We start from the raw sequence: 109,819 nt of genomic DNA, 5'->3' as shown, positions 1-109,819 counted from the left end.
GTTGATCTGCTCGAGGGGCATGGTGTGGGTGATGAAGTCGTCCAGCTTGAACTCACCCTGCATGTAGCGCTGCACATAGCTCGGCAGCTCGCTGCGACCGCGCACGCCGCCGAAGGCGCTGCCGCGCCAGACCCGACCGGTGACCAGCTGGAACGGACGGGTGCTGATCTCCTGGCCCGCGCCGGCCACGCCGATGATGACCGACTCGCCCCAGCCCTTGTGGCAGCACTCCAGCGCCGCGCGCATCACCTTGACGTTGCCGATGCACTCGAAGGAGAAGTCGACGCCGCCGTCGGTCATCTCGACGATCACCTCCTGGATGGGCTTGTCGAACGTGTTCGGGTTGATGCAGTCGGTGGCACCCAGCTTGCGGGCCAGCTCGAACTTGCTCTCGTTGATGTCGATGGCGATGATGCGGCCGGCCTTGGCCAGGCGCGCGCCTATGATGGCGGAGAGGCCGATGCCCCCCAGCCCGAAGATGGCGACGCTCTCACCCTCTTTCACCTTGGCGGTGTTCATCACGGCGCCGATGCCGGTGGTGACGCCGCAGCCGAGCAGGCAGACCTCTTCCAGCGGGGCGGCCGGATCCACCTTGGCGATGGAGATCTCGGGCAGTACCGTGTATTCGCTGAAGGTAGAGGTGCCCATGTAGTGGTAGATGGGCTGGCCGTCCTTGGAGAAGCGGGTGGTGCCGTCCGGCATCAGCCCCTTGCCCTGGGTGGCGCGGATCTTCTGGCACAGGTTGGTCTTGCCGGATTTGCAGAACTTGCACTCGCCGCACTCGGGGGTGTAGAGCGGGATCACGTGATCGCCGACCTTGACGCTGGTGACGCCCTCGCCGACGGACTCGACGATACCGCCCCCTTCATGGCCCAGGATGCAGGGGAAGACCCCTTCCGGATCTTCACCGGAGAGGGTGAAGGCATCGGTGTGGCAGACGCCGGTCGCGACGATCCGCACCCGCACCTCGCCGGCCTGGGGCGGCATGACCTCGACCTCTTCGATGGAGAGGGGCTGACCCGGTCCCCAGGCGATGGCGGCTTTACACTTGATGCTCTGAACCTGTGCCATGAATGACGTCCTCGTAGTGGTTGGATGAACGGAAATGAGTTCGGAGATCCAGTGTAGTTTCCCGCCGATTTGGTGATAATAACGCTAAGTATCAAATCACTTTTACATACAGGTAATAATGTTCGGCTGGGAAGGGGTCTGTGAATTTGTCAGCGTGGCGGAGCAGGGGGGCTTTACCCCGGCCGCGCGCAAGCTCGGGGTGTCGGTGGCCCAGGTGAGCCGCCAGGTGGCACAGCTCGAAGACAGGCTGCAGGCCAAGCTGCTGCTGCGCACCACCCGCCAGGTGCGACTCACCGAACTCGGGGAGATCTATTTTCGCCACTGCCGCCAGTTGCTGGACAACCTCTACGAGGCGGAGCTGGCGGTGGGGCGCCATCAGGCTGTGCCCCAGGGCTCCTTGCGCATCACGGCCCCGGTCTCCTACGGCGAGAGCCGCATCGCCCCCCTGGTGAACGACTTCATGGTGCGCTTCCCCCAGCTGGAGGTGACCCTCAACCTCACCAACCAGTTGCTGGATCTGGTGCACGAGGGGTTCGATCTGGCGATCCGCCTCGGCCACCTCAAGGATTCGACCCTGGTGGCCCGCAAGCTGGCGCAGCGGGTACCCTATGTGTGCGCCTCCCCCGCCTACACTGCCCGCCACGGCATGCCCAACAGTCTCTCGGAGCTGGCCCGTCACACCTGCCTGGTGGGCAACGGGGACGAGTGGCACTTCACCCTGAACGGTAAACCCCACAGCGTGCGGGTACGCGGTCTGCTGCAGTGCAACAGCGGCCACGCCCTGCTGGATGCGGCCATCAAGGGGATCGGCATCATCCAGTTGCCGGACTACTACGTGAGCGACCACCTCGCCCGGGGGGAGCTCATCGAGCTGCTGCCGGAGCTGCGGGCCCCCGAGGAGGGGATCTGGGCCCTCTATCCCCACAACCGCCACCTCTCCCCCAAGGTGCGGCTGCTGGTGGACTATCTGGCCGAGCGCCTCAGCGATCCCCACCAACCCGCCCTGGTTCGGCCCATCGGTTGATGGGGGCGATACAGGTATAAGAAAGAGGCTGGAATGGGTTGGTAGAATACAAGTATTCATAAATGAATTTTTGTTTCAAATGAGCCTTTGTTGTTGTAGCCTGTCAAACGCAATAGACCTGCTCATACCGGGTCTTTATCCTCTTATTGCTAAAGGACAGATAATAATGAAAGGCACGGTTATTGATTTTAATGAATCAGCTCGTACTGGTTTGATTTCTGGGGATGATAGTAATAGATATCAGTTTGACATTATTGAATGGAAAGGGAATCAGCTCCCGAAGAGTGGCTTGAAAGTTGATTTTTCTATTGAAGGCGAGCATGCAAAAGCCATCTATGCCATAGCCTCTAATGCTGGTTCTTCCAAGAAGGTCGCAGCTGCGCTGTTTGCATTTTTCCTGGGCGCTTTCGGTGCTCACAAGTTCTACTTGGGTTACACCAAACAAGGTGTGATCATGCTGCTGATATTTCTGCTTGGTTTCATTCTGCTTGGTTTGCCGTCGGTTGTTATCGGGATCATTGCCTTCATCGAATTTGTTGTTTATATCTCCAAGTCAGATGAAGAATTTGAGCAGACCTATATTATCAATAAGAAAGTATGGTTCTAGCCGATAAATTACCCGGCTAATTACAGGTTTATTGATATGTTGTGCTGATGAAGGAATAACCCGTTCTTTGACAAGGCCGGGTTATTTTTCTATTCAGCCAAGAACATCCTGGATATCTCAAAGAAAAGGCCCGCATGTGCGGGCCTTTTGCATGGCATGAAGGGCGGGGCTATTCCCGCTCCTTGACATAGGGGGTGCCGAGGGCCTTGGGGGCCACCGCCTTGCCGATGAAACCGGCCAGCAGGAAGACCGTCAGGATGTAGGGCAGCGCCTCGATGGCCTGCACCGGGATCGGGAAATCGCCGATGCTGACCCCTTGCAGCCGGATGGCGACCGCGTCGAGGAAGCCGAACAGCAGACAGGCCGCCATGGCGTTCCAGGGGCGCCACTTGCCGAACACCAGGGCCGCCAGCGCCATGAAGCCCTTGCCCGCGCTCATGTTGGGGATGAACTGGGCGGTTTGGGCCACTGCCAGGTAGGTGCCGCCAATGCCGGCCAGCAGGCCGCCGATGATGAGGGCGGTATAGCGCATCCGCACCACGGAGATACCGGCGGTATCCACCGCCGCCGGGGCTTCGCCCACCGCCCGCAGCCGCAGGCCGAAGCGGGTGCGGAACAGCACCCACCAGGCCAGGGGCACGGCGGCGAAGGCCACGTACTCCAGCAGGGAGTGACCGCTCAAGAGCTCGCTGTAGAGCTGGCCGATGACGGGTACGTCATAGAGCTCCTTGGCATAGGGCAGGTCGATGGGGGCGAAGCGCGCCGCACCGGAGAGCGCCGGGGTCTGGCCGCCCTGATCGAACCAGTAGCGCCCCAGGGTCACGGTGAGACCGGCCGCCAGGATGTTGATGGCCATGCCGCTCACCACCTGATCACCCCGGTGGGTGATGGTGGCGAAGCCGTGCAGCAGGGCGAACAGGATGGAGATCCCCACCCCGACCCCCAGCCCAATCCAGGCGGAACCGGTGACGGCGGCCGCCGCCGCACTGGCGAAGGCGGAGGCCAGCAGCTTGCCCTCCAGGGCGATGTTGACCACCCCGGAGCGTTCACAAAACATCCCGGCCATGGCCGCCAGGATGAGCGGAGGCGCGGTACGAATGGTCGCGTCCAGCATCAGGATCAGCATTTCAAACATGGCTTGGACTCCCTTCGGCTCGCAAAACATCCCCGTCATTCATGGCCGCCAGGATGAGCGGAGGCGCGGTACGAATGGTCGCGTCCAGCATCAGGATCAGCATTTCAAACATGGCTTGGACTCCCTTCGGCTCGCAAAACATCCCCGTCATCCATGGCCGCCAGGATCAGTGGCGGTGCGGTGCGGATGGTGGCATCCAGCATCAGGATCAGCATTTCGAACATGATCAGGCTCCTTTCACTTGGGCGACCGGGCGGTTGGCAAAGGCCAGATAGGCCTGCTCGATGCGCGGGCGCAGCATGTGCTCCAGGGCGCCGCAGAACAGGATCACCAGACCCTGCAGCACCACGACGATGTTGCGGTCCACCCCGAACTCGAAGCTGAGCTCGGCGCCGCCCTGGTAGAGGAAGCCGAACAGCAGGCTGGCGATGATGACGCCGACCGGGTGGTTGCGGCCCATCAGGGCCACCGCGATGCCGGTGAAGCCGAAGCCTTCCACGAAGTTGAGCTTGATCTGGTGCAGCTCACCCTGCAGCACGTTGAGGGCGAAGAAGCCCGCCAACATGCCGGAGATCACCATGGCCAGGATCACCACCTTGGGGTAGGAGATGCCCGCATAGGCGGAGGCACTCTGGCTTGCGCCCACGGAGCGGATCTCGTAGCCCCAGCGGGTATGCCAGATGAAGACCCACACCAGGGCCGCACAGATCAGCGCCCAGAAGAAGCTGATGTTGAGGGGGCTGTTGGGCATGGCGATGCCGAAACCGGCCGCCAGCTCGCTCATCTTCGGCAGCCAGCTCGCCACGGCGAACACCTTGCTCTCGGTGGCCATGGATCCTGGCGGCTTGAAGACGTCTACCAGCAGGTAGGCCATCAGGGAGGCGGCGATGAAGTTGAACATGATGGTGGTGATGACGATATGGCTGCCCCGCTTGGCTTGCAGCCAGGCCGGGATGAAGGCCCAGGCCGCGCCGAACAGGCCGCCGGCGATGATGGCGAGCGGCAGCAAGAGGGCGAACGGCAGCACGTCCCCGAGCAGCAGACAGACCAGACCGACCCCGAGGCCGCCGATATAGGCCTGCCCCTCACCGCCGATGTTGAACAGGCCGGCGTGGAAGGCCACCGCCACCGCCAGACCGGTGAAGATGAAACCGGTGGCGTAATAGAGGGTGAAGCCTATCCCCTCGCCGGTGCCGAAGGCGCCGTACCACATGATTTCGGCTGCCTCGATGGGGCTGATGTCGAGGTAATAGAACAGGATGGCCGACACCAGGAAGGCCAGCAGGATATTGACTGCGGGCAGCACGCCCACGGATATCCAGGCAGGAACACGTGCTTGGCTCATGAATGGGCCTCCTTGATATCGTCGGGGACTGGTGTGTTGACCATCATCAGGCCGAATCCGTTACAAGTGGTTGTGACCTTCATGATGTGGCTCCTTGTGATTGGCTTGCCGCCACGTCGTCAGGAACTATGTTCGCCATCATCAGGCCGATGGTGCGTTCATCCGCCCTGGCGCCGTCCAGCTCGCCGACGATGCGGCCATCGGCGATGACCAGGATGCGGTCGGAGAGGCTCATGATCTCGTCCAGCTCCACCGACACCAGCAGCACCGCCTTGCCCTTGTCGCGCATAGCGATGATCTGCTGGTGGATGTACTCGATGGCGCCGATGTCGACGCCCCGGGTCGGCTGGCCGACCAGCAGCACATCCGGGTCCTGCTCCACTTCCCGGGCGATCACCAGCTTCTGCTGGTTGCCGCCGGAGAAGTTGGCGGTCTTGTGCTCCGGGCTCGGCGGGCGCACGTCCCACTTGTCCATCTTGGCCTGGCAATCCTGGCGGATCGCCTCCTTGTCCTGCAGCCAGCCCTTGTTGTACTGGGCACGGCGGTGATAACCGAGGATGAAGGCCTCTTTCGCCTCGAAGCGGTTGATGAGCCCCATCTTGTGCCTGTCTTCCGGGATGTGGCCGAGGCCGAAGTTGCGCACCTGCTCCGGGTCGGCCGGGTGGCTCTGGCTCACCTCGTGGCGCTGCGCCCCGGCGATGGTGAAGCCGCCCTTGCTGGGCTTGAGGATGCCGCCGAGCATGCTGAGCAGCTCGGACTGGCCGTTGCCGGAGACCCCGGCGATGCCGACCACTTCCCCCGCCCGCACTTCGAAGCTGACGGATTTGACCCGTTCCACCCCGGCGTCATCGACGTAAGAGAGGCCCTCGACCTTGAGCTTGGCCTCGCCCGGCTGGGCGGTGCCCTTGTCGACCTTGAGGCGCACCTTGCGGCCCACCATCAGCTCGGCGAGCTGCTCCTTGTCGGTGTCTTTGGTGGCGACATGGGCCACCATCTCCCCCCGGCGCATGATGGAGACCTGATCCGTGATGGCCAGGATCTCCCGCAGCTTGTGGGTGATGAGGATGACGGTCGCCCCCTGATCCCGCAGCTTTTTCAGCACCTCGAACAGGTGATCCGCCTCTTGCGGGGTCAGCACCCCGGTGGGCTCGTCGAGGATCAGGATGCGGGCACCGCGATAGAGCGCCTTGAGGATCTCGACCCGCTGTTGCAGGCCCACCGGCAGATCCTCGACCTTCTCGTGCAGCGGCACCTCGAGACCATAGTCCCGTGCCAGCTCGCCCAGCAGCTTCTCGGCGGCCGCCAGGCTCTTGCCCAGGCGCCAGCCGTTCTCGGCCCCCAGGATGACGTTTTCCAATACGGTAAAGTTGTTCACCAGCATGAAGTGCTGGTGCACCATGCCCACCCCGGCGGCAATCGCATCTTGGGAGCCATGGGGTTTGAACGGATTCCCGTCGATCAGCATCTCGCCTTTGTCGGCGTGGTAGAAACCGTAAATGATGCTCATCAGGGTCGACTTGCCGGCGCCATTTTCGCCGACGATGCCGTGAATGCTGCCTTTACGAACCTGAAGGTCGATCTGCTTGTTGGCGTACACGTCGCCGAACCGCTTATCGATACCCCTTAATTCGATGGCATAGCGATCTGTCTGGTCCATGATGCAGTCCTTGCGGGTCATGAAGTAGAGACTAAAAACCGGCCCGTGCGGGCCGGTCATCACTGGTTGAGAGTCGTAGCAGTGACTCGGTATTTGCAGGATCAGTACTTACAGGAGTTGTCGCTCATGTAGTCGTGCACCTTGATCTTGCCGGCGATGATGTCGGCCTTGATGCTCTCGACCTTGGCTTTCATTTCCGGGGTGATCAGCTTGGCGTTGTTCTCGTCCAGCGCCCAGTCAACCCCGCCTTCGGCCAGACCCAGGGACTGGATGCCCGGCTTCCAGCTGCCCTTGGCGGCGTCATCCCAGCTCTTGTACGCGGCCAGACCCACGGACTTGACCATGGAGGTCAGCATGGTGCCCGGTTGCAGGTGGTTCTGGTTGGAATCCACACCGATGGCCAGCTTGCCTTCGTCCTTGGCAGCCTGATAGACACCGATACCGGTGCCACCGGCGGCGGCATAGACCACGTCGGCGCCCTTGGCGAACTGGGACTTGGCCAGTTCTGCACCCTTGGCGGGGTCAGCAAAGGCTGCCGGGGTGGAGCCGGTCATGTTCTGATAGACGTCGATCTTCGGATTGATGTACTTGGCGCCCTGCTCATAGCCGCACTGGAACTTGCGGATCAGCGGGATGTCCATGCCGCCCACGAAGCCGACCTTGCCGGTCTTGGAGGCGATGGCCGCCAGGGCACCCACCAGGAAGGAACCTTCATGCTCCTTGAAGATGAGGGACTGGACGTTCGGCTTGTCGACCACCATGTCGATGATGGTGAACTGGGTGTTCGGGAACTCGGTGGCTACTTTCTCTACCGCGGAACCCATGTTGAAGCCGACGGCGACGATGGGGCCGTTGCCACGGCTGGCCAGACGACGCAGGCCCTGCTCGCGCTGGGCTTCGTTCTGGGGTTCGAACTCCTTGACCTTGACGCCTTTGTCCTTGTTGTAGACTTCGACGCCGTTGCGGAACACGGCTTCGTTGAAGGACTTGTCGAATTTGCCTGCGGTGTCATAGATGACGGCGGGCTCGGAGGCTGCCTGGGCGGACAGGGCAGCGAGGGTGAGGGCGGCCACGGTGGCCAGCTTGAGCACTTTAGTCACGATCGTATCCTTGATTGTTATGTGAGGGTCCACAACCTGTCTTGGCAGGTCATAAAGCACGCTGGCTAACTGTAAGTGAGCCAGCCCGTTGGTCAAGGGGATCATAGAGGAAAAACGTTTGCGTTAACGGTTTGAAATATAAGCAAATTGCCTTATAAGTGTTTGTTTTATGGTGTTTTTGCAGAATTAAATTCCGGGATTAATAGGGCTCGATCGACATTTGTGTTTGGATTCATGACGTTAGGCGCAACCGTTTTCCTCCCCTGATGAAAAAACTGGCTTCCATCGGCACCAGCCCTGCGGCCTCATCGACGCCACGCTGGCGGGCGGGCTGGCTGATCGCCAGGAGGTCCGCCCCGGGTGTGACAGCCCACGATGGGTGGCTATTTCCCCTCCCAGGGCCGTCGTCTGTGGCCGTTTTTCCTGCTCGCTCGGGGCCTGCGTGATGGCAAGCACACTCATATGGAAATGCATTGGTGTTTGTCATATGGGTACGCTAGGTTATACCCGGATTAACTTGGCCCCCGGGATGGGGCCGTATTTTTGACATTTGTTCGGGTGATAAAAATGAAAAAAAACGTGCTGAGTATGGCAGTGGCTTGTGTGTTGTCCGGTGTCATGTTGACCGCTTGCGGGGGCGGTGGTGACGATAACGGTGGCGGCAGCAATGGTGGCAACAATGGCGGTGGCACCGACACCGGCAGCAAGCCTCTTCACACTGCCGTCTTCCTGGATTCCGTCGTAGGTGGCCTCGACTATCGGTGCAACGATTACACCGGTGTCACCAATGCCAAGGGTGAATTCCTGTTTGATGATGGCGACACCTGCGAATTCGCATTGGGCAACCAGCGCCTGGGGGCGGTGACCCTCAAGGCGGGCAACTCGCTGGTGACCCCTTACACCCTGGCGGGTGACGACAAGGAGAAAGCGATCCGCATTGCGGCATTGCTGCAGACGCTCGACAGCGACAGCAATCCGGAGAACGGCATCACCCTCGACAAGGCGCAGGTCGCGCAACTGGGGATCGTCGAACTGGGTAGCGATGACGCCTTCAACACCTCCCTGGTTGAGGCGCTGAAAACAGCGGGCCTCACCAAAGCCGTCGTCTCTCTGGCTGCGGCGAAAGCCCACCTCTCCGCCACCCTGGCTGGCGTCAATGGCCGCTCCGTGGCGGTCGACAAGGTGCTGAGCGATCTGCAGGGACTGACCGATCTGAAAAACCTGGACGTCGAGAGCAAGTTCAAGGAGTACAAGGAGACCCTGCAGGCCGAGACCGGTGAGAGCGGCAAGGCCGATCGCCAGATCGTGCTGGCCATGCTGACCATGCTGGAGGTGACCAACAACCCCGTGGTGGCTGAACGCCTGGCCTTCACCTCGTCCGCCATTGGCAGTGGTTACAGCACCAGCCTGGCCAAGGTGATGGATGTCATCATCCATACCCCCGGCACCGCCTCCGTGGCGCTCAAAGGTGGCAAGGGATATACCCGTGACGTGGCCAAGCTGATGGGCGCCTATGCCGACAGCCTGGAAAACGTCGCGGCTGCCCTGGCCGATATCCAGGATCCGGATTACAGCGCCACCTATGGCGATGACGATACCGTCACCCTCAACCTCGACGGTGCCAAGGCACTGCGGGCGTCTGCGATGGCGATGGCATCGGCCCTCAACATCGCCGCCTCCTACCAGTACGGTCCGGACAGCGCCTATGTCACCCAGCAGGAAGAAGTGACCTTGCCGCGTATGCACATCAAGGACACCTGGGGCATGCAGCCGACCACCACCTATGAAGAGAGCAGCAGCACCTTCGAGACCCAGTTCAGTCAGCAGGAAATCGAGCCGGATGCGCTGGTGGCGCACGCCGATTTCTTCCGTTTGACCGACGATGCCAAGGCACGGTTGGCCAAGGCCAAGTCGCAGTTGAAGGATGCGGTGAGCCTCGCTCTGACCATCGATCAGAGCAAGCTGGACGAATCGTTGACCCAGGATGAGATCGAGGCCAATGCCGCGACTCTCAAGGAGCTGGCGAACCACTTTGCAGGCACTGTGCCCACTATCCAGTGGGAAAGCGTCGAGACCCGATACGTCAATACCGGCATGGGCTGGCAGCCTCAAGAGGTGGGGGTGAAGTACAACATCAATGTGCTGCCGTTCTTCGATGAGATGCTGGATCGCAGTGACATGACCATCAAGGTGACCGGCGGCTGTGATGGCGCCGTGGGGGCGCGGGATGCCGAGCTGTCCAAGGCCATGGGAGAGCCCATGTGTCTCATCACGAGCGACGAGTTCAAGGCACTTGCCCAGAGCGATCGCGGCGCACTGAAGTACATCGGCTGGATGCAGGAAGATCAGGAGAGCCACACCGCCATCTATGCCAAGGGGGTGGGTTATGAATGGTCAACCCAGATGACGCCGGTGGCCGGGTCGACCTTTGACAAGGTATTCGTCTCCTGTACCGACCTGGATGACAACAAGGTCAGCTGTGCCGATCAGCTGTAAACCAGTGGGAGCGCTCCTGACGGGGGCGCTCCTGTTGTGGATGCCGGTGGCACAGGCTGCCGGCATGCTGACGCGCTACACCGATTATCGGGAGCGTGTCTTCGATCGTCAGGGTCAGTTGCAATATCAATTGACCACCCACGAATACTTGCAGCGGATGCCCAGCGGGCGTCCGTCATTGTCCAGTCTGTTTGCGTTGCGAGAGATGCAACGAGCATCACTGCAGCTCAAGCAGGGCACCTTGATGGTGAATGACGTCATCGTGCGCTTCGAGCATGGGCATTATCAGGACGGCATGTTGATGATGGGGAACACGGAAGTGACCCTGCCTGAGGGCCGCATGCTGGCCGCTTCACTGCGATTTGATCCCGTCCAGCAGGTGCTGGATGCCCCCCGCGCCCGGTTGCTCAGCTTTTCCGGTGAGGTACTGGGCCAATACCGGGACTATCACCGCCCCCTTCGTTGATCCTGCCGGTTGGTCTCTGGCGGCTCAGGCCGTATAATCCCCGCCTGTATAAATAAACAGGAGTGGTGATGGACGTTTCAACCCTGCTCGACGGGCTCAATGACAAGCAAAGAGACGCGGTGGCGGCCCCCCGTTGCAACCTGCTGGTGCTGGCCGGTGCCGGTTCGGGCAAGACCCGGGTGCTGGTGCACCGTATCGCCTGGCTGATGCAGGTGGAACGCTGTTCACCCTTCTCCATCATCGCGGTGACCTTTACCAACAAGGCGGCGGCCGAGATGCGCGGCCGGGTCGAGAAGGTGATCGGGGACGGTGTGCGCGGCATGTGGATAGGCACCTTCCACGGCATCGCCCACCGATTGCTGCGGGCCCACCATCTGGATGCGGGCCTGCCCCAGGATTTCCAGATCCTCGACTCGGACGATCAGTACCGCCTCATTCGCCGGGTGCTCAAGGCGCTCAACCTCGACGAGAAGCACTGGGCCCCGCGCGCCGTGATGGGCTACATCAACGGCAAGAAAGACGAGGGGCTGCGCCCCGGCGACATCGATCTTTACGGCGACCCCGTCACCCGCACCTATCAGCAGATCTACAAGACCTATCAGGAGACCTGCGATCGCTCCGGGCTGGTGGACTTCGCAGAACTCCTGTTGCGCGCCCACGAGCTGTGGCTGAACAAGCCGCACATCCTCGAGCACTACCGCGACCGCTTCCAGAACATCCTGGTGGACGAGTTTCAGGATACCAACGGCATCCAGTACGCCTGGCTGCGGATGCTGGCAGGGGATTCCGGCAAGGTGATGATCGTCGGCGACGATGATCAGTCCATCTACGGCTGGCGCGGCGCCAAGATTGAGAACATCCAGCGCTTCCTGTCCGACTATCAGGGCGCCGAGACCATTCGCCTCGAGCAGAACTACCGCTCCACCGCCAATATCCTCAAAGCCGCCAACAGCGTCATCGCCAACAACTCGGAGCGCCTTGGCAAGGAGCTGTGGACCGAAGGGGCCGAGGGGGAGCCGATTTCGCTGTACGCCGCCTTCAACGAGGTGGACGAGGCCCGCTTCGTGGTCGGCCGCCTCAAGGATTGGAAAGAGAAGGGCGGTTTGCTCGCCGACTGCGCCATCCTCTATCGCTCCAACGCCCAGTCGCGGGTGCTGGAAGAGGCGCTGATGCAGGACGCCATGCCCTACCGCATCTACGGCGGCCTGCGCTTCTTCGAGCGCCAGGAAATCAAAGACGCCATGGCCTACCTGCGGCTCATCAACAACCGTGGCGACGACGCCAGCTTCGAGCGGGTGGTCAACACCCCGACCCGGGGCATCGGCGATCGCACCCTGGAGATCCTGCGCAACAACGCCCGGGATCAGGGCCAGAACCTGTGGCAATCGGCCAAGACTCTGCTCAATGACAAGGTGCTGACCGGCCGCGCCGGCAACGCGGTGCGCGGCTTTGTGGATCTCATCGACGCGCTGGAGGAACAGGTCTCCCTGCTGCCCCTGCACCAGCAGGCGGATATCGCCATCCAGCACTCCGGCCTCAAGGCGATGTATCTGGCGGAAAAAGGCGAGAAATCCCAGGCGCGGGTAGAAAACCTGGACGAACTGGTCACCGCCTGCCGCCAGTACCAGCGCCCGGACGAGCTGGAGGACATGAGCGATCTCTCCGCCTTCCTCGCCCACGCGGCGCTGGAGTCCGGCGAGAATCAGGCGGACGAATATGCCGACGCGGTGCAGCTGATGACCTTGCACAGCGCCAAGGGGCTGGAATATCCCCTGGTGCTGCTGGTCGGTGTGGAAGAGGGCATGTTCCCCAGCCAGCAATCCACCGAGGAGTCGGGCCGGCTCGAGGAAGAGCGGCGCCTCTGTTACGTGGGCATGACCCGCGCCATGGAGAAGCTCTACATCTGTTATGCGGAGAGCCGCCGCATCTACGGCCGCGAGATGTTCCACAAGCCGAGCCGCTTTATCCGCGAGATGCCCGCCGAGTGTCTGGAGGAGATCCGGCTGCGCACTCAGGTCAGCCGCCCCACCCAGTACGGCCGCTTTAGCCAGAACGAGGTGCAGCAGAGCTTCGACGCCAGCGGCATCAAGCTCGGCCAGCGGGTGCTCCATCCAAAATTCGGGGAAGGGGTGGTACTCAACTTCGAAGGGGTCGGCCAGCAGAGCCGGGTGCAGATCCAGTTCGACGACGTCGGCGCCAAGTGGCTCGTCACCGCCTACGCGAGATTGGAGGCGCTCTGATTTCTTACACCTTTTAATGTAATAAACCCGGCTTAAACCGGGTTTATTAATTCCGTTGAAAATATAAATAGTTATTAAAAGGTAGCGTTTAGAGAGCGAACATTCATTCGCTTCGGAGTGTCAGTACAAAGGAGTTTCTAGCATAATTGCCAGCGTTAGTAGCTCTCCCTGCATTTATATTTAATGAGCCACCATTCAATTTAGCCATCTCTCTCGCAAGATAAAGGCCAATGCCATCGCCATTTTTTTTCATCGATACTGCATATGTTCCTGAATAGCCCTCTTCGAAAATCATCTCTTCTTCATCTTTATTTATTATTAAACTTTCCATCTCGAAATAAATCTCAACAAAGCCACTTTTAGTTAGGCGTGTGCTTATGTTGAAAGAGCTATTCTTCATTATATACTTACTAGCGTTATCCACAATGTAATATATGCACGCATGTATGGAGTCGTAGTCAAATGCCGCCTGAATAGTCGTCTTTTCTACATCTACACGAACTTTATTTTCAGTAAATGAATTAAAGAAAAGATAAAATACATTCATGAGCACTCTATGAAGGTCGTGAGTCTCTTTTTTGATAGAACCTATTTTCCCAGATATCTTGTCAAAAGCTGAATATTCAGCAATTTGAGCGTTCTGATGTTTAAGGATTTTTAATATTGCTTGGGCCGCATCGCGAGGATTTTCAATAATACATTGTTCAATAAAATTTATGCATTCCCTAGGTTCAAGCAACATACCATCTTGTGGAACTAGGTAAAATATTTCTTGCGTGGTTTTTGCGGTAAGACTTTTTAAATTATGTATAAATGCTCTTGATCTATGCTCAGATTTTATTTTTGAAGCTTCTATTGTTGGTGCAGCCGCTAATACGGACAACACCTCACTATCCATTATTTTTCTACTATTTATCCTATCCTTATCATGAGATATGGCAAGGGCGATATAATCCTCACTCTCTAGTTTTGTAACCCTTGCACTTCTTCCATTGATACGGCAAACAGATGTCCTTCCATTACCTATTTTTTTTAGTAAAGAATCAATACTAGGGCCGACTTGATTCATTAAGAAATCTTGCTTACCTTTCTTCCAAAGAGCTATGTCAGGAAAATTTCTCATCATTATCTTAGTACTCGCATAATTGTTTCTTCAAAACGAATAGGATCTGCGGTTTTTGGAAGAGAATAGTCAGCTTCCTGTAAAGCAACATGGAAGCGAGCTCCATCCTCACGTGATGAGTAAATTATAACTTTTTTGTGTGGATACCTTCTTTTTATAGCGAGAGCCAACCCAAGGCCTTCCTCAGAAAGCTGCAAGGCGACGCCGACTCCTTGAATATCAACAAAAACAACATCAGCTTCAATTAAAGACGTTTGCTCTAAAGATGTGATGTCAGTAACTATACTTGTATATTCCCATCCCATGCGCTTAAGTATGCTTACGATCTTAAATTCAGAATCATCATCAATGAAAAGAATTTTGGTGTCCCGTTTTAATGAAAGGATGCTTTTCTTTGTTTGATTATCACTGCCATGGGGTGGCACATCTGGGGCTTGATGGGGTGGAGTGAAGGTAGCCCTATTTGATTGGTGGGACGCATTAGGGGGTTGATTATTTTCTTGTTGCGTTTCTATAGCTGGTATTGTTTGTTCTGGTTTACCTTTTTTTCGCCAAAAAATGAACCCACCTATGGCAATTAGGCCGGCTATTAATGATACAACTTTTTCTGCACTATCTATATTTAATTCCATTCTGATATAAACTCCTTATGTGAATAATATTCATCACATGATATGCCAATACTTTTGAGAGCTAGTCATGCCTTGATTCAGTTGTGGTTAGGTCATCAGTTCACTTGACCAACTCGCTCTCCATCACCCCTTGCTTGCCTTCCTCCTCACTGACCTGACTCAGCTTGGAGCGGGCCATCAGTAGGCCCATCTTGACCTCCTGCCAGACGTAGTAGTTTTTACCCGCCTCGGTACTGAGGGTCAGGGTGGCATCGTTCTTCGACATGTAAGAGATGCGGCTGCCCGGCGCCCTCTGTTTTGGTTGGAAGAAAGGAAAATAAAGGTTCGCATGGGGCCTTGCGGGTACGCAACCGCTCAGGTTGATGCTGATGTGACGGGATTCAATATTTCGACAATTAACGGACATGGCGTACCGCTTTGACGCTGAAACCAGCCAAGGCATACTGCCCCGTCACCAGATGGGAGTCATTGATGTCTACAAGGATGCCGACACTGCAACGGTTGAGGTTGTGGTTGCTGCGAAAATCGGCGCTGGCGCTGCTGACCAGCCTGCTGTTTATGATTTCGTTTACCCTGTTTCAATACGCATCCTGGTGGCCGGCACTGGCCGAGGATACGTCTCTCGAATGGAGTGGCTTCTTCCAAGGGCGGACCTTTGCCGAGCTGGCCCCGGCCATGCTTGAGTTCAGCGCCGTGCTCGCCTCTGCTTTTTTGCCCCTGTTTTTGCTGATACCCCGCCCGCTGTTGCTGCCGCTCTTTGCTGGGCTCTGGTTGTGGCAGACCTACGACATCGCCTTTATGACGGCAACCGCGTCGACCTGGCTGCCCCACGAGATCATCTGGACCTTTATCCTGCCTTATACCCACTGGTTGTTGATCACCCTGCTGTCCCCTTTGCTGCTGATCCGTCATCTCGGCAGGCGATTATTTACTGATACATCGGCAACACAGGCAGGGGGCGTCATCCTGGACGACGGACGGTAGCCAGAGGGAGCGATTGATTCCGCGAAAGTCCGATGACGCTTCGCTAATCGAACCTACATGCAGGCGGGTTCCAACAGGTATCCGCCTATCGGGCTCACCGCAACTGAAACGCCTTGACGAGAAATTCGATAAAGAGCCGCACGTTGCGGGACTGCTCCTTGTGGAAGGGGTAGACGGCGAACAGGGCGTGGGGGTCGGGTTGCCAGTCGGGGAGCAGTCTGACCAGGGTGCCGTCCGCCAGTTCGTTCGACACGAATTCATCTGGTACCAGGATCACCCCGAGCCCCTGCACCGCCGCCTGTTTCAGGGCGATGCCGTTGTTGGCGCAGAAGCTGGCGGGGGGCAGCTCCACCGCCACGCTCTCCGCGTCCCGGGTGAAGAACCACTTGTTGGGGGAGGAGGAGAGGCTGTAGCGCAGGCAGTTGTGGGCCTTGAGATCCGCCGGGTGGGCAGGCTGGCCCGCCTCCTTCAGGTAGTCGGGGGCGGCGCAGAGCACCCGCTGCACCTCGCACAGGGGTTTGGCGCGCAGGGTGGAGTCCTCCAGGGTGCCAGCCCCCCGGATCACCACGTCCAGCCCCTGATCCACCAGATCCATATAGGCGTCGCTCAGGATCACCTCGATGCCGATCTCCGGATAGCGGCGCTGGAATTCGCAGACGAGGGGGTTGAGGCGGATCAGCCCGTAGGACATGGGCATGCCGATCCTCAGCCTGCCCCTGGGGGTGAAGGAGGCGGCCATGATGGACTGGTCGGCGGCCTCCAGGCTGTCCAGCACGGCGCATATCTGGCCGTAATAGGCCATGCCGGCTTCGGTGACGCTCAGCCGCCGGGTGGTGCGGTTGATAAGCGCAATGCCGAGAAAGGCTTCCAGCTCGTTGATGTTCTTGCTGACCGCCGCCTGGGAGAGGCGCAGATCGTCCGCCGCCGCCCTGAAGGTGCCCATTTCCACCACCCGGCGAAAGACGTTCAGCGCCGTGATCTTGTTCATCCTGCCCCCGTTAATTCACTACTGGTAAATGATGGCGCCATCATTGCGCACTTTTATCACAATAGTGCGGTTCCCCGGGGTGTCCACCCCCCATCCCCCGCCAGACAGAGAGTTGCCGGTGGCAGACCGGCCCGGATCATGGCCCTCCGGGGCGTGGCGGTCCCGGCAGAGACGCAGACGAAAGGGAGGCGATGGGCCCCGGGCACCCCGGCCCGTGACGGCAGGCATAAAAGCAGGCGGCAGGGCCCGAGCCCCGCCGCCAGATGGCACGCACCGGCTTACTGCACCTTGCCGGGGGTGGGGGGCAGGGTGATGCCGACATCGGCCCAGGGGTTGGTGCCAAGCAACTGCGCGTGGGGCACGTCCGCCTGGTAGCGCATGGTGAATGCTCTGGGTCCGTGGGCGAAGGCCACCAGCAGCCCCTGTTTTGCATCCATCAACCCGGCGTGCATGCCGAGCCCGTGATAGCTGACTCGCACCGCCTTGTCCTCCAGGCCCACCTTGTCTATCTGGAAGCGGGCGATACTGCCGTCTTTGAGGGTAAAGCCCCAGCGGAACGGGCCGCCGCTGACCACCGTCATCACCTCGTCGATGTCGGTACCGTCCTCGGCGGAGTTGACGTGCATGCGGCCGTATTTCCCCAGCACGGCGCTGCGGGTGCGCTCGTCCAGCGCCATCAGGTCATAGACCTTGGGGTAGGGGCCGACGCCGGTCTCTTCGGTGGCGACGCCGCCCCCTTGCACCGCAGGCTCGCGCCCTGCGAGCCTGGCCTGATCCAGCAGCTCCCCCTGACTCAGGTTGAAGGCCGAGATCAGGGCGTCGTGCTCCGCTTTGGTCAGGGCGCGGCGGTGGGAGGCTTCAAGCAGGGGCCTGGCGGCCTCGGGAATGTCGACAGTGACCACGTTGACGCCGATGGGGTTGAGCGCGTTGTTGACCGCTTCGACCCCGGTCACGGCGGGGCGGCCATCGCTGAACTGCACCGAGACGATGTCACCGGCGAAGGTGTTGAAAGAGAAGGCCGAGGCGAGGGTGCCGGCCAGCAACGGGATATGGGTGAGTTTCATACAAGACTCCTCGTTAAGGTTCGAGAAGCAGTCTAGGGCGGCGATGTGTTCACTGAAATGACACTCGGATGATATGAAAATTCACTAACAGTAATGAATGGCAGAACAAAGGGAGGAGCACGCCTGCCAGGTGCACCATGCTGCGTCACAAGCAGGGTGAAAAAAGCACAAAAAGTGATGATCCAGTCATTAGCGAGATGCATATGCCCGTGGGGACCAACCAATGGAGAATGACCAGATGAAATGGATTCAACGTTGTGCCGCACTTGCAATGATATTGGGTCTGACTGCGTGCGGAGGCAGTGACAATGACAGCAGTCCGCCCAATGCGGCCATCAGGATCAGCCACCTCGCCCCCGATGCCCCCAGGGTGAATGTCAATGTCGATGGGGCTGCCTTCCTGACGGCCGTTGATTTTGGCTCGAGTAGCGGGCTCAAGCCGGTGGCGGCTGGCAGCCACGAGGTGGCAGTGGACGGGATTTTGCCGAGCGGTACCGCGACGGTCATCGGGCCGGTCTCCCTCGATCTCAAACCCGACACCCAGTACGACGTGCTGGCCGTGGGTACACTGACGGGCAGCGGCGATACCGCGTTTGGCCCGCTGGTGATTGAACGGCCGGACCAGATGCCCGCTGGCGGCGAGGTCCGGGTGCAGGTCGTGCATGCCGCCCCGAGCGCACCTGCGGTGGATGTTCATGTCACCGCTCCCGGTGCTGCATTGGGCAGTCCGACGCTGTCCGGCATTCCCTTCAAGACCTACAGCGATCCCCTGACTCTGCCGGCCGGGGAGTATCAGGTCAGGCTGACGCTGCCGGGCAGCAGCGATGTGGTGTATGACTCGGGTCCATTGCCTCTCACCGGCGGTGCGGATCTGCTGATTGCGGCGATCGACAACCTGGGGGCGGGGCCAAGCCCGGTCAAGCTGCTTGCCATCGACAGCACTGGTGCAACCCCTCTCCTGTCTGTGAATGAGCAGGCCCAGTTGAGGGTGGTCCATGGGGTTGCTGACGCCCCGGCCGTGGATATCCGGGTCAATGGTGCCGCACCGACCGCCGCCCCGTTGCAGGGGCTGGCGTTCAAGGGAAATACCGGATATCTGGATCTGGCGGCGGCGGATTATGATTTTGTGGTCACGCCGACGGGCGCCACGACCCCTGAAGTGATCAATGCCAGCGACGTGCCGCTCAAGGCGGGCACTCGCTACTCCCTGTTTGCCGTCGGCCAGTTGCTGGATCCCGCAGGCGAAACCATTGAGCCCTTGCTGCTGACGGACACGGGCCGCGCGGTGGCGACAGAGGCGCAGCTTCGCGTGCTTCATGCGGCACCCACGGCTCCGGCAGTGGACGTTTATCTGACGACGGGGTCAGACATCAGCGCCAGCACCCCCGTGCTCAAGGCTGTGCCCTTCAAGGGGGACAGCGGGTATCTTGCGGTTGCCGCCGGAGATTACTTTGTCACCGTCACCGCCTCGGGTGACAAGAGCCCGGTCATTGGCCCCCTGCCGGTCACCTTGTCGACCAGCCAGGTATTAACTGCGGCAGCCTTGTCTGACAGCGTCGGGGGCGTCGATCCCGAGTTGCTGATCCTGGAAGACATCAGCAGCAGTCAATAACCCCCTCTCTCATCAAGAGCAGGGGTGACTGGACCCGGACTGAACTGTCAGTCCGGGTCTTTTTATGGCCTGCCGCTGGCTAGGTGGGGATCCTGGCAGTCCGGGGATGACCAGAAAGAGTCGGCCCGGCATAGAGCCGTCAGGCCCGGGTTGTGGTATGACTCGGGGCGTCATCAAACAGAACCTGTCGGAGGACGAGACAATGCTGGCGTTGATCACCACGGCGCACCACACCTGTTACCCCAATCCTATCGCCTTTCGGGCCGGAGAGCGGGTGCGCATCGGCCACGAGGACGACGAGTTCCCGGGCTGGGTGCGCACCTTTACCGCAGACGGCAACGAGGGGTGGGCGCCCCTGTCCCTGCTGACCCCGATCGGCGCCGGGGAGGCGCAGGCGCGCCAGGACTATACCGCCCGGGAGCTGGACGTGGCGGCGGGGGAGCGGGTACGGGTGGATCGGGAGTTGGCAGGCTGGCTCTGGGTACATAACGAAGCGGGGCAATCAGGCTGGATCCCGGCCAGCTGCATCGCCTCGCCCTCATAAGGTGCAGCGGCTCGGAGAAGGAGTAGAGAGCGGAGAGAGAAACCCGGCCACTGACGGGGCGCGGCGGCCGGGTGAATTGTAAAGAGTAGGGTGACGGAAAACGGGATCAGCCTAGTCTAATCAACTCGATGGGGGCGTAGCGCTCCTGGCTGTTCGTCAGCAGCACGCACTTCTCATGTTCCGCCTCATAGGGGCTCAGGTTGTCGGTGTGCGCCTCCTTGAGGGTGTCGACTGCGCCGGTGGCGGCAATCATCACCCGTTGGCCCAGGGTCAGCACATTGCGGTTTCTGTCGTAGATCTTCATGGCATTCTCCTTGTGGGATGGGTGCCCCGGCCCGTGCCGGGGCAACGGGCTCCAGACTACGCCCCTCGAAAAACGAGATGCCTGTCACAGATCAAAAAAAGGGGAAAGAGGGACTCGGTGCGGCGACGGGGTATGGCGCTCTGGCCTCGCAGCCCGCCGGTGATCGCCACTGCCTGTCGCAGGGCAAGGAGGACGCCCCCGCTTTTCATCCCCTCGGGCTCGAACTGCAAGGGGGATGCGCTATAGTGGAGCCGCTCGTTTTACTGCCTTCAACCAACCGAGAGTGCATTATGAATCGTGATATCGCAGCCCAGTTCATCAAGATGCTGACCAACCTGGACCAGTGTCTGGCCAAGGCCGAGGCCCACGCCGAGGCGAAGAAATTCAACGTGGACAACTTCTTCAATGAGCGCCTCATCGTCGACATGCTGCCCCTGAGCAAGCAGGTGCTGATCTGCTGTGACAGCGCCCGTGCCGTGGTGGCCACCGCCAGCCTGAGCGAGCCGCCGGTGCTGGGGGATGATCCCAAGACCATGGCGGATCTGCGCACCCACGTGGCCAAGACCATCGCCTACCTGCAAGGCAAGCTGGACGCCGATTTCAGCCAGTATGCGAGCGGCCACTACTACCCCTACTGGGCGGGCGGCAAGGGGATGGACGGCCACAGCTGCGTGCATGAGTACGGCATCCCGAACTTCTACTTCCACCTCACCATGACCTATGCCCTGCTGCGCCAGGCCGGGGTGGATCTGGGCAAGCGGGATTACCTGGGCGGTCTGAACCTGCAATAAACCGCGTTTCAGCGACGACAAAGCCTGCCCCCTGGCAGGCTTTGTCGTTTTCGGCCCGACTCAGCGCCCCAGGTTGTCGGCCAGTTGTTTGGCGCGGCTTGCGGCCCACTGATCGATCATTTTCTCCATCTCCAGGGCGGTGATGGGGGAATCCTTGTGGGTGGTGTCCGGGCTCTCGCGGGCGTCCATCACCCGCACCAGCAGCTTGCCGCTCTGGGCGTCGAGCAACTGGGCCATGCTGCCCACCTTGAGCAGATAGGGCTCCTTGCCTATCACCTCGCGGGTGACGTTGATGGCGATCTTGGCGGGCAGCAGATCCCGCAGTTTGGGGTCGGGCCGGGTCAGGTCGAAGTTGGTGATGGCCGCCTGCACCCGCATCACGCCGGGACCGGGTTCGGTAGCCATCTTGACGCCGTGGCTCATCAGCTCCCGCTGGAAGGTGGCGTGGTAGTAGCGGCCTATCTCGTTCTGCTCGTTGGCGGTCAGCAGATACCACTGGCCGTTCTCCTGGCGGATGAACTGCAAGGGATCGAGCAGCACCTGATGGTACTGGCGCAGATCCACGCCGGGCTCCTTGTAGATACGCTGGTTGGGGTTGCTTTCACTCTGCTGGAAGGCCGTCAGCGGAATCGCCTGCAGGCTGTGGGTGACCTGGTTCTTCACGGCGCACCCGCCCAGCAGGGCGGCGGCCATGGTCATCATCAAGACTCGTTTCATGGGGGCTCCTGGCGGTGGATGGTCGCTGCAAGAACGCAGCCCGCCCTGCCCACAGAGATACCTGATCAGGCCCCTCTCTCACAAGGGGTATCTGTGCGGGGGCTACCGGGGGAGCCCCCGTGTCAGGTCACTCGGCGGGGATCTCGGGCTCCACCAGGGTGGCGAGCTGCATCAGGGACTCCTGCCAGCCGAGGTAGCACATCTCCACCGGGATGACCGCCGGAATACCCGCCTGTTCGATGGCGAGATCGGTGCCGCACAGCACCTGGGTGAGGGTGATGGTGACCTGCATTTCCCCGGGCAGGTTGGGGTCGTCGAAGCGGTCGGTGTAGCGGATGCGCTTGCCCGGCTCCAGCGCGAGATACTCGCCGCCGAAGGCGTGGGTGTGGCCGCTGGCGAAGTGGGTGAACGACATCCTGAACTGGCCGCCGACCCGGGCCTCCAGTGCCGCCACCTTGCAGGTGAAGCCATGGGGGGGCAGCCATTTGGCCAGGGCGTCCGGCTCGATAAAGGCTCTGTATAACCGCATCGGCGGGGCCTTGAGTACGCGGTGCAGGGTGACTGTGTTCATGGGGGACTCCTCTTGGCGGCAACAGGGACGGGTCGCAGCAAGGATAGCCGTCATCCCCGTGGCCTGCGGGGGTGCGTCGCCTCCTTTCGCCTGCAGAGAGGATTTTTCGTTTTCTCTTCAAGGAGTTGATCAAGATAGAGGTTATTGTCACCGTTCGCTCATATAATCGCCGCCATGCAAGCGACTCGGAAGGATTCGATGACACAGCTGATGGCGGCCCTGCTGGGGCTGTTTTACGCCAGCCTGATCTGGGCGGCGCCCGTCCCCTTCGTGACGGCCCCCGGCCCCCATGCCACGCAGGGGAGGCTGGAGCCCCTGCTCTCCTGGTTCTCGGGGGAGTTTTCCAGCCAGGAGCAGGCCACCTTCGATGCCCGCTTCACCAGTGCCGAGCTGCGGCTGGTGGAGATCTGGCCCGGGGAGGGCCCCTTCCGCTGGGTCTATGCGGAGCAGTTTCTGACCGAGCGGACGCAGCGGCCGTTTCGCCAACGCATCTACCGCTTCTCCTCCCTGCCCGATGGCCGCATCCTGATGGCCGAACTGACCATGCCGAGGGCCACGGATTTTGCCGGCGCCTGGCGTCGGCCCGAGCTGCTCGACTCCCTCACCCCGCAGCAACTCTCCCTGCGCGAAGGGTGCGAAATCTGGCTGACCCGCCAGCCGGGCGGGGAGTACAAGGGGCAGACCCGGGTCGGGCATTGTGCCACCGATTTTGGCGGTGCCACCACCCTGGTGCAGTACCTCTGGATCGGCCCGGACAGCGTCCGGTTGCTGGACAGGGCCTATGACAACGGTGCCCATCAGCGCTGGGGCAGCCCGGGGGAGGGTTACGTCTACCTGCGCAAGGGGATGCGGCGCGGGGAGTAGTCGCGCGGTCCGTCAAGGCCCCTCCCTGCTTGCCGCCAACAAGGACGTGCCGATCAGGCTGCTGGCCAGTTCCCTTGCAGATCCACCAGGATGGAGAGGCTGACCGCGCCAAACAGCAGGCCTGTCATCAGGTTGAGCGGGCGCTGGATGCGGCCGAGCAGGTGCTGGGCGCGGGGGGTGGAGAGGCTCCAGGCCAGGGCGCTGAACCAGACGAGGGAGAGCAGGAACAGCTCCAGGATCAGCAGTCCCCGGGTCAGGCCATCCACCTGGGGCGTCACCATGGCGGCCAGCAGTCCCATGAAGAACAGCATCGCCTTGGGGTTGAGCAGATTGGTGGCCAGCCCGCTCTTCACCCCCTTGCGCCAGCCCGGCCGCTCGCCTCCGGCGCGCAGCGCCAGATCCCCGCTTCCCTGCCAGGCCGCTTTCAGCGCCCCCCAGCCCAGCCAGCCCAGATAGAGGGCACCCACCAGTTTCACGGCGAGAAAGAGCCAGGGCTGGCTTGCGATCAGCAGGCTGATGCCGGTCAGGCTCAGGGTGGCGTGGAGCAGGATGGCGAGGGCGATGCCAAGGGCCGCTCCGAGGGCGGTGGGCCTGTGCAGGCTGGTGCGCAGGATGAGTGCGAAATCCGGGCCCGGGCTCGCCAGAGCGACGAGGTGGACGAGACCCAGGGTCAGAAACAGGCTGGTGAACATAAAAGACCTCCGACAGCGGTATGGAGGTGACAGCATGGGGCAGGACGGGGGACGGGAGATTGTAAAAGATTGCAGCGGCGGTGATTCAGGCGGGCAGCATCTGCTGGCGATACTCCGCCGGGGTGAGGCCGAACGCCTGACGAAAACCGTGGTGGAAGTGGCTCTGATCGAAGAAGCCCACCGCCAGTGCCACCTCGCTCACCGGCAGACCGCTGCCGAGCAGGCGCTTGCCCTGTTCGAGGCGCAGCCGTTTGAGCCAGGCATAGGGGGTCATGCCGGTCTTCTTCTTGAACTGACGCAGGAAGGCGAAGCGATCCAGCCCGAACAGGGCGGCCAGATCCTCCAGGGTGTGGCGCTCGTCCAGCCGGGCCAGCAGATGGTCGCGCAGGAACCTGAGCTGGGGATCCGCCAGGGCGTGGCGCTCGGGGGCGAGCCGGAACAGTTCGCCCAGCAGGGCCAGCAACTGGCTCTCCGCCAGCAGGCCGTCGGGGGCGGGGCCGTCCAGGTGCATGTGCAGGTGGGCAAAGCCCTGATAGAGGTCGGGGCGGCTCTGCAATCCCTGGTGGAAAAAGGGCTCGGGGTGCTCCGGCAGCCAGCGGGCCAGCTGCTCGGGGGCGATGGAGAAGACCCGCACCTCGTACCCTTCCGGCAGCAGGCTGAGGCCGTCGTGCATCTCGTCCGGGTTGACGGTGGAGAGTTCGCCGCGCACCAGGTTGTGGCTGTTCCCCTTGTGGATGAACTTCTGGCCGCCCCGCTGCACCAGACCGATGTGGTAGTCCAGATGCACGTGGCGGCCATAGCTGAACTCCCTGTGGTGGGAGTGGGAGAGTTCAACCCCCGGCAGCAGCCGGGATTGCCAGTAGTGGATGCGGGATTGGGGTGCGTTCATCCCCTATTGATACCCCGAAAGCGGCCCCTTGGCTTGTAGATTATTGCGCTGGCGCCTCAGCCGGCCTCCTGGCGCCGCTTGCCGCTGCGCAGGCCATCCAGGCTGAACAGCACCAGGGCGCTCCAGATGCAACCGAAGGTGATCATCTTGTCCAGCGCCAGCGCCTCGCCATACAGGGTCACCGCCAGGATGAACATCAGGCTGGGGCCTATGTACTGGAAGAAGCCCAGGGTGGAGAGCTTGAGCCGGGTGGCCGCCGCGGTGAAACAGAGCAGGGGGGCCGTGGTGACGGCGCCCGCGGCGATGAGCAGCAGGTTCAGGTGCCAGTCATTCTGGGTGAGGTGGCTGGTGGGGCTGTCGGCGATGCCCCACAGATAGAAGGCGGCCGGCGGCAGCATGATCAGGGTCTCGATGAGCAGGCCGGTGAGGGCGTCCAGGGCCAGTTTCTTGCGAATGAGGCCGTAGATGGCGAAGCTCGAGGCCAGCACCAGGGCTATCCAGGGCAGGGAGCCGAAGGCGATGAGCTGGACGGCGACACCGACAAAGGCGAGCCCCACCGCCCACCACTGCAGGCGGCGCAGCTTCTCGCTCAGAAACACCATGCCGAGCAGCACGTTGAACAGGGGGTTGATGTAGTAGCCCAGGCTCGCATCCAGCATGTGGCCGTTGTTGATGGCCCAGATGAACAGCAGCCAGTTGCCGCCGACGGTGACGGAGGTGAAGGCCAGGGTGAGCAGCACCTTGGGCTGGCGCAGCACCGCCTGCACCTTGTGCCACTGGCGTCCGAGCAGCACCAGCACCATCAGCAGGGCGCAGGACCAGATCATGCGGTGGGTCAGGATCTCGGCGGCCGGCACGGCGGAGAGGGACTTGAAGTAGATGGGTGCCAGGCCCCAAAGGGTGTAGGCGCCGAGGGCATAGAGGACGCCCTGGCGCTGGATCTGTTGTTGCATGCGGATAACCTTCACTGGAGTGCGGATGTCGGGAAACATCGCAAAAAGTCAGTGTAGCGATCCTTTTGCAGGGAAAGAAGACAATAAATGGGTCTGACGGGATTTTAACAGCAGGAGCGACTTCAGCGACCGCCCCCGCGGCGGATCTTCTCCACGTCCATCAGCAGCCACAGCATGAGGGCGATGGCGGAGATCCAGGGGCCCCAGGTGACATAGGCTTCCCCCTGACCCAGCACGAAGAACAACAGCGGCAATCCCACCACCAGAAACAGTACACTTCCCAGAAAAAACAGCATTTTTATCTTTAAATTTAATGGCTTGCTATTTGACGATTATATCGATTGAGCGAGGGGATAAAAGAGTAAAAATGAGAAAGGGGGATTTCTCCCCCTGTTTTGTTGATAAGCGTCATTTATGACGTTATTCGAGCTGGATCCAGGTGCTTTTCAGCTCGGTGTACTTCTCCAGGGCGTGCAGGGACTTGTCGCGCCCGTTGCCGGACTGCTTGAAACCGCCAAACGGCATGGTCATGTCGCCGCCATCCCAGTTGTTGACGAAGACGGTGCCGGCGCGCAGGGCGCGCGACCCTTTCACCGCCTGGTTGAGATCCGCCGTCCAGATCGCCGCGGCCAGGCCGTAGTCGGTGTCGTTGCCAAGGGCGATGGCCTCTTCCAGGGTGTCGAAGCCGGTCACCGCCAGCACGGGGCCGAAGATCTCCTCGCGGAAGATGCGCATCGTCGGGGTCACGTCGTCAAAGATGGTGGGTTCGATGTAGTAGCCGCCCTCCTCGGGCTGGGTACGCTTGCCTCCCAGCAGCAGCTTGGCGCCCTCCTGCTGGCCGATGGCGATATAGTTTAGCACCTGCTCCATCTGGATGTGGTCCACCATGGCGCCGATGCGGGTGGTGGGGTCGAGCGGGTTGGCCGAGATCCACTCGCGGGCGTGGGCCAGCAGCCGCTCCATGAACTGGGGCTTGATGCTGTTTTGCACCAGCAGGCGGGAGGCGGCGGTGCACACTTCTCCCTGGTTGTAGAAGATGGCTCCGACGGCGCTTCTGGCGGCGGCGTCCAGATCCGGCGCATCCGCCAGCACGATGTTGGGGCTCTTGCCGCCGCACTCCATGAAGGCGCGCTTGAGGTTGGACTTGCCGGAGCACTGCACCAGATGCTTGCCGATCTTGGTGGAGCCGGTGAAGGTGATGCAGTCGACGTCCATGTGCATGGCCAGCGCCTCGCCCACGGTGTGACCAAAGCCCGGCAGCACGTTGAAGACGCCGTCGGGGATGCCCGCCTCCTTCGCCAGACCCGCGATGCGCAGGGCGGTGAGGGGGGATTTCTCGGAGGGTTTGAGGATCACCGAGTTGCCGGTGGCGAGCGCCGGGCCCAGCTTCCAGCAGGCCATCACCAGGGGGAAGTTCCAGGGCACGATGGCAGCCACGACACCGAGGGGCTCGCGGGTCACCAGTGCCAGGGCGGACTCTTCCACCGGGGCGACCTGATCGTAGATCTTGTCTATCGCCTCGGCGTTCCAGGCGATGCAGTTCGCGGCGGCGGGGGCGTCATACCCCATGGCGTCGCCGATGGGCTTGCCCATATCCAGCGACTCCAGCAGTGCCAGCTCCACCAGGTTCAGGCGCATCAGTTCGGCGAAGCGCTGCATGATGAGCTTGCGCTGCTTGGGAGAGAGGCCGCACCAGCGCTTGTCGTCGAAGGCGGCACGGGCCGCCTTGACCGCCAGCTCGGCATCGGCGGCATCGCAGGAGGCGACCCAGGTCAGCAGTTGGCCGTTGGCCGGGTTGATGCAATCGAAGGTGGCGCCGTTGACGGCATCCCGGTAGGTGCCGTCGATAAAGGCTTGTGAGGGCAGGGTCAGATGGGCGGCCTTGTGTTGCCACTGGGCCAGGGTCAGGTCACTCATGTTCACTCCTTGAACCGGCAGAAAGTCAGTCTCCGCGTATCAATATGCTAAACATCCTGCCGCTTGTAAATCCATCTTGTAACAATTCATTAAACACTGACTCCGAACAACCCGGGCCAACGGCGGGGCAAACCGGGCGCCCTAGCCTGTGGTGTCGGGAGCCGCGCGGCGGGGCTGGAGCCCGTGTCGCGGGCCTGATCCCCGGGTCGGGCAGGGGTGGATCCCGGCGGACTGTTCCGGGAGAAGGCCCGTCAGAAGCTGGCGGGCGTGTTGGCCGAGATCAGCACGCACTCCTGATCCCCCACGTTGCGAAAACGGTGGGGAGTGCGGCTGTCGAAGTAGTAGCCATCCCCCGGTGCCAGCAGGTGAACCTGCTCGCCTACCGTGACTTCCACCTGACCCCGGATGACGATGCCGCACTCTTCCCCTTCGTGACTCAGCATGTCGTCACCGGTGTCGGCGCCCGGGGGCAGTATCTCCTGCATCATGCCGATGGCGCGGTTGGCGCGGCTGTGACCCACCAGACGGTAGCTGATGGGGTGGGTGCCGAGATCCGGCATGTCGTCCGCACGGAAGATCACCTCGGAATCCATCTCCGTCTCGTCGGTGAAGAAGCTGGCCAATGACATGGGGATGCCTTCCAGCACCTTGCGCAGGGAGGCCACCGAGGGGCTCACCTGATTTTTCTCGATCTGGGAGATAAAGCCGTTGGTCACACCGGAGCGTTTTGCCAGCTCGCGCTGGGAGAGGGCCGCCTTGGTGCGAACCGCCTTGAGGCGGTGACCGATATCCATCGATAGACACTCCTTGACTGTTTACTATTATTAAAATTGTGTTAAATATCTTATACCACCCCTGAGGGGTGACACCAAGCCGGGCGATAAAAGCCCTTTTTTATGGATTCAGGTGTTTAATTTAATAGGCATTAGCCGGGTGTTACTAAACGCCTTAAGGATGAGGTGACCATGAAACCTGTCAGCGACATCAATACCCCCGACATGTCCGCATTCTGGATGCCGTTCACCGCCAACCAGCAGTTCAAGGCGGCGCCGCGCATCCTGAAGTCGGCAGAGGGGATGTATTATCACTCAGAGGATGGCCGCAAGATACTGGATGGCACTGCCGGACTCTGGTGTTGCAACGCAGGCCATGGTCGGCGCGAGATCGCCGAGGCGGTCTCCCAGCAGATCTCCCACCTCGATTTTGCCCCCACCTTCCAGATGGGCCACCCCCTGCCGTTCGAGCTGGCCAACCGGCTGGTGGAGATCGCCCCCAAGGGATTCGGTCACGTCTTCTATACCAACTCCGGATCGGAGTCCGTGGACACCGCGCTCAAGATTGCGCTGGCCTGGCAGCGGGCTCGCGGCCAGGGGACCCGTACCCGGCTCATCGGCCGCGAGCGCGGCTACCACGGGGTGGGTTTTGGCGGCATCTCGGTGGGGGGCATTCCCGGCAACCGCAAGTGGTTCGGCTCCCTGCTGACCGGGGTGGATCATCTGCCCCACACCCTCAATATAGGGAAAAATGCGTTCACCAAGGGATTGCCAGCAGAAGACCTCACCCTGGCCGATGAACTGGAGAAGATTGTCTTCCTGCACGACGCCAGCAACATCGCGGCGGTCATCGTCGAGCCCATCGCCGGCAGCACCGGGGTCATCATGCCCCCCAAGGGCTATCTCAAGCGGCTGCGGGAGATCTGTACCAAACACGGCATCCTGCTGATTTTTGACGAGGTGATCACCGGTTTCGGCCGCCTCGGCTCTCCCTTCGCCGCCCAGGAGTTCGACGTCATCCCCGACATGATCACCTGTGCCAAGGGGCTCACCAACGGCGCCATCCCCATGGGGGCCGTGCTGGTACAGAACCACATCTATGACGACATGATGGCGGCGGGCAAGGGGGCCATCGAGCTGTTCCACGGCTACACCTACTCCGGCCACCCGGTGGCGGCGGCGGCGGGTCTGGCCACCCTCGAGATCTACCGGAGCGAAAATCTGCTGACCCGGGCAGCCGAGCTGGCGGGCTACTGGGAGGAGGCTGCCCATTCCCTCAAGGGCTGCAAGCACGTGAAGGACGTGCGCAACTACGGCCTGGTGGCGGGCATCGAGCTCGAATCCATGCCCGATGCACCGGGCAAGCGGGCCTACGAGGTGTTCGTGCGCTGTTTCGAGAAGGGGGCGCTTATACGGGTGACCGGCGACATCATCGCCCTGTCACCGCCCCTCATCATCGAGCGCAGCCAGATAGACGATCTCTTCACCCTGCTGCAGGACGCCCTGCAGGCCCAGGACTGACCCCCACATCACACAGGATGGCGCTCGTCCCGGGCGTCATCCCCCTGTGCTGCCCCGGCGCGGCGAGGGGAGAACGGATGACCCATCACGGAGGATTTATGAGTTACAGGATCGACAACTTCATCGACGGCGAGACGACCGAGAGTCGCAGCGAGCGTTTCGGTGCCATCTTCAATCCGGCCACCGGCCAGCAGCAAGGCTCCGTCGTTCTCAGCACGGCCGATGAGTGTGCCGAGGCGATTGCCTGCGCCGAGCGCGCCTTTGGGGAGTGGTCCCAGACCCCGCCGCTGGTGCGGGCCCGGGTGCTGTTTCGCTTCAAGGAGCTGATGGAGCAGCACAGGGATGAGCTGGCCCAGCTCATCAGCCGCGAGCACGGCAAGGTCTTCTCCGACGCCCAGGGGGAGCTGACCCGGGGGCTGGAGGTGGTGGAGTTTGCCTGCGGCATTCCCCATTTGCTCAAGGGGGAGCACTCCCTCAACGTGGGCCGCGGGGTGGACAGTCACTCCATGATGCAGCCGGTGGGGGTCTGCGCCGGCATCACCCCGTTCAACTTCCCGGCCATGGTGCCGCTCTGGATGTTCCCGGTGGCCCTGGCCTGCGGCAACACCTTCATCCTCAAGCCCTCGGAGAAGGATCCGTCCCTCTCCCTGCGCATGGCCGAACTGCTCAAGCAGGCGGGCCTGCCGGACGGGGTGCTCAACGTGGTCAACGGCGACAAGGAGGTGGTGGACGTGCTGCTGACTGACCCGAGGGTCGGTGCCGTGTCGTTTGTCGGCTCCACCCCCATCGCCCAGTACATCTATGCCACCGCCTCGGCCCACGGCAAGCGGGTGCAGGCCTTGGGCGGCGCCAAGAACCACATGGTGGTCATGCCGGATGCCAATCTGGATCAGGCGGTTTCCGCCCTGATGGGGGCCGCCTATGGCGCGGCGGGCGAGCGTTGCATGGCGATCTCGGTGGCCGTGGTGGTGGGTGACGAGACCGCCGATGCCCTGGTGGCGAAGCTCTCTCCCCTGGTGGCGGCCCTGCGGGTCGGCCCCGGCCTCGGTCAGAGTCCGGAGAACGAGATGGGGCCCCTCATCAGCCGGGAACACCTAGCCAAGGTGCGCGGCTACGTGGATCAGGGAGTGGCCGAGGGGGCCGAGCTGGTGGTGGATGGCCGGGGCCTGAGCCATGGCGAGGGCTACTTCATCGGGGGCAGCCTGTTCGATCGGGTCGGCCCCGAGATGCGCATCTACCGGGAGGAGATCTTCGGCCCCGTACTCGCCATCGTGCGGGCCCCGGACTACGAGACGGCCCTGCGCCTCATCAACGAACACGAGTACGGCAACGGCACCGCCATCTTCACCGGTGACGGAGATACCGCAAGGGACTTCACCACGCGGGTTCAGGTCGGTATGGTAGGGGTGAACGTTCCCATTCCGGTGCCCATGGCGTTTCACAGCTTCGGTGGCTGGAAACGGTCCATCTTCGGGCCGCTCAACATGCACGGGCCGGATGGGGTGCGCTTCTACACCCGGATGAAGACGGTGACCGCCCGCTGGCCCCAGAGCCTGCGCGCCGGCGCCGAGTTCTCCATGCCGACCATGAAGTGAGCCGCCGGCTCGCTGCCATGGCTTTAATCTCTTGCCCCCGCAGGCCGCCGGTCTGCGGGGGCGCTTCTGTCAAGGAGTAACAGATGCGACTGGGTATTCTCGATTGTGACCGGCTGGACCCCGATTTGGTGGGGGATTTTGGTCCCGTTTACTCCGAGATGTTTATCAAGGGTTTCCGGGCGTTGGCCCCCGAGCTGGAATTTCGGGTCTGGTCCGCCCTCGACGGCGATCTGCCCCCGGATCTGACCGAATGCGATGCCTGGCTCATCACCGGCTCGCGTCACGATGCCTACAGCGACATCCCCTGGATCCTGGCGCTGCGCGACTGGATCCGCCGGGCCCACGATGCCAACGTCAAGCTGGCCGGGGTCTGCTTCGGCCATCAGGTGATCGCCCAGGCGCTGGGAGGGGAGGTGATGAAGTCCACCAAGGGGTGGGGTCTGGGGGTGTCGGTCCATGCCATGCAGACGACAAAACCCTGGATGGCGCCGGGTCTGGACACCATCCGCATCCTGGCAAGCCACCAGGATCAGGTGGAGCAGCTTCCGCCGGGGGCGACCCTGCTTGCGGGCAACGACTTCTGCCCCAACTTCATGTTCCTGCAGGGGGATCACATCGTCGCCATCCAGGGGCACCCGGAATTCTCGGTGGCGTACAACCGGGCCCTGATCGAGCGGCGACGGGACAGGCTGCCCGATGCACATTACCAGAGCAGTCTCTCTTCCCTGGAAGGGGAGGTGGATTCCGCCACCATGATGCAGTGGCTGCTGCAGTTCCTCGGCATCCTGCCGATCGGGGCCGACGCGCGCTGAACCCCGTTTGTCATATCCACCGCGCTGATGCTAGATTTTGTAGCAAAATGAAGGATCAAGCGGCGATATGCCCAGTCCGGATGATACACTGGCCGCCATTTTTGGCGGCCTAGTCCATCGACGAGCGCCGCGTCAGTCTGTGAGGGGGCAACCTTGAAACTACAGCAGTTGAAGTATCTGATCGCGGTGCGGGACCACAATCTCAACGTCTCCGTTGCCTCCGATGCGCTCTATACCAGCCAGCCTGGGGTGAGCAAGCAGATCGGCTTGCTGGAGAGCGAGCTGGGGGTGCGCATCTTCGAGCGCCGCGGCAAGCACCTGCACCGGATCACCCCGGTGGGGGAGGAGATCATCAAGTGTGCCGAGGCCATGCTCAATATCGAGAGCAAGATCAAGGCCATCTCCCGGGAGTACCTGGATCCGACCGTGGGCACCCTCAACATCCACACCACCCACACCATCGCCCGCTACCTGCTGCCGAAAAGCGTCACCTACTTCACCAAAAAGTACCCCAAGATCTCGTTCCACCTGCATCCTGTGATGTCCGCCACCAAGGAGCAGATCAGCAAGGGATACTCGGATTTTTCCATCGTGGCCCACGAGATAGGCTTCGACAAGGAGCTGATCGCGCTGCCCGCCTACCTCTGGACCCTCTCCCTGGTGGTGCCCCAGGAGCACCCCCTGGCCAAGGTGAAGAAGCCGACCCTGGAGCAGCTCTGCCAGTATCCCATCCTGAGCTACGAGAGCGGCGCCACCGGGCGTCAGGTGCAGGACAAGGTGTTCCAGGCGGCCGGCCTCACCCCCAACTACTACATGACGGTGATGGATGCCGGCGTCATCAAGCGCTACGTGGAGCTGGGCTTTGGCATCGGCATCATCTCCTCCCTGGTTGCCAACGATAGCGATGCCCCCGGCCTCGTGGCCATCAATCTGGAGCACCTGTTCGAGCCCTGCCCAGCCCAGATCTGCTTCAGCAAGAGCATCCTCTTGCAGAACTACATGTATGACTTCATCAGCTCCTTCTCCCCCCATCTCACCAAGGAGATGATCCAGAACGTGATGCAGCAGCCGACCCAGGCGCGCATCGACGAGCTGCTGTCAGGGGTGGAGCTGCCCGTCTACTGATCCCGCTTCCGTTTCTGTGCCGGCACCCCGGGGTGCCGGCCTCCTCCCGCCGAGGTTTCCATGTCCCGCATCCTGCTGCTCGCCAATCTCAACTGTGATCATGTGCTCTCCCTGGCCGAACCCCTGGTGGCGGGGGCGCGGCTGCAATACGTGGATCAAGGGCGCAGGCTCGGCGGCGGCGCCGCCAATACCGGCATCGGACTGGTGTGGGCGGGGCACGAGGTGATCATCGCCTCCCGAGTCGGGCTGGACGACACCGGTGACTGGCTGCTGGAGCAGGCGGCCTCATACGGCCTGGATTGCAGCCATGTGGAACGCTTTGGCGGCGAGACCGGCGAGCTGCTGGTGCTGGTGGACGCCACCGGTGAGCGCACCATCCTCAGGCGCCCACGGCGTCCGGATCTGCCGGGGGATCTGCCGACCGAAGGGGTGGACTGCCTCTATGTGAACTATGCGGGCACCGCCATCGTGGGCTACATGCGCCAGATGCTCGCCAAGAGTTTCGTGGTGGCCCAGTATCCCAAGGGGGGGCAGGCCCGCCGCCCCTGCCACGTGCTGGTGGCCTCCCGCTCCGATCTCGGCGAGGTGAGCGACCCCTGGCAGCATGCCCGCCAGCTCGCGGGGGAGCAGCTTGAATGGCTGGTGCTGACCGAGGGCAAGGCGGGCGCCGTGGCCATTCACGGGGAGGAGCAGGTCAGGGTGGCGGCGCGACCGGTCTCCGTGGTGGATACCACGGGGGCGGGGGATGCCTTCGCGGGCGGCCTCATCCACGGTCTTGCGCGGGGCATGGCCATGGCCGATGCGCTGCAGTGCGCCGTGGACTGGGGCGCTTTCGCGGTGGCCTCCGAGAGCTCCATCCCCTCCCAGGCGCTGCGCAACTGGCTGAAGCAGCCCCACTGAACTCGCCGGACAACGGCTCCGGCGATGGCAGAGGAGGTGGGGGTTTGTCGACGGAAACCGCCAAAACCCCTCGCTGAGGCGGCAAGTTTGCGATCAATCAAAGAAAGTGTCGATTTATGTACATCTTCGTCGACACCCGCCCGGGCTGCTCTTACCCTTGTGACTTCACGACTCGGTCGAAGAAGCCCATCCCGTGCGCGCGCATGTGCAGACCCCCTCTTTGGCCACCGGCTGTCGTCCTGATTTCTGGCTTGTAGTAAGAGGCAAGTGCGACCATGCAACTGACACGATTTACCGACTACGCCCTGCGTACCCTGACCTTCCTGGCCATCCAGCCCGGTGATCGCCTGTCGACCATCACGGAAGTGGCCGACACCTTCGCCATCTCTCGCAATCACGTGGTCAAGATAGTGCATCAGCTCGGCATCAAGGGTTACATCGAGACGGTGCGTGGCAAGCATGGGGGCATCCGCCTCGGCCGTGCCGCCGTCTCCATCAACCTGCGCGATGTGGTGATGGACATGGAGCACGTGCTCTGCCCGGTGGACTGCAAGCGCGAAAACTGCCGTCTCTCCGGGGGCTGCCGCATCCAGGGCATTCTACGCCGCGCCATGCACGCCTTCCTGGAGGTGCTGGGGGAGTACACTTTGGCGGATGCGGTGCGGGATCCCACTCGTCTGTGCCACCTTCTCGGTATAGAGCAGGATAATATCCTGACCATGGCATGATGCCACGGTGAATGACAGAGGGGCCTGCGGGCCCCTCTGTCATTGCCAGCGGTCAGAGCTGGGGCACAAGGGTGATGGCTCCGTGCAGACAGGCGAGGCCGCAAGCGCCGCAGCCATCGCAGGCGGCCATGTTGACGGTCACTCCCTCGCTGCCGACCTTGATCGCCTGCTGGGGGCAGGCATCTTCGCACAGCAGGCAGTAGTAGCCCTGACGGGCCTGGCAGCTCGCCTCTATCCTGACCCGGGTCTGCACCTGACGGCCGAGGCAGAGATCCAGTGCGCCCGTGGGGCAGGCTCTGGCGCAGCTGCCGCAATAGCTGCACTGGCCACAGGCGAGATCCAGCACTGGGGTACCGGCGATGGGGCTGCCGTCATATTCGGGGCGATCGGCGGGCTTGATGAGGCCGTTGGGACACGCCTTGAAGCAGTCGCCACAACGGGTGCAGAGGGTGAGGAACTGGGACTCGTCGATGGCCCAGGGCGGGCGTGCCTCATGGCAGACCACCTCGGGTCTGCGGGGGCTCCCCCATGCGTGTGCCAGCCAGCGACAGAAAAAATGCGTCATGCCCACCTCTATACCTATTAGGGGTTAATTTTATCCAGTTTTAGGCCGGCAAGCCAGAGAATAGCGGCGGGCAGGATCGCAAGCCGGGTTGCCCTTGTGTAAGCTAGGCGGGTCTTTTTGCGGGATTGAATGAACTCATGTGGCTATTTCTGTGGCGTGCTTCTCTGCTCTATGTCTTCCCCCTGCTGATGTGGGCCTACTGCCATCTCAAGGGTATCGAGTTCAGTGAACTGGATACCGGGGTCAACAGCCACAAGTGGGTGGTGCTGGCGGCCTATCTGCTCTATGTGCTGATCTGGTTGCTGCTCAACCGCTATCTCGAACTCTTCCTGCGCCAGCGGGGGCGCCGATGACCCCGCTGCTGACCTGGTGGCCTGCCATGCTGGCTGGCGGGCTGGCGCTGCTGTTCGGCTGGTGGTGGGGGCGACGCAGCGGCCGTGAAGAGGCGCTGCTGCTGGAGGAGCGTTATCAGGGGTTGCAGGATCGCTGGGACGCGCTGCAGGACGAGAAGATGCTGGCTCAGCAGAAGCTGGATCAGCAGCAGACCCTGCTGCTCAAGCTCACCGCCCGCCTCAAGGAGGCCGAGGCGACTCTGCGCAGCGAACGCATCGCCAGCGCCGAGAAGCTGCAGTTGCAGCAAGAGGCTGAGCAGCGCCTCGGCCAACAGTTCGAGAACCTCGCCAATCGTATCTTTGAACAAAATGCCGGCAACTTCCGCGAACTGAATCAGAACAGCATGGATCTCCTGCTGACTCCACTCAAGGAGCAGTTGGAGGGCTTTCGCCGCCAGGTGGGAGAGACCCACGCCCAGGAGACGGCCCAGCGCCACAACCTCAAATTCGAGCTGGAGCGCCTTGCCGAGCTCAACGCCCGCATGACCGAAGAGGCGGCGGCGCTGACCCGGGCCCTCAAGGGCGACAGCAAGCAGCAGGGCAACTGGGGGGAGGTGGTGCTGGCGCGGATCCTCTCCGAGTGCGGCCTGCGCGAGGGGCATGAGTACCACACCCAGGTCAACATCGAGGTGGACAAGGGCAAGCGCTACCAGCCCGACGTCATCGTCCACCTGCCCCAGGAGAAGGACATCATCATCGACGCCAAGGTGTCGCTGACCGCCTATGAGCGCTGGTACAACGCCGCTGACGATCTGGAGAAGGCGGTGGCGCTCAAGGAGCACGTCGCCTCGGTGCGCAACCATATCCGCGAGCTGGGCCGCAAGGATTACCAGCAGTTGCCCGGGGTGCGCACCCTGGACTATGTGCTGATGTTCGTGGCGGTGGAGCCTGCCTTCCTCGCTGCCCTGGAAGCGGACCCTTCCCTGGTGCGCTACGGGCTGGAACACAACATCCTGCTGGTGAGCCCCACCAACCTGATGGTGGCGCTGCGCACCATAGAGAACCTGTGGCGCTACGAGCGGCAGAACCAGAACTCGCGCCAGATAGCGGAGCGGGCCGGCCGCCTCTACGAGAAGCTGCGGCTGTTCGTGGAGGAGATGCAGCAGATGGGGGGCAGCCTGCACAAGGCGCAGGAGAGCTACGACAAGGCGATGGGCCGGCTGGTCAACGGTCGTGGCAACCTGATCGCCCAGGCCGAGCGCTTTCGCGAGCTGGGGGTCGAGGTGACCAAGCCCTTGCCGGACGCGCTGGTGGACAGGGCGCTGGAGCGGGAGGAGTCGGCGGACTGAGGGGAATCGTCATTCGCCGGGACAACGAAAAGGGCAGCCATTGGCTGCCCTTTTCGTTTCATGCAACAGCCTGGACGGCTGCTTATTGCTTCCAGAAGGAGGGGAAGAAGAGCACCGCCACCGTCAGGATCTCGAGGCGTCCCAGCAGCATGCCGAACGACAGTATCCACTTGGCCGCATCCGGCAGGCTGGCGAAGTTGGTGCTGGGACCGATGACAGGCCCCATGCCCGGGCCCACGTTGGCCACGGCGGTGATGGAGCCCGAGATGGCGGTCAGGGGGTCCAGCCCGATGGCGGCGAGCAGGGCGGCGATGAGCAGGATGATGGCGAAGTAGACCAGCACGAAGGAGATCAGGGAGCGGATGATGGCGTCATTGACCGGACGGCCGTTGTACTTCTGGGGAAACACGGCGGAGGGGTGCATCAGCTGGCGCATCTGTTTCTTGAACAGGGCAAAGGCCACCTGGACCCGGAAGATCTTGAGGCCGCCCGACGTGGAGCCAGAGCAGGCGCCGAGCGCCAGCAGGATGATGAAGATAATGGTGGTGAGCGGGCCCCAGGTGCCGAAGTCGCCGAGGCCGTAGCCTGTAGTGGTGAGCACGGAGACGATATTGAAGCTGCTGATGCGCAAGGCATCCATGAAGCCGTAGATGTCTCTCACCCAGAGATAGAAGGTGACGACCAGGGTCACCCAGACGATCAGCCAGAAGAAGCCCTGCACCTGGGCATCCTTGAACAGGCTGTTGTCACGGCGGGAGAGAGCCTGCACATAGAGCAGGAAGGGCAGGCCACCGAGGAACATGAAGAGGGTGCCTATCCAGTGCGCCGCGTGGGAGAAGTGGGACATGGATTGATCGGAGGTGGAGTAGCCGCCGGTGCTGAGGGTCGTCATGGCGTGGTTGACCGCTTCGAACAGGTTCATGCCACTCACCCAGTAGGCGAGGAAGCAGAGCATGGACAGTACCAGATAGACCAGCACTATGTTGTTGGCCACCGTTTTGGCGCGGGGGGCGCTCTTGTCGGACCAATCCGAGCTCTCGGTCTGGAACAGCTTCATGCCACCGACGTTGAGGTAGGGCAGCACCGCCACCGCCATCACGATGAAGCCGACCCCGCCCAGCCACTGCAGGATGGATCGCCACAGCAGGATGCTGTGGGCCATGCCGTCCAGCCCCGACAGCACGGTGGATCCCGTGGTGGTGACCCCCGACATGGTCTCGAAGTAGGCGTCGGCAAAGTCGATATGGGTGATGAAGACGAAGGGCAGGGCCCCGAAGACGCAGGCGACCACCCAGACGGAGGTGGTGAGCAGGAACATCTCCCGCACGCCGAGGTGAAACTCTGCCTTGCGACCGTAATGGAGGCAGAGCAGGGCGGCACCATGGGTGATCAAGACCGACTTGAGAAATTCGACGAAACCTTCCGAACCGGTCAGCAGGGCCAGCAGGGTGGGCAGCCACATGAAGAGCGCCAGCTTGGAGAGCACCAGCCCGAGCGTGAAGACGATGGGATGCAGCTTGATCATGCAAGAAAACCTGGTCGTTGATTGAAAAAAGACCCGGACCTTTCCTGAGAAAAGGGGCCGGGTCCGGATACCGTTGCCAGAGACATGGCCGGCTTACAGGAAGAAGGGACTGGGCTGGAACAGACGCTCCACTTCCGGGATGTACTTCTTGTCCACCAGGAACATCACCACGTGGTCATCCTGCTGTATCTGGGTACGATCGTGGGCGATCAGCACCTCATCACCGCGCACCACTGCGCCTATGGTGGTGCCCGGGGGCAGCTTGAGCTCGCCCACCGTCTTGCCCACCACTTTGGAGGTGTTCTCGTCCCCGTGGGCGATCGCCTCGATGGCTTCGGCCGCCCCGCGGCGCAGGCTGTAGACGTTGGCGATGTCGGCACGGCGCACATGGGTCAGCAGGGCCGAGATGGTGGCCTGCTGGGGGGAAATGGCGATGTCGATGGAGCCGCCCTGTACCAGGTCCACGTAGGCGCCGCGCTGGATCAGCACCATGGTCTTCTTGGCCCCCATCTTTTTGGCGAGCAGGGCCGACATGATGTTGGCCTCATCCTCGTTGGTCACCGCGATGAAGACGTCGATCTGGTCGATGTGCTCCTCCGCCAGCAGCTCCTGATCCGCCGCATCGCCGCAGAAGACGATGGTGTGTTCCAGATGCTCGGAGAGCTGCTCCGCCCGCTTCTGGTTGCGCTCGATGAGCTTGACGCTGTAGCGCTTCTCGAGCTGGCGGGCGAGACCGGCGCCGATGTTGCCGCCGCCGACGATCATGATGCGCCGGTAGGGGCTCTCGAGGCGTTGCAGCTCCGACATCACGGCGCGGATATGGCCCGCCGCAGCCACGAAGAACACCTCGTCATCGGCTTCGATGATGGTGGTGCCCTGGGGGCGGATGGAGCGCCCCTGGCGGAAGATGGCGGCGACCCGGGTTTCGATGTTGGGCATGTGTTCCCGCAGAGTGGAGAGCGCATTGCCCACCAGGGGGCCGCCGTAATAGGCCTTGACCGCCACCAGGCCCACCTTGCCGTCGGCAAAATCCACCACCTGCAACGCCCCCGGATACTCGATCAGGCGACGCACGTAGTCGGTCACCAACTGCTCGGGGGCGATCAGGTGATCCACGGGGACGGATTCGGGCAGGAACAGGCGATCCCGCTCCACCAGATAGGCGGGAGACCGAATGCGCGCCACCTTGTTCGGGGTGTTGAACAGGGAGTAGGCGACCTGGCAGGCGACCATGTTGGTCTCGTCGCTGTTGGTGACGGCGACCAGCATGTCGGCATCCTGGGCGCCGGCTTCGCGCAGCACCCTGGGATGGGCGCCGTGGCCATTCACCACCCGCAGGTCGAATTTGTCCTGCAGTTCGCGCAGGCGCTCGCTGTCGGTGTCGACGATGGTGATGTCGTTGTTCTCGCCGGCGAGATTCTCGGCCAGGGTGCCACCCACCTGACCTGCGCCCAGAATGATGATTTTCATAAGGCCATCTTACTCAAGGTTGTTGCTTCGTAATGAGGCGGCCCGTCACCGGGCCTGCCATCCACCGGTTCGGCCTACAGCTTGATGAGCTTGGCATAGTAGAAGCCGTCCATCTCCGCCTCGCCGGGCAGGAACTGGCGACCCGGACAGGCCGGGGTGTCTTCTGCATGCAACGGCACCAGGCGGGCATCCGGGGTATCGGCCAGGAAGGCGCGGATCTGCTCCCGGTTCTCTTCCGGCAACACGGAGCAGGTGGCGTAGAGCAGGGTGCCACCCTGCTTCAGCTTGCCCCAGAGGGCGTCGAGAATGCGGCGTTGCAGCTCGGCCAGCTCGCGGATGTCCTGATCCCGGCGCAACCACTTGATGTCGGGGTGACGGCGGATGACGCCGGTGGCGGAGCAGGGGGCATCCAGCAGGATGCGGTCGAACTGCCCCTGTGGCCACCACAGATCCGGCGTGCTGGCATCACCGTGGATCACTTGGGCCTGAAGGCCGATACGATCCAGGTTCTCCTGCACCCGCTTGAGGCGGTTGTCGTCGGCGTCGACGGCAACCACGCCGGCAAGGGCCGGCTGGCGTTCCAGCAGGTGGGCGGTTTTGCCGCCGGGGGCGGCGCAGGCGTCCAGCACCCACTCTCCCGGCTGGGGATCGAGCAGGGCGGCGGCCTGCTGGGCGGCACCGTCCTGCACCGAGCAGTCACCCTGCTCGAAGCCGGGCAGCTTGGTCACGTCGCAGGGGCGCTCCAGCAGGATGCAATCTTCCCCTTCCACACCGGCCATGGCCGGGATACCCACCTCGCTCATGCGGGCCAGCATGGCCTCGCGGCTCTGGCGCTGGCTGTTGTTGCGGATCCACATGGGCGGGCGCTGGTTGTTGGCCTCCATGATGAACTCCCAGTCATCGGGATAGGCCTGACGCAGGCGCTTGGTGAGCCATTCGGGGTGGCCGAGGCGGACGCTGGGGACGCGGTCGATGCGCAGCAGGATCACTTCGGCGCTGCGCTGGAAGTTGCGCAGTACGCCGTTGATGAGGCCGCGCAGGGAAGAACCCTTGAGCAGCTTGACGGCGTTGACGGTCTCGGCCACGGCGGCGTGAGCCGGAATGCGGGTATAGATGAGCTGGTAGAGGCCGACCAGGATGAGGTAGTGGAAGATGCGGCTCTTGTTCTTGAGCGGCTTGTCCATCATCTCGCTGACCGCCGCATCGAGGCGGGGCAGCCAGCGCAGGGTGCCGTAGCAGAGTTCTTGCAGGAGGGCGCGATCGCGAGGGGCGACCTTCTCCTGGGCAGCAGGCAGAACGGCGGAGAGAGATTGACCCTGATCCAGCACCTGTTGAATGACGAGAGCAGCCTGTGCGCGTGTTTTCATAGCGTTACCTTAGATGCACAAGTCGGGGCCAGGGCCCCGCTTGTGTCAATTCAATCCAGATCAAATCAGTTGCGTGCCAGGTTCAAACCAGTCGCGGCGAGAGTTGAGCAGATCCGAAACGGACATGGCCTTCTTGCCGGGAGGTTGCAGGGTCAGCAGGCGCAGCACGCCCTGACCGGTGGCAACCTCGATCCCCTGCTTGTCGGCCTTGAGCAGGGTACCGGCTGCCTGGCCGTGATCCTGTGCGACGACCTCGGCCTGCCACACCTTGACGGTCTGTCCGGCGACGTCGAACCAGCTGATGGGCCAGGGGTTGAAGGCTCGGATGCAGCGCTCGATGGCAACGGCGTCCATCGACCAGTCGATGCGGGCCTCTTCCTTGGAGAGCTTCTCGGCGTAGTTGGCCAGCGCATCGTCCTGGGGCTCGGCGGCGGTGTCGCCGGCAGCCATGGCGTCCAGGGTATCGACCAGTGCCTGCGGGCCCAGACCGGCCAGCTTGTCATAGAGGCTGGCAGAGGTCTCATCACTGGCGATGGGGCAGGTTACCTTGCGGATCATGGCGCCGGTATCCAGCCCCACATCCATCTGCATGATGGTGACGCCGGTTTCGGCATCCCCCGCCCAGATGGAGCGTTGAATCGGGGCGGCACCACGCCAGCGTGGCAGCAGAGAGCCGTGGACGTTGATGCAGCCCAGACGCGGCGTATCGAGCACCGCCTTGGGGAGGATGAGGCCATAAGCCACGACGACCATCAGATCGGCACCCAGAGCGGCCAGTTCGGCTTGCGCCGCTTCATTGCGCAGGGAGGCAGGTTGATAGACCGGCAGATCGTGGGCCAGCGCCAGCTCCTTGACCGGGCTGGCAGTGAGCTTCTGGCCGCGACCGGCGGGCTTGTCCGGCTGGGTATAAACGGCGACGACCTCGTGGCCGGAAGACAACAACGCCGCCAGATGACGGGCGGCGAAGTCGGGGGTACCGGCAAAAATCAGTTTCAGCTTGTTCAATGGAGCGGATCCTCAGAGGACTTTGCGATCTTCACGGGCCATCTTTTCCAGCTTCTGACGAATGCGCTGGCGCTTGAGCGGGGACAAGTAATCCACAAACAGCTTGCCGACCAGATGATCCATCTCATGTTGTATGCAGATGGCGAGCAGATCGTCCGCTTCCAGCTCGAAGGTGTTGCCGTGGCGATCTTGCGCCCTGACCTTGACCCACTCGGCGCGCGGAACCAGAGCACGGTTGCCGGGCACGGAGAGGCAGCCCTCTTCGATGCCGGTGCTGCCGGACTGCTCCAGGATCTCCGGGTTGATCAACACCAGCTGTTCTTCGCGGTTCTCGGAGACATCGATGACGATGATGCGCTGATGAATGTCGACCTGGGTCGCGGCCAGGCCGATGCCTTCCTCCGCGTACATGGTTTCGAACATATCATCTACAATGTGTTGTAACTCGGGTGTAAAGGCTTCGACAGGGGCCGCGACTGTGCGCAGACGCTCATCGGGGAAACGCAATACATCTAGAATGGCCATAATTTTTTCTTTAGTTTCATATAAACGCAGTCAATATTGACGTAATTCTAGTCATTTACGCCGACAAAAAACAGCAACACTTTGCGTGCAGAAGTAACAGGGAGTGTTATGTATCTGAAGCAAATCGTCGTCGCCTGCCTGGCGACAGCCCTGGCCGGTGGCGCCATGGCACAGCAGTTGACGCTCAAATCCGGTTACCCCGAGACTTATGTGGTGCAAAAAGGGGACACCCTCTGGGACATCTCGGGCCAGTATCTGGCCGAACCCTGGCTCTGGCCACGCCTCTGGAACATCAATCCGCAGATCGCCAATCCCCACTGGATCTATCCCGGTGACGTGCTGCACCTGAGCTGGGTCAATGGTGAGCCTCGGCTCGGCAAAGCCAGTCAGGGGGGCAAGCAGGTCATCCGTCTCTCGCCCAAGAACCGCTATGAAAACAAGGCCAATCCCATACCGACCCTTCCTCTGAGCGAGATAGCGCCCTTCCTGCAGACCGACCACATTCTGGCTAACAGCCAGCAGAGCAAGGACCTGCCCTATGTGCTCGGCAACAATGACAAGCATGTCGGGATGCTGGAGGGCGACATTCTCTATGTGAAAGGAGCCCTGAACCCGGGCCAGAGTTATGGCCTCTATCGCCCGGGGGTGGCATACAAGGACAAGCATACCGGCGAGTCGCTAGGTCAGGAGGCAATTTTTGTCGGCACGGTGCGGGCAGAGGAGTACCTTGCCCACGACACCACCAAAGTGACGCTGACCCATAACCGGCGTGAGGTGTATCAGGGCGACAAGGTGATGCCGCTGCCGTCGCAGGAGAGCATCTCTGCCGTGTTCATGCCAAAGGCGGCACCCTCCATTTCCCCCGGCTATGTGATCGAGCTGCCGAGCAAGGTACATGGTGGGGGCAAATTTGATGTGGTACTCATCAACAAGGGGGAGCGTGATCAGGTGGCCCCGGGCGATGTGCTCGAGATCCTGCGCCCGGGAGCCGAGATGGTAGACAAGAATGGCAAGGTGTCATATCGGGAATATTCATCCGTCTATGACAAGGCGTTCTATTCTGCCGGCAAGTCATCGCTGCCTGCCGAGGCCGTTGCCAGAGTCATGTTGTTCAAGGTCTACGACAAATTGAGTTACGGTCTTATCCTGCAGAGCCAGGATCTGGTCGGATCTGGTTATCAGGTCAGTAATTTCTGACGTGCCCTTGCCACTGGAGCGGTTGTCGCTATGGCTGACGCTGGATGCCGTTACAGGCATAGGCCCGGTCACCGCCGCTCGCCTGTTGGCTCATGTGGGTGGTGACATCACAACTCTGTTTGACTCAGACGATGGCGCCCTGCGAGCTCTTGGCCTGCAGAGTGTCCAGATTCAGCAGATGAGATGGCCTCTTCCTGTCGTGGAGCAGGGATTGAGCTGGGCCGCCGAGCCCGGCAATCACCTCCTCTGTCCCGATGACCCCGCATATCCTGCCCTGCTCAAAGAGATCCCCGGCGCCCCGCTCTTGCTCTACTGCCGCGGGAACGTCTCATCCCTCTCCCTGCCACAGTTGGCGATGGTGGGTACCCGCCACCCCACCTATGCCGGCAAAGACAATGCGACACGCTTGTGTGCCGAGTTGGTGGGCTGTGGTCTGGCGATCACCTCCGGCCTCGCGTTGGGCATCGATGGCGTTTGCCATCAGCAGGCGCTGGCATCGGGCGGAATCACCCTGGCGGTGCTCGGATCCGGTCTGGATTGTCTCTACCCCAAGCGTCATCAGGGGTTGGCGATGCAGATCCTCGAGCAGGAAGGTCTGCTTGTCTCCGAGTTGGCGCCCCAGCAAGGCCCCCTGGCTGAACACTTCCCTCGCCGCAACCGTATCATCAGTGGTCTGTCGCTGGGGACACTGGTGGTGGAGGCGGCAGAACAGAGTGGTTCGCTCATCACGGCCCGTTATGCGCTGGAGCAGGGCCGCGAGGTCTTTGCCGTTCCCGGCGCCCCGCAAAATGCACAGGCAGCAGGGTGCAACCGTCTGCTTCAACAGGGTGCCAAGCTGGTCTTGAATGCCGCCGATATCCTGGAAGAGTTTCCAAGGCTGGTCTTGTCCCCTGGACCCGCCAACGGTTCTTCCGAGGCGCAGCATAATAGCGAATTGCCTTATGCCGATTTGTTGGATAACGTAGATTATGAGACCACGAGCGTGGATACCGTTGCCGAACGGGCCCGGCTTCCTGTCGATGTCGTACTGGGCAGGTTGGTAGAGCTGGAGCTGGTTGGTGCAGTGATGGCGGTAGCCGGTGGATACGTCAGAGCGAGGAGGGCGAATCATGTTTGATGTATTGATGTACCTTTTCGAGACCTACATCCACAGCGATGCAGATGTGATGGTCGAGCAGGATGAACTCACCGACGAACTGAGCCGGGCCGGTTTCGACAAGGACGAGATCGAGAAAGCGCTCAACTGGCTGGAGCGACTGGCCAACCTGCACGACAGCGAGCGGGAAGTCTATGTCACCGCAAGCCAGCAGGGCTCTATGCGGATCTATGCGCCGCAGGAGCTGGTTCGCCTCAGTACTGAATGTCGCGGTTTCCTGCTGTTCCTGGAGCAGGCGCAAGTGCTGAATGCCGAAACCCGTGAAATCTGCATCGAACGGTTGCTCGAGCTGGACAAGCCGGACATCGAGCTGGACGATCTGAAGTGGGTCGTCATGATGGTGCTGTTCAATGTGCCAGGCAGCGAAAACGCCTACCAGCAGATGGAAGAGCTGGTGTTTGACGAGTCGGACGGCGTCATCCACTGACAGCCTGGTGCCGCGCTGGTAGAATTCAGGCCATCTGGATTTCAAGGCGCGGCCCATGTCAAAGATCGATCACCACCTCTTCTCTGCCCACGAACATGCCTTCGAGCGCGAGCCGTGCCCGCAGTGTGGTGCTGAACTGGTGATCCGCCAGGGCAAGCACGGTCCCTTCCTTGGTTGTTCAGCCTATCCCGCTTGCGATTACATTCGCTCCCTCACCCCCTCTGGCCGCGATATAGAGAAAGTGCTCGAGGGGTCGTCCTGTCCGGATTGTGGCCATCCACTGGCCATCAAGAAGGGTCGTTACGGTCTGTTTGTGGGATGTACCCAGTACCCGGCCTGTCAGCATATCGAATCCCTTCAGGAGAGTGACGATACCCAAATCCTCTGCCCGGAGTGTGGCAAAGGTCATCTGGTGAGCCGCACGTCCCGTTATGGCAAACAGTTCTACTCGTGTGACGCCTATCCTCACTGCAAGTATGTGGTGAATGACAAGCCGGTTCCCATACCCTGTCCCGAGTGTGGCTGGGGCATCATGATCGAGAAGAAGGTGCGGGGAAACCTGCGCTGGGTCTGCCCGCAAAAGAAATGCTCCCACCAGATTGAGCGGGTATAATCTCGCCGCCCATGATCAGGCAGGCGGATTGCTGGTCAGCGTGAGGTTGTGAGCTGATGCGCATCGCCCAAGTCGCCCTGCTCCTGATCGCCATCTCAAGCTCCCTGCGGTTGTTCAGTTCACTGATGCACGCAAGCGTCTGAGCCGAAATGCATGACTGAAGAGGAGCAGGGATATAGCCCATATCGCAGCAGTGATGGCCCCGATGCCGTCATGTCGGTTCAACATACAATCCAGTGATGAGAGGCGGCAGCGTGGCTGTCGCATGTGCTTATGCCAAATGAATTTGAACAAGCGGTTGCCGCCCTTCAAGGAGAAGGGGTTATCGCCTATGCCACCGAAGCCGTGTTTGGTCTGGGGTGTGATCCTGATTCCGAAGCCGCCGTGCAGCGGCTGCTGGCCATCAAGCAGCGGCCGGTGGAGAAGGGATTGATCCTGATCGCGGCAGATCTGGCGCAATTGCAGGACTACATCGACCTGAGCCAGCTCAGCGATGAGCAGCTTGCTCGCGTGCAGGCGAGCTGGCCTGGTCCCTTCACCTGGATCATGCCCGCTCGCGCGACGACGCCGTCCTGGTTGACCGGTCAGTTCGAGACCCTGGCGGTGCGGGTCACAGGCCATCCCCAGGTGCAAGGGCTTTGCCGGGCATTTGGCAAACCGCTGGTGTCCACCAGTGCCAATCTAACCGGTGAGGAACCCGCTCGCCGGGTGGCTGATATTGGCGATCTGCTGGCAAGCCAGCTGGCTTACATTCTGCCCGGCGAAGTCGGGGGGCAAGCCAACCCGTCCGAAATCAAGGACGCCCGCACCGGGGCCATCATTCGCCCATCCTGAGTTGGGCACGACCCTGTTTCATGCAGGTTGTGCGATGAGGTCATGACAATACGAGAAGTGCAGGCAGTGCATGCATGATGCCTGTCTGACAGGAGATAAAATGAGCAAACCGGATGTGGCCCAGGTAAAAGCCTTCCTGCTGCAATTGCAGGATGATATCTGCCGTGGCCTGGAGCAGGCCGATGGATGCGGGCACTTTGTGGAAGATGCCTGGAGTCGCGAAGGTGGTGGTGGCGGTAGAACACGGGTGCTGCGCCAGGGGGCGGTGATCGAGCAAGGTGGGGTCAACTTCTCCCATGTCTATGGCGATGCCATGCCGGCATCCGCGACCGCACATCGTCCCGAACTGGCTGGCCGCAGGTTTGAGGCCATGGGGGTGTCGCTGGTGATCCACCCGCATAATCCCTATGTACCGACCAGCCATGCGAATGTGCGGTTCTTCATCGCCGAGAAAGAGGGGGAGGAGCCGATCTGGTGGTTTGGTGGCGGCTTCGACCTGACGCCCTTCTATCCGTTCGAAGAGGACGTGAGGCATTGGCACCAGGTCTCCCATGAGCTCTGTCAGCCGTTCGGCACCGACATTTATCCCGAGTTCAAATCCTGGTGCGATCGTTACTTCTTCCTCAAGCATCGGGGCGAGACGCGCGGGGTGGGTGGTCTTTTCTTCGATGACCTGAACCGCTGGCCCTTTGCCGACTGCTTTGCCTTCATGCGTGCAGTGGGTGAGGGTTACCTGGCGGCCTACTTGCCGATTATCGAGCGACGCAAGGAGCTTGCTTATGGGGAGCGGGAACGGGCGTTCCAGCTTTATCGCCGTGGCCGCTACGTGGAGTTCAATCTGGTCTACGACCGCGGGACCCTGTTCGGACTGCAGACGGGGGGGCGTACCGAATCGATCCTGATGTCGATGCCGCCGCTGGCGCGCTGGGAGTACGACTGGCAGCCGGAGGCTGGCAGCCCGGAGGCATTGCTCTACAGCGACTACCTCAAACCGCGCGAGTGGTTGTGACCAGAGGGGCCATGATGGCCTCTTCTTATTGCCGATATTCGGCTTGTTCCTTCATGAGAAAACCCGTTAAATCGGGATATTGCTCTCAAAAGGAACGCCTTGATGGATCGTTATCTGGTTTTTGGCCACCCCGTGCGCCACAGCAAATCTCCCTTCATTCATACCCTGTTTGCCAGGCAGACCCAGCAAGAGCTGGAGTATGGTCTGGCAGAACCTGCTGTCGATGAGTTTGCCAGCGCTCTGAACCACTTCTTCGCCGAAGGAGGGAAGGGGTGCAACGTGACCGTGCCTTTCAAGGAGCAAGCCTTCGTGCTGGTGGAGCGGTTGAGCCCCAGGGCCAAGCGGGCGGGAGCGGTCAACACCATCAAACTGACTGATGATGGTGTGCTGCTGGGTGACAATACCGACGGCGCCGGGCTGGTCGCCGATCTCAAGGCTCACGGAGTGAACCTTGCCGGTAGCAGGATCCTGCTTCTGGGGGCCGGTGGCGCAGCTCGTGGTGCCCTGGCCCCCCTGCTGGCGGAAGCGCCGGGCGAGATCGTCGTGGTCAACCGTACCCATGCCAAGGCGGAACAGCTGGCTGTGGAGTTCAGGGATCTGGGCAGCATCACGGCTCAATCCTATGAACAGCTGGTGGGGCCGTTCGATCTCATCATCAATTCCACCTCAGCGAGTCTGCAAGGAGAGTTGCCACCTTTGGCGCCAACCCTCATCCACCCGGACATCGCGATCTACGACATGATGTATGGCGTAACGGACACAGCCTTCATCGGCTGGGCCAAACAACATGGCGCGCGCCATACCATGGATGGATTGGGCATGCTGGTCGAGCAGGCTGCTGAGGCCTTTACCGTATGGCGAGGGATCCGGCCCGGCACCAAGCAGGTATTGAGAGAGTTGCAGCGCAATCTGGGCGTCGTGTGAACCAGCTAGTGTGCTCTATTGGGCTGTCGGCAGATCTGATGTAGAGATTCTGCATCGCTGGATAGGGGGCATCCATCAGGATGCGGCACGACACGTGTGACGTGAAACGGTTGTTCTGTGGTGGGGGTGTGGCAGAACAGCCACCATTTTATAAAATCATTATCTAACAATAAGTTACTTTTAATTTGCCGTAGCGCGCAGAATTTTTTTGAGTTTTTTCTCAAAGCAGCGGAACTTCTGTAACGGACTGCTGACTAACTGGATAGTTGAGGAAGTGCTAGCTAGTCACCTTTATAACTCCCCGGTATTCGTACTGGGGATTTTTTTATCTGCATGAAAATTATGAATATTTTTTTTCCTTCCCTATCTTTGAAACTAAATTACATAAATTACTTTCACTTTCTGCTGCTTTGCTGTACAGTTGTCGGCGTAGGGTACAGAGGTAAGATGTTCTATCTTTCAGACCTTTTATTTCACGTAATTGAATGTGGCTGAATAGCAGCCCCGATGAGTCATCGTCGGGGCGTTTTTTTATGAGCAACATTTAGAGTAAATGCTTTAATTGTTGCCGTTCTTTGTTAGAATGAAGGCGTTTCTTGAGGAAAACCAATCGTCTTTGTTCTCGAGAACTCGCTTTTTCCCAAATTTTTGAACTCATTTCTTCAGGCCGGTTTGCAATGGCAAGACCGGCCTCATTTTTATCCCTACATTGCCTCATCGTGTAATTAAATTTCAGTTTCGTTTGTTACGGCCTTCAATTCTGATTTTTTACTCGATATCCATGAAAACGGTATCAGGTTGATGATTAGTTAATTCTTTTCGCGTCTAAACATGCTATCAGTATGATTTAAATATATTTTTTGAGGTTTTTCTTCAGAGGTGGCGAAGGCGGGGAGGGAGGGCTCGGAGATGGGGGGATCATGAAAGCCTTTCAATCAGCGGAGGTCCAACTCCGCCAATTGCAGCCAGGGAGAGGAGTCGTTTACTCCTCGTTCTGATTATCTTCGTCGTCTACCTGGGCGTTGTCTGCTTCGGACAGGTACCAGCCGCTCAGGGTCTGGGCCAGCTTCTCGACGCCGATATTGGTCAGAGAAGAGAATGCTTCAACCTGGATCTGCGGGCCCAGTTCTGCCACCGCCTGACGAACCTTGATCACCTGGTTGTTGCGGGGCCCCGGGCTTAACTTGTCCGCCTTGGTCAGCAACAGCATCACCGGCAGTTCACGGTGTGAACTCCATTCCAGCATGTTCATGTCGGTTTCCTTGAGCGGATGGCGGATGTCCATCAGGATCACCAGCCCTTTCAGGGACTCCCGTCGTTGCAGGTATTCAGCCAGTGACTTTTGCCACTTGAGCTTCATTTCCAGCGGAACCTGGGCATATCCATAGCCAGGCAAGTCAACCAGGCGTTTGCCCGGTTCCAGCTCAAACAGGTTGATCAGCTGAGTACGGCCAGGGGTCTTACTGGTACGCGCCAGGTTCTTGTGTTTGGTCAAGGTATTCAATGCAGACGATTTGCCAGCGTTGGAACGACCGGCAAACGCAATCTCGACACCCCCATCATTTGGCAGGTGGCGGATGTCGGGTGCGCTGGTCACAAAATGCACCTTATTGAAATTCAGAGTTTGTGTATCCAACGTAAATTCCCCATAGAGATAGAGGGTTATAGAGTTACTTTTTTGTGAAATAGTGTAAAATGGCGTCGCTTGAACGCGTTTATTTTAACATGCCTTCAGCGGCATGGGATCTGGAAGCCTAATAACGAGAAAGTTGGAACGCCATGAAGAACCTAGTCATTACACTTGCTCTGATGGTTGGCGTAACTGGGATGGCACAAGCCAAGGGCGATGCCGCTGCGGGACAAACCAAGGCTGCCGTCTGTGCGGCCTGTCATGGACCGGACGGCAACAGCCCAGTCGACATGTATCCCAAGATTGCTGGTCAGCACGCATCATATATCAAAAAACAATTAGTTGAACTGAAGGCTGCAGCTTCTGGCCAAACTGGTCGGGTTGCGCCCGTCATGGGACCCATGGCGTTGCCGTTGTCCGAGCAGGATATGGACGATCTTGCCGCCTATTTCTCCAGCCAGAAGGTGACGCCGGTTGCCGTGCCCGATGATGTGGTTGCCGCAGGCAAGGCGCTTTATATGGGGGGAGACATGGAGCGAGGCCTGGCCGCCTGTACCGCCTGTCATGGCCCACGGGGTTCCGGCGTCGAGCAAGCGAAGTACCCCAGCCTGTCAGGGCAGCATCCCGCCTATATCAAGGCCCAGCTCACCGCTTTTCGTTCGGCGACCCGCGACAACGATCCCAATGGCATGATGCGGGATGTGGCCAAGAAGCTGACGGATCAGGACATCGAGGCGCTCTCCAAGTATGTGGCGGGGCTTCACTGATATAGACTGTTAGTTATCTTGTTGAAAAGAACAGGGAACCATTGTGTTCCCTGTTCTTTTTTGAGGTTGTAGCGATCGCCCGTAAACAGCCTGCATTGCTGTAAGAGATCTTCTATATACGGGGCTGGTCGTGTCTGAAAGATTGCTCACGTATATTATTTTATTTTTTGTTTTTCAATGAATTAAGAAATAGAACATTACTTTGTACCAGTTCGAAATGTGCTTTGGTTGATTGAGTCATCCAGCGAAGAAGTTACAGTAGGCAATCAGGATTGGCCGGAGAGAGGGTGCAAGACCCGTCTTCGGTTTGACAGGATGTCGGCTCGGAGCATGCGATGAGCAATAGATGCAAAAAGCCAGGATGGTGACCGCCAGGGATGAGCGGGGCTGCGGGAGGCAACCACCCCGATGGGAGGCAGGATGTCGCCGGTTTGGGTTAGACAAACAAACACACGCACACTCAGGACTGGTCAATAAGGATCAGGATGATCCAACGAAATGATGCGCCGTGGTTCGCCCAGGGATAAGGCGATTGGCTACCAGGGAATGGCACTCGCATGATGGAAAAAGGCAGCTTCGGCTGCCTTTTTTCTATTGGGTCATTAACCCGCCAAGACATTCTGTGTCAAAATACCAGCAACATGCCCAGAGGATGCCGATCCTGCGGTGTTCAGCGGCCCAAAGTGGTCGAATTGGTGCGGGATCCCACTCTTGTTCCATATTTACTGTTCCCCGCTTCAGCATCCTCCCCGGACGACACGCTCCGGGGGTTTCCATTCAGTTATTTGTCGGAGTCATTCATGTCGGCCAAACAACCCAACCGCAAGCCTACCGGCAAGCGCAAAGAATCAGATGCCAGTGCCCAGGAAGGTCGTGAGCGCAAGCGCGCCGCCAAGCGCAAGGGCCTGAAGGCGGGCTCCCGCCAACAGGTCGAGCAGGCGGGCAAAAAGAGCGGCTCCAAGCAGGCCAAGGATCCACGCATCGGCTCTCGCAAGCCCATCGCGCTGATTGCCGACGAGAAGGGCAGCAAGCCGGTGGCGACCAAGCCTGCGAAAGAGAAGCGGGTGGTGATGACCCCCGAGCAGGAGCTGGCGTCCATCGAGAATGATGATCGCCTCAATGCCTTGCTGGATCGTCTGGATGCCGGTGAAACCCTGGAGGCCGCAGAGCAGGCATGGGTCGATCAGCGGGTTGACCGTTATCAGGAGCTGATGGACGAGCTCGGTATCATCGACAACGACGATGACGAAGATGGCGACATGGATTTTGATGATGCCGATTTTGACGAGCCGAGTCAGCCTGCCTCCGAAGAGGAGCTGTGGGAGCGTTTCTCTCAGGCAGACTACCAGCCTGAAGCCAAACCCGAGCCGAAGAAAAAGTGATGAGTGGATGGATGCTGGCCGCCCTGTTGGGTGGCCTGATTTTGCTGGGGCTGGCCGTCTATGCCGGCACCCTGATGGCGCGTCTCAAACGCCAGCAAGAGATGCAGCAGCACGCCATTGCGGCCCGCAACGAGCGGATCCTGGAGAGTGTCAGGGTGATCGCCCACGCGGTACGAGATGGTCAGTGCGACTACTCAGAAGGTGCCATCCGGCTGACCAATCTGCTGGATGCCTTGCAAATAAAGGGGGGCCGCGCCTTTGCCACCGAGTTCCCGGGGCTCTACGGCCTCTATGAGAAGGTGAAAGAGATGCCGACCCATGAGGCGAGGCGGGCACTCAAGCGCAATGAAGTGATGAAGATGGATCTCGAACGCAGCGGCTACGAGGCCGAGCTGGAGGCGCAGATCCTTGAGGATGTCGCCAGACTGAAGGATTTTCAGTTAAGCCGGTGAGCCCATGACAAAGACAGAGGAAGCAAGCGTGCAAGCAGAACAGATTGTGTGGGATCAGGCCCTGATCGAAAAATACAACTACAGTGGTCCGCGTTACACCTCCTATCCCACTGCGCTGGAGTTCAACGAGGGGTTCGGCTATCCGGACTTTGTCCAGGCAGCGGGCCAGTATCCTGCACGCAATCTGTCGCTCTACGTGCATATCCCCTTCTGTCACAAGCTCTGCTACTACTGCGGTTGCAACAAGGTCATTACCCGGCACCAGCACAAGGCAGATCAATACCTCGACTACCTCGAACAGGAGATCAAGGCCCAGGCCCCCCTGTTCAAGGAGAGACTGGTCACCCAGCTGCACTGGGGTGGCGGCACACCCACCTATCTGAGCGAACCCCAGACTCGTCGCCTGATGGCCATGTTGCGGGAGCACTTCCACTTCGCCGAGGAGGGGGAGATCAGCATCGAGGTGGATCCCCGCGAGATCGAATTGTCCATGCTGGATGTGCTGCGGGAGCTCGGTTTCAACCGCATCAGCCTTGGCGTTCAGGACTTCAACAAGGCGGTCCAGGTCGCGGTCAATCGGGAGCAGGACAACGACTTCATCCGCGCCATGCTGGTTCGTGCCCGCGAGCTGGGGTTCCGCTCCACCAATCTGGATCTCATCTACGGTCTGCCGCACCAGAACCGGGAGAGCTTCCATCACACCCTGGAAGAGGTGCTCAAGACCGACCCGGCCCGCCTCTCCATCTTCAATTATGCCCACCTGCCGAGCCGTTTTGCCGCCCAGCACAAGCTGAAAGAAGCGGACATGCCGGCGCCGCAGGAGAAGCTGGCCATGCTGCAGGACACCATTGCCTTCCTGACCGGCCAGGGTTATCAGTTCATCGGCATGGACCACTTTGCCAAGCCCGATGACGAGCTGGCCGTCGCCCAGCGCGAGGGCAAGCTGCATCGCAACTTCCAGGGCTATACCACCCAGGGGGATTGCGATCTGCTGGGGCTGGGGGTCTCTTCCATCAGCATGATGGGGGATGCCTATTCCCAGAACCAGAAGGATCTCAAAACTTACTACGCCCAGGTCGAGTCACTGGGCCATGCCCAGTGGAAGGGGTGCTCCCTCAATCGGGACGATCTGATCCGTCGTGAGGTGATCAAGCGCCTCATCTGCGATTTTTCCCTGAACTTCGCCGCTGTGGAGCAGGCCCACGGCCTGGTGTTCAAGGAGTATTTTGCCGAGGATCTCAAGCTGTTGCAGACCTTCATCGACGACGGTCTGGTGCGCATGACCGAAGAGGGGCTGGAGGTGGTCTCCACCGGTCAGCTGCTGATCCGAAACATCTGCATGTGCTTCGATGTCTACCTGCGCAACAAGGCGCGCCAGCAGCAGTTCTCCCGGGTGATCTAGGCCGGGCAATGTCGTTGGACAATAAAAAACCGCCTTTCGGCGGTTTTTTATTGGGTTTTACCCCTGCTCAGCGTTGAGCCGCGCGGGCACTCAGCTCGGCCTTCTCGGCTTCGCTCAGGAAGGCCAGGGCCAGGCCGTTCTGCTGGGCGGTGCGGATCTCGCTCACCGTCATGCCGGCAGCCGGGGCCGCCACCTCGTATTCATGGGGCAGGTCGATCCCCTCCACCGCCGGATCGTCGGTATTGAGGCAGGCCAGCACGCCGGCTGCCAGGAACTGGCGGATCGGGTGATCGGCCAGACTCGCCACCGTGGTGGTCTGGAGGTTGGAGGTGAGGCAGGACTCGATGCCGATGCGGTGTTCGGCCAGATAGGCCATCAGGGCCGGATCCTGGATGGCCTTGACACCGTGGCCGATGCGCTCGGCTCCCAGCTCGCGAATGGCCTGCCACATGCTCTCGGGGCCGGCGGCTTCACCGGCGTGCACGGTGACTCGCATTCCTGCATCCCGCACCCGGCGGAAGTGGTCGGTGAAGAGATCGCCCGGGAAGCCCAGTTCGTCGCCGGCCAGATCGATGGCGACCAGGCGATCGCGATGAGCCAGACAGGCATCCAGCTCCTGCTTGCACTGCTCGGTGCCGAAGGTACGGCTCATGATGCCGATGAGGTTGGTCTTGATGCCGAAGTCACGGCTGCCTGCGGCCACGCCGTCGATGATGGCTTCGACCACACCCTGCGGGTGCAGTTTGTGGGTCATCGCCATGTAGGCCGGGCTGAAACGCAGCTCGGCATAGTCGATCCCGGCACGCAGCAGATCTTCCACGTTTTCGTAGGCGACCCGGCGGCAGGCATCGTAGTCGGCCAGCACGGCCACGCCCCAGTCCAGTTTCTTCAGGAAGGCCACCAGACTCGGCTCGTTCTCGACGATCTGCACGTGCGGGCGCAGGGCTTCCAGCTCATCGGCCGGCAGTCGGATGTTGTGCTGACGTCCCAGCTCGAGAATGGTCTGCGGGCGGATGTTGCCATCCAGATGGCGATGCAGGTCGGTCAGGGGGAGGGATCTGTCAATCATGGGGCACCTTCTGCGAGTCGGGTTGGAAAGCCTGCCATTCTAGGCGGGGCGCCTGAAAAAGATACCCCGTTTGCAAGCAAACGGGGTGTGATTGGTCAGGCTTTCCCTCAAGGCGTGATGGGAATCGTTTTTCCCGCAGGTTCAGGGAATGTCGAGCTCCTTGAGCTTGCGGGTCAGGGTATTGCGGCCCCAGCCGAGCAGGCGGGCAGCCTCCTGCTTGTGACCGTGGGTGTGATCCAGTGCCGTCTCCAGCATGATCCGTTCGAACTGGGGCATGGCATCCGCCAGGATATCGGTCTCCCCCAGCGCCAGCTTGGCGGCCACCCAGTCCTGCAACTGCTGCTGCCAGCCACCGGTCAGGGCGGGCTGGCCCGGCTCGGCGGTGCTGGTGATGGGAGTCAGCAGCTCGGTGGGCAGATCGCCTACCAGCACCTCCTGGCCCGAGGCCATCACCGTCAGCCAGCGGCAGACGTTCTCCAGCTGGCGCACGTTGCCCGGCCAGGGCAGGCGGCTGATGTAGGTCTGGGTATCCGGGTGCAGGCTCTTGGCCTCCACGTTCAGCTCCTTGGCGGCTCGCAGCAGGAAGTGCTGGGCCAACTGGGGGATGTCCTCCCGGCGCTCCTTGAGGGCCGGAATATGGATGCGGATGACGTTGAGGCGGTGGAACAGGTCTTCCCGAAACTCGCCGTCGGCGACCCGCTTCTCCAGATTCTGGTGGGTGGCGGCAATGATCCGCACATCCACCTGCACCGGTTGGTGGCCGCCAACCCGGTAGAACTGCCCGTCCGCCAGTACACGCAGCAACCGGGTCTGCACGTCCAGCGGCATGTCGCCTATTTCGTCAAGAAACAGGGTGCCGCCGTCGGCTTGCTCGAAGCGGCCGTGACGAATGTTGTTGGCGCCGGTGAAGGCTCCCTTCTCATGACCGAACAGCTCGGATTCGATGAGATCTTTCGGGATGGCCGCCATGTTGAGGGCGATGAAGTTCTTGTGGGCCCGGGGGCTGTGCTTGTGCAGGGCATGGGCAACCAGCTCCTTGCCGGTACCGCTTTGACCGTTGATGAGCACCGAGATGCTGGAGCGCGACAGCCGGCCGATGGCGCGGAACACCTCCTGCATGGCAGGGGCTTCGCCGATGATCTCCGGGGTGGTGGTGGCTTCCTGTTGGCGAGCCTTGCGCTTGGTCCGCTGCTCCTTGAGGTGGTTCTCGGCCCGGCGTACCAGGGTGACCGCCTCGTCGATGTCGAACGGCTTGGGCAGGTATTCGAAGGCGCCGCGCTGGTAGGCGTTGACCGCGGAGTCGAGGTCCGAGTGGGCCGTCATGATGATGATGGGCAGATCGGCCTGGCGGCGATGGATCTGCTCCAGCAGGCTCAGGCCGTCGATGCCCGGCATGCGGATATCCGAGAGGATCACGTCCGGTGAGCGCATCTCCAGTGAACTCAGCAGGGCTTCGCCGTCGGCGAAACTTTCGCATTCGAAGCCTTCGCTGCCAAGGGTGCGCTCCAGAACCCACCGGATGGAGCTGTCGTCATCGACGATCCACACTTTTGCTGTCATGAGGTTCCCTTATTTGCGAAGTGGTAGATAAATGGTGAATTCGGTGTGGCCCGGCCAGCTGATGCAGTCGATGCGACCTTTGTGCTGATCGATCAGGTTCTGGGCGATGGAGAGGCCCAGGCCCGTTCCCCCTTCCTTGCCGGTGATCATGGGGTAGAAGAGGGTGTCGCGAATGGCGTCGGGAATGCCGGGGCCGTTGTCGATGATCTTGATTTCGGCCGCCAAGCGATAGCGCTGGCCATGGATGGTGATCTGGAAGGCGGTGCGCGTCTTGATGCGGATGAGGCCGTCCTGATCCCCAAGGGCCTCGGCGGCGTTGCGCACTATGTTCAGGAACGCCTGTTGCAGCTGGTCCGATTCCATTTCGAATTCGGGGATGCTGGGGTCGTAGTCCCGCTCGATGCGGATCTGCGGCGGCAGCTCCAGGTCCACCAGACGGCGCACCTGTTCCAGCACTGAGTGAACATTGTGCATCTGGTGACGGCCGGGACGCTGGGGACCGAGCAACCTGTCGACCAGCACCCGCAGGCGATCGGCCTGCTCGATGATGATGCCGGTGTATTCACGCAAGGCCGGGTCGGGCAACTCTTTTTGCAGCAGTTGGGCCGCGCCGCGCAATCCCCCCAGGGGGTTCTTGATCTCGTGCGCCAGGCCGCGCACCAGCTCCTTGGCGGCCTGCTGCTGGGCGTGTTGCTGCAGCTCCTGGCTGATCTTCTTCTGCTGATCGATCTTGCGCAGCTCTACCACCATCAGTCGCTGTTCATGATCGGCCATGGGGCTGACGCTGATCTCCACCAGCCTGGGCTCCCCCTCCACCACCAGGGTGACTTCGCTGTCGGTGAAGCCCTGCCCCGAAATGAGGCACTGTTTGAAACGCTGCAGATCGAGAGAGATGTGTTCCAGCAGGTGGGGCAGTTCGATGCCGATCAGTCGTCGTTCGCTGAGGGAAAGCAGCTGCTCTGCCGCCGGGTTGACGAATTGAATGCAGAGACGTTCATCCATGAGAATGACGGCGGTCAGCAGGTTGTCCAAGAGTGTCTTGGCGTTGTCCGAGCGGGTTGGCACAGGTTTCTCCCTAAAACGGTGCTGTACACCTAGAGCGCACCAATATAGTGCATCAAGTTTACCCGCATCGGTGCGTCACATCACCCCTAATTGGCCTTGGGGGCGGCTCTGGGAGCCTGATTCACCGACGCCCTGTGCAGGTAAAAGGTGGTTGGCTTAGATTTAGCAAGGATCGTACCGTCTTTGGCGAGCAACTCGAGCCGTGCCTCATAGGCGCCTCTATCGAGGTTTTCCACCCGTATGGCCAGGCTGTTGTGAACCAGGGGCACCGCCTTGCCGTTCAGGATCAGGCGAACATCGTATTGCACCGGGACCTGGGGAGAGATCTCGCCCTGGAAGACGATGTTGCCGGTATTGTCGCGCAATGTGCTGCCCGGTTCCGGAGAGATGAGATCGATCTCCAGGGGAGCCGCTTCCAGGGCTTTCCTGGCATCGACACCGGTCAGGCTGTTGAAGTTGTCCACCTGGACCGAGTGGGGGGCTGTGCCGATGAGCGGCGAGACCCGCAGGTCCACCTCTTTTGCGCTCTTGCCGGGAGGGGGGGCATCGGTGTAGTGGGTCACCCCCTGGGGATCGACCCAGGAGTAGACGCGGGCGGCCTGTGCGGAACAGGAGGCCATCAGCAGGAGGCTCAGCAGCCAGGGTACAGTGTTCATCCATCTCTCCTTGACGGGGTTCACCTTAATCCTATCAGAGAAAAACCACGGGGTCGGGGTGTGAACAGCCGAGGGTGGTACGGCTCCGTGAACGGGATCATCTTTCTGCATGATCGTGCCCGTTCGGCGGTATTTCCGTTGCCAGAATGAAAAAAAACCCGCCAGATGGCGGGTTTGTCATGGGAAAGCGGATTAGACGGAGTAGTACAGCTCGAACTCCAGCGGGTGCGGGGTCATGCGCACGCGGTCAACATCCTGCTGTTTCAGTTCCAGGTAGGAGTTGATGAAGTCATCGCTGAACACGCCACCACGGGTCAGGAACTCACGGTCTGCATCCAGTGCGGACAGCGCTTCGTCCAGGGAACCGGCAACGGTCGGCACTTCGGCGGCTTCTTCCGGCGGCAGATCGTACAGGTTCTTGTCCATGGCATCGCCCGGATGGATCTTGTTGATGATACCGTCCAGACCGGCCATCAGCTGGGCAGCGAAGGCCAGGTACGGGTTGGCAGCCGGATCCGGGAAGCGTACTTCGATGCGGCGGGCTTTCGGGCTCGGCACGACCGGGATACGGATGGAGGCAGAGCGGTTGCGGGCGGAGTAGGCCAGCATGACCGGTGCTTCATAGCCCGGCACCAGACGCTTGTAGGAGTTGGTGGTCGGGTTGGCGAAGGCGTTGATGGCCTTGGCGTGCTTGATGATGCCGCCGATGTAGTGCAGTGCCATCTCGGACAGACCGCCATACAGGTCACCTGCGAACAGGTTGACGCCGTCTTTGGCCAGGGACTGGTGGCAGTGCATGCCGGAGCCGTTGTCACCGAACATGGGTTTCGGCATGAAGGTGACGGTCTTGTTGTAGGCGTGGGCCACGTTGTGGATCACGTACTTCAGGACCTGTACTTCGTCAGCCTTCAGGGTGAGGGTGTTGAAGCGGGTTGCGATCTCGTTCTGACCGGCGGTCGCCACTTCGTGGTGGTGAGCTTCGACGACCTGGCCCATCTCTTCCAGCACCAGGCACATGGCGGCACGGATGTCCTGGGAGGAGTCAACCGGGGCAACCGGGAAGTAACCACCCTTGACGAACGGACGGTGACCCTTGTTGCCGTGCTCGTAGTCGGTACCGGAGTTCCAGGCAGCTTCTTCGGATTCGATCTTCACGAAGCTGTGGCCCATGGTGTTGGAGAAGGTGATGTTGTCGAACATGAAGAATTCCGGCTCCGGCCCGAACAGCACGGTGTCAGCGATGCCGCTGGACTTCAGGAAATCTTCGGCACGCTTGGCGATGGAGCGCGGATCGCGGTCATAGCCTTGCATGGTGGCGGGTTCAAGCACGTCACAGACGATGTTCAGAGTGGTCTCTTCGGTGAACGGGTCCAGTTTGGCGGAAGCCGGGTCCGGCATCAGCACCATGTCAGACTCGTTGATGCCCTTCCAGCCGCCGATGGAGGAACCATCGAACATCTTGCCGTCTTCGAAGAAGTCTTCGTCAACCTGGTGGGAAGGGATGGATACGTGCTGCTCTTTACCCTTGGTGTCGGTAAAACGCAGATCAACAAACTTGACTTCGTGTTCTTGGATCAGGGCCAAAACGTTCTGGGCTGACATGCTAAGTAACCTCCGGTGTTAAAACTCTTTGGGTGAATGCGTCGTCACATTCACATAAGCCAGTATCGTGCCAAGTTTGTGACAGCTTGATTTCAGGGCACTTGCACCGTTTCAGGCTGTCGAGAAACCCGTTCTCATGCCGGTTGCTGCATTAAAGTGGTGCAACCTTGGATCGTTTTGGTGCACAGAGATGGTGCGCCAGCGTATCCAGGCCATCTAAGCAGCCTTTTGCTGCGGGGTCCATGATCCTGATCCTTTGTTGTGTGTGAATGTGTTGCAATTCTGCTAGGCAGATCACAAAGGCGAGAGTACAATTAGCGCCCAATTTTACCCGGTGATTTGAGGCGAGAATGTTAGAGAATTTACGCAATATTGCGATTATTGCGCACGTTGACCACGGCAAAACGACTCTGGTTGATAAGCTGCTGCAGCAATCCGGCACTCTGGATCGCACCAGCGAAGGTCAGGAACGGATCATGGACTCCAATGATCTGGAACGGGAACGTGGCATCACCATTCTCGCCAAGAACACTGCGATCCGCTGGAACGACTATCGCATCAACATCGTGGATACCCCGGGTCACGCCGACTTCGGTGGTGAAGTTGAGCGCGTACTCTCCATGGTTGACTCCGTGCTGCTGCTGGTCGACGCCGTTGACGGCCCGATGCCGCAGACCCGTTTCGTGACCCAGAAGGCGTTCGCCCAGGGTCTGAAGCCCATCGTGGTCATCAACAAGATCGACCGTCCGGGTGCTCGTCCTGACTGGGTAATGGATCAGGTCTTCGATCTGTTCGACAACCTGGGTGCCACCGATGAGCAACTGGACTTCAAGGTTGTTTACGCCTCTGCACTGAACGGTTGGGCCACCCTGGATCAGGACGTCCCGTCCGAGAACATGGAACCCCTGTTCCAGGCCATCGTCGACAACGTGGAAGCCCCGAAGGGCGACGTTGACGGTGCCTTCCAGATGCAAATCTCCCAGCTGGACTACAACTCCTACGTGGGCGTCATCGGTATCGGCCGCATCACTCGTGGTCGCGTCAAGACCAACCAGCAGGTCACCATCGTCAGTGCCAACGGCAAACCGCGTACCGGCAAGGTCGGTCAGGTGCTGGGCTACCTGGGCCTGTCCCGTACCGAAGTGACCGACGCGCAAGCGGGTGACATCATCGCCATCACCGGTCTGGGCGAGCTGAAGATCTCCGACACCATCTGTGACAACAGTGCCGTCGAAGCCCTGCCGCCGCTCTCCGTTGACGAGCCGACCGTGAACATGACCTTCCAGGTCAACACCTCGCCGTTCGCCGGTAAAGAAGGCAAGTTCGTCACCTCCCGCAACATTCTGGAGCGTCTGAACCAGGAACTGGTCCACAACGTGGCCCTGCGCGTGGAAGAGACCGAAGATCCGGACAAGTTCCGCGTCTCCGGCCGTGGTGAACTGCACCTCTCCATCCTGATCGAAAACATGCGTCGCGAAGGTTACGAACTGGCGGTATCCCGTCCGGAAGTTATCCTGCGTACCGTGGATGGCGAACTGCAAGAACCGTTCGAAACCGTTACTGTGGACGTGGAAGAAGCGCATCAGGGTTCCGTGATGGAGCAGCTCGGCCTGCGTAAAGGCGAGATGACCAACATGACCCCGGATGGCAAGGGTCGGGTCCGTCTGGACTTCATCATCCCGAGCCGTGGCCTGATCGGCTTCCAGACCGAGTTCCTGACCATGACCTCTGGTACCGGTCTGCTGTATCACACCTTCGACCACTACGGTCCGCACAAGGGTGGCAGCATCGGTGAGCGTCAGAACGGCGTGCTGATCTCCAACGCCACCGGCAAGGCCCTGACCTTCGCCTTGTTCGGTCTGCAAGATCGTGGTCGTCTGTTCATCGGTCACGCGACCGAAGTGTACGAAGGCCAGGTGATCGGGATCCACTCCCGCTCCAACGACCTGACCGTCAACTGCCTGAAAGGCAAGCAGCTGACCAACATGCGTGCCTCCGGTACCGACGAAGCCCAGGTGCTGACTCCGCCGATCCGCATGACCCTGGAGCAGGCTCTCGAGTTCATCGACAACGACGAGCTGGTCGAGATCACCCCGAAAGCCATCCGTATCCGCAAGAAACTGCTGACCGAGATGGATCGCAAGCGCGCCGGTCGTGCCTGATCGATAGCTGTTCATCGACAGACCAAAGAGAGGCCTTATGGCCTCTTTTTTTTATGGGCTCGACATGAGGGCGCATGGTGCCTGAGCCCGATGGAGGCGCATCCGGCCGGTCTGCGGGTGGCCAAATGACCACCCTATCTGACACAATGTCTGCATGATCACGCTTACGAGAAACAAGATGCAGCAGCAGATCCGCGGCCGTCTGGCCCATGCACTCTCCTTCTTGCGCCACGATGGTGCCCACTTCGCCCAGTTTGTCTGGGGCCGCTTCCAGCAGGACAGATTGACGGTGACTGCCGGTTACCTGGCCTATGTCACCCTGCTCTCCTTGGTGCCCATGATCGCCGTGGTGTTCGGCATGATGTCGGCCTTTCCGGTGTTCCAGAGCCTGAAGCAGGCGATGGAGCAGTTCGTCTATCACAACTTCGTCCCCACCGCCGGCGAGATGCTCAAGGAGTACATCGACGGCTTCGTGGCCAACGCCACCAACACCACGGCCGTCGGTATCGGTGCCCTGATCGTGGTGGCCCTGATGCTCATCTCGGCCATCGACAAGAACCTCAACTACATCTGGCGATCCACCCGAAGCCGGCCCTTGGCCCAGGCATTCGCCATGTACTGGATGATCCTGACCCTGGGCCCCGTGCTCATCGGTGCCAGCATCGCCATCTCCTCCTACATTCTCTCGCTCAGGTTGTTCGCGGCTGACAGCCTGTTCGGTATCGGCTATCTGCTGCTGCGCAGCCTGCCGTTCCTCTTCTCCGTGCTCACCTTCCTGCTGATCTATACCGTGGTGCCCAACTGCCGCGTGCGGCTGACCCACGCCTTCATCGGTGCCCTGGTGGCGGCCACCCTGTTCGAGCTGGCCAAGCGCGGCTTTGCCATCTACATCACCAACTTCCCCTCCTACCAGGCCATCTATGGCGCCCTGGCGACCATTCCCATCCTGTTCGTCTGGGTGTATCTGAGCTGGCTGGTGGTGTTGCTGGGGGCCGAGACCACCGCCTGCCTCGGGGAGTACGAGAAGCCCGGTGCAGAGGAGCTGGCCTGACGCTGGCCGGCCATCACACCGGATCCCGGCACAAAGACGTTGGCCCGGGCAGGGCATTTATTGGTAGCATCGACGACCGCTCATCCCGCAGGATGGGCGGTCGTGCTGTTTTGAGAGGAGAGGGATGTGATTGCACTGATTCAGCGGGTCAGCGAGGCCAGCGTAACGGTAGAGGGAGAGGTGACTGGGGCCATCGGCCAGGGGTTGCTGGTGCTGCTCGGGGTGGAGCAGGGGGATGACGAGGCCAAGGCGGACAAGCTACTGCACAAGGTGAGCGGCTATCGCATCTTCTCGGACGAGAACGGCAAGATGAACCTCAACGTGAGCCAGGTGAGCGGCAGCCTGCTGGTGGTCTCCCAGTTCACCCTGGCGGCGGATACCGGCAAGGGGATGAGACCCAGCTTCTCCGGTGGCGCCCATCCCGCAGATGCAGAGCGACTCTATGAGTACTTCGTGGCTCGCGCCAGGGAGAGCGGCGTGCCGACCGAAACCGGCCGCTTCGCCGCCGACATGAAGGTCAGGTTGCTCAACGACGGCCCCGTCACCTTCTGGCTGCAGGTATAAGGGTGGCAGGTAGGGCAGGACTCAGCGGAGGGCAGGACGCGATGCCTGCACACTTCGCAGGTTCTTCACCCTGCCGGTGCTCGCCCGCCCTGGCCATGCTGACGGGTCGCGTGCAGGATGACGTTGCGGTAGCCGGGCACGTCGTGGACGTGGGTCGGGCCTATCCACTCCTCTGCCAGTCGCAGAGCCTGTGCCTGTTCGAGCCGGGTGCGGGGCAGCAGATTGATGATGAGGGTTCCGCTCAGGCGGCTGGCCAGCGCCTGATAGAGCGGAGCCTGGAAGAGCAGCAGGGGGTTGCCGTCCTGGCTGAACAAATCCAGCAGCACCAGATCGTAGCTCTCCTGGCTCTGGTGCAGGAAGTGCAGCGCATCGGCGTGATGCAGCCGAGGCGAGCCCCCTGATGAGGGGAGGAAGAACTGCTGGAACAGGGTGAGGATCTCGGCATCCAGATCCACGCAGTCGTGGTGGGCATCGGGCCAGCGTGCCGCCAGGTGACGGGTGAGATCCCCTCCGCCCAGCCCCAGCTCCAGGATCCTGCTTGCCTGCTTTGGCAACTGCTCCGCGATGCTCCGTTGATGAGGCAGACAGAGGCGGGCCGGCTGGTTGAGGCTCATGGCGGATTGCACCACGCCGTCCATTTCCAGCCAGCGATGACGGGCATTTTCAAGCACCGAAACGCGGCGTTCGGGTTTGGCACTGAGGTGCAATAAGTGATCGGCTTGGTACGCTTGCAGATTGAAGTCCATGAATTTGCACGGCAAGATGGCTTTCGACCAGTGTAACTCAAGGATGTTGTTATGTACCGGGTGGTCACCCCCCAAACGGCAGCCGAGCTGGATACCTACTACAGGCTGCGCCGGGAGAAATGGTTGCGTCAGTCCTTCCATCTGCCAGTCGGCGCACACTCAAGGATCGCTTTATGTACCGGGTAGTCACCCCAGAAACACCAGCGGAGCTGGATGCTTACTATCAGTTGCGCTGGGAACTACTGCGCAAACCCTTCAATCTGCCCCTTGGCTCCGAGCGTGACGAGTACGATACCGTCGCCATTCACCGGCTGATGCTCTCACCCGACGGAACGCCCATCGCCGTGGGTCGCCTCTTTGTGGGCGGCGATGAAGCCCAGATCCGCTTTATGGCGCTGCGACCCGAATTTCGCGGCCAGGGGCTGGGCGCCCGCATGGTGGAGGATCTCGAGCAGCTTGCCCGCGACGAGAAGGTGAAACGGCTGGTGATGAACGCCCGCCAGGAGGCGGTGGAGTTCTATCGCCGCTGCGGCTTCCTCGAGGTAGGGGAAGGCCCCGTCTCTTTCGGCCGCATCCCTCACCGCCAGATGATCAAGTCCCTGAGTCCCATGCAGACCATCCAGTACCGTCCGGAGTGGTGCCAGGATCTCACCACCCGCTGGTCGCGGGGCATTCCCATCAGCGAGAAGATGGGGGTGCACATCACCCACTACGATGGCCAGACCTTCCACCTCAAGGCCAACCTTGCGGCCAATCTCAACGTCCACGACACCATGTTCGCCGGCAGCATTTACAGCCAGTGTGTGCTGGCGGGCTGGGGTCTCATCTGGTTGCAGCTCAAGGAGGCAGGGCTGGGAGGCGATACCGTGCTGGCCGAGGGCAACATCAAGTATTACCGGCCGGTGAGCGAAGAGCCGGAGGCGCGGGTGGCCCGGGAGGGCATGCCCGCCGTGCTCGAGCCGCTGAGGGGCGGAGAATCCGCCAAGTTCAGCCTGCGGGTGCAGCTGTTCAGCGGCCGCAAGCTGGCGGTGGAGTTTGTCGGTCAGTATGTGGTACTGCCCATCAAGCGCGGCGCACGCTGATCCCTGGTGTTCACAGCAACAAGGCCTCTTCGCGAGGCCTTGTTCGTTATTGGGCGGCATGGGCCGGGGGCCGGGGGCGCCAGAGCGGGCCGCTTCGTCCCTGGGCGGGGTAGCGCACACCCGCCTCCCAGCCACAGGCGTCCTGTCCAGTGGGGAAACTCCAGCCCAGGTCGGGCGCATTGAGGGGGCCGCGCCAGCGGGCGAGCAGCTCGGCGCAGCGTCCCTTGTTCAGGACCCCGAGGTCGAGCTGCCACTGGTCTGCGGCCAGGTCGACACCCCCTTGCAGTGCCAGCAGGTGGGTGATGGTGGAGGCACCGCCTTGCTCGATCCGCACCTTGCCCTGCTCCGCCCTGGCATCCAGCCTGATCTGATAGAAGGGGGTGTCTCCGCGTTGCATCGCCTGCCACAGCGTCTGCGGTGTCAGATCGGGGGGGGTCTGCTCCCTGAACCAGTCATCCAGCAGGGGGTCGATGCCGACCTTGTCCCAGAAGGGATCCTTGCTCTCCAGGCTCAGGCTGCCCTGAAGGGTCCGGCGCCAGTTGGCCGTCTGCTCGCCGGGTTGCCCGTTGAGGTCGGCCTGCAGATCTGCTGCCAGATCCACCTTGCCCGCGAAGGAGACGGGGGAGTGCAGCAGCTTGCCCCACTGCTCCAGATCCAGCTGCTTGCCCTGCAACTGCAGGCGGCTCTCCTGCCCGGGCGTTCTGCCCCACTGGCCGCTCAGGTTGAGGGAGCCCTCGTCGGGCAGGGAGGTGGCGAGGGTGTTGAGCTGCCAGGAGCTGGGGGTCAGCTCGCCATCCAGGGTGCCGTTGCGGGCACTGAGACCGTCCCACACCAGCTCGAACCACTTGCTCTCGATGCGGGCTCGCCCCAGCAGGGGGCCTGGCTGGTTGCCCCGTAGGGCGAGATCGTTCAGGTAGAGTTGCCAGCCGGTCAGGGAGAGGGGCAGGGTGTCGTCGAAAGAGAGCACCTTGAGCTTGTCGAAGGCCAGTTTGCGGATGTCGATCTGTTGCGGGCGCCAGCCCTGCCAATCCTGCCACCACCCCTGGGGCAAACTGATGTCCATGCCGCTCAGGGCCAGATCCTTCAGGGTGAGCTTCTGCTGCTGGGTGTCGAGGGCCAGCTCGACGTTGAACTCCCCTTCGTATGCTTTGCCCCACAGCTCGGCATCCAGCTGCCGGGGGGAGAAGGCGAGCTTGCCCTCGACGGCCTCAAGCTGGAACAGGCCGCGGCCCATGTCGCCCAGGGTGCCCGCCAGATAGCCGCTGGGCTGGCTGCCCGCCTGCCAGTCGAAGGCGGTGAGCTGGCCGTTGAAGTTGTTGAGGGAGAGCTCCTGATCGATGGCATTGATGCTCACCTGGGCAAGCTGACCCCTGTCCAGGGTGATGCGGCGCAGGGGGAACTCGCCAGGGGGAATGTCACCAAGCTCGAGTCGCATGGCGCGGGCCTTGAGAGCGTGCAGTTGCAGGCTGCGCTCTGGCCAGTTCAGCACCATGCCGGTCTCGAGCAGGCCGTCGAACAGGTTGGTGGTCAGTCTGTCGGTGCTGAGCACCTGCCCCTCCAGCCGCCCCTTGAGGCTGAGACGGGCCAGGGTGAACATGGGGGTCTCCAGCTGGTTGATGCCCAGGGTGAGGTTGGCCTGGGGCTGGCGTCTCGGGTCGATCAGTTCCCAGTCACTCAGGGACGCACTGAGGCCGCGCAGGGTCAGGGCCTCGCTCTGCAGGCTCAGGTTGTCGATGGTGCTGTCGCTGATGGTGAGGGAGTGAACCGGCAGGCTTGGCAACTGGTTGGGGAGCGGCAGCTTGATGATGGGACGGATGAGGTCCAGGTGGGCGATGCGCACATCCCGGTTCAACCAGTCGATGTGCTCGATCTCCAGATAGAGTTTTTCCAGCTGTACCGCATCCCCATAGCGCACCTGTTCCGCCAGCAGGGTGTAGGGGTGCAGCGGATTGAACACCAACCGGCCTATGGTGACGGGCACCCCGGTCTGCTGGCTGAGCCAGTTGGCGATGGGGCCTTTGGCGCGCTCGGCATCGAACAGGCCGAGACCGACCCAGACAAAGAGCAGCAGGAAGGCAAAGGTGTAGAGCAGGCCGCGCAGCCAGGAATTCATCAGTGCTTTCCTCCTGTTTCTGTTGCTTGGTCAGGCATTCGAGTAGTGATCCCGTAGACCGAGCCAGCATCGTATCAAGGGTTCGACATGGTTCGGGTGTTTATTCATCAGGCAAGGTGACCCTCTTCTGCATCTGCCTTGGTCAAGCATTGGAGTAGTGGTCCCGCAGGCCCAGCCAGCGGCGGATCAGGGGCTCGACATGCGCCGGGTGTTTGTCCATCAGGCAAGTTGACCCTCTTCTGCATCTGCCTTGGTCAAGCATTGGAGTAGTGGTCTCGCAGGCCCAGCCAGCGGCGGATCAGGGGCTCGACATGCGCCGGGTGTTTGTCCATCAGGAAGCGCGCCATCTTCTGCACCTGAGGGATGAGCGGCTGGTCGCGCACCAGATCGGCGATCTTGAGATCGGCCAGGCCGGTCTGGCGGGTACCGAGCAGCTCGCCTGGGCCGCGCAGTTCCAGATCCCGCTGGGCGATGAGAAAGCCGTCATTGGTCTCCCGCAGTACCCCGAGGCGGCTCTGGGCGGTCTTGGACAAGGGGGCATGATAGAGCAGCACGCAGTGAGAGGCCACCGACCCCCGCCCGACCCGGCCGCGGAGCTGGTGCAACTGGGCCAGCCCCAGTCGCTCCGGGTTTTCGATGATCATCAGGCTGGCATTGGGCACATCCACCCCCACCTCGATGACGGTGGTGGCGACCAGCAGTTGCAGTATGCCCGCCTTGAACTCCTCCATCACCCGCTGTTTCTCGACGGGGCGCATCCGGCCGTGTACCAGGCCGATGTGCAGGCCGGGCAGCAGGGTTTGCAGCTCGGCGGCAGTGTCTTCGGCGGCCTGGCACTCCAGCACCTCCGACTCCTCGATCAGGGTGCAGACCCAGTAGGCCTGCTTGCCCTCCTCGCAGGCGAGCCTCACCCGCTCGATCACATCCTGGCGGCGACTGTCCGGCAGGGCGACCGTGGTAATGGGAGTGCGGCCCGGCGGCAGCTCGTCGATGATGGAGGTGTCGAGGTCCGCATAGGCGGTCATCGCCAGGGTGCGGGGGATGGGGGTGGCGGTCATGATGAGCTGATGGGGATGTACCCCTTCCCGCTCCCCTTTTTCCCGCAGGGCGAGGCGCTGATGCACGCCGAATCTGTGCTGTTCATCGATGATGACCAGGGCCAGACGCTGGAACACCACTTGCTCCTGGAAGATGGCGTGGGTGCCCACCACCATCTTGACGCTGCCGTCCGCGATGGCGGCCAGCGCCTCTTCCCGCGCCTTGCCCTTCTGCTTGCCAGCCAGCCAGCCGACCTTGATGCCGAGCGGTTCCAGCCACCTGGCGAAGTTGATGGCGTGCTGTTCGGCCAGCAGCTCGGTCGGGGCCATCAGCCCCACCTGGCAGCCGTTGCCGATGGCCTGCAGGGCGGCCAGTGCCGCGACCAGCGTTTTACCTGAGCCCACGTCCCCCTGGACCAGCCGCATCATGGGGTGGCTCTGTTGGAGATCCCTGGCTATTTCCGCCACCACCCGGCTCTGGGCGCCGGTGGGGGTGAACGGCAGGGCGCCGAGCAGCTGCCGGACCAGCTCGGGAGCGGGTTTGAGGGCACGGGCCAGCTGGGTCTGTGCCTGGGCGCGCACCTTCAAGACCGAGAGGTTGTGGGCCAGCAGCTCTTCCAGTACCAGCCGCTGCTGTGCCGGGTGCTGGCCGCTCTCGAGCAGGGCCAGCGCCACCGAGGGAGGCGGGCGGTGCAGCAGCTTCAGGGCGGCGGCAAGATCGATCTGCTGGGGATAGAGGCCGGCAGGCAGCAGCTCCTCGACCCCGTAGAGGTCGAGCTGGGCCAGGGCCTGATCCGTGAGGCTGCGCAGGGTGAGCTGGCGCAGCCCCTCTGTGGTGGGGTAGACGGGGGTGAGGGCCTCTTCGGTCTGGCCGGCCTGCTCTTCGCCGAGCAGCTTGTACTCGGGGTGGGCCATCTCCAGGCCGTACTTGCCGGGACGTGTCTCGCCAAAGCAGCGGATAAGGCGGCCCTGGGCCAGGCTGTTTTTCTGGGCAGCGGTGAAATTGAAGAAGCGCAGGGTCAGGCTGCCGGTGCCGTCGCTGATACGGCACACCAGCATGCGGCGGCGCCCCATCACCAGCTGGGTGTCCTGGATCTCGCCCTCGACGGCACCGTGCAGTCCGGGCGGCAGATCGCCGATGGGCCACACCTGGGTGCGGTCCTCGTAGCGCAGGGGGAGGTGGAACAGCAGGTCCTGTACCGTAGCCAGCCCCAGCCGCTCGAGTTTCTCCAGCATCTTGCTGCCGACACCCTTGAGGCTGTCGAGGGAGATTTTATCCAATTTCATCAATTAGATGCCCGAAAACACTGTAAATATGTCCAGATGATAGGGGGTGTTGCGGCCTCGATGCAAGCCGCGTTGTGCCGTTCCGGGCTGGTGGGCAAGGGAGCGGGGTGAGGGTCATCCATGAAAAAGGCCTGCCGGAAACGGCAGGCCTTTTCACTGACGGGGCGCCCTGGCGGTCAGATGATGCGCTTGAGCAGGAGGTGAGCCTTGACCCTGTGGATCCGGGCCAGCAGCTTGCGCACCTGATCCGGGTAATCCTTGATCTGCTCTATCTGGTCGAAGTGACTGATGCGGCGGGTGTGGGCCAGGATGTTCTCCCGCTCCGCACTGAACTGCTCGCGCAGGTGATGGTGCTGGTCGTGTACCAGCAGGCCGTTCTCCAGATCCAGCGCCCAGGCTCGGGGATTGAGGTTGTTGCCGGTGAGCAGGGCCCACTCCTCATCCACGAAGATCCCCTTGAGATGATAGGAGTTCTTCTCGCAGCACCAGAGCATGAGGTTGAGCCGGCCGTTGTCGATGTGGTGCTGGTTGCGCTCGGCAAACTTGCGCAGGTTGGTCTCGTAGAGATAGGGCAGACCGCCGATGGTGGAGAACTTCTCCTCCGGGGGGATGAAGAAGTCGTTGGCGGTCTTGTCGCCCACGACGATGGTCACCTTGCAGCCGCGTTTGAGCAGCGCCTCCACGTCCTTGTTCAACTCCTTGGGGGGGTTGAAGTAGGGGGTGCAGATGAAGATCTCCCGCTCGGTGGCCCGCACCAGGTTGCGGATCATCCGGTTGAGCTGGTTGCCCCGCTTGCCCAGGCCCACCATGGGGGTCACGGCGATCTCCCGATCGTTGGGCTGGATGCTCTCGAAGCGGTACTGGCAGAGGCGCAGACGCTGCTTGAAGCGGCGGATCGGTCCCTTGAGCTGCTTGGCGCCGGGGATGCCGGTGCGATCCAGCCGCTGGACGGCCTCGCTGCCGAGGAAGACGTCATCCACGTAGTTGACCATGCTACGGGTCAGTGCCGGGCTGTGGATCTGGTGATAGCGATCGAAGCGGTAGCGCTCCTGCTGGTGCAGGTAGATGTCGTTGAGGCTGGCGCCGGAGTAAAGCAGGGTGTCGTCGAAGATGAAGCCCTTGAGGTGCAGCACCCCGAGCAGCTCGCGACCCTTGACCGGCACGCCGTAGATCTCGATCTGGTGTTGGTGGCTGGCGGCCATGGCCTGGTACATCAGGTGGTTGCCCCCCTGCTTGCCCTTGCCGATCAGGCCGCGCTGGGCGCGGTGGAAGTCGACGAACACCTTGATGTCGAGAGAGGGATTGCGCTGCTTGGCGGCATAGAGGGCGGAGAGGATCTCCCGTCCCGCCTCGTCATCCTGCAGGTAGAGCGCGATCAGATAGATGCGCTGTGTCGCATGGGCGATGAGCGACAGGATCCGGCTCTTGAAGTCTTTGGCGCTGCTGAGTATCTGGAACTGATCCGCGGCAACCGCGATCTGGGGTAAGCGGGTCAGCAACTGTCGATAATGTGCCGATGAATGCATAGAGAAGCCTGAAATCACGGGATGAAGCGTTCCACTCGGGGCGAAGAATAGGCAATTCTAGCAATCTGTGGCGATGGGCCCAAGCAAGAATCCGTAAAAAGTCGGTGCAATATCACATCGGGGCCGACGGATGCGGCCCCGATGTGTTTCCGTCAGAGGATGGCGCTGGCCGTGGCCACGATGAGGAAGGCGATGGTGCCGAGCAGGGTCTCCATCACGGTCCAGGTCTTGAGGGTGGTCTTCTCGTCCATGTTGAGGAAGCGGCTGACCAGCCAGAAGCCGGAGTCATTGAAGTGGGAGAGCACGGTGGCGCCCCCGGCGATGGCGATGACGATGAAGGTCAGGTCCAGCTCGCTCAGGCCGGTGGTGGCGGCCACGGTCGGCGCCATCAGGGCGGCGGTGGTGGTCAGGGCCACGGTGGCGGAACCCTGGGCCACCCGCAGCGCGGCGGACACCAGGAAGGCCGCGAGGATCACCGGCATGCCGGTATCGGAGAGCACGTCGGCCAGCGCGGTGCCGATGCCGCTCGCCCGCAATACGCCGCCGAACATGCCGCCGGCACCGGTGACCAGGATGACGGCGCAGACCGGGGCCAGGGCGTCGTTGCAGAACTTCTCGAGCTGCACCTTGCCCTGGCTCTGGCGGAACATCCAGAGGGCGTACAGCACAGTGATGAGCAGGGCGACCGGGGTCTTGCCGACCATGCGCAGCACGTTGACCCAGTCCGCACCCTTGTCGATGACACCCATGACGCCCAGGGTATTGAGGCCGGTATCCATGAAGATGAGCACCAGCGGCAGCAGCAGGATGGAGATCACCTGGCCGAAGCTCGGCGCCTTGTCGGAGAGCTGCTCGGCGCTGGCAGTGAAGCTCGGGGGCAGGGGCAGCTCAAACTTCTTGCCGGACCAGAGCCCGAACAGGTAGGCACCCAGATACCAGGTGGGCAGCGCGACCAGCAGGCCCACGATGGTGAGCAGACCGATGTTGGCACCCAGCAGCTCGCTGGCGGCCACCGGGCCCGGGTGGGGCGGCAGGAAGGCGTGCATCACCGCAAAGGCGCCGGCGGAGGGCAGGGCATACTTGAGGACGGAGCCGCCGAACTGCTTCGCCACGCTGAAGATGATGGGCAGCATGACGATGAGGCCGGCGTCGAAGAAGATCGGGAAGCCGAACAGCAGGGAGGCCACACCCAGTGCGAAGGGGGCGCGGTGGGAGCCGAAGCGGTTGATCAGGGTATCGGCCAGTACCTTGGCGCCCCCCGTCATCTCCAGGATCCGGCCTATCATGGCGCCGAGGCCGACCAGCAGCGCGACCGAGGCCAGGGTGCCGCCGAAACCGGTCAGCATGGTAGGGATCACCTGGTCATAGGTGACCCCGGTGGCCAGGGCCGTCAGCATGCTGACCAGGGTCAATGCCACGAAGGCATGTACCTTGAATCGCATGATCAGCACCAGCAACATGACAATGGCTCCGCCCGCTACCGAGAGCAGATAGGCGACATCGGGTGTGTTCATTGCTCCGTCCATAAAATTGTCCTCAAATGGTTCTAGTTGTTGTTCTGCACATTTCTGTGCTGCACTTCACATTGCGAAACGTTACCGGTAACATGTTACCGGTAACGTGGTAGCTTAGAACCCATCAGGCGAACGTTTTTTGAAAAGTGAGAGAGAGGTCAAATAATGGCGGGCAAGTGCATTATCGTGATGGGTGTGTGTGGCAGCGGCAAGTCCAGCATCGGCCTCAAGGTGGCCAATGCCCTGGGGGCCAAGTTCATCGACGGCGATGATCTGCACCCTCGCGCGAACATCCAGAAGATGGCGGCGGGCAACCCGCTCAACGACGAAGACAGGGCCCCCTGGCTGGAGCGGATCCGCGATGCGGCCTACAGCCTGGAGCGCAAGAACGAGCTCGGCGTCATCGTCTGCTCGGCCCTCAAGAAGCAGTACCGCGACCAGATCCGCGAGGGCAACGACTCGGTGAGTTTCCTGTTTCTGGATGGCAGCCAGTCCCTCATTCTCGAACGGATGCGGGCACGGCAGGGCCACTTCATGCGCGAAGCCATGGTACAAAGCCAGTTTGATACCCTGGAGCGACCGGATGGCGAGCCCGGCGTGTTTCGCATCGATATCGACGGGACCTTCGAACAGGTGGTCGACCGTGCCGTCACCGCGCTGACGCAGGCGCAATGAGCCATGTCGCGCGCCCGGCTGCAGCCGACCGCGCCCGTATATAGAGTTGGAGAGAAAGCTATGACCCATCCCGTGATCACCCAGGTGACCAACCGCATCCGCGAGCGCAGCACCGCCCGCCGTGCCCGCTTCCTGGCCCGCATCCAGCGCCAGGCTGATCAGGGCAAGACCCGCGCCTCCCTCTCCTGTGGCAACCTGGCCCACGCCGTGGCCGCCTCGAGCTGTGACGAGAAGGGGCGGATCCTCGACATGACCCGCGCCAACGTGGCCATCGTCACCGCCTACAACGACATGCTGAGTGCCCATCAGCCCTATCAGGGCTACCCGGACATCATCAAGGGCGCCCTGGCGGAGCTCGGCCACAGCGCCCAGGTCGCCGGCGGCGTGCCCGCCATGTGCGACGGCGTGACCCAGGGTCAGCCGGGGATGGACATGTCCCTCTTCTCCCGGGACCTCATCGCCCAGGCCACCGCGGTCTCCCTCTCCCACAACACCTTCGACGCCACCCTGCTGCTCGGCATCTGCGACAAGATTGCCCCGGGCCAGATCATGGGGGCGCTTTCCCACGCCCACCTGCCCACCGCCTTCGTGCCTGCCGGTCCCATGGCGAGCGGCATCAGCAACGACGAGAAGGTGAAGGTGCGCCAGCAGTACGCTGCCGGTGAAGTGGGCCGCGACGCCCTGCTCAAGATGGAGTGCGGCGCCTACCACGCGGCGGGCACCTGCACCTTCTACGGCACCGCCAACACCAACCAGCTGGTGTTCGAAGCCATGGGCCTGATGCTGCCGGGTTCCGCCTTCGTGCATCCGCACAGCGAGCTGCGCCACGCCCTCACCGAGGAAGCGGCCCGCCGCATCAGCGCCATGATCCCGGGCTCCCCGGCCTATCGCCCCCTGAGTGCGGTGATCGACGAGCGCGCCCTGGTCAACGGCCTGGTGGCCCTGCTCGCCTCCGGCGGCAGCACCAACCACAGCATCCACATGGTGGCGCTGGCCCGCGCCGCCGGGCTGGAGCTGACCTGGGACGACTTGAGCGATCTCTCCGACGTGGTGCCGCTCCTGGTGCGCATGTACCCGAACGGCCCGGCGGACGTCAACGCCTTCGAGCAGGCGGGGGGCGTGCCCGGCCTGATGCGTCGTCTGGCCGAAGAAGGGCTGATCCACATGGATGCCACCCCGGTCTTCGGCGAGATGCAGGACTACCTCAGCCGTCCGGCACTGGTGGATGGCAAGCTGGTGTGGCAACCGGTGGGCGAGAGCGGGGATCCGAGCGTGCTCTCCCCCTCTGGCAGCGAGTTCCAGGCCACCGGCGGCACCAAGCTGCTGGCGGGCAACCTGGGCCGCGCCGTGGTCAAGGTCTCCGCCGTCGCGCCCGAGTATCGGGTCATCGAGGCCCCGGCCCGGGTCTTCTCCTCCCAGCATGCGGTGGAGGCGGCCTACAAGGCTGGTGAGTTGAACCAGGACGCCGTCATCGTGGTGCGCCACAACGGCCCGGCCGCCAACGGCATGCCGGAGCTGCACAAGCTGATGCCGGTGCTTGGCAACCTGCAGAAGGCGGGTCACAAGGTGGCCCTGGTCACCGATGGTCGCCTCTCCGGCGCCTCCGGCAAGATCCCGGCCGCCATCCACGTCACCCCGGAAGCGCTGCACGGCGGGGCCATCGGCCTGCTCGCCGATGGCGACCTGCTGCGGGTGGATGCCGAGTCTGGCCGCCTCGACTGCCTGACCGATTTGAGCGGCCGTACCCAGGCCGAGATCGACCTCACCCTGGAACAAGAGGGGTGGGGCCGTGAACTGTTCAGCGTGATGCGTCGCGCGGTATCGAGCGCCGAGTGCGGCGCCACCATCTTTGACTAAGGAAGAGCTATGCAGAACTGGAAAGTGACCCCTGCCGAGGTGTTTGCCGCCTCCCCCCTGGTACCCGTGATGGTCATCAACGACCTGGAGCAGGCCCTGCCCATGGCCAAGGCCCTGCTGGATGGCGGCATCTCGGTGTTCGAGATCACCCTGCGCACCCCGGTGGCGCTGGACGCCATCGCCCTCATCGCCAAGGCGATGCCGGATGCCATGGTCGGTGCCGGTACCGTGCTCAACTGCGCGCAGTTTGATGCCGCCGTCGCTGCCGGTGCCCGCTTCGTCATCTCCCCGGGCATGACCCCGGCCCTGCTGGCCCACGCGGCCAAGAGCACGGCGCCGCTGATCCCGGGGGTGGCCACCCCGTCCGAGGTGATGCAGGCGCTGGAAGCGGGCTACGACCACCTCAAATTCTTCCCGGCCGAGGCGAACGGCGGCACCAAGGCACTCTCCGCCATCGCGGCGCCCCTGCCCCAGGTGAAATTCTGCCCCACCGGCGGCATCGGCCCGAAAAACGTGGCCGACTACCTGGCGCTGAAATGTGTGGCCACCGTCGGCGGCTCCTGGATGCTGCCGGCAGACGCCGTCAAGAGCGGCAACTGGGAGGAGGTGACCCGCCTCTCCCGGGAAGCGGTTGAATTGGTTAAACGCTAAGCAAATATCGTTTAGAAAAATTAAACAGGCCACCCCCGGGTGGCCTGCTGTTTTTCCGCCCCCGGAGGGGGTGGGCCGTTTGCTTCCGGCCTCGCCCTGGCTTAAGGTCGTGGGCCGCCCCTCTCCCCTGGAGCCTTCATGTCCTGTCTGCATCCATCCTACCCGCAAGGGCACTTCACCGCGCTGCACTGCCACCCCCATGCCCAATACTGCTATCTGCACGACGGGGGCGGCATCATCACGGGGCGAGGGGAGGGAGAACTGCTGGTGGCGGGCCAGATCTGCTTTATTCCGGCGGGGTGGGAGCACGAGTTTCGCGTGCTGCGCCGCTCCCGGCTCTCCCTCCTCTATGTGCCGACGTCGGCCCGTACCGCCTTCGGCCCCTTGCAGGCTAGCCCACTGCTGGCGGGCCTCTTCGCCCGCCTGTCCGAGCTGGCCGAGGAGGAGGTGAAAGGGGCCTATCTGACGGTGCTTGGCCAGGAGCTGGAGCGCGCCGACCCGCTCGCGGTGCGCATTCCCCTCGCCGGGGCGCTGGACCCGCGCCTGCTGCGGGTGCTGGACAGGGTGTGCCAGGCACCCGCCATCCATCTGACGCTGACGGCGCTGGCGGCAGATTGCGGCGCCTCGGTGCGTACCCTCAACCGGCTCTTCCTCCAGCAGCTGGGGTGCAGCTTTCGCCAGTGGCGGGAGCAGGTGGTGCTGGGACGGGCGCGCCAGTTGCAGCACCGGGGGCTCACGCTGGCCCAGATCGCCGATCGGCTCGGCTACGAGGATCCCGGCGCCTTGTCCCGCGCACTCCAGCGCCTTGCCCGGCGCGAACCGGCGTCCTGAGGGCCCGTCGTCTGCCTTCCTGCCCGCCATGGCGGTGTCTGTGGGTTGCCGGCAGTCAGCGCCGCGAGCCGATATCCGCATCCTCCTTGCTGCCTGCCAGCAGACAGGTCACCTCGTCGGTGTGGCAGATCCGGTCGCCGCGAAAGGTGAAGAGGCCGCTCACCTTGCAGACCAGGGTGCCGCCGTCCTGGTGGGTGGCCCGCACCACATGGGTCGAGTGCACCCGCTCCCCCTGCGCCAGGGTGGCGACAAACTCGATGCTCGCCCCGGCCAGATGGCGGCGCAGTGTGGCGATGTGCTGGTGAAACGCCGGGTAGTCGAGCCGCTCGCCGTTCACCTCCTGGCAGTAGTCGGGGGTGAACCAGGCGTCGAGCTCCGCCAGGGGGAAGGCGGGATCGCAGATGACGCGCTGCAGGCAGGCTTTCAATCGTTCGGTGTGGTGCATGGTCTGCTCCTGACAGGGGGGATGGAGGAGCCAGCATAGGCCAGGGGACGGCGAGGGGAGAGGGGGGAAGGCGCCATCATGGCGGTCGAACGCGCCATGATGGCCGGGGATCAGCCGAGGCTTTCCCCCTCATAGAGGGAGAAGCCGATGTCCTTGCACCTGGTCGCCAGCGGCTGGCCGCCGAGGCGGGCCAGCAGCATGATGGCGGCTTCGCGACCTATGGTCTCGCGGGGGGTGACGATGCTGGCGAGCTTGGGGGTCATGGCGTGGCCGATGTCGAGGGCGTTGCTGCCGGCGATGGCCACCTGCTGGGGCACCGGGATCCACCTGGCCTGGCATTGCAGCAGGGCCCCCACTGCGAGGTCGTCGTTGGTGCAGAACAGGCCGTCGAGATCGGGGAAGCGCGCCATGGCCTGGGCCAGCAGCTCTCCCCCCAGGGTGAAGCTGGAAGATTGCTCCGTCAGCAGGTGCTGGCCGGTCAGACCGAAATCGGCCATCGCCTGGTAGTAGCCTTCCATTCGCAGCTGGGTGCGCACGTCGAGCCGGGCGCCGAGGTAGATCACCTTGCGCCGTCCCCGGCGCAGCATCTCTGTTACCATGGCCCGGGCGGCGGCCCGGTGATCCATGCCCACCACCATGTCGATGGGGGAGAGGGGCAGATCCATGGTCTCCACCACCGGGATGCCGGCGGTGGCGATCATCTTGCGGGTGCGCTCGGTGTGCTGGGTGTCCGAGAGGATGAGCCCGTCCACGTTGTAGGAGAGGAGCGAGGCGATCTGCTCCTCCTCCCGCTCCGGGCTGTAGCCGTAGTGGGCGAGCAGGGTCTGGTAGCCGGCGGGCCGGGTCACCGCCTCGATGCCGTGGATCACCGCCGAGAAGACCTGGTTGGAGAGGGAGGGGATCAGGATGCCGATCGCCTTGCTGGTGGCGTTCGACAGCATGTCCGGCGCCCGGTTCGGGATGTAGCCGAGCTCCTCCACCGCGGCGGCGATGCGCTCGCGGGTCCCTTCGGCCACGGCGGACGGGTCGCGCAGGTAGCGGCTGACGGTCATCTTGGTGACACCGGTCAGGTCGGCAATGTCCTGCAGGGTAGGGCGGCGCTTGCGGGTGTCGTTCATCTGGGGATCCGGCAAAAAATGTTACACGTAACATTACCGTTTTTGCACGGCAATGTCAGCATATGACGCCATCAACAGGGGGCAGGGGATGATCAAGGGCAGGTGTTTCGAGGGGGTCCACTTCGCGCAGCAGGAGGTGGAGGGGGAGCAGTTCCAGGGGTGCCGCTTCATCGGCTGTCACTTCTCCTGGCTCGATCTCGGGGAGAGCCGCTTCGTCGACTGCAGCTTCTATGACAGGGAACGGGAGCTGGGATGCCTGTTTCAGGGCTGCGATCTGAGGGAGGCGAGCTTCCTGCGCTGCGATCTCACCCTGGCGGACTTCGGCCGCAGCCAGTGTCTTGGGCTGGAGATGCGCGACTGCCAGGCCATGGGGATCAACTTCGCCCATGCCAGCTTCGCCAACCGGATCACCGCCAAAAGCTACTTCTGCGAAGCCCACCTCACCGGCAACAACTTCAGCTACGCCAACTTCGAAAGCTGCCTGCTGGAGCGGTGCGAGCTTGCCGGCAACCGCTGGCAGGGGGCCAACCTGCTGGGCGCCTCCCTGGCGGGCTCGGATCTCAGCGGCTCCGAGTTCGGGCAAATCGACTGGACCAGCTTCAACCTGCAAGGCTGCGATCTGCGCCAGTGCGATCTGCCCGGTCTGGATCTGCGCCGGGTCAACCTCGCCGGGGTGCAGATCAATGAAGATCAGCAGCAGGGGCTGCTGGAGCAGATCGGGCTGGTGGTCTTCCCCTGAGCGGGGTGGAAAAGAGGTAAGTTTTCATCATCGGGGCGTGCGGTGTGGTGCCTCCCCTGCCAAGCAAAAAGCCTGCGCGATGCAGACTTTTTGTCAGGTGAAGTGGTAAACGACGCGGTGTTGCTGTCTTTTGCTCCCTGTTCCCCTCGCGGGAGAAGGGCTGGAGATGAGGTAGCGGACTCCACTCGGGCACCGACAAGGCGGGCCTAGCGTCTGGCCAGCCACTTGGTAGGGTTGATGGCCTCGCCCTGATAGCGGATCTCGAAGTAGAGGCCGGAGCGCTCCTGTCCGCCGCTGTCGCCGACCAGGGCCACGGGTTCCCCTTGCTCCACCTTTTGTCCCACCTGTCGCAGCAGCGACTGGTTGTGGCCGTAGAGGCTCATGTAGCCCTTTCCGTGGTCGATGACCAGCAGCATGCCGAAGCCGTCGAGCCAGTCGGCGTAGACCACCTGGCCCGGTGCCACCGCCTTGACCTGGGTCCCTTCGCTGGCGCCGATCAGGGTGCCCTTCCACTTCAGCTCGGCGGTACGCGGCGAGCCGTAGGAGATGAGGATGGGGCCCTGCACCGGCCAGCGCAGGTTGCCACCCGTGCTCAGACCGCCGTAGCCGTTGCTGCTTGCCTTGGCGCTGTTGCGGGCGGCCGCTTGCTGCTGCGCCACCTTGGCCTGCTGTTCGGCGACGCGTTGCTGCTGGGCCGCCAGCCGCTGCTGTTCGCCGACCTGGCGCTGCTGGGCCGCGATCCGCTGCTGCTCCTCGATGCGCTTCTGCTCGGCTGCCAGGCGCTGGGCCTCCAGACGGCGCTGGCGCTCCTGCTCGGCCTTGATCTTGGCAAGGCGCTCCCGCTCGGCCCGTTCGCGGCGTTCCTTTTCTTCCTGCTGGCGACGCAGCTCTTCCAGCCGCGCCTTGAGCGCTTTCTCCGCCTTGACCAGCTTGTCGAGCTTCTGCTCGTCGGCCTGCACCGACTGCTGCAACTGGTTACGCACCTTGGCACGGCTCTGCTGGCTGGCCAGCAGGCTCTGGTGATGCTCCTGCTGCTCGCCGAGCAGGGTCTGGAGGCGGTTCTCGGTCTCTCTGGTGGCCTGCTGGTTCTTGGCCAGCTTGTCACGGGTGGCGCGCAGGGCTTCAATGGCCTCGATACGGGCCTTGTTGAGGTAGTCGAAATAGTCGAGGGCGCGGCTCAGCTTGGCCGGATCCTGCTGGTTGAGCAGCAGTTTGAGGTAATCGTGGTTGCCCGCCTGGAAGGCGCTTTCCGCCTGCTTGGCCAGCAACTGCTTCTGGTGTTTGGCTTGTTGCTCCAGTGCCAGCTTGTCCTGCTGCAGGGACGCCAGCTTCTGCTGGTTCTGCCGGAGTTGCTGTCTGGTCTGCTCGAGTTTGGCGGCGGCAGCCGAAATGGCCTGCTCGTCAGCCTTGAGCTGGGTGTTGAGCTTGGCAAGCTCCTGCTTGCTGAGCTTGAGGGTCTGTTGCTGTTCCTTGATCTGGGACTGCATGGCCCCCAACTGCTGGTTCGCAGCCCGGGCTGTGCCGGTACCGCCGATCAGGCAAAAAAACAGCGCGCCGGCCAACAGGCCGACGCGACTGGTTTTCTGTGAAATAATTTCGCATCCCCGCATGGGGCAGGATTATTTCAGAATCATCAGGGGCTTGCCAGTCATTTCCGGCGGCACCGGCAGACCCATCAGGGTCAGCATGGTGGGGGCCAGATCGGACAGTTTGCCGCCTTCGGCAACCTCGGCTTTACGACCGAAGTAGATGAGGGGAACCGGCAGATTGGTGTGGGCGGTGTGAGCCTGACCAGTCTCTTCGTCCATCATCTTCTCGGCGTTGCCATGGTCGGCGGTGATGAGGCACTCGCCGCCCACTTCCGCCAGGGCGTCGGTGACGCGACCGATGCAGTGGTCGACCGCTTCACAGGCTTTGACGGCCGCATCGAACACGCCGGTGTGACCGACCATGTCGCCGTTCGGGTAGTTGCAGATGATGACGTCGTACTTGCCGCTCTTGATGGCCGCAACCAGCTTGTCGGTCAGCTCTTCGGAGCTCATCTCCGGCTGCAGGTCATAGGTAGCCACTTTCGGGCTCGCTACGATTTCGCGATCTTCGCCAGTGAAGCAGGCCTCTTCGCCACCGTTGAAGAAGAAGGTGACGTGGGCGTACTTCTCGGTCTCGGAGATGCGCAGCTGGGTCTTGCCCTGCTTGGCCAGCCACTCACCCAGGGTGTTGACCAGGGCGGTGGGCGGATAGGCGCAGGCGGTTTTGATGTCGGCCGCGTATTCGGTCAGCATCACGAAGTGCAGGGCCGGGGTGGCGGTGCGGGCGAAGCCGGTGAAGTCGCTGTCGACGAAGGCGCGGGTGATCTCGCGGGCGCGGTCGGCACGGAAGTTCATGAAGATCAGCGCATCGCCGTCGATCATCGGTACAGCGTCGCCGATGCGGGTGGCTTTGACGAACTCGTCGTTCTCGTCGCGGGCATAGGCGGCGGCCAGCGCGTCGGTGGCGTTGTCAGCGGTGAATTCGCCCTTGCCCTGGGTCATCAGGTCATAGGCCTGCTGCACGCGATCCCAGCGGTTGTCGCGGTCCATGGCGTAGTAACGACCGATCATGGAGGCGAAACGGCCCTTGCCCAGTCGGGCAAACAGGGCGTCGAACAGCTCGATGGAGGACTGGGCACTGCGCGGCGGGACGTCGCGGCCATCCAGGAAGGCGTGGAAGTAGATCTGCTCGGCGCCACGCTTGGCGGCCATCTCGATCATGCCCATGATGTGCTCTTCGTGGCTGTGTACGCCACCCGGGGACATCAGACCCATGATGTGCACGGCCTTGCCCTTGGTCACGGCAGCGTCGACAGCCTTGGCCAGCTCGACGTTCTGGAAGAAGTCGCCGTCCTGGATGTCCTTGGAGATGCGGGTCAGCTCCTGATAGACGACGCGACCGGCACCGATGTTGGTGTGGCCCACTTCGGAGTTGCCCATCTGGCCGTCCGGCAGACCCACGTCCAGGCCGGAGCCGGAGATCAGGGTGCTGGTGTAGTCACGGGCCAGGCGATCCAGGTTGGGGGTCTTGGCGGCAGCAACGGCGTTGTACTCTTGCTTGGTGCTGTAGCCCCAACCGTCCATGATGACCAGAACCAGCGGTTTCTTAGCTGTTGACATAAGGCTATGTCCTCTCGGATAGGAATGAATTGCGGGAAGTGAAACTAGCGTAATATTACTACATCTGCCGAAATAGTCACCTGATAGCCAAGTCCCTCTCCAGCCTCGCTTTTTAACTGTTATCCCGCTGTTTTAGGCATGTTGCCGGCTTGTCTGCCGCGGCGGGTTTTCCTCTGTTTCCCCCCTCTTTTCGGCATGGAGCATCCTCTCGTTCGGCCCGGTTGGAGGAGGAAGAATCGGCAGCCATCCCTGATGGGAGCTTGCTCTCGCTTTGCCGCCAAGATGGCTGATCTTATGCAGGGCCCCATGTATACTCGGGCCCTTGTCTTGGTCCCTGGATAGTAGAAGATGCAAGAGTATTTGGATTTCGCGGCCCGCAATCCGCTGCTGACCGCAGCCTGGTTGGGCCTGGCAGGCACCCTGGTGTATACCACTGTGCGTGCTCGTTTTTCTCCGGTGAAGGCGGTCAACAACCACGCCGCTACCCTGCTTATCAACCGTGAAAATGCCACCGTCGTGGACATTCGCAGTCAGGATGAATTTGCCAAGGGTCATCTGGCCGGGGCCCATCACCTGCCGCTCGCCCAGATCCAGGCGAATAATCTGGGTCCGGTTGAAAAGCACAAGGATGCCCCCATCATAGTGGTGTGCGAGTCGGGGATGACCGCTGGTGGCGCGGGTCGCCAACTGAGCAAGGCCGGTTTCAAGCAGGTGTATGTGCTCAGCGGTGGCATGGCCCAATGGCGTGCAGACAATCTGCCGGTGACCAAAAAACGCTGATTTAAGGGCCTGCGCCCACTCATTATCTTAAAAAGGAATCAAACGAAATGGCTGACGAAATCAACAACCAGGAAGTGCAACCGGAATTCCACATCCAGCGTGTCTACACCAAGGATGTTTCCTTCGAAGCCCCGAATACTCCGCACATCTTCCAGAAAGAGTGGCAGCCGGACGTCAAGCTGGACATGGACACCAAGACCAATGTCCTGGCCGACAGCGTCTATGAAGTGGTGCTGACCCTGACTGTCACCTGCAAGCTGGAAACCGAGACCGCCTTCCTGTGCGAAGTGCAGCAAGCCGGCATCTTCACCATCGGCAACCTGCCTGAGCCGCAACTGGCCCACTGCCTGGCGGCCTTCTGCCCGAACATCCTGTTCCCGTATGCCCGCGAAGCGGTGTCCAACCTGGTGAGCAAGGGTTCCTTCCCGCAGCTGAACCTGGCACCGGTCAACTTCGACGCCCTGTTCGCCCAGCACATGGCGCAGGTACAGGCCCAGCAGGCGACTGCGGAAGCCTGATAATGGCCGACCAGATCGCAATCTCGGTCCTGGGGGCGGGGTCTTATGGCTCCGCCCTTGCCATTTCTCTGGCGCGCAATGGTCATCCGACCCTGCTGTGGGGTCACGACCCTGCCCATGTCGCCGAGCTGGAACAGGATCGCTGCAACAAGGCATTCTTGCCGGATGTCCCCTTCCCGGCCGATCTGCAACTGACGTCGGATCTGCAGGCGGCGGTGCAAGCCGCTCCCGTGCTGCTGCTGGTGGTGCCGAGCCATGTGTTCGGCCAGGTACTGGCCCAGGTCAAACCCTTCCTGCGCCCGGATACTCGGATCGCCTGGGCCACCAAGGGGCTGGAGCCGGATAGCGGCCGTCTGCTGCAAGAGGTGGCGCGGGAGGTGCTGGGGGATGCCATTCCACTGGCGGTCATCTCGGGCCCGACCTTCGCCCGCGAGCTGGCCGCCGGTCTGCCGACCGCCATCTCGGTGGCCTCGACCCACGACGACTTTGCCGACGATCTCTCCCACCTGCTGCACTGCGGCCGCTCGTTCCGGGTCTATACCAATCCGGACTTCATCGGTCTACAGCTGGGCGGGGCGGTCAAGAACGTCATCGCCATCGGTGCCGGTCTCTCTGACGGACTCGGCTTTGGCGCCAACGCCAGGACCGCGCTCATCACCCGGGGCCTGGTAGAGATGCAGCGTCTGGGCGCTGCGCTGGGTGCCGACGCCAAGACCTTCATGGGGATGGCGGGGCTCGGGGATCTGGTGCTTACCTGTACCGACAACCAGTCGCGCAACCGTCGCTTCGGGCTGGCCCTCGGGGCCGGCAAGGATGTGAACACCGCCATGACCGAGATAGGCCAGGTGGTGGAAGGCTATCGCAACACCAAGGAGGTGCATCTGCTGGCGGCCCGCTGTGGCGTCGAGATGCCCATCTGCGAGCAGATCTTCAAGGTGCTGTACGAAGGCAAGAATCCGAAAGAGGCGGCCATCGCCCTGCTGTCGCGAGACAAGAAGGACGAGTGATCCGCCCGCTGCAGAATGCAAAAGGCCCCGCCAGCTGGCGGGGCCTTTTCTTTGCCGCATGTCTTTGCGACAGCGGCAGCAAATCAGTAGTAGGAGTGATCGCCGCGCTGGTGCTCGGTGGCATCCTTGACGCCGTTGAGTTCGCCCGGGAATTTCTCCAGCAACTGCTTCTCGATCCCCTCTTTCAGGGTGTAGTCGACCATGGAGCAACCGTTGCAACCGCCGCCGAACTGCAGGATGGCCAGTTTGTCGTCGGTCAGCTCGACCAGGGTGACCTTGCCGCCGTGACCGGCCAGCATGGGGTTCACCTCGGACATCAACACGTATTCGATACGGTCGATCAGCGGGGCGTCGTCGGCCACTTTGCGCATCTTGGCGTTGGGGGCTTTCAGGGTGAGCTGGGAGCCCATCTGATCGGTGACGAAGTCGATGGTGGCATCCACCAGGAAGGGGGCGCTCAGGGGATCGACCAGGCAGTCGAAGCCGCTGAAGGGCAGGTGCTGATCTTCCGGATCGACCGCGTCGGGTGGGCAATAGGATACGCCGCACTCGGCATTCTGGGTTCCCGGATTGACCACAAACACCCGGATGTTGGTGCCATCAGGCTGCTTCTCCAGCAACTTGCGGAAGTGGGCCTGGGCGGTGTCGGAAATGCTGATCATCACTATCCTCATAAACCTGAGTGTACGACTAGGGTATTCATGATAACTCGCTTGGCGGGGCTTGGGTAGCGTGCCGATGGCGAGCCTGTGAGCCCGGGCGTATCGGAATCATGCCGCCAGCGGCCTCCCGGGCCGGATCCCTGCCCGGTTATTTCAGGTGTCGGAGGGTACGGCAGATGGCCCACACCTCTACCGTGGTGACGCCGTGCTCATGAAGCAACCGGGTGAGCTGACCTGCGGTGGCGCCCGTGGTGACCACATCATCGAGCAGTGCCACATGCCGGTAGTGGTGAGGTGCCATTTCGAAGGCGCCACGCAGATTGCGTCGCCGCTGGCCGGCACTGAGCCGGGTCTGTTGCGGGGTCGACCTTGTCCGGCACAGTACGCGGGTGTCGCAAGGAATGCCGGTGAGTGCGCTCAGGGCATGGCCGATTTCTTCTGCCTGGTTGAAGCCTCGCCACCACTGGCGCCACCAGTGCAGGGGAACCGGAATGATGACCTGCGGCGGGTTGGCGAGATCCAGATGGTCTGCCAGCAGGCGGGCAAGCAGCGGCGCGAGCAGGATCTGACCGGAATACTTCAGCCGGGGGATGAGTTGGGCATAAGGTGCCTGATAATCGCCGATCACCTGCAAACGCTCCCAGGGGGCGGGTCTGCGCTGGCAGCGTCCGCACAGCAGTTCGCTCTCGCGATGTTGCTCCGGCAGCGGTGCTGCACACATCAGGCATCGTCTGTCGTGTTGGCGCTGGGCGTGGCGGCACCAGGAGCACAACAAGGGCGTGTCGTCACAGGGTTGGCGACAGAGCAGGCACAGACCGAGCCAGTCGGACTGGGTGCCAAGGATCGGACTTGCTTTGGCGAGCAGCCGCTTTAACATGCAGGCTCCAAGCAGATAAACAGGGATCTTGAGTCTAGATGAGCGTATCGGTTGAGCGGTTTGGCCAGGGCCCGGACCTGGTGTTGTTGCATGGCTGGGGCATGAACGGGGCCGTCTGGCACGGTATTGCCCAAGAACTGGCTGCCCACTATCGGCTGCATCTGGTGGACCTGCCCGGCTTTGGCAACAGCCCCCTGCAAGCAGGGACAGACTACACCCTGCCCTGGCTGGCAGAGCAGGTGGCGGCCATATTGCCCGAAAAATGCCATCTGCTCGGCTGGTCCCTCGGTGGTCTGGTGGCGAGTCAGTTGGCGCTGACCATGCCTGAACGCCTTCACTCTCTCATTACCGTAGCCAGTTCTCCCTGCTTCATGGCCCGCGACGAGTGGCCCGGGATTGCCCCCAAGGTGCTGGCGGGGTTCAACCAGATGCTGGCCGGCGACTTCATGCAGACCATAGAGCGCTTCCTCGCGATCCAGGCCATGGGCAGCGAGCACGCCAGAAACGACATTCGCCAGTTGCGTCACTGGCTGGCGGAGCGACCCGCTCCCCGGCTTGCGGCCCTGGAGGCGGGTCTGGGCCTGCTGGCCGAGGTCGATCTGCGGGATGAACTGATCGGCCTGGATCTGCCCTGGCTGCGCCTTTACGGCAGGCTGGATACCCTGGTGCCGAAGGCGGCGATTCCCTTGCTGGATGCGCGCTACCCTGCCAGCCACAGTCTGGTGCTGGAGAAGGCATCCCATGCTCCCTTCATCTCCCATCCAGAGCAGTTCATCACCCTCCTGCGGCAGTTCATTGACTGAGATTTGAGCGGCAGGCTTCAATAACTCGTCAGGTTGGTGGATAATTAGCCAACCCTACAGAGGAGTGTGCCAATGCGTATCGAATCAGCCATGACGGCGGGCGTGCAGGGGTTCCAACGGGCCGAGCAGTTGGCCGGCCAGGCGTCCAGCCAGATCGCCCGTCTCAATACGCCAGCGGGTGATCAGGTGCAGTTGCCGGATGAACTGGTGAATCTCAAGGTGGCCGAGCTGCATGCCGGGGCATCCGCCAAGGTGATCCAGACGGCCAGCGACATGCTGGGCACCCTGATCGATATCCGGGTGTGACATGAACATCAACGTCAGTCTGCCGACCATCATTCCGAATCAACTGCAGCCGCAGACGGAATCGGCACAGACTGACAACCGCCGCGCAGAACTGGTGCCCCCCAGCCGCCAGAGCGAAGCGTCCAACGCCGAGTCCGGCGTCGGTTCCCAGAAAGAGAGAGCCCGGGCCGCCCAGGCCAATCCCGCCGCCCCATCCTCGTCCACGAAAGAGAACAGCCAGACCGGCCCCGTGATGGTGGCGCACCGTTTTGTCGAGGCAACGGGGGAGGAGGGGGAGCGTCGACAACGTCAGGAGGGTGAACAGCAGGAGCAGCAAAAGCAGCAGCGTCAGGTGGCTGCGCTGGTCGAGCGGGATCTCGAAGTCCGCAAGCACGAGCAGGCGCACCAGGCAGCCGGCGGCGAGCATGCGGGGAGCCCTACCTACCAGTTTTCCCGTGGGCCGGATGGTAAGCGTTATGCCACCGGGGGGGAGGTGGTCATCGACATGGGGACCATTCCCGGGGATCCCGCCGCGACCATCGCCAAGATGCAGCAGGTGCGTGCCGCTGCACTGGCTCCCGATGAACCATCGTCACAAGACATGAGTGTGGCCCGTGCCGCCTCTGGCAAGGAGGCACAGGCCCGCAAGGATCTGATGACCCTCAGGCAGGAAACCACAGGCCCGCTCGGTGCTTATATGGACAATCGAAACCAGGTGATTGCCAGGCACTATCAGCAAGCGGTGAGGCCAGCCTCCCCGCATAGCCTGAGTCAGGACGTTTGATCCCGCTCAGTACAGGCATGAAAAAGCCCCTTTCGGGGCTTTTTTGCATTCTGGGGGCTTATTTCTTTAGTTTCGACAGGGCAGCCGCGAAGGCGTTGCCCATGGCACCCTCGGTCGGAGCGCTCTGACGGGGCGCCTGTTTCGGTCGGGCGTTGCCAGTGTGACGCGGCTCGGCCGTTTTGCGTGCAGGCTGGCCGGCTTTTTCATCCAGACGCATGGTCAGACTGATGCGTTTGCGCGGTACGTCGACTTCCAGCACCTTGACCCGGACGATGTCACCGGCCTTGACCACCTCGCGGGGATCCTTGACGAAGCGATCGGTGAGGGAAGAAATGTGCACCAGCCCGTCCTGATGGACGCCGATGTCGACGAAGGCGCCGAAGTTGGTGACGTTGGTGACCACACCCTCCAGCACCATCTCGGGCACCAGATCGCTGATTTTCTCCACCCCTTCCTTGAAGGTGGCGGTCTTGAACTCGGGACGCGGGTCGCGGCCGGGCTTGTCCAGCTCGCCAATGATGTCGGTGACGGTAGGTACCCCGAACTGATCGTCGGTGTAGTCGGTGGGCTTGAGGGTGCGCAGCAGGCTGCTGTTGCCGAGCAGGCTGTCCACGGTCTGCTCCAGCTTGGCGAGGATCCGCTCCACCACCGGGTAGGATTCCGGGTGCACCGCCGAGCCGTCCAGCGGGTTGCTGCCGCCCCGAATGCGCAGGAAGCCGGCGCATTGCTCGAATGCCTTGGGCCCGAGTCGGCCAACTTTCAGCAACTGCTGACGACTCTTGAAGGCGCCGTTCTCGTCGCGGTAGGCGACGATGTTCTGGGCCAGGGTCTGGGAGAGGCCGGAAACCCGGTTGAGCAGGGCGACCGAGGCGGTATTCACATCCACCCCCACCGCGTTCACGCAATCCTCGACCACCGCGTCGAGGCGGCGGGCCAGCTGGCTCTGGCCGACATCGTGCTGGTACTGGCCCACACCGATGCTCTTGGGATCGATCTTGACCAGCTCGGCCAGGGGATCCTGCAACCGGCGGGCGATGGAGACGGCGCCGCGAATGGAGACGTCGAGATCCGGGAATTCCTGGGAGGCGAGCTCGGAGGCGGAGTAGACCGATGCCCCCGCTTCACTCACTACTATCTTCTGTGCCTTGGCGGCCGGGTAGCGCTCGAACAGATCGCTCACCAGGCGGTCGGTTTCCCGGGATGCGGTGCCGTTGCCGATGCTGATGAGCTCGACCTTGTGCTTCTGGCACAGCTCGCTCAGGGTCTTGAGACTCTGGTCAACCTGGCGTTTGGGTTCGAACGGATAGATGGTCGCGTGATCGACCAGCTTGCCGGTGGCATCCACCACCGCCACCTTGACCCCGGTGCGGATGCCGGGATCCAGTCCCATGGTGCAACGCATGCCGGCCGGCGCCGCCATCAGCAGATCCTTGAGGTTCATGGCGAATACCTTGATCGCCTCGTCTTCTGCCGATTCGCGGATGCGACCGATCAGCTCGGTCTCCATCTGCAGGGAGAGCTTGATCTTCCAGGTCCAGCTCACCACCCCCTGCAGCCACTTGTCGGCCGGGCGACTTTGCAGGTTGAGTCTGAGGTGATGGGCGATGATCCCTTCGCAGGGGCTGGTACCCTCATCCTCGCCGGTGACCAGCGCCAGGTTGAGAATCCCCTCGTTGCGGCCGCGCAACATGGCCAGCACCCGGTGGGAGGGGGCCTTGTGCAGGGGTTCGTCGTGTTCGAAGTAGTCCTTGAATTTGGCCCCTTCCTGCTCCTTGCCGGCCACCACGCGGGCACGCAGGGTGGCGTTGTGCCACAGGTAGTCCCGCAACTTCTCAAGGAGATCGGCCTGCTCGGCGAAGCGCTCCATCAGGATGTAACGGGCACCGTCGAGGGCGGCCTTGCCGTCGGTGATCCCCTGCTCGGCATTGAGGAAGCGAACCGCCTCTTGCTCGGGATCCTTCATGGGGTCACCCAGCAGCAAATCCGCCAGTGGCTCCAGCCCCGCCTCGATGGCCATCTGCCCCTTGGTGCGCCGCTTGGGCTTGTAGGGGAGGTAGAGGTCTTCCAGCCGGGTCTTGCTGTCGGCATCGTTCAGCTCGCGGGCCAGCTCGGGGGTCAGTTTGCCCTGCTCTTCAATGGAGCGCAGGATCACCTGGCGGCGATCCGCCAGTTCACGCAGGTAGCCGAGGCGGCTCTCCAGGGTACGCAGCTGGCTGTCGTCCAGACCGCCGGTCACCTCTTTGCGGTAACGGGCGATGAAGGGAACGGTCGCGCCTTCGTCCAGCAGGCGAACGGCTGCCTGCACCTGTTCCGGACGGGCATTCAGCTCACCGGCGATCTGATGTTCTATTACGTGGCTTTGCATCGAGGGTCTCTTGGTCGGGTCCTGTCTAACTGGCCAGCGTGGGGCTACGTCGCCGAACAGGGGGTCTGTCCTGGCGATACTTTAGATACCTGCCAGGCCACTGCCGCGCGGGCCGGTTGGCGCCGCAAGGCGCCGGGTGTGAGCACTATATGGGGTCGGGCAGCGGGATGCCACCCCGGCAGAAATGACGTTTCTCATACCCGGTGGGCGGACATGCTCGGTCTCTCCTGGCCTTGTCAGCCGATTTGGCAGTCAGGGTCGGCCTGGCTTATTTGGGATAGCTGATCTCATTGATGTACCAGCAGGCGTCACCCACTGGCGTTTGCACCATGGCTTCATCGCCCACCTCTTTCTTGAGCAGGGCGCGGGCCATGGGGGAATCGATGGAGATGTAATCCTTGCGGCCGAAGATCTCGTCATAGCCGACGATGCGAAAGCGCTTGGTCTCACCCTCGTCGTTTTCCACCTCGACCCAGGCGCCGAAGAATACCTTGCCCTCCTGGGAGGGTGAGTAGTCGACTATGGTCAGCTCTTCCAGGCACTTGCGCAGGTAGCGAACCCGGCGGTCGATCTCCCGCAGGCGTTTCTTGTTGTACTGGTAATCGGCATTCTCGCTGCGATCACCCAGGCTCGCCGCCCAGGCCACTTTTTTGGTGACATCGGGCCTCTCCTCCCGCCAGAGCATGTCGTGCTCCTGCCGGAGCCTGGTGTAGCCTTCACGGGTAATGAGTTTGGTTTTCATGGAGTTATCACTCCCTCGCCAATTGCATCCGGTTGCTCGGGATCTTAGTCATTGTCGCCGCGCTGTCGAGCAAAAAGCAGAGCTGGCCATCCATCCTTCCCGGCTCCGGGGCCGAATGAGGGCAATAACCGGTAACATATTTATGCTTTGTGGTTGCAGGGGGCGGCTCTAGTATGAGGGGAGACAGAAAAGAGAGGTGGCAATGAGTCAGCAATACAAGGTCCTGGTGGTGGACGACGATCTGAAACTGCGTTCCTTGCTGGAGCGCTACCTCACCGAGCAGGGGTTTGTAGTGCGAGGTGTCGCCAACGGGGAGCAGGCCGATCGCCTGCTGACGCGTGAAAACTTCAGCCTGATGGTGCTTGATCTGATGCTGCCGGGGGAAGACGGCCTCTCCATCTGCCGCCGCCTGCGCGAGGCCGGCAACCAGATCCCTGTCTTGATGCTCACCGCCAAGGGGGACGAAGTGGATCGCATCGTCGGTCTGGAGATGGGGGCCGACGATTATCTGCCCAAGCCGTTCAACCCCCGTGAGCTGCTGGCCCGGATCCGCGCCGTGCTGCGCCGCCATACCGTGGAGCTGCCCGGCGCCCCTTCCGCGGCGGAGAAGATGGTGAGTTTCGGGGCCTACCAGCTCAATCTGGCGACCCGTGAACTGAGCCGTGATGGCGAACCGGTTGCCCTGACCAGCGGGGAGTTCGCCGTGCTCAAGGTGCTGGTGAGTCATCCTCGCGAACCGCTCTCCCGTGACAAGCTGATGAACCTGGCCCGTGGTCGCGAGTACACGGCCACCGAGCGCAGCATTGATGTGCAGGTCTCCCGCCTGCGCCGCCTGCTGGAACAGGACCCGGCCCAGCCTCGCTATCTGCAGACCGTCTGGGGTCTGGGGTATGTGTTCGTACCGGACGGTGAGAACGCATGAAGAAAGTGGGCAGCATGTTCTCCCGCATGCTCTGGTTTCTGGCTGCCGTGCTGGTGGTCTATCAAGTCGTCTCCTACGTTACCTTCTACAACTACCTGCTGGCGCCGACCGTCAAGCAGATCAGCCACCTGCTGGCAAACCAGGTCAAACTCATCTTTCCGGTGGACAACAACCAGCTGGCGCTCAGTGAAGATGCCGAGGCGCTGGTCTATGTCACCACTGGCAGCGACATCTATACCCAGAGCGAGGCGGAGCAGCACGGGCTGAATGATTCCAAGCCCTACCCCTATCTGGAGCAGAGCATCAGCCGCGAATTGAAAGGGGATACCAGGGTCAGAGTTGAAATCCAGGATCACTACATCATCTGGATCCAGCCTCCCCAGGCCAGCCAGATGTGGGTGCGCATTCCCCTGACTGAAATTGAAGATGACGACATCGAACCGCTCATCCTCTATATGAGCGTCTTGCTGGTGGTGACCCTGTTTGCAGCCTGGCGTTTTGCCCGTCAGCTGGTGCGACCGCTGGAGGATCTGGAAGCGGGGGCCGTGGCGGTGGCGCGCGGCAACTTTCCCGATGCCCTGGGGGAGCAGGGCTCGCGGGAGGTGCGCCGCCTGACCCGCACCTTCAACCACATGTCGAGCTCCATCAAGGGGCTGATCGAGGAGCGCAACCTGATGATGGCCGGGGTATCCCACGATTTGCGCACCCCTCTCACCCGCATTCGTCTCGCGACCGAGATGATGTCCTCGGGGGATGAGTACCTCAAGGAGAGCATCAATGCGGATATCGATGAGTCGAACGGCATCATCGATCAGTTCATCGACTACATTCGCCCGAACGAGGGGCTCGATGCCCGGCCCGTCGACCTGACCCAGCTCATTCACGATGCGTTGCTGATGCAGACCGATCAGGGACTGGAAGTGGAGCTGCTCCTGCCGGAGGAGGCGGTGCGTGTGGCCTGCCATCCCATCAGCATTCGCCGTATCCTCAACAATCTGTCGGGCAACTCCCTGCGCTATGGCGCGACCCGGTTGCAGGCCGAGCTCAGGGATGATGGCCACTGGGTGCGGCTGCGACTCTCCGACAATGGCCCGGGGATCGCAGAAGAGGACTACTCCCGGGTGCTCAAGCCCTTCACCCAGGGCAATGTGGCGCGCACCGGTGGCGGCAGTGGGCTGGGGCTGGCCATCGTTGCCAAGATAGTTTCCCAGCATCACGGCACCATCAGGTTGGGGCGCTCCGAACTGGGGGGCTTGCAGGTGGAGATCCGGCTACCCAAGAACCAGCCGCTGGAGTGGATGGATTGAAAGCAGGGCGTATCGAGAGATGCGCCCTTTTGTCTGTCAGGGGTGGAGGTCGCTCACCTTGCGGTAGCGCTTGCCATATTTGAGTTGCTGGATAAGCAGGGCGGCGACGATGAGAGCCAAGCCGATGGGGGTTGCCGGGTGAATGGTTTCGCCGATCAACAGGTTGAGCAGCACCAGAGAGGCAAACGGCGAGATGAAGATGAGGTTACTGATGGGGGCTGTGTTGGTGGCGTGGCGCAGGGCCATCAGCCAGAGCACGAAACCGAAGCCCATCTCGAACAGCCCCACATAGATGGCGCCAGCCCATCCCTGCCAGGCGGTCATGGCAAAGTCCGAGAGCAACCAGGTCGCCACGATGATGAAGGGCAGGCTGATGAGGAAGCCGAGCAGCAGGCTGACGACGGGATCCCCCTGATTGCGGGTGTTGAGGATCCAGTAACCGGCCCAGATCAGGGTCGACACCAGCGCCAGCGTGACGCCGAGGGGGCTGTCGAACTGTAGACCGAACACGTCCCCCCTGGTGGCGATCACCAGGGCGCCGAAATAGCCGAGCACGATGGCGACGCCATCGCGGCGGCGCAGCTTTTGACCGAGGAAGGGAACGGCCAGCAGGCTGAGGGTGATGGCCCAGGTGTAGTTGAGAGTCTGTGCCTGCTGGGCGGGCAGCAGATCATATGCCTTGAACAGCAGCAGGTAATAGAGGAAGGGGTTCAGGACCCCGAGAGCGAGGTAGTAGAGGGGGCGACTCTTGATGTAGTCGAGCAGTAGCGGCAGTTTGCCCTGACAGGCCACGATGCACCCCAGGGTCAGGGTCGAGGTGCAGGCCGCGACCAGCAGCAGCTGTACCGGTTCAAAGTAGGCGAGGGAGATCTTGAAGGCGCTGGCCACCGTGGACCAGAGGGCGACGGCACAGAGCCCGTACTGGTAGGCTTTCTTCTGATTGTTGAGCATGGGATGCGTTCCGCAAACTGGGGCGAGGGCGCAGTCTATCAGCCTGTTTGCAACATTGTCGTTACCGTCTCGCCGATGGCGATGATTTGATCGCCTGGAGATCCATCTGCCACACAACATTGCGCACAATCTGTCCGCCTTCACTTGCGTGAGTGGAAAAAATCCGTATAATCCCCTCCGCTTGCCCATGAGGCAGCCAGACGATATGTCTGCTTGCTGAGCTTCCCGTTTACGAGTTGCCAGCCATACAGTCCTCCCGATATGGGAGGAAACGTGAAAAATCACACCTCTGGCGGGAGTAGTTCCGGTCGGGCGGTGTTGATTTATGTTCTTTTATCTATTGGAGCTCTGTCAATGCAGAACCAAAGAATCCGTATCCGCCTGAAGGCTTTTGATCATCGCCTGATCGATCAATCCACTGCGGAAATCGTTGAAACTGCTAAGCGCACTGGCGCGCAGGTTCGCGGTCCTATCCCGCTGCCGACTCGCAAAGAGCGTTTCACCGTTCTGATCTCCCCGCACGTCAACAAAGACGCGCGTGATCAGTACGAGATCCGCACTCACAAGCGTCTGGTAGACATCGTTGAACCGACTGACAAGACCGTTGACGCTCTGATGCGTCTGGATCTGGCAGCTGGTGTAGACGTCCAGATCAGCCTGGGTTAATTACGGAAAGAGGTTGATAACAATGACAATCGGTCTTGTAGGTCGCAAAGTGGGTATGACTCGCATCTTCACTGAAGATGGCGTTTCTATCCCGGTGACTGTTATCGAAGTTGAAGCTAACCGTGTAACTCAGGTCAAATCTGTAGAAACCGACGGCTACAACGCTATTCAGGTTACCACTGGCGCCAAGAAAGCCAGCCGCGTAACCAAGCCGGAAGCTGGCCACTTCGCCAAAGCTGGTGTAGAAGCCGGTCGCGGTCTGTGGGAATTCCGCCTGAACAACGGTGAAACTTTCACTGTTGGTAGCGAGCTGAAAGTAGATCTTCTCGCTGACGTTAAGCTGGTAGACGTTACCGGCACATCCAAGGGTAAAGGTTTTGCCGGTACTGTTAAGCGCTGGAACTTCCGTACCCAGGATATGACCCACGGTAACTCCCTGTCCCACCGTGTACCTGGCTCCATCGGTCAAAACCAGACCCCGGGCCGTGTATTCAAGGGCAAGAAGATGGCTGGTCACATGGGTGCTGAGCGTGTAACGACTCAGAACCTGGAACTGGTTCGTGTTGACGCTGAACGCAACCTGCTGCTCATCAAAGGCGCAGTACCGGGTGCAACCAACGGCAACGTGATCGTCAAACCTGCCGTCAAAGCGTAACGTCTGAGGAGATAGTAATGGAATTGGTAATGAAAGACGCCAAGAGCGCTCTTGAAGTTTCCGAGACTACCTTCGGGCGCGAATTCAACGAAGCTCTGGTTCACCAGGTTGTCGTTGCATATGCCGCTGGTGCCCGTCAGGGTACTCGTGCGCAGCTGACTCGCTCTGAAGTGTCTGGTGGCGGCAAAAAGCCGTGGCGTCAGAAGGGTACTGGTCGTGCCCGTGCTGGCTCCATCCGTTCGCCCATCTGGCGTTCCGGTGGTGTGACCTTTGCTGCTAAGCCGCAAGATCACAGCCAGAAAGTAAACAAGAAGATGTACCGCGGCGCTATCCGTAGCATCCTGTCCGAGCTGGTACGTCAAGAGCGCCTGATCGTTGTTGAGAAGTTCGGCATCGAAGCGCCGAAGACCAAAGAACTGATCGCCAAGCTGAAAGAAATGGAACTGACTGACGTTCTGATCGTGACTGCTGAAGTCGATGAGAACCTGTTCCTGGCTGCTCGTAACCTGTACAAAGTTGACGTGCGTGACGTTGCCGGTATCGACCCGGTCAGCCTGATCGCTTTCGACAAGGTTCTGATGACTGCTGACGCAGTTAAGCAAATCGAGGAGATGCTGGCATGATCCGTGAAGAGCGTCTGCTGAAAGTTCTGAAGGCTCCGCACATCTCTGAAAAGAGCACCATGGTCGCAGAAAAGCAGAACACTATCGTGTTCAAAGTTGCTGTTGATGCCACCAAGGCGGAAGTCAAAGCTGCAGTTGCGAAACTGTTCGAGGTCGAAGTTGAGACCGTCCGTACCCTGAACATGAAGGGTAAGACCAAGCGCGCAGGTGCACGCGTAGGCCGTCGTTCCGATTGGAAAAAGGCTTATGTGACCCTGAAAGCTGGTCAGGACATCGACTTCATGGGCGCAGCCGAGTAAGAGGAGTTCTGAAAAATGGCAATCGTTAAGTGCAAGCCTACTTCTCCGGGCCGCCGCCACGTCGTCAAGATCGTCAACCAAGAGCTGTACAAGGGCAAGCCCTTCGCCGCTCTGCTGGACAGCAAAAGCAAGTCCGGTGGCCGTAACAACAACGGTCGTATCACCACTCGTCATATCGGTGGTGGTCACAAGCAACACTACCGTCTGATCGACTTCAAGCGCGACAAAGACGGCATTCCGGCCAAAGTTGAGCGTCTGGAATACGATCCTAACCGTACCGCAAACATCGCCCTGGTGCTGTATGCAGACGGTGAGCGTCGTTACATCCTGGCCCCGAAAGGCCTGAAAGCTGGTGATGCAATCGCCTCTGGTGCTGATGCTGCCATCAAGGTAGGTAACACCCTGCCGATGCGCAACATCCCGGTCGGTTCTACCGTTCACGCCGTTGAGATGAAGCCTGGTAAAGGTGCCCAGCTGGCTCGTTCCGCTGGTACTTTCATCCAGATCCTGGCTCGTGAAGGTAACTATGTAACTCTGCGTCTGCGTTCCGGCGAAGTACGTAAAGTTCTGGCCGAGTGCCGCGCTACCATCGGTGAAGTGGGTAACTCCGAGCACATGCTGCGTCAACTGGGTAAAGCCGGTGCTAACCGCTGGCGTGGTATTCGTCCGACCGTTCGCGGTATGGCGATGAACCCGGTTGATCACCCGCACGGTGGTGGTGAGGGTCGTAACAAGGGCATGCAGCCTGTGTCCCCATGGGGCCAGAAGGCTAAGGGCTTCAAGACCCGTAAGAACAAGCGTACCGACAAGTACATCGTACGTCGTCGTAACAAGTAATTGTTAACATAGAGGAATCACCATGCCACGTTCTCTCAAGAAGGGTCCATTTATCGACCTGCACTTGCTGAAGAAGGTAGAGAAAGCGGTGGAAAGCGGGGATAAAAAGCCGGTTAAGACCTGGTCCCGTCGTTCAATGATCATCCCGAACATGATCGGTTTGACCATCGCTGTCCATAATGGTCGTCAGCACGTTCCGGTTTTCGTTACCGAAGAAATGATCGGTCACAAACTGGGTGAATTCGCACCGACTCGTACTTATCGCGGCCATGCTGCTGATAAGAAGGCTAAGAAGCGCTAAGGGATAAATGATGGAAGCTATCGCTAAACACCGTTATGCCCGTACTTCTGCCCAGAAAGCTCGTCTGGTAGCCGATCAAGTACGTGGTCTGTCCGTAGACAAGGCTCTGAACATCCTGACCTTCAGCCCGAAAAAGGCTGCTGTTCTGGTGAAGAAAGTGCTGGAATCTGCCATTGCCAACGCTGAGCACAACGAAGGTGCCGATATCGACACCCTGCGTGTTGCCACCATCATGGTAGACGAAGGTCCCTCCATGAAGCGCATCCGCCCGCGTGCCAAAGGTCGCGCGGATCGTATCCTCAAGCGTACCGCTCACATCACTGTAGTGGTATCCGACGCTAAGGCTGGGAGATAAGCAATGGGTCAGAAAGTACATCCTAATGGCATTCGCCTGGGTATTACCAAGCCTTGGAATTCTACCTGGTTCGCGAACACCAAAGACTTCGCTGACAACCTGTACAGCGATTTCCAAGTACGCCAGTTCCTGACCAAGGAGCTGAAAAACGCTTCCTTGTCCAAGATCACTATCGAGCGTCCGGCCAAGAGCATCCGTGTGACCATTCACACCGCTCGTCCGGGTGTCGTGATCGGCAAGAAAGGCGAAGACGTTGAAAAACTGCGCAAAGCTGTAGCCGCAATCGCTGGCGTGCCTGCTCAGATCAACATTTCCGAAGTCCGCAAGCCGGAGCTGGATGGCAAACTGGTTGCCGACAGCATCACTTCCCAGCTGGAGCGTCGCGTAATGTTCCGTCGTGCTATGAAGCGCGCCGTACAGAACGCCATGCGCCTGGGTGCCAAGGGCATCAAAGTGGAAGTTTCCGGTCGTCTGGGCGGTGCTGAAATCGCGCGTACCGAATGGTACCGTGAAGGTCGTGTGCCCCTGCACACCCTGCGCGCCGACATCGACTACGCAACTTCTGAAGCCCACACCACTTACGGTGTGATCGGCGTTAAAGTTTGGATCTTCAAGGGCGAAGTTCTGGGCGGTCTGGCTGCAGTCAATGCTGCCGCTGCTCAAGAGCAAGCTCCTGCGAAGCCCAAGCGTGACAACAAGCGCCGCGCTGCCAAGTAAGGAGATTCGGTAAATGTTGCAACCTAAGCGTACTAAATTCCGCAAGACCCACAAGGGTCGTAACCGCGGTCTGGCCAATGCCGGTAACGAAGTATCCTTCGGTACCTTTGGCCTGAAGGCGACATCTCGTGGTCAACTGACTGCTCGTCAAATCGAAGCAGCCCGTCGTGCCATGACCCGTCACGTTAAGCGTCAAGGCAAGATCTGGATCCGTGTGTTCCCGGACAAGCCCATCACCGAAAAGCCCCTCGAAGTTCGTATGGGTAAAGGTAAGGGTAACGTGGAATACTGGGTTTGCCCGATCCAGCCTGGCAAGGTTCTGTACGAGATGGATGGTGTACCTGAGGCTCTGGCGCGTGAAGCGTTTGCCCTGGCCGCAGCTAAGCTGTCTGTTCAGACCACTTTCGTAATTAAGACGGTGATGTGATGAAAGCCCAAGATCTGCGTCAAAAGAGCGTCGAAGAACTGAACCAGGAGCTGCTGGGTCTGCTGCGTGAGCAATTCAACATGCGCATGCAAGCTTCCACCGGCCAGCTGGCTCAGACTCACACTCTGAAACAAGTGCGTCGTGACGTCGCACGTATCAAGACTGTACTGACTGAGAAGGCAGGTGCGTAATGACTGACAAGATCCGTACTCTGCAAGGTCGTGTAATTAGCGACAAGATGGACAAGTCCATCACCGTCGCTATCGAGCGCAAGGTAAAGCACCCGATCTACGGTAAGATCATCAAGCGTACTACCAAGCTGCACGTGCATGACGAGAACAACGAGTGCAAGGCTGGCGATCTCGTGGAAATCCGCGAGTGCCGCCCGCTGTCCAAGACCAAGTCCTGGACCCTGGTTGCTGTCGTAGAAAAGGCCTAATTCGGTACTTTTTAGCCCAAACGGCCCCCCATCGGGGCCGTTTGTTTTTTAGGCTACCTTTTCAAAAATAGCTGTGTTATAGTTTCGCGCCTTTTGAAGGCAGCCAGATCCCATCAGGGATAAGAAGTAAACAAAGCGGAGCACTAAGATGATCCAGATGCAAAGTATGCTGGGTGTTGCCGACAACTCCGGCGCTCGCAGTGTAATGTGTATTAAGGTTCTGGGTGGTTCGCACCGCCGTTATGCCGGCATCGGCGACATCATCAAGGTTTCCATCAAGGAAGCCATTCCTCGCGGTAAAGTGAAGAAAGGTGATGTGTATAACGCGGTGGTCGTACGCACCCGTAAAGGCGTTCGTCGTCCGGACGGCTCTGTCATCCGTTTCGACAACAATGCGGCTGTGTTGCTTAACAACAACCAACAGCCAATCGGTACTCGTATTTTTGGCCCGGTGACCCGTGAACTCCGTAACGAGAAGTTCATGAAGATTGTGTCCCTGGCACCCGAAGTACTGTAAGGAGTCGAACGATGGCAGCTAAAATCCGTCGCGAAGACGAAGTAATTGTTCTTACCGGCAAAGACAAGGGCAAGCGTGGCAAAGTCACTCAAGTCCTGATTGCAAAAGGTAAGGTAATCGTGGAAGGCATCAACCAGGTGAAGAAACACCAAAAGCCGGTACCCGCACTGGGTCAGGCTGGCGGCATCGTCACCAAAGAAGCCCCCATCGATGTATCTAACGTCGCGCTGTTCAACTCTGCCACTGGCAAGGCTGACCGCGTTGGTTTCCGGATTGAAGACGGCAAGAAAGTCCGTTTCTTCAAATCCACCGGCGAACTTGTGAAGTAATTGGAGTTTAACGATGGCGAAACTGCATGATTACTACAAATCCGATGTAGTAAATGAACTGTCCAAGCAGTTCGGTTACAAGACTATCATGCAAGTCCCTCGGATCGAGAAAATCACCCTGAACATGGGTGTTGGTGAAGCGATCTCTGACAAGAAGTTGCTGGAAAATGCTGCTGCCGATATGGCTGCCATTTCCGGTCAGAAACCGCTGATCACCAAAGCACGCAAATCTGTTGCGGGCTTCAAGATTCGTGAAGGCTACCCGATAGGTTGTAAAGTAACCCTGCGTGGCGAGCGTATGTGGGAGTTCCTGGAACGGCTGATTTGCATCTCCGTACCGCGTATCCGTGACTTCCGTGGTCTGAACGCCAAGGCGTTCGATGGCCGTGGTAACTACTCCATGGGCGTGCGTGAGCAAATCATCTTCCCGGAAATCGACTATGACAAGGTCGATCGCGTCCGTGGTCTGGATATCACCATCACCACTTCCGCGAATACCGACGAAGAAGGCCGTGCTCTGCTGGCTGCCTTTAACTTCCCATTCCGCAAGTAAGGTTAGGGTTATGGCTAAAACATCCATGAAAGCACGTGAAGCAAAGCGTGCGAAGCTGGCAGCCAAGTTCGCGACCAAGCGTACCGAGCTGAAAGCTATCATCGTTGATATGAACGCTTCTGAAGAAGCGCGTTGGGATGCTGTCTTGCAACTGCAACAGCTGCCCCGTGATTCCAGTCCGTCCCGCCAGCGTAACCGTTGCAACATCACTGGTCGTCCGCACGGTTTCCTGCGGAAGTTTGGCCTCTCTCGCATCAAGGTGCGTGAGCATGCCATGAAGGGCGAAATTCCGGGCCTCAAAAAGGCCTCTTGGTAAGAATCTCGGGAGTTAGACTATGAGCATGCAAGATCCGATCGCGGATATGCTGACCCGCATCCGTAACGGTCAGGCGGCGAGCAAAGTTGCGGTTTCCATGCCTTCTTCCAAGCTGAAAGTGGCTATCGCCAAAGTGCTGAAAGAAGAAGGTTACATCGCTGGCTACAACGTAGCTGGTGACGTGAAACCGGAACTGGAAATCGAACTGAAGTATTTCCAGGGCAAGCCGGTTGTAGAACTGATCCAACGCGTGAGCCGTCCCGGCCTGCGTATTTACAAGCGCACTACTGATCTGCCGAAAGTCATGGGCGGTCTCGGTGTTGCTATCGTGTCCACGTCTAAAGGTGTGATGACCGACCGTGCTGCCCGCAAGGCAAGCATGGGTGGTGAGATCATCTGCTACGTCGCTTAATAGGAGGTCGGAAATGTCTCGCGTTGCTAAGGCACCCGTCACTATTCCTGCTGGCGTAGAGGTGACTCTGAACGGCCAAGAACTGTCCATCAAAGGTGGCAAGGGTTCCCTGGTTCGTTCCATCCACGCCGGTGTAGAAGTGACCAAAGAAGACAATGTACTGAAGTTCGCCCCGCGCGACGGCATCGCTGGTGCTGACGCTCAGGCCGGTACTGCCCGTGCATTGGTCAACAACATGGTAGTCGGTGTTACCCAAGGCTTCGAGCGCAAGCTGCAGCTGGTTGGTGTAGGTTACAAAGCCTCCATCAAGGGCAATGCTGTTGCGCTGGCACTGGGCTTCTCTCACCCGGTAGAGCATGCGCTGCCGGCTGGTGTCACCGCTGAATGTCCGTCCGCCACCGAGATCGTTCTGCGTGGTGTGGACAAGCAGCTGGTTGGCCAAGTCGCCGCCGATATCCGTGCTTACCGCGCTCCGGAGCCCTACAAGGGCAAGGGTGTACGCTATGCCAACGAGCAAGTGCGTACTAAAGAAGCTAAGAAGAAGTAAGGTAACACTATGGACAAGAAAGCAGCTCGTCTCCGTCGTGCTACTCGTGCTCGGAAAAAGATGCAGGAACTGGGAGCTACCCGTCTGGTTGTTCACCGTACCCCGCGTCATATCTATGCGCAGGTTATTGCAGCCAACGGTTCCGAAGTTCTGGCCTCTGCTTCCACAGTAGAGAAAGCCATCAGTGAAGCTCTGAAATACACCGGTAACGCAGATGCTGCTACCGCTGTAGGTAAGGCTATCGCTGAGCGTGCTATTGCCAAAGGCGTTCAGAACGTATCTTTCGATCGTTCCGGTTTCAAGTATCACGGTCGTGTAGCCGCTCTGGCTGCCGCTGCTCGTGACGCTGGTCTTCAGTTCTAAGCTAGGAGTCGAAGATGGCTAAAGTCGAATCTCAAGCCGGCGAACTGCAAGAAAAGCTCATTGCAGTAAACCGCGTTTCGAAAACTGTTAAAGGTGGTCGTATCATGTCCTTCACCGCGTTGACCGTGGTGGGTGATGGTAACGGCCGTGTAGGTTACGGTTACGGTAAGGCCCGTGAAGTTCCGGCCGCCATTCAAAAGGCGATGGAACAGGCTAAACGTAACCTGAACAAGGTTGAGCTGAACAACGGCACCCTGCACCACCCGGTGCGTGGCGTTCACTCTGGTTCCACCGTGTTCATGAAGCCGGCCTCCCAAGGTACTGGTATCATTGCAGGCGGCGCCATGCGTGCCGTACTGGAAGTTGCTGGTATCCACAACGTGCTGGCCAAGACCTACGGTTCCACCAACCCAATCAACGTTGTTCGCGCAACTGTCGACGCTCTGGTTCACGGTCAATCACCGGAACAGATCGCGGCCAAGCGTGGTCTGCGCGTTGAAGAAATTCTGGGGTAATGCGACATGGCTAACACTGTAAAAGTAACTCAAACTCGCAGCTCTATCGGCCGTCTGCCAAAGCACAAGGCGACTCTGCGTGGTCTGGGTCTGCGTCGCATTGGTCACACCGTTGAGCTGGAAGATACTCCCTGCGTACGCGGTATGATCAACCAGGTTTATTACATGGTTAAGGTGGAGGGCTAAGCATGCGTCTGAATACTCTGTCTCCGGCCGCTGGCTCCAAGCGCGTCAAGCACCGTCCGGGCCGTGGTATCGGTTCTGGTCTGGGCAAGACCGGTGGTCGTGGTGTTAAAGGTCAAACCTCTCGTTCCGGTGGCGGCAAGGTCCGCAACGGTTTCGAAGGCGGCCAGATGCCTTTGAAAATCCGTCTGCCGAAGTTCGGTTTCTTCTCTCGCAAATCTTTGGTTTCTGCCGAAGTGCGCCTGAACGAAATCGCCCTGGTAGAAGGTGATGTGGTCGACGTGAGCACTCTGAAGCAAGCCGGTGTTATTACCAAAAACATCGTGTTCGCTAAAGTTGTTCTGTCTGGCAACATTGACCGTGCTGTGACCGTTCGTGGTCTGTCCGTCACCAAGGGTGCACGTGCAGCCATCGAGGCCGCTGGCGGTAAAATCGAGGAATAATCAGTACAATGGCTAAGAAACCAGGATTGGATGTTAAAGCACAAGGTGGTCTGAGCGAACTGAAGAGCCGTCTGCTCTTCGTTCTCGGGGCAATTATCGTGTTCCGTGCAGGCTCTTATGTGCCGATCCCTGGTATTGACGCCGCCGTACTGGCCGAGTTGTTCCAACAACAGAAGGGCACCATCATTGAGATGTTCAACATGTTCAGTGGTGGTGCACTCTCGCGTGCTTCTATTCTTGCGCTGGGGATCATGCCGTACATTTCGGCGTCGATCATTATCCAGTTGCTGACTGTGGTTCACCCTGCTCTTGCTGAACTCAAGAAAGAAGGTGAATCCGGCCGTCGCAAGATTAGCCAATATACCCGTTGGGGCACGCTGGTTTTGGGAACGTTCCAGGCCATTGGTATTGCAACAGGTCTGCCGAATATGATGCAAGGACTCGTGACTCATCCGGGTTTGGGCTTCTATTTCACAGCCGTTGTGAGTCTGGTCACCGGTACCATGTTCTTGATGTGGTTGGGTGAACAGATTACCGAGCGTGGGATTGGTAATGGTATCTCGTTGATTATCTTCACAGGTATCGTCGCCGGTCTGCCTCATGCCATTGGCGCTACGGCCGAACAGGCACGTCAAGGGGAATTGCACATCCTGCTGTTGTTGTTGCTAGGCTTGATTGTTTTCGCTGTGACTTACTTTGTGGTGTTCGTGGAGCGTGGTCAGCGTCGTATCGTCGTTAACTATGCCAAGCGTCAACAAGGCCGCCAGGTATTCGCTGCGCAAAGCACACACCTGCCGTTGAAAGTGAATATGGCCGGTGTGATTCCTGCGATTTTCGCATCCAGCATCATCCTCTTCCCGGGTACCATTACCTCCTGGTTTGGTCAGGGCGAGGGCAAGATCGCTGACATTCTGCAACAGGTCTCTATGGTCCTGCAGCCGGGTCAGCCCTTGTACGAGATGCTCTATGCAGCAGCCATTATCTTCTTCTGCTTCTTCTATACCGCGCTGGTGTTCAACCCCCGCGAGACAGCAGATAACCTGAAGAAGAGTGGAGCCTTTATCCCGGGGATCCGCCCGGGCGAGCAGACAGCACGTTACATCGATAAGGTTATGACTCGCCTGACATTGGCAGGTGCGCTCTATATTACCTTTATCTGTCTGGTACCCCAGTTCCTGATGACTGCCTGGAACGTACAGTTCTACTTCGGTGGCACCTCGCTGCTGATTATCGTGGTAGTTATCATGGACTTCATGGCTCAGGTTCAGACCCATATGATGTCTCATCAATATGGCGACGTCCTGAGGAAGGCCAACCTGAAGGGCTACGGCCGCTAAAGGTCGGCGTAGTTACGGAGTTAAGCAATGAAAGTTCGTGCTTCCGTTAAGGCAATCTGCCGTAACTGCAAAATCATCAAGCGTCACGGTGTGGTGCGTGTGATTTGCAGCGAGCCAAAGCATAAACAGCGCCAAGGCTAATTTTTTACGGTTAGTACTTGCAACAAATAGTTGTGCTGGCTAATATAGCCAGCCAACTTTTGTTGTGTATTGGTTGACCGCCACGTATCCGCTCACGGGCTTTGTGGTGGTCGTTATCTACTATATGTAGGAGTGAATAGTGGCCCGTATCGCTGGCATTAACATTCCTGACCATAAACATGCAGTCATTGCGTTGACTGCTATTTATGGCGTCGGTCGTACCCGCTCCAAGGCCATCTGTGCCGCAGCCGGTATCGCTGAGAATGTGAAAATTAAAGACCTGGACGAAGCTCAGATTGAGAGTCTGCGTGAACAAGTAGGTAAATTCACCGTCGAAGGTGACCTGCGTCGTCAGATTTCCATGAACATCAAGCGATTGATGGATCTGGGTTGCTACCGTGGTTTGCGTCACCGTCGTAGCCTGCCTGTTCGTGGTCAACGTACCAAGACCAACGCTCGTACCCGTAAGGGTCCGCGCAAGGCTATCAAGAAGTAACGGGAAGGTAGAAAATGGCTAAAACTCCGACTCGTGCTCGCAAGCGCGTTAAAAAGCAAGTGAGCGACGGTATTGCGCACGTTCATGCATCTTTCAACAACACAATCGTGACCATTACTGACCGTCAGGGCAATGCTCTGTCTTGGGCTACCTCTGGTGGTTCCGGTTTCCGTGGTTCCCGTAAGTCCACTCCGTTTGCTGCCCAGGTAGCTGCTGAGCGTGCTGGTGAGATCGCCAAAGAATACGGCGTGAAGAACCTGGAAGTCATGGTCAAAGGTCCGGGTCCCGGTCGTGAGTCTTCCATCCGCGCTCTGAACGCGGCTGGTTTCCGCATCACTAACATTACTGATGTGACTCCGATCCCGCACAACGGTTGTCGTCCTCCCAAGAAGCGCCGCGTGTAACGCTGTAGCTACTTGGTCTAGGATTGTTGGAGAAAGAAGATGGCAAGATATATCGGTCCTAAGCTTAAGCTTAGCCGTCGTGAGGGCACCGACCTCTTCCTGAAGTCTGGTGTTCGTGCGATTGATTCTAAGTGCAAGATTGACACCGTTCCTGGTCAACACGGTGCGCGTAAAGCGCGTCTGTCCGACTACGGTGTGCAACTGCGCGAGAAACAAAAAGTACGTCGTATCTACGGCGTATTGGAAAAACAGTTCCGCAACTACTACCGCGACGCTGCCCGTCAAAAGGGTAACACCGGTGAAAACCTGTTGCAGCTGCTGGAAGGTCGTCTGGACAACGTCGTCTACCGCATGGGCTTCGGTGCCACTCGTGCTGAATCTCGTCAGCTGGTGAGCCACAAAGCCATCATGGTAAACGGCCGCGTTGTGAATGTTCCTTCTTTCCAGGTATCCCCTGAGGACGTGATCTGCGTTCGCGAGAAGGCTAAGAAGCAAGCGCGTATCAAAGCTTCCCTGGAAGTTGCTGGTCAGCGCGAGAAGCCGACTTGGGTAGAGGTTGACGCTGCTAAGATGGAAGGTGCCTTCAAGCGCCTGCCGGAGCGTTCCGACCTGTCTGCCGACATTAACGAACAGCTGATCGTCGAGCTTTACTCCAAGTAAAGCTAGCTTCTAAAGAGAGGACACAATGCTGGGTTCTGTAACAGATTTTCTTAAACCGCGGCTAGTTGACATCGAGCAAGTTAGCCCGACTCACGCGAAAGTGACTCTCGAGCCGCTTGAGCGTGGCTTTGGCCACACGCTGGGCAATGCCCTGCGTCGTATTTTGCTGTCATCTATGCCCGGTTGTGCGGTTACTGAAGTCGAGATCGACGGAGTACTGCACGAGTACAGCAGCAAAGAAGGTGTACAGGAAGACATTCTTGAAATCCTGCTCAACCTGAAAGGTATCGCTGTGAAGCTGGAAGGCAAGGACGAGGTAACTCTGTCCCTGACCAAGTCTGGAACAGGCCCCGTTACCGCTGGTGATATCACTCACGGTGATGAAGTCGAGATCGTAAACCCGGAGCACGTAATCTGCCACCTGACTGGTGCAAATGCTGAGATCAGCATGCGCCTGAAAGTTCAGCGCGGTCGTGGTTATGTGCCTGCTTCTGCTCGTGTTCACAACGATGATGAAGAGCGTCCTATCGGTCGCCTGCTGCTGGACTCCGCGTTCAGCCCCATCGTTCGCATCGCCTACAATGTCGAGGCGGCACGTGTGGAACAGCGCACCGACTTGGACAAGCTGGTTATCGACATGGAGACCAATGGTACTCTGGATCCGGAAGAAGCAATCCGTCGTTCAGCCACTATTCTGGCAGAGCAACTGGAAGCCTTCGTGGATCTGCGCGATGTCAGCGTGCCCGAGAAGAAAGAAGAGAAACCCGAGTTTGATCCGATTCTGCTACGTCCTGTCGATGATTTGGAGCTGACAGTTCGTTCAGCGAACTGTCTGAAGGCAGAAGCTATCCACTATATTGGTGATCTGGTACAGCGTACCGAAGTTGAGTTGCTTAAGACTCCTAACCTCGGTAAGAAGTCCCTGACTGAGATCAAGGACGTGTTGGCCTCCCGTGGTCTGTCTCTTGGCATGCGCCTTGAGAACTGGCCGCCCGCCAGCATCGCTGACGAGTAATCCAGATTACGGGTTTCACAGATTTAGTTAGAAGGATAAGGTCATGCGCCATCGTTTGAGTGGTCGTCAACTGAACCGGAACAGCAGCCATCGTCAGGCTATGTTCCGCAACATGGCCAGCTCCCTGGTTCGTCATGAGATCATCAAGACGACTCTGCCTAAGGCAAAAGAGCTGCGTCGTGTAGTTGAACCGCTGATCACCCTTGCCAAGACTGATAGCGTTGCTAATCGTCGCCTGGCATTTGCCCGTACTCGCGATAACGCGATCGTGGCTAAGCTGTTCAATGAACTGGGCCCGCGCTACCTGGAGCGCGCCGGCGGTTATACTCGCATTCTGAAATGCGGTTTCCGTGCTGGCGACAACGCTCCTATGGCTTACATTGAGCTGGTAGACCGCCCGGCCGCTGCTGAAGCAGCTGCTGAGTGATAAAAGAAAAAGCCGGGCTTGTCCCGGCTTTTCTTTTGGTGGATTCTGATACTGCCTCTACTGCCTCTACTGCCTCTACTGCCTCTACTGCCTCTACTGCCTCTACTGCCTCTACTGCCTCTACTGCCTCTACTGCCTCTACTGCCTCTACTGCCTCTACTGCCTCTAC

118 protein-coding genes and 1 pseudogene (1 of these 119 cut by a window edge) are annotated in these 109,819 nt (G+C 60.7%); 74 read left to right on the top strand and 45 right to left on the bottom strand.

Features of this window, described 5'->3' with window-relative positions; all coding sequences use genetic code 11:
* Positions 1-1,071: the 5' portion of an S-(hydroxymethyl)glutathione dehydrogenase/class III alcohol dehydrogenase gene (locus ACB037_RS18085; protein ID WP_010672469.1), read on the bottom strand. Its footprint begins 57 nt before the window's first position; 1,071 of the gene's 1,128 nt are visible here — the first part of the coding sequence; its start codon is at positions 1,069-1,071; its stop codon lies beyond the left edge, outside the window.
* A gap of 118 nt (positions 1,072-1,189) precedes the next feature.
* Here ACB037_RS18085 and ACB037_RS18080 point away from each other — a divergent pair, with 118 nt between their 5' ends.
* Entirely contained in the window at positions 1,190-2,095 is a 906-nt protein-coding gene (locus ACB037_RS18080; RefSeq protein ID WP_039039541.1) for a LysR substrate-binding domain-containing protein, read from the top strand.
* A 166-nt stretch (positions 2,096-2,261) separates the two neighbouring features.
* The gene (locus tag ACB037_RS18075; protein ID WP_033131364.1) at positions 2,262-2,702 is read left to right on the top strand and encodes a TM2 domain-containing protein; all 441 of its coding nucleotides are present in this window, start codon (positions 2,262-2,264) and stop codon (positions 2,700-2,702) included.
* 169 nt (positions 2,703-2,871) lie between these two features.
* Here ACB037_RS18075 and ACB037_RS18070 read toward each other — a convergent pair whose 3' ends face one another.
* The 4 genes from ACB037_RS18070 to ACB037_RS18055 form a co-directional block, all read right to left on the bottom strand.
* Positions 2,872-3,837, bottom strand: coding sequence for an ABC transporter permease (locus tag ACB037_RS18070; RefSeq protein ID WP_010672471.1), 966 nt, complete (start codon positions 3,835-3,837; stop codon positions 2,872-2,874).
* Positions 3,838-4,063: 226 nt separating this feature from the next.
* Positions 4,064-5,182, bottom strand: coding sequence for an ABC transporter permease (locus tag ACB037_RS18065; RefSeq protein ID WP_104455072.1), 1,119 nt, complete (start codon positions 5,180-5,182; stop codon positions 4,064-4,066).
* A gap of 79 nt (positions 5,183-5,261) precedes the next feature.
* Entirely contained in the window at positions 5,262-6,839 is a 1,578-nt protein-coding gene (locus ACB037_RS18060; RefSeq protein WP_041212351.1) for an ABC transporter ATP-binding protein, read from the bottom strand.
* A 101-nt stretch (positions 6,840-6,940) separates the two neighbouring features.
* Positions 6,941-7,939, bottom strand: a complete 999-nt coding sequence (locus ACB037_RS18055) for a BMP family protein (protein ID WP_041212138.1) — start codon at positions 7,937-7,939, stop codon at positions 6,941-6,943.
* Between the two features lie 588 nt (positions 7,940-8,527).
* On the opposite strand from ACB037_RS18055, the gene ACB037_RS18050 reads away from it, so the two are divergent.
* The 3 genes from ACB037_RS18050 (at position 8,528) to uvrD (ending at position 13,141) form a co-directional block, all read left to right on the top strand.
* Complete coding sequence (locus tag ACB037_RS18050; protein ID WP_371175683.1) at positions 8,528-10,435, top strand: hypothetical protein; 1,908 nt, start codon at positions 8,528-8,530, stop codon at positions 10,433-10,435.
* Positions 10,436-10,439: 4 nt separating this feature from the next.
* Entirely contained in the window at positions 10,440-10,901 is a 462-nt protein-coding gene (locus ACB037_RS18045) for a hypothetical protein (RefSeq protein WP_158656099.1), read from the top strand.
* A 68-nt stretch (positions 10,902-10,969) separates the two neighbouring features.
* On the top strand, positions 10,970-13,141 hold the full coding sequence (gene uvrD / locus ACB037_RS18040; RefSeq protein ID WP_371175682.1) for a DNA helicase II: 2,172 nt from the start codon (positions 10,970-10,972) through the stop codon (positions 13,139-13,141).
* A 103-nt stretch (positions 13,142-13,244) separates the two neighbouring features.
* On the opposite strand, the gene ACB037_RS18035 is transcribed toward uvrD, so the two are convergent.
* The 3 genes and pseudogenes from ACB037_RS18035 to ACB037_RS18025 all read right to left on the bottom strand — a co-directional run.
* Positions 13,245-14,210: a sensor histidine kinase gene (locus ACB037_RS18035; RefSeq protein ID WP_371175681.1), complete on the bottom strand. Its 966-nt coding sequence runs from the start codon at positions 14,208-14,210 to the stop codon at positions 13,245-13,247.
* A 56-nt stretch (positions 14,211-14,266) separates the two neighbouring features.
* Positions 14,267-14,896, bottom strand: a complete 630-nt coding sequence (locus tag ACB037_RS18030) for a hypothetical protein (protein WP_371175680.1) — start codon at positions 14,894-14,896, stop codon at positions 14,267-14,269.
* A 100-nt stretch (positions 14,897-14,996) separates the two neighbouring features.
* Positions 14,997-15,194 (bottom strand): annotated as a pseudogene (locus ACB037_RS18025) (hypothetical protein); the annotation flags it as partial.
* A 173-nt stretch (positions 15,195-15,367) separates the two neighbouring features.
* Here ACB037_RS18025 and ACB037_RS18020 point away from each other — a divergent pair.
* Positions 15,368-15,880 (top strand): hypothetical protein, encoded by a 513-nt coding sequence (locus ACB037_RS18020; RefSeq protein WP_371175679.1) that lies wholly within the window; start codon positions 15,368-15,370, stop codon positions 15,878-15,880.
* Between the two features lie 94 nt (positions 15,881-15,974).
* Here ACB037_RS18020 and ACB037_RS18015 read toward each other — a convergent pair whose 3' ends face one another.
* Together ACB037_RS18015 and ACB037_RS18010 are read right to left on the bottom strand one after the other, a co-directional pair.
* Entirely contained in the window at positions 15,975-16,868 is an 894-nt protein-coding gene (locus ACB037_RS18015) for a LysR family transcriptional regulator (RefSeq protein WP_371175678.1), read from the bottom strand.
* Positions 16,869-17,146: 278 nt separating this feature from the next.
* Positions 17,147-17,932 (bottom strand): hypothetical protein, encoded by a 786-nt coding sequence (locus ACB037_RS18010; protein WP_371175677.1) that lies wholly within the window; start codon positions 17,930-17,932, stop codon positions 17,147-17,149.
* A 238-nt stretch (positions 17,933-18,170) separates the two neighbouring features.
* On the opposite strand from ACB037_RS18010, the gene ACB037_RS18005 reads away from it, so the two are divergent.
* Both ACB037_RS18005 and ACB037_RS18000 read left to right on the top strand, forming a co-directional pair.
* Complete coding sequence (locus ACB037_RS18005; RefSeq protein WP_371175676.1) at positions 18,171-19,544, top strand: DUF4397 domain-containing protein; 1,374 nt, start codon at positions 18,171-18,173, stop codon at positions 19,542-19,544.
* A 202-nt stretch (positions 19,545-19,746) separates the two neighbouring features.
* Positions 19,747-20,088 carry an SH3 domain-containing protein gene (locus ACB037_RS18000; protein ID WP_201895204.1) on the top strand — a complete coding sequence of 114 codons (342 nt, stop codon included), beginning with the start codon at positions 19,747-19,749 and terminating at the stop codon, positions 20,086-20,088.
* Positions 20,089-20,194: 106 nt separating this feature from the next.
* Here the strand turns inward: ACB037_RS18000 and ydfZ are convergent, their stop codons facing one another.
* Positions 20,195-20,392, bottom strand: a complete 198-nt coding sequence (gene ydfZ / locus ACB037_RS17995; RefSeq protein WP_043153571.1) for a putative selenium delivery protein YdfZ — start codon at positions 20,390-20,392, stop codon at positions 20,195-20,197.
* Positions 20,393-20,682: 290 nt separating this feature from the next.
* Here ydfZ and ACB037_RS17990 point away from each other — a divergent pair, with 290 nt between their 5' ends.
* Entirely contained in the window at positions 20,683-21,183 is a 501-nt protein-coding gene (locus tag ACB037_RS17990) for a DUF1993 domain-containing protein (protein ID WP_371175675.1), read from the top strand.
* A 60-nt stretch (positions 21,184-21,243) separates the two neighbouring features.
* Here ACB037_RS17990 and ACB037_RS17985 read toward each other — a convergent pair whose 3' ends face one another.
* Positions 21,244-21,900: a DUF3313 domain-containing protein gene (locus ACB037_RS17985; protein WP_045522447.1), complete on the bottom strand. Its 657-nt coding sequence runs from the start codon at positions 21,898-21,900 to the stop codon at positions 21,244-21,246.
* A 127-nt stretch (positions 21,901-22,027) separates the two neighbouring features.
* Positions 22,028-22,471, bottom strand: a complete 444-nt coding sequence (locus ACB037_RS17980; RefSeq protein WP_371175674.1) for an SRPBCC family protein — start codon at positions 22,469-22,471, stop codon at positions 22,028-22,030.
* Between the two features lie 198 nt (positions 22,472-22,669).
* On the opposite strand from ACB037_RS17980, the gene ACB037_RS17975 reads away from it, so the two are divergent.
* The gene (locus ACB037_RS17975) at positions 22,670-23,335 is read left to right on the top strand and encodes a chromophore lyase CpcT/CpeT (protein ID WP_043153565.1); all 666 of its coding nucleotides are present in this window, start codon (positions 22,670-22,672) and stop codon (positions 23,333-23,335) included.
* Positions 23,336-23,388: 53 nt separating this feature from the next.
* Here ACB037_RS17975 and ACB037_RS17970 read toward each other — a convergent pair whose 3' ends face one another.
* The 6 genes from ACB037_RS17970 to ACB037_RS17945 form a co-directional block, all read right to left on the bottom strand.
* Complete coding sequence (locus ACB037_RS17970) at positions 23,389-24,027, bottom strand: LysE family translocator (RefSeq protein WP_052814924.1); 639 nt, start codon at positions 24,025-24,027, stop codon at positions 23,389-23,391.
* An 85-nt stretch (positions 24,028-24,112) separates the two neighbouring features.
* The gene (locus ACB037_RS17965) at positions 24,113-24,916 is read right to left on the bottom strand and encodes an AraC family transcriptional regulator (RefSeq protein WP_323929522.1); all 804 of its coding nucleotides are present in this window, start codon (positions 24,914-24,916) and stop codon (positions 24,113-24,115) included.
* Between the two features lie 56 nt (positions 24,917-24,972).
* Entirely contained in the window at positions 24,973-25,869 is an 897-nt protein-coding gene (gene rarD / locus ACB037_RS17960) for an EamA family transporter RarD (protein ID WP_010672490.1), read from the bottom strand.
* Positions 25,870-25,991: 122 nt separating this feature from the next.
* Complete coding sequence (locus tag ACB037_RS17955; RefSeq protein WP_010672491.1) at positions 25,992-26,165, bottom strand: hypothetical protein; 174 nt, start codon at positions 26,163-26,165, stop codon at positions 25,992-25,994.
* Positions 26,166-26,289: 124 nt separating this feature from the next.
* Positions 26,290-27,786 carry an aldehyde dehydrogenase gene (locus tag ACB037_RS17950; RefSeq protein ID WP_371175673.1) on the bottom strand — a complete coding sequence of 499 codons (1,497 nt, stop codon included), beginning with the start codon at positions 27,784-27,786 and terminating at the stop codon, positions 26,290-26,292.
* 251 nt (positions 27,787-28,037) lie between these two features.
* Entirely contained in the window at positions 28,038-28,580 is a 543-nt protein-coding gene (locus ACB037_RS17945) for a cupin domain-containing protein (protein WP_010672493.1), read from the bottom strand.
* A 171-nt stretch (positions 28,581-28,751) separates the two neighbouring features.
* On the opposite strand from ACB037_RS17945, the gene ACB037_RS17940 reads away from it, so the two are divergent.
* The 6 genes from ACB037_RS17940 (at position 28,752) to ACB037_RS17915 (ending at position 35,240) form a co-directional block, all read left to right on the top strand.
* The gene (locus tag ACB037_RS17940) at positions 28,752-30,080 is read left to right on the top strand and encodes an aspartate aminotransferase family protein (RefSeq protein WP_045522440.1); all 1,329 of its coding nucleotides are present in this window, start codon (positions 28,752-28,754) and stop codon (positions 30,078-30,080) included.
* Positions 30,081-30,178: 98 nt separating this feature from the next.
* Complete coding sequence (locus ACB037_RS17935) at positions 30,179-31,675, top strand: CoA-acylating methylmalonate-semialdehyde dehydrogenase (RefSeq protein WP_039039524.1); 1,497 nt, start codon at positions 30,179-30,181, stop codon at positions 31,673-31,675.
* Positions 31,676-31,758: 83 nt separating this feature from the next.
* A complete protein-coding gene (locus tag ACB037_RS17930) occupies positions 31,759-32,487 on the top strand; it encodes a glutamine amidotransferase (protein ID WP_010672496.1) in 729 nt (242 codons plus the stop codon).
* Between the two features lie 153 nt (positions 32,488-32,640).
* Positions 32,641-33,612, top strand: coding sequence for a LysR substrate-binding domain-containing protein (locus ACB037_RS17925; protein WP_029313477.1), 972 nt, complete (start codon positions 32,641-32,643; stop codon positions 33,610-33,612).
* A gap of 60 nt (positions 33,613-33,672) precedes the next feature.
* Complete coding sequence (locus ACB037_RS17920; protein WP_319918785.1) at positions 33,673-34,512, top strand: PfkB family carbohydrate kinase; 840 nt, start codon at positions 33,673-33,675, stop codon at positions 34,510-34,512.
* 275 nt (positions 34,513-34,787) lie between these two features.
* Complete coding sequence (locus ACB037_RS17915; RefSeq protein WP_010672499.1) at positions 34,788-35,240, top strand: Rrf2 family transcriptional regulator; 453 nt, start codon at positions 34,788-34,790, stop codon at positions 35,238-35,240.
* Between the two features lie 52 nt (positions 35,241-35,292).
* On the opposite strand, the gene ACB037_RS17910 is transcribed toward ACB037_RS17915, so the two are convergent.
* On the bottom strand, positions 35,293-35,805 hold the full coding sequence (locus ACB037_RS17910; RefSeq protein ID WP_010672500.1) for a ferredoxin-type protein NapF: 513 nt from the start codon (positions 35,803-35,805) through the stop codon (positions 35,293-35,295).
* 137 nt (positions 35,806-35,942) lie between these two features.
* Between ACB037_RS17910 and ACB037_RS17905 the strand changes: the two genes are divergently transcribed.
* Both ACB037_RS17905 and rmuC read left to right on the top strand, forming a co-directional pair.
* Positions 35,943-36,158, top strand: a complete 216-nt coding sequence (locus tag ACB037_RS17905; protein ID WP_010672501.1) for a hypothetical protein — start codon at positions 35,943-35,945, stop codon at positions 36,156-36,158.
* Positions 36,155-37,486, top strand: coding sequence for a DNA recombination protein RmuC (gene rmuC / locus ACB037_RS17900; protein WP_045522434.1), 1,332 nt, complete (start codon positions 36,155-36,157; stop codon positions 37,484-37,486). The genes ACB037_RS17905 and rmuC overlap by 4 nt, the downstream gene beginning before the upstream one ends.
* Before the next feature lie 82 nt (positions 37,487-37,568).
* On the opposite strand, the gene ACB037_RS17895 is transcribed toward rmuC, so the two are convergent.
* The 5 genes from ACB037_RS17895 to def all read right to left on the bottom strand — a co-directional run bounded on the left by ACB037_RS17895 (position 37,569) and on the right by def (position 43,378).
* Positions 37,569-39,011 (bottom strand): TrkH family potassium uptake protein, encoded by a 1,443-nt coding sequence (locus ACB037_RS17895; protein ID WP_368229667.1) that lies wholly within the window; start codon positions 39,009-39,011, stop codon positions 37,569-37,571.
* Between the two features lie 93 nt (positions 39,012-39,104).
* Positions 39,105-40,481 (bottom strand): Trk system potassium transporter TrkA, encoded by a 1,377-nt coding sequence (gene trkA, locus ACB037_RS17890; protein ID WP_010672504.1) that lies wholly within the window; start codon positions 40,479-40,481, stop codon positions 39,105-39,107.
* 74 nt (positions 40,482-40,555) lie between these two features.
* Positions 40,556-41,848 (bottom strand): 16S rRNA (cytosine(967)-C(5))-methyltransferase RsmB, encoded by a 1,293-nt coding sequence (gene rsmB / locus ACB037_RS17885; protein ID WP_045522432.1) that lies wholly within the window; start codon positions 41,846-41,848, stop codon positions 40,556-40,558.
* A 60-nt stretch (positions 41,849-41,908) separates the two neighbouring features.
* Positions 41,909-42,853: a methionyl-tRNA formyltransferase gene (fmt, locus tag ACB037_RS17880; protein WP_042015233.1), complete on the bottom strand. Its 945-nt coding sequence runs from the start codon at positions 42,851-42,853 to the stop codon at positions 41,909-41,911.
* A 12-nt stretch (positions 42,854-42,865) separates the two neighbouring features.
* The gene (def, locus tag ACB037_RS17875) at positions 42,866-43,378 is read right to left on the bottom strand and encodes a peptide deformylase (protein ID WP_010672507.1); all 513 of its coding nucleotides are present in this window, start codon (positions 43,376-43,378) and stop codon (positions 42,866-42,868) included.
* A 108-nt stretch (positions 43,379-43,486) separates the two neighbouring features.
* Between def and ACB037_RS17870 the strand changes: the two genes are divergently transcribed.
* From ACB037_RS17870 to aroE, 7 genes are all read left to right on the top strand, one after another.
* Positions 43,487-44,575, top strand: a complete 1,089-nt coding sequence (locus ACB037_RS17870; RefSeq protein WP_041214093.1) for a LysM peptidoglycan-binding domain-containing protein — start codon at positions 43,487-43,489, stop codon at positions 44,573-44,575.
* A gap of 1 nt (position 44,576) precedes the next feature.
* A complete protein-coding gene (gene dprA / locus ACB037_RS17865) occupies positions 44,577-45,692 on the top strand; it encodes a DNA-processing protein DprA (RefSeq protein ID WP_371175672.1) in 1,116 nt (371 codons plus the stop codon).
* The gene (locus ACB037_RS17860) at positions 45,685-46,158 is read left to right on the top strand and encodes a DUF494 family protein (protein WP_010672510.1); all 474 of its coding nucleotides are present in this window, start codon (positions 45,685-45,687) and stop codon (positions 46,156-46,158) included. The genes dprA and ACB037_RS17860 overlap by 8 nt, the downstream gene beginning before the upstream one ends.
* 55 nt (positions 46,159-46,213) lie before the next feature.
* On the top strand, positions 46,214-46,771 hold the full coding sequence (locus tag ACB037_RS17855; RefSeq protein WP_045522424.1) for a type I DNA topoisomerase: 558 nt from the start codon (positions 46,214-46,216) through the stop codon (positions 46,769-46,771).
* 273 nt (positions 46,772-47,044) lie between these two features.
* Complete coding sequence (locus ACB037_RS17850) at positions 47,045-47,605, top strand: Sua5/YciO/YrdC/YwlC family protein (RefSeq protein ID WP_039039520.1); 561 nt, start codon at positions 47,045-47,047, stop codon at positions 47,603-47,605.
* 100 nt (positions 47,606-47,705) lie between these two features.
* The gene (gene hemF / locus ACB037_RS17845) at positions 47,706-48,614 is read left to right on the top strand and encodes an oxygen-dependent coproporphyrinogen oxidase (RefSeq protein WP_151027781.1); all 909 of its coding nucleotides are present in this window, start codon (positions 47,706-47,708) and stop codon (positions 48,612-48,614) included.
* Positions 48,615-48,716: 102 nt separating this feature from the next.
* Positions 48,717-49,538, top strand: coding sequence for a shikimate dehydrogenase (gene aroE, locus ACB037_RS17840; protein WP_151027780.1), 822 nt, complete (start codon positions 48,717-48,719; stop codon positions 49,536-49,538).
* A 982-nt stretch (positions 49,539-50,520) separates the two neighbouring features.
* On the opposite strand, the gene yihA is transcribed toward aroE, so the two are convergent.
* Positions 50,521-51,174, bottom strand: a complete 654-nt coding sequence (yihA, locus tag ACB037_RS17835) for a ribosome biogenesis GTP-binding protein YihA/YsxC (RefSeq protein WP_042015244.1) — start codon at positions 51,172-51,174, stop codon at positions 50,521-50,523.
* A 143-nt stretch (positions 51,175-51,317) separates the two neighbouring features.
* On the opposite strand from yihA, the gene ACB037_RS17830 reads away from it, so the two are divergent.
* From ACB037_RS17830 to hemN, 4 genes are all read left to right on the top strand, one after another.
* A complete protein-coding gene (locus tag ACB037_RS17830) occupies positions 51,318-51,935 on the top strand; it encodes a cytochrome c (RefSeq protein WP_042882257.1) in 618 nt (205 codons plus the stop codon).
* Positions 51,936-52,735: 800 nt separating this feature from the next.
* Entirely contained in the window at positions 52,736-53,317 is a 582-nt protein-coding gene (gene yihI / locus ACB037_RS17825; protein WP_039039515.1) for a Der GTPase-activating protein YihI, read from the top strand.
* Positions 53,318-53,328: 11 nt separating this feature from the next.
* Positions 53,329-53,769, top strand: coding sequence for a DUF2489 domain-containing protein (locus ACB037_RS17820; RefSeq protein WP_039039514.1), 441 nt, complete (start codon positions 53,329-53,331; stop codon positions 53,767-53,769).
* 28 nt (positions 53,770-53,797) lie between these two features.
* Entirely contained in the window at positions 53,798-55,171 is a 1,374-nt protein-coding gene (hemN, locus tag ACB037_RS17815; protein WP_041212163.1) for an oxygen-independent coproporphyrinogen III oxidase, read from the top strand.
* 67 nt (positions 55,172-55,238) lie between these two features.
* Here the strand turns inward: hemN and add are convergent, their stop codons facing one another.
* From add to glnA, 5 genes are all read right to left on the bottom strand, one after another.
* The gene (gene add, locus ACB037_RS17810; protein ID WP_371175671.1) at positions 55,239-56,240 is read right to left on the bottom strand and encodes an adenosine deaminase; all 1,002 of its coding nucleotides are present in this window, start codon (positions 56,238-56,240) and stop codon (positions 55,239-55,241) included.
* 141 nt (positions 56,241-56,381) lie between these two features.
* Entirely contained in the window at positions 56,382-57,800 is a 1,419-nt protein-coding gene (glnG, locus tag ACB037_RS17805) for a nitrogen regulation protein NR(I) (protein ID WP_010672523.1), read from the bottom strand.
* A gap of 9 nt (positions 57,801-57,809) precedes the next feature.
* Positions 57,810-58,865 (bottom strand): nitrogen regulation protein NR(II), encoded by a 1,056-nt coding sequence (gene glnL, locus ACB037_RS17800; protein WP_010672524.1) that lies wholly within the window; start codon positions 58,863-58,865, stop codon positions 57,810-57,812.
* 86 nt (positions 58,866-58,951) lie between these two features.
* Positions 58,952-59,521: a DUF4124 domain-containing protein gene (locus ACB037_RS17795; RefSeq protein ID WP_010672525.1), complete on the bottom strand. Its 570-nt coding sequence runs from the start codon at positions 59,519-59,521 to the stop codon at positions 58,952-58,954.
* A 192-nt stretch (positions 59,522-59,713) separates the two neighbouring features.
* Complete coding sequence (glnA, locus tag ACB037_RS17790) at positions 59,714-61,123, bottom strand: glutamate--ammonia ligase (RefSeq protein WP_010672526.1); 1,410 nt, start codon at positions 61,121-61,123, stop codon at positions 59,714-59,716.
* Positions 61,124-61,473: 350 nt separating this feature from the next.
* On the opposite strand from glnA, the gene typA reads away from it, so the two are divergent.
* The 3 genes from typA (at position 61,474) to dtd (ending at position 64,900) form a co-directional block, all read left to right on the top strand.
* Positions 61,474-63,285: a translational GTPase TypA gene (gene typA / locus ACB037_RS17785; RefSeq protein ID WP_043153538.1), complete on the top strand. Its 1,812-nt coding sequence runs from the start codon at positions 61,474-61,476 to the stop codon at positions 63,283-63,285.
* A gap of 178 nt (positions 63,286-63,463) precedes the next feature.
* Positions 63,464-64,336 (top strand): virulence factor BrkB family protein, encoded by an 873-nt coding sequence (locus ACB037_RS17780; protein WP_039039511.1) that lies wholly within the window; start codon positions 63,464-63,466, stop codon positions 64,334-64,336.
* A 126-nt stretch (positions 64,337-64,462) separates the two neighbouring features.
* A complete protein-coding gene (gene dtd, locus ACB037_RS17775; protein WP_010672529.1) occupies positions 64,463-64,900 on the top strand; it encodes a D-aminoacyl-tRNA deacylase in 438 nt (145 codons plus the stop codon).
* 65 nt (positions 64,901-64,965) lie between these two features.
* Here the strand turns inward: dtd and ACB037_RS17770 are convergent, their stop codons facing one another.
* Positions 64,966-65,646, bottom strand: coding sequence for a methyltransferase domain-containing protein (locus ACB037_RS17770; protein ID WP_371175670.1), 681 nt, complete (start codon positions 65,644-65,646; stop codon positions 64,966-64,968).
* Between the two features lie 173 nt (positions 65,647-65,819).
* Here ACB037_RS17770 and ACB037_RS17765 point away from each other — a divergent pair, with 173 nt between their 5' ends.
* Entirely contained in the window at positions 65,820-66,728 is a 909-nt protein-coding gene (locus ACB037_RS17765; RefSeq protein WP_010672532.1) for a bifunctional GNAT family N-acetyltransferase/hotdog fold thioesterase, read from the top strand.
* A gap of 46 nt (positions 66,729-66,774) precedes the next feature.
* Here ACB037_RS17765 and ACB037_RS17760 read toward each other — a convergent pair whose 3' ends face one another.
* The 4 genes from ACB037_RS17760 to ACB037_RS17745 form a co-directional block, all read right to left on the bottom strand.
* Positions 66,775-68,841 (bottom strand): AsmA-like C-terminal region-containing protein, encoded by a 2,067-nt coding sequence (locus ACB037_RS17760; RefSeq protein ID WP_371175669.1) that lies wholly within the window; start codon positions 68,839-68,841, stop codon positions 66,775-66,777.
* A gap of 254 nt (positions 68,842-69,095) precedes the next feature.
* Entirely contained in the window at positions 69,096-71,165 is a 2,070-nt protein-coding gene (gene recG, locus ACB037_RS17755; protein WP_010672534.1) for an ATP-dependent DNA helicase RecG, read from the bottom strand.
* A 176-nt stretch (positions 71,166-71,341) separates the two neighbouring features.
* A complete protein-coding gene (pssA, locus tag ACB037_RS17750; RefSeq protein ID WP_041212167.1) occupies positions 71,342-72,691 on the bottom strand; it encodes a CDP-diacylglycerol--serine O-phosphatidyltransferase in 1,350 nt (449 codons plus the stop codon).
* 152 nt (positions 72,692-72,843) lie between these two features.
* Positions 72,844-74,205 carry a GntP family permease gene (locus tag ACB037_RS17745; protein ID WP_223931884.1) on the bottom strand — a complete coding sequence of 454 codons (1,362 nt, stop codon included), beginning with the start codon at positions 74,203-74,205 and terminating at the stop codon, positions 72,844-72,846.
* Positions 74,206-74,370: 165 nt separating this feature from the next.
* Here ACB037_RS17745 and ACB037_RS17740 point away from each other — a divergent pair, with 165 nt between their 5' ends.
* The 4 genes from ACB037_RS17740 to ACB037_RS17725 all read left to right on the top strand — a co-directional run bounded on the left by ACB037_RS17740 (position 74,371) and on the right by ACB037_RS17725 (position 78,219).
* Entirely contained in the window at positions 74,371-74,880 is a 510-nt protein-coding gene (locus ACB037_RS17740) for a gluconokinase (RefSeq protein ID WP_039039504.1), read from the top strand.
* Positions 74,881-74,940: 60 nt separating this feature from the next.
* The gene (gene edd / locus ACB037_RS17735; RefSeq protein ID WP_043153528.1) at positions 74,941-76,737 is read left to right on the top strand and encodes a phosphogluconate dehydratase; all 1,797 of its coding nucleotides are present in this window, start codon (positions 74,941-74,943) and stop codon (positions 76,735-76,737) included.
* A 9-nt stretch (positions 76,738-76,746) separates the two neighbouring features.
* Positions 76,747-77,388: a bifunctional 4-hydroxy-2-oxoglutarate aldolase/2-dehydro-3-deoxy-phosphogluconate aldolase gene (locus tag ACB037_RS17730; RefSeq protein WP_039039502.1), complete on the top strand. Its 642-nt coding sequence runs from the start codon at positions 76,747-76,749 to the stop codon at positions 77,386-77,388.
* 138 nt (positions 77,389-77,526) lie between these two features.
* A complete protein-coding gene (locus ACB037_RS17725; protein WP_371175668.1) occupies positions 77,527-78,219 on the top strand; it encodes a helix-turn-helix domain-containing protein in 693 nt (230 codons plus the stop codon).
* Between the two features lie 55 nt (positions 78,220-78,274).
* Here ACB037_RS17725 and ACB037_RS17720 read toward each other — a convergent pair whose 3' ends face one another.
* Positions 78,275-78,664: a nuclear transport factor 2 family protein gene (locus ACB037_RS17720; protein ID WP_223916336.1), complete on the bottom strand. Its 390-nt coding sequence runs from the start codon at positions 78,662-78,664 to the stop codon at positions 78,275-78,277.
* Positions 78,665-78,774: 110 nt separating this feature from the next.
* Positions 78,775-79,782 carry a substrate-binding domain-containing protein gene (locus ACB037_RS17715; protein ID WP_045522401.1) on the bottom strand — a complete coding sequence of 336 codons (1,008 nt, stop codon included), beginning with the start codon at positions 79,780-79,782 and terminating at the stop codon, positions 78,775-78,777.
* An 88-nt stretch (positions 79,783-79,870) separates the two neighbouring features.
* Here ACB037_RS17715 and ACB037_RS17710 point away from each other — a divergent pair, with 88 nt between their 5' ends.
* On the top strand, positions 79,871-80,521 hold the full coding sequence (locus ACB037_RS17710) for a Qnr family pentapeptide repeat protein (RefSeq protein WP_371175689.1): 651 nt from the start codon (positions 79,871-79,873) through the stop codon (positions 80,519-80,521).
* A 206-nt stretch (positions 80,522-80,727) separates the two neighbouring features.
* Here the strand turns inward: ACB037_RS17710 and ACB037_RS17705 are convergent, their stop codons facing one another.
* Together ACB037_RS17705 and gpmM are read right to left on the bottom strand one after the other, a co-directional pair.
* The gene (locus tag ACB037_RS17705; RefSeq protein ID WP_151028530.1) at positions 80,728-82,131 is read right to left on the bottom strand and encodes a peptidoglycan DD-metalloendopeptidase family protein; all 1,404 of its coding nucleotides are present in this window, start codon (positions 82,129-82,131) and stop codon (positions 80,728-80,730) included.
* A gap of 9 nt (positions 82,132-82,140) precedes the next feature.
* Positions 82,141-83,670, bottom strand: coding sequence for a 2,3-bisphosphoglycerate-independent phosphoglycerate mutase (gene gpmM / locus ACB037_RS17700; protein WP_045522397.1), 1,530 nt, complete (start codon positions 83,668-83,670; stop codon positions 82,141-82,143).
* Positions 83,671-84,018: 348 nt separating this feature from the next.
* On the opposite strand from gpmM, the gene ACB037_RS17695 reads away from it, so the two are divergent.
* Genes ACB037_RS17695 through gpsA form a run of 3 tightly spaced genes read left to right on the top strand, consistent with a single transcriptional unit; the run spans position 84,019 to position 85,975 of the window.
* Positions 84,019-84,450: a rhodanese-like domain-containing protein gene (locus ACB037_RS17695; RefSeq protein WP_010672546.1), complete on the top strand. Its 432-nt coding sequence runs from the start codon at positions 84,019-84,021 to the stop codon at positions 84,448-84,450.
* 47 nt (positions 84,451-84,497) lie between these two features.
* Positions 84,498-84,968, top strand: coding sequence for a protein-export chaperone SecB (gene secB / locus ACB037_RS17690; RefSeq protein ID WP_010672547.1), 471 nt, complete (start codon positions 84,498-84,500; stop codon positions 84,966-84,968).
* A gap of 2 nt (positions 84,969-84,970) precedes the next feature.
* Positions 84,971-85,975: an NAD(P)H-dependent glycerol-3-phosphate dehydrogenase gene (gene gpsA / locus ACB037_RS17685; RefSeq protein WP_214005877.1), complete on the top strand. Its 1,005-nt coding sequence runs from the start codon at positions 84,971-84,973 to the stop codon at positions 85,973-85,975.
* Between the two features lie 83 nt (positions 85,976-86,058).
* Here the strand turns inward: gpsA and nfuA are convergent, their stop codons facing one another.
* Both nfuA and ACB037_RS17675 read right to left on the bottom strand, forming a co-directional pair.
* Entirely contained in the window at positions 86,059-86,637 is a 579-nt protein-coding gene (gene nfuA / locus ACB037_RS17680) for a Fe-S biogenesis protein NfuA (RefSeq protein WP_010672549.1), read from the bottom strand.
* Positions 86,638-86,785: 148 nt separating this feature from the next.
* The gene (locus ACB037_RS17675; protein ID WP_151028531.1) at positions 86,786-87,514 is read right to left on the bottom strand and encodes a ComF family protein; all 729 of its coding nucleotides are present in this window, start codon (positions 87,512-87,514) and stop codon (positions 86,786-86,788) included.
* A 38-nt stretch (positions 87,515-87,552) separates the two neighbouring features.
* Between ACB037_RS17675 and bioH the strand changes: the two genes are divergently transcribed.
* The 3 genes from bioH (at position 87,553) to ACB037_RS17660 (ending at position 89,386) form a co-directional block, all read left to right on the top strand.
* Positions 87,553-88,317 carry a pimeloyl-ACP methyl ester esterase BioH gene (gene bioH / locus ACB037_RS17670; protein ID WP_041212176.1) on the top strand — a complete coding sequence of 255 codons (765 nt, stop codon included), beginning with the start codon at positions 87,553-87,555 and terminating at the stop codon, positions 88,315-88,317.
* A gap of 72 nt (positions 88,318-88,389) precedes the next feature.
* Entirely contained in the window at positions 88,390-88,623 is a 234-nt protein-coding gene (locus tag ACB037_RS17665) for a hypothetical protein (RefSeq protein WP_010672552.1), read from the top strand.
* Between the two features lies 1 nt (position 88,624).
* Positions 88,625-89,386, top strand: coding sequence for a putative metalloprotease CJM1_0395 family protein (locus ACB037_RS17660; RefSeq protein WP_183149186.1), 762 nt, complete (start codon positions 88,625-88,627; stop codon positions 89,384-89,386).
* 58 nt (positions 89,387-89,444) lie between these two features.
* Here the strand turns inward: ACB037_RS17660 and ACB037_RS17655 are convergent, their stop codons facing one another.
* Both ACB037_RS17655 and greB read right to left on the bottom strand, forming a co-directional pair.
* Complete coding sequence (locus ACB037_RS17655) at positions 89,445-91,751, bottom strand: Tex family protein (protein WP_048209250.1); 2,307 nt, start codon at positions 91,749-91,751, stop codon at positions 89,445-89,447.
* 268 nt (positions 91,752-92,019) lie between these two features.
* Complete coding sequence (gene greB / locus ACB037_RS17650) at positions 92,020-92,493, bottom strand: transcription elongation factor GreB (protein ID WP_039039492.1); 474 nt, start codon at positions 92,491-92,493, stop codon at positions 92,020-92,022.
* Between the two features lie 202 nt (positions 92,494-92,695).
* Between greB and ompR the strand changes: the two genes are divergently transcribed.
* Positions 92,696-93,415 carry a two-component system response regulator OmpR gene (ompR, locus tag ACB037_RS17645; protein ID WP_010672556.1) on the top strand — a complete coding sequence of 240 codons (720 nt, stop codon included), beginning with the start codon at positions 92,696-92,698 and terminating at the stop codon, positions 93,413-93,415.
* Positions 93,412-94,722: a two-component system sensor histidine kinase EnvZ gene (envZ, locus tag ACB037_RS17640; RefSeq protein WP_010672557.1), complete on the top strand. Its 1,311-nt coding sequence runs from the start codon at positions 93,412-93,414 to the stop codon at positions 94,720-94,722. Before ompR ends, envZ begins: the two co-directional genes overlap by 4 nt.
* A 36-nt stretch (positions 94,723-94,758) precedes the next feature.
* Here the strand turns inward: envZ and ACB037_RS17635 are convergent, their stop codons facing one another.
* A complete protein-coding gene (locus ACB037_RS17635) occupies positions 94,759-95,673 on the bottom strand; it encodes a DMT family transporter (RefSeq protein WP_371175667.1) in 915 nt (304 codons plus the stop codon).
* Positions 95,674-96,027: 354 nt separating this feature from the next.
* Here ACB037_RS17635 and rpsJ point away from each other — a divergent pair, with 354 nt between their 5' ends.
* The 28 genes from rpsJ to rplQ all read left to right on the top strand — a co-directional run bounded on the left by rpsJ (position 96,028) and on the right by rplQ (position 109,650).
* Positions 96,028-96,339 carry a 30S ribosomal protein S10 gene (gene rpsJ, locus ACB037_RS17630; RefSeq protein ID WP_005307944.1) on the top strand — a complete coding sequence of 104 codons (312 nt, stop codon included), beginning with the start codon at positions 96,028-96,030 and terminating at the stop codon, positions 96,337-96,339.
* A gap of 22 nt (positions 96,340-96,361) precedes the next feature.
* Positions 96,362-96,994 carry a 50S ribosomal protein L3 gene (gene rplC, locus ACB037_RS17625; protein WP_010672559.1) on the top strand — a complete coding sequence of 211 codons (633 nt, stop codon included), beginning with the start codon at positions 96,362-96,364 and terminating at the stop codon, positions 96,992-96,994.
* A gap of 17 nt (positions 96,995-97,011) precedes the next feature.
* Positions 97,012-97,617 (top strand): 50S ribosomal protein L4, encoded by a 606-nt coding sequence (rplD, locus tag ACB037_RS17620; RefSeq protein ID WP_005340616.1) that lies wholly within the window; start codon positions 97,012-97,014, stop codon positions 97,615-97,617.
* Positions 97,614-97,916 carry a 50S ribosomal protein L23 gene (gene rplW / locus ACB037_RS17615; protein ID WP_005307955.1) on the top strand — a complete coding sequence of 101 codons (303 nt, stop codon included), beginning with the start codon at positions 97,614-97,616 and terminating at the stop codon, positions 97,914-97,916. Before rplD ends, rplW begins: the two co-directional genes overlap by 4 nt.
* 15 nt (positions 97,917-97,931) lie before the next feature.
* On the top strand, positions 97,932-98,753 hold the full coding sequence (rplB, locus tag ACB037_RS17610; RefSeq protein ID WP_010672560.1) for a 50S ribosomal protein L2: 822 nt from the start codon (positions 97,932-97,934) through the stop codon (positions 98,751-98,753).
* Between the two features lie 22 nt (positions 98,754-98,775).
* Positions 98,776-99,054 (top strand): 30S ribosomal protein S19, encoded by a 279-nt coding sequence (gene rpsS, locus ACB037_RS17605; RefSeq protein WP_005307960.1) that lies wholly within the window; start codon positions 98,776-98,778, stop codon positions 99,052-99,054.
* A 10-nt stretch (positions 99,055-99,064) separates the two neighbouring features.
* Positions 99,065-99,409, top strand: coding sequence for a 50S ribosomal protein L22 (gene rplV / locus ACB037_RS17600; protein WP_010672561.1), 345 nt, complete (start codon positions 99,065-99,067; stop codon positions 99,407-99,409).
* 3 nt (positions 99,410-99,412) lie between these two features.
* On the top strand, positions 99,413-100,126 hold the full coding sequence (rpsC, locus tag ACB037_RS17595) for a 30S ribosomal protein S3 (protein WP_005331168.1): 714 nt from the start codon (positions 99,413-99,415) through the stop codon (positions 100,124-100,126).
* A gap of 13 nt (positions 100,127-100,139) precedes the next feature.
* Positions 100,140-100,553, top strand: coding sequence for a 50S ribosomal protein L16 (gene rplP / locus ACB037_RS17590; RefSeq protein WP_010672562.1), 414 nt, complete (start codon positions 100,140-100,142; stop codon positions 100,551-100,553).
* Entirely contained in the window at positions 100,553-100,744 is a 192-nt protein-coding gene (gene rpmC, locus ACB037_RS17585; protein ID WP_005307965.1) for a 50S ribosomal protein L29, read from the top strand. Before rplP ends, rpmC begins: the two co-directional genes overlap by 1 nt.
* The gene (gene rpsQ / locus ACB037_RS17580) at positions 100,744-100,992 is read left to right on the top strand and encodes a 30S ribosomal protein S17 (protein WP_005307966.1); all 249 of its coding nucleotides are present in this window, start codon (positions 100,744-100,746) and stop codon (positions 100,990-100,992) included. The genes rpmC and rpsQ overlap by 1 nt, the downstream gene beginning before the upstream one ends.
* 148 nt (positions 100,993-101,140) lie before the next feature.
* Entirely contained in the window at positions 101,141-101,509 is a 369-nt protein-coding gene (gene rplN, locus ACB037_RS17575) for a 50S ribosomal protein L14 (RefSeq protein ID WP_005307975.1), read from the top strand.
* A gap of 11 nt (positions 101,510-101,520) precedes the next feature.
* The gene (rplX, locus tag ACB037_RS17570; protein WP_005307977.1) at positions 101,521-101,838 is read left to right on the top strand and encodes a 50S ribosomal protein L24; all 318 of its coding nucleotides are present in this window, start codon (positions 101,521-101,523) and stop codon (positions 101,836-101,838) included.
* Positions 101,839-101,851: 13 nt separating this feature from the next.
* Complete coding sequence (gene rplE, locus ACB037_RS17565; protein ID WP_005331162.1) at positions 101,852-102,391, top strand: 50S ribosomal protein L5; 540 nt, start codon at positions 101,852-101,854, stop codon at positions 102,389-102,391.
* Between the two features lie 10 nt (positions 102,392-102,401).
* Positions 102,402-102,707, top strand: coding sequence for a 30S ribosomal protein S14 (rpsN, locus tag ACB037_RS17560; RefSeq protein WP_005331161.1), 306 nt, complete (start codon positions 102,402-102,404; stop codon positions 102,705-102,707).
* Between the two features lie 19 nt (positions 102,708-102,726).
* Positions 102,727-103,119, top strand: a complete 393-nt coding sequence (gene rpsH, locus ACB037_RS17555; RefSeq protein WP_010672564.1) for a 30S ribosomal protein S8 — start codon at positions 102,727-102,729, stop codon at positions 103,117-103,119.
* Positions 103,120-103,132: 13 nt separating this feature from the next.
* Positions 103,133-103,666 carry a 50S ribosomal protein L6 gene (gene rplF / locus ACB037_RS17550; RefSeq protein WP_010672565.1) on the top strand — a complete coding sequence of 178 codons (534 nt, stop codon included), beginning with the start codon at positions 103,133-103,135 and terminating at the stop codon, positions 103,664-103,666.
* Positions 103,667-103,675: 9 nt separating this feature from the next.
* The gene (gene rplR / locus ACB037_RS17545) at positions 103,676-104,029 is read left to right on the top strand and encodes a 50S ribosomal protein L18 (RefSeq protein ID WP_010672566.1); all 354 of its coding nucleotides are present in this window, start codon (positions 103,676-103,678) and stop codon (positions 104,027-104,029) included.
* A gap of 14 nt (positions 104,030-104,043) precedes the next feature.
* Positions 104,044-104,544, top strand: coding sequence for a 30S ribosomal protein S5 (rpsE, locus tag ACB037_RS17540; protein WP_005340605.1), 501 nt, complete (start codon positions 104,044-104,046; stop codon positions 104,542-104,544).
* A 6-nt stretch (positions 104,545-104,550) separates the two neighbouring features.
* Positions 104,551-104,730, top strand: a complete 180-nt coding sequence (gene rpmD / locus ACB037_RS17535) for a 50S ribosomal protein L30 (RefSeq protein WP_005307985.1) — start codon at positions 104,551-104,553, stop codon at positions 104,728-104,730.
* Between the two features lie 2 nt (positions 104,731-104,732).
* Complete coding sequence (gene rplO / locus ACB037_RS17530) at positions 104,733-105,170, top strand: 50S ribosomal protein L15 (RefSeq protein WP_005307987.1); 438 nt, start codon at positions 104,733-104,735, stop codon at positions 105,168-105,170.
* Positions 105,171-105,178: 8 nt separating this feature from the next.
* On the top strand, positions 105,179-106,507 hold the full coding sequence (gene secY, locus ACB037_RS17525; RefSeq protein ID WP_010672567.1) for a preprotein translocase subunit SecY: 1,329 nt from the start codon (positions 105,179-105,181) through the stop codon (positions 106,505-106,507).
* A gap of 27 nt (positions 106,508-106,534) precedes the next feature.
* A complete protein-coding gene (gene rpmJ, locus ACB037_RS17520) occupies positions 106,535-106,648 on the top strand; it encodes a 50S ribosomal protein L36 (protein ID WP_005319705.1) in 114 nt (37 codons plus the stop codon).
* 139 nt (positions 106,649-106,787) lie between these two features.
* Positions 106,788-107,144, top strand: coding sequence for a 30S ribosomal protein S13 (rpsM, locus tag ACB037_RS17515; protein WP_005307991.1), 357 nt, complete (start codon positions 106,788-106,790; stop codon positions 107,142-107,144).
* 14 nt (positions 107,145-107,158) lie between these two features.
* Positions 107,159-107,548, top strand: coding sequence for a 30S ribosomal protein S11 (rpsK, locus tag ACB037_RS17510; protein ID WP_005319702.1), 390 nt, complete (start codon positions 107,159-107,161; stop codon positions 107,546-107,548).
* Between the two features lie 39 nt (positions 107,549-107,587).
* Entirely contained in the window at positions 107,588-108,208 is a 621-nt protein-coding gene (gene rpsD / locus ACB037_RS17505) for a 30S ribosomal protein S4 (protein WP_010672568.1), read from the top strand.
* A 25-nt stretch (positions 108,209-108,233) separates the two neighbouring features.
* Positions 108,234-109,223 (top strand): DNA-directed RNA polymerase subunit alpha, encoded by a 990-nt coding sequence (rpoA, locus tag ACB037_RS17500; RefSeq protein ID WP_005307997.1) that lies wholly within the window; start codon positions 108,234-108,236, stop codon positions 109,221-109,223.
* Between the two features lie 43 nt (positions 109,224-109,266).
* Complete coding sequence (gene rplQ / locus ACB037_RS17495) at positions 109,267-109,650, top strand: 50S ribosomal protein L17 (RefSeq protein WP_005307999.1); 384 nt, start codon at positions 109,267-109,269, stop codon at positions 109,648-109,650.
* Positions 109,651-109,819: the final 169 nt, after the last annotated feature.

It is taken from the genome of Aeromonas sp. S19(2024) (assembly GCF_041402625.1).
In the GTDB taxonomy this organism is placed as follows: domain Bacteria; phylum Pseudomonadota; class Gammaproteobacteria; order Enterobacterales; family Aeromonadaceae; genus Aeromonas; species Aeromonas caviae.
This window is presented reverse-complemented; position numbering and strand designations above follow the sequence as displayed.

What these genes read in the sequence shown, in the direction of transcription:
- rpsQ (WP_005307966.1), top strand. Translation starts at nt 100,744, where the DNA reads ATGACTGACAAGATCCGTACTCTGCAAGGTCGTGTAATTAGCGACAAG.
- rmuC (WP_045522434.1), top strand. Translation starts at nt 36,155, where the DNA reads ATGACCCCGCTGCTGACCTGGTGGCCTGCCATGCTGGCTGGCGGGCTG.
- add (WP_371175671.1), bottom strand. Translation starts at nt 56,240, where the DNA reads ATGATTGACAGATCCCTCCCCCTGACCGACCTGCATCGCCATCTGGAT.
- rpsD (WP_010672568.1), top strand. Translation starts at nt 107,588, where the DNA reads ATGGCAAGATATATCGGTCCTAAGCTTAAGCTTAGCCGTCGTGAGGGC.
- ACB037_RS17945 (WP_010672493.1), bottom strand. Translation starts at nt 28,580, where the DNA reads ATGGATATCGGTCACCGCCTCAAGGCGGTTCGCACCAAGGCGGCCCTC.
- rpsC (WP_005331168.1), top strand. Translation starts at nt 99,413, where the DNA reads ATGGGTCAGAAAGTACATCCTAATGGCATTCGCCTGGGTATTACCAAG.
- ACB037_RS18005 (WP_371175676.1), top strand. Translation starts at nt 18,171, where the DNA reads ATGAAATGGATTCAACGTTGTGCCGCACTTGCAATGATATTGGGTCTG.
- uvrD (WP_371175682.1), top strand. Translation starts at nt 10,970, where the DNA reads ATGGACGTTTCAACCCTGCTCGACGGGCTCAATGACAAGCAAAGAGAC.
- ACB037_RS18015 (WP_371175678.1), bottom strand. Translation starts at nt 16,868, where the DNA reads ATGAACAAGATCACGGCGCTGAACGTCTTTCGCCGGGTGGTGGAAATG.
- ACB037_RS17975 (WP_043153565.1), top strand. Translation starts at nt 22,670, where the DNA reads ATGACACAGCTGATGGCGGCCCTGCTGGGGCTGTTTTACGCCAGCCTG.
- def (WP_010672507.1), bottom strand. Translation starts at nt 43,378, where the DNA reads ATGGCCATTCTAGATGTATTGCGTTTCCCCGATGAGCGTCTGCGCACA.
- greB (WP_039039492.1), bottom strand. Translation starts at nt 92,493, where the DNA reads ATGAAAACCAAACTCATTACCCGTGAAGGCTACACCAGGCTCCGGCAG.
- ACB037_RS18080 (WP_039039541.1), top strand. Translation starts at nt 1,190, where the DNA reads ATGTTCGGCTGGGAAGGGGTCTGTGAATTTGTCAGCGTGGCGGAGCAG.
- ACB037_RS17660 (WP_183149186.1), top strand. Translation starts at nt 88,625, where the DNA reads ATGAACATCAACGTCAGTCTGCCGACCATCATTCCGAATCAACTGCAG.
- ACB037_RS18050 (WP_371175683.1), top strand. Translation starts at nt 8,528, where the DNA reads ATGGCAGTGGCTTGTGTGTTGTCCGGTGTCATGTTGACCGCTTGCGGG.
- ACB037_RS17980 (WP_371175674.1), bottom strand. Translation starts at nt 22,471, where the DNA reads ATGAACACAGTCACCCTGCACCGCGTACTCAAGGCCCCGCCGATGCGG.
- edd (WP_043153528.1), top strand. Translation starts at nt 74,941, where the DNA reads ATGACCCATCCCGTGATCACCCAGGTGACCAACCGCATCCGCGAGCGC.
- ACB037_RS17705 (WP_151028530.1), bottom strand. Translation starts at nt 82,131, where the DNA reads ATGCGGGGATGCGAAATTATTTCACAGAAAACCAGTCGCGTCGGCCTG.
- rplW (WP_005307955.1), top strand. Translation starts at nt 97,614, where the DNA reads ATGATCCGTGAAGAGCGTCTGCTGAAAGTTCTGAAGGCTCCGCACATC.
- ACB037_RS17665 (WP_010672552.1), top strand. Translation starts at nt 88,390, where the DNA reads ATGCGTATCGAATCAGCCATGACGGCGGGCGTGCAGGGGTTCCAACGG.
- rplO (WP_005307987.1), top strand. Translation starts at nt 104,733, where the DNA reads ATGCGTCTGAATACTCTGTCTCCGGCCGCTGGCTCCAAGCGCGTCAAG.
- rsmB (WP_045522432.1), bottom strand. Translation starts at nt 41,848, where the DNA reads ATGAAAACACGCGCACAGGCTGCTCTCGTCATTCAACAGGTGCTGGAT.
- ACB037_RS17915 (WP_010672499.1), top strand. Translation starts at nt 34,788, where the DNA reads ATGCAACTGACACGATTTACCGACTACGCCCTGCGTACCCTGACCTTC.
- ACB037_RS17855 (WP_045522424.1), top strand. Translation starts at nt 46,214, where the DNA reads ATGTCAAAGATCGATCACCACCTCTTCTCTGCCCACGAACATGCCTTC.
- ACB037_RS17950 (WP_371175673.1), bottom strand. Translation starts at nt 27,786, where the DNA reads ATGAGTGACCTGACCCTGGCCCAGTGGCAACACAAGGCCGCCCATCTG.
- ACB037_RS17930 (WP_010672496.1), top strand. Translation starts at nt 31,759, where the DNA reads ATGCGACTGGGTATTCTCGATTGTGACCGGCTGGACCCCGATTTGGTG.
- ACB037_RS17655 (WP_048209250.1), bottom strand. Translation starts at nt 91,751, where the DNA reads ATGCAAAGCCACGTAATAGAACATCAGATCGCCGGTGAGCTGAATGCC.
- ACB037_RS17920 (WP_319918785.1), top strand. Translation starts at nt 33,673, where the DNA reads ATGTCCCGCATCCTGCTGCTCGCCAATCTCAACTGTGATCATGTGCTC.
- ACB037_RS18060 (WP_041212351.1), bottom strand. Translation starts at nt 6,839, where the DNA reads ATGGACCAGACAGATCGCTATGCCATCGAATTAAGGGGTATCGATAAG.
- secY (WP_010672567.1), top strand. Translation starts at nt 105,179, where the DNA reads ATGGCTAAGAAACCAGGATTGGATGTTAAAGCACAAGGTGGTCTGAGC.
- ACB037_RS17695 (WP_010672546.1), top strand. Translation starts at nt 84,019, where the DNA reads ATGCAAGAGTATTTGGATTTCGCGGCCCGCAATCCGCTGCTGACCGCA.
- rpoA (WP_005307997.1), top strand. Translation starts at nt 108,234, where the DNA reads ATGCTGGGTTCTGTAACAGATTTTCTTAAACCGCGGCTAGTTGACATC.
- ACB037_RS17940 (WP_045522440.1), top strand. Translation starts at nt 28,752, where the DNA reads ATGAAACCTGTCAGCGACATCAATACCCCCGACATGTCCGCATTCTGG.
- ACB037_RS17965 (WP_323929522.1), bottom strand. Translation starts at nt 24,916, where the DNA reads ATGAACGCACCCCAATCCCGCATCCACTACTGGCAATCCCGGCTGCTG.
- ACB037_RS17955 (WP_010672491.1), bottom strand. Translation starts at nt 26,165, where the DNA reads ATGCTGTTTTTTCTGGGAAGTGTACTGTTTCTGGTGGTGGGATTGCCG.
- ACB037_RS17970 (WP_052814924.1), bottom strand. Translation starts at nt 24,027, where the DNA reads ATGTTCACCAGCCTGTTTCTGACCCTGGGTCTCGTCCACCTCGTCGCT.
- rarD (WP_010672490.1), bottom strand. Translation starts at nt 25,869, where the DNA reads ATGCAACAACAGATCCAGCGCCAGGGCGTCCTCTATGCCCTCGGCGCC.
- rplR (WP_010672566.1), top strand. Translation starts at nt 103,676, where the DNA reads ATGGACAAGAAAGCAGCTCGTCTCCGTCGTGCTACTCGTGCTCGGAAA.
- rpmC (WP_005307965.1), top strand. Translation starts at nt 100,553, where the DNA reads ATGAAAGCCCAAGATCTGCGTCAAAAGAGCGTCGAAGAACTGAACCAG.
- rplP (WP_010672562.1), top strand. Translation starts at nt 100,140, where the DNA reads ATGTTGCAACCTAAGCGTACTAAATTCCGCAAGACCCACAAGGGTCGT.
- rpsS (WP_005307960.1), top strand. Translation starts at nt 98,776, where the DNA reads ATGCCACGTTCTCTCAAGAAGGGTCCATTTATCGACCTGCACTTGCTG.
- gpsA (WP_214005877.1), top strand. Translation starts at nt 84,971, where the DNA reads ATGGCCGACCAGATCGCAATCTCGGTCCTGGGGGCGGGGTCTTATGGC.
- ACB037_RS17635 (WP_371175667.1), bottom strand. Translation starts at nt 95,673, where the DNA reads ATGCTCAACAATCAGAAGAAAGCCTACCAGTACGGGCTCTGTGCCGTC.
- ACB037_RS18070 (WP_010672471.1), bottom strand. Translation starts at nt 3,837, where the DNA reads ATGTTTGAAATGCTGATCCTGATGCTGGACGCGACCATTCGTACCGCG.
- ACB037_RS18035 (WP_371175681.1), bottom strand. Translation starts at nt 14,210, where the DNA reads ATGAATCAAGTCGGCCCTAGTATTGATTCTTTACTAAAAAAAATAGGT.
- ACB037_RS18065 (WP_104455072.1), bottom strand. Translation starts at nt 5,182, where the DNA reads ATGAGCCAAGCACGTGTTCCTGCCTGGATATCCGTGGGCGTGCTGCCC.
- ACB037_RS17895 (WP_368229667.1), bottom strand. Translation starts at nt 39,011, where the DNA reads ATGATCAAGCTGCATCCCATCGTCTTCACGCTCGGGCTGGTGCTCTCC.
- gpmM (WP_045522397.1), bottom strand. Translation starts at nt 83,670, where the DNA reads ATGTCAACAGCTAAGAAACCGCTGGTTCTGGTCATCATGGACGGTTGG.
- ACB037_RS17870 (WP_041214093.1), top strand. Translation starts at nt 43,487, where the DNA reads ATGTATCTGAAGCAAATCGTCGTCGCCTGCCTGGCGACAGCCCTGGCC.
- ACB037_RS17765 (WP_010672532.1), top strand. Translation starts at nt 65,820, where the DNA reads ATGTACCGGGTAGTCACCCCAGAAACACCAGCGGAGCTGGATGCTTAC.
- ACB037_RS17795 (WP_010672525.1), bottom strand. Translation starts at nt 59,521, where the DNA reads ATGAACACTGTACCCTGGCTGCTGAGCCTCCTGCTGATGGCCTCCTGT.
- ACB037_RS17730 (WP_039039502.1), top strand. Translation starts at nt 76,747, where the DNA reads ATGCAGAACTGGAAAGTGACCCCTGCCGAGGTGTTTGCCGCCTCCCCC.
- ACB037_RS17780 (WP_039039511.1), top strand. Translation starts at nt 63,464, where the DNA reads ATGCAGCAGCAGATCCGCGGCCGTCTGGCCCATGCACTCTCCTTCTTG.
- rpsK (WP_005319702.1), top strand. Translation starts at nt 107,159, where the DNA reads ATGGCTAAAACTCCGACTCGTGCTCGCAAGCGCGTTAAAAAGCAAGTG.
- rplE (WP_005331162.1), top strand. Translation starts at nt 101,852, where the DNA reads ATGGCGAAACTGCATGATTACTACAAATCCGATGTAGTAAATGAACTG.
- ydfZ (WP_043153571.1), bottom strand. Translation starts at nt 20,392, where the DNA reads ATGAAGATCTACGACAGAAACCGCAATGTGCTGACCCTGGGCCAACGG.
- rpmJ (WP_005319705.1), top strand. Translation starts at nt 106,535, where the DNA reads ATGAAAGTTCGTGCTTCCGTTAAGGCAATCTGCCGTAACTGCAAAATC.
- ompR (WP_010672556.1), top strand. Translation starts at nt 92,696, where the DNA reads ATGAGTCAGCAATACAAGGTCCTGGTGGTGGACGACGATCTGAAACTG.
- typA (WP_043153538.1), top strand. Translation starts at nt 61,474, where the DNA reads ATGTTAGAGAATTTACGCAATATTGCGATTATTGCGCACGTTGACCAC.
- hemF (WP_151027781.1), top strand. Translation starts at nt 47,706, where the DNA reads ATGAGCAAACCGGATGTGGCCCAGGTAAAAGCCTTCCTGCTGCAATTG.
- ACB037_RS17990 (WP_371175675.1), top strand. Translation starts at nt 20,683, where the DNA reads ATGAATCGTGATATCGCAGCCCAGTTCATCAAGATGCTGACCAACCTG.
- ACB037_RS17830 (WP_042882257.1), top strand. Translation starts at nt 51,318, where the DNA reads ATGAAGAACCTAGTCATTACACTTGCTCTGATGGTTGGCGTAACTGGG.
- nfuA (WP_010672549.1), bottom strand. Translation starts at nt 86,637, where the DNA reads ATGATCAGCATTTCCGACACCGCCCAGGCCCACTTCCGCAAGTTGCTG.
- ACB037_RS18075 (WP_033131364.1), top strand. Translation starts at nt 2,262, where the DNA reads ATGAAAGGCACGGTTATTGATTTTAATGAATCAGCTCGTACTGGTTTG.
- rplB (WP_010672560.1), top strand. Translation starts at nt 97,932, where the DNA reads ATGGCAATCGTTAAGTGCAAGCCTACTTCTCCGGGCCGCCGCCACGTC.
- ACB037_RS18020 (WP_371175679.1), top strand. Translation starts at nt 15,368, where the DNA reads ATGTCTACAAGGATGCCGACACTGCAACGGTTGAGGTTGTGGTTGCTG.
- ACB037_RS17760 (WP_371175669.1), bottom strand. Translation starts at nt 68,841, where the DNA reads ATGAATTCCTGGCTGCGCGGCCTGCTCTACACCTTTGCCTTCCTGCTG.
- ACB037_RS17860 (WP_010672510.1), top strand. Translation starts at nt 45,685, where the DNA reads ATGTTTGATGTATTGATGTACCTTTTCGAGACCTACATCCACAGCGAT.
- rplC (WP_010672559.1), top strand. Translation starts at nt 96,362, where the DNA reads ATGACAATCGGTCTTGTAGGTCGCAAAGTGGGTATGACTCGCATCTTC.
- rpsE (WP_005340605.1), top strand. Translation starts at nt 104,044, where the DNA reads ATGGCTAAAGTCGAATCTCAAGCCGGCGAACTGCAAGAAAAGCTCATT.
- secB (WP_010672547.1), top strand. Translation starts at nt 84,498, where the DNA reads ATGGCTGACGAAATCAACAACCAGGAAGTGCAACCGGAATTCCACATC.
- ACB037_RS17675 (WP_151028531.1), bottom strand. Translation starts at nt 87,514, where the DNA reads ATGTTAAAGCGGCTGCTCGCCAAAGCAAGTCCGATCCTTGGCACCCAG.
- rplN (WP_005307975.1), top strand. Translation starts at nt 101,141, where the DNA reads ATGATCCAGATGCAAAGTATGCTGGGTGTTGCCGACAACTCCGGCGCT.
- ACB037_RS17745 (WP_223931884.1), bottom strand. Translation starts at nt 74,205, where the DNA reads ATGAACACACCCGATGTCGCCTATCTGCTCTCGGTAGCGGGCGGAGCC.
- ACB037_RS17770 (WP_371175670.1), bottom strand. Translation starts at nt 65,646, where the DNA reads ATGGACTTCAATCTGCAAGCGTACCAAGCCGATCACTTATTGCACCTC.
- recG (WP_010672534.1), bottom strand. Translation starts at nt 71,165, where the DNA reads ATGAAATTGGATAAAATCTCCCTCGACAGCCTCAAGGGTGTCGGCAGC.
- yihI (WP_039039515.1), top strand. Translation starts at nt 52,736, where the DNA reads ATGTCGGCCAAACAACCCAACCGCAAGCCTACCGGCAAGCGCAAAGAA.
- trkA (WP_010672504.1), bottom strand. Translation starts at nt 40,481, where the DNA reads ATGAAAATCATCATTCTGGGCGCAGGTCAGGTGGGTGGCACCCTGGCC.
- ACB037_RS17910 (WP_010672500.1), bottom strand. Translation starts at nt 35,805, where the DNA reads ATGACGCATTTTTTCTGTCGCTGGCTGGCACACGCATGGGGGAGCCCC.
- rplX (WP_005307977.1), top strand. Translation starts at nt 101,521, where the DNA reads ATGGCAGCTAAAATCCGTCGCGAAGACGAAGTAATTGTTCTTACCGGC.
- aroE (WP_151027780.1), top strand. Translation starts at nt 48,717, where the DNA reads ATGGATCGTTATCTGGTTTTTGGCCACCCCGTGCGCCACAGCAAATCT.
- bioH (WP_041212176.1), top strand. Translation starts at nt 87,553, where the DNA reads ATGAGCGTATCGGTTGAGCGGTTTGGCCAGGGCCCGGACCTGGTGTTG.
- rplD (WP_005340616.1), top strand. Translation starts at nt 97,012, where the DNA reads ATGGAATTGGTAATGAAAGACGCCAAGAGCGCTCTTGAAGTTTCCGAG.
- ACB037_RS17710 (WP_371175689.1), top strand. Translation starts at nt 79,871, where the DNA reads ATGATCAAGGGCAGGTGTTTCGAGGGGGTCCACTTCGCGCAGCAGGAG.
- envZ (WP_010672557.1), top strand. Translation starts at nt 93,412, where the DNA reads ATGAAGAAAGTGGGCAGCATGTTCTCCCGCATGCTCTGGTTTCTGGCT.
- ACB037_RS18010 (WP_371175677.1), bottom strand. Translation starts at nt 17,932, where the DNA reads ATGAAACTCACCCATATCCCGTTGCTGGCCGGCACCCTCGCCTCGGCC.
- ACB037_RS17725 (WP_371175668.1), top strand. Translation starts at nt 77,527, where the DNA reads ATGTCCTGTCTGCATCCATCCTACCCGCAAGGGCACTTCACCGCGCTG.
- ACB037_RS18030 (WP_371175680.1), bottom strand. Translation starts at nt 14,896, where the DNA reads ATGGAATTAAATATAGATAGTGCAGAAAAAGTTGTATCATTAATAGCC.
- ACB037_RS18000 (WP_201895204.1), top strand. Translation starts at nt 19,747, where the DNA reads ATGCTGGCGTTGATCACCACGGCGCACCACACCTGTTACCCCAATCCT.
- ACB037_RS17820 (WP_039039514.1), top strand. Translation starts at nt 53,329, where the DNA reads ATGCTGGCCGCCCTGTTGGGTGGCCTGATTTTGCTGGGGCTGGCCGTC.
- rpsN (WP_005331161.1), top strand. Translation starts at nt 102,402, where the DNA reads ATGGCTAAAACATCCATGAAAGCACGTGAAGCAAAGCGTGCGAAGCTG.
- ACB037_RS17740 (WP_039039504.1), top strand. Translation starts at nt 74,371, where the DNA reads ATGGCGGGCAAGTGCATTATCGTGATGGGTGTGTGTGGCAGCGGCAAG.
- ACB037_RS17715 (WP_045522401.1), bottom strand. Translation starts at nt 79,782, where the DNA reads ATGAACGACACCCGCAAGCGCCGCCCTACCCTGCAGGACATTGCCGAC.
- ACB037_RS17905 (WP_010672501.1), top strand. Translation starts at nt 35,943, where the DNA reads ATGTGGCTATTTCTGTGGCGTGCTTCTCTGCTCTATGTCTTCCCCCTG.
- rplF (WP_010672565.1), top strand. Translation starts at nt 103,133, where the DNA reads ATGTCTCGCGTTGCTAAGGCACCCGTCACTATTCCTGCTGGCGTAGAG.
- ACB037_RS17935 (WP_039039524.1), top strand. Translation starts at nt 30,179, where the DNA reads ATGAGTTACAGGATCGACAACTTCATCGACGGCGAGACGACCGAGAGT.
- ACB037_RS17850 (WP_039039520.1), top strand. Translation starts at nt 47,045, where the DNA reads ATGCCAAATGAATTTGAACAAGCGGTTGCCGCCCTTCAAGGAGAAGGG.
- glnG (WP_010672523.1), bottom strand. Translation starts at nt 57,800, where the DNA reads ATGACAGCAAAAGTGTGGATCGTCGATGACGACAGCTCCATCCGGTGG.
- rpmD (WP_005307985.1), top strand. Translation starts at nt 104,551, where the DNA reads ATGGCTAACACTGTAAAAGTAACTCAAACTCGCAGCTCTATCGGCCGT.
- rpsH (WP_010672564.1), top strand. Translation starts at nt 102,727, where the DNA reads ATGAGCATGCAAGATCCGATCGCGGATATGCTGACCCGCATCCGTAAC.
- ACB037_RS17985 (WP_045522447.1), bottom strand. Translation starts at nt 21,900, where the DNA reads ATGAAACGAGTCTTGATGATGACCATGGCCGCCGCCCTGCTGGGCGGG.
- ACB037_RS17720 (WP_223916336.1), bottom strand. Translation starts at nt 78,664, where the DNA reads ATGCACCACACCGAACGATTGAAAGCCTGCCTGCAGCGCGTCATCTGC.
- rplV (WP_010672561.1), top strand. Translation starts at nt 99,065, where the DNA reads ATGGAAGCTATCGCTAAACACCGTTATGCCCGTACTTCTGCCCAGAAA.
- glnA (WP_010672526.1), bottom strand. Translation starts at nt 61,123, where the DNA reads ATGTCAGCCCAGAACGTTTTGGCCCTGATCCAAGAACACGAAGTCAAG.
- rpsJ (WP_005307944.1), top strand. Translation starts at nt 96,028, where the DNA reads ATGCAGAACCAAAGAATCCGTATCCGCCTGAAGGCTTTTGATCATCGC.
- pssA (WP_041212167.1), bottom strand. Translation starts at nt 72,691, where the DNA reads ATGCATTCATCGGCACATTATCGACAGTTGCTGACCCGCTTACCCCAG.
- rplQ (WP_005307999.1), top strand. Translation starts at nt 109,267, where the DNA reads ATGCGCCATCGTTTGAGTGGTCGTCAACTGAACCGGAACAGCAGCCAT.